The following is a 115,343-nucleotide window of genomic DNA, read 5'->3' as shown; positions in this document are numbered from 1 at the left end:
CATACGGATTCGAACCAGCGGCAATGAGCGCCTCACGCTTGTTCAGGCGCACCTGCCGAGGATCGTCCTCGATGATGGGAGCATTCTGATCGGCCATTAGGCTTCAACCTTGACGATCGTCATTTCGCTCACGCGGCCCGTGGGGCCGGTAACCGTGATGTGGTCGCCCTTCTTGCCGCCCAGCAACGCGGAGCCCACGGGGGATTCGTTGCTGATCTTGTTCTTGCGAACGTCGGCCTCGGCAGCGCCCACGATGCTGAATACGCGCTCGGAGCCGTTCATTTCCACCGTGACGGTGGAACCGATGCTGACGTAACCCTTGCGGGCGCCACCGGCAACGATCGTGGCATCGGACAGGATGCTGTTGATCTCGGCGATGCGAGCCTCCATGAGGCCCTGCTCGTTCTTGGCGTCGTCGTACTCGGAGTTCTCGGAGATGTCACCGAATTCACGGGCAACCTTGATGCGCTCGCCGATCTCGGCGCGCTTCTCGTTTTCCAGGTAATGCAGCTCCTCTTCGAGCTTGCGCTTGCCTTCTTCGGTGAGAACGGGACTCTGATCTGCCATGATTCTATCCTTTGCTTGCCATTTACTAGGGCCGCGACTTAGCAACGCGGCCCCAATTCCTACAGTTACTTGGATTTCTTTTCGGAATCGTCTTCGGATTCTTCGCTGGATTCCGTTTCGTCGAGGTTTTCGCCCTTTTCCGAATCGCCCATGCCCTTGCGGAGATTCTTCACGGTGCGACCAATGGCGCTACCGAGCTTTGGCAGGTTCTTGGGTCCGAAAATCAGCAGGACCACGACGAGGATGATGATAAGTTCGACTGGACCGAGACCACCGAATTTCATACTGCCTCCCACATGTTGGCTCCGATGAGTTTCCCCTCGTTCGGAAGAAGGGGATGCCCCATACGGGAACATCCCCTTCGCGTTCTTGGTCGGGATGACTGGATTTGAACCAGCGGCCTCTGCGTCCCGAACGCAGCGCTCTACCAAGCTGAGCCACATCCCGTTATGCTGCCTTGCGGCCCGAATATAGTATCACATGCAGCGCAAAAAGAAAGTCGCGCATATCATTTCCGCAATTGGCTCTTTGAAAGGGACTCTCGCCGACGCCCACAGGGTCCGCCAAACGACATTCCGCCACGACGCCGGCATCTTCCGCAGAGGGATATCTCCCGTAAAAGCACCCTGGCAAACAAACGAACGCGCATTGGATATCCCCAGCTCAAAGGCTCTCCCCTGTTTTCGGGGAGAGCGCATTTCCCGTTCTTTCGGCGATGTGCGACCCGCAGCGCCGCCCTATGGTGGCCTCGTTGGATGCCCACATAATGGGAGTGGGCGTGACACGAGGAGGGAACATGAGTTCTTCTATTAGTCGACGCGACCTGTTCAAATTCGGCGGCCTCACCGCTGCCGGAGCGCTGGGCGCAGGCGCGCTCGCCAGCTGCTCGAGCCCCAAGGCCGCAAGCGAAAAGCCCGCAGCAGCGGCAGAAACCGATTGGCGCACCAAGCCGGAACCCATCACCGATATCGCCGAAACCATCGATTGCGACCTGGTGGTCGTGGGCGCTGGCAACGCCGGCCTCATGGGCGCCATGACGGCCCAGGAAAAGGGCTTCAACGTCATCGTGCTCGAAAAGGGCGGCGACGTGGCCATGGCTCGCGAAGCCGTAGGCGCCATTGGTTCCCGCCATTCCGTCGGCCATGAAATCGACCATGCCAAGCTGATGAACCATGCCAAGAAGGTGCAGTCGGGCGACGTGAACATGGCGCTGTACAAGACGTGGATGGACAAGTCGGGCGAGTTCATGGATTGGCTCGAAGACCTGGAAGCCCCCAAGGGAATGTCCTTCCCCTTCGAATTCCACGCCCCCGAAGGCGAGGACTGCTACTACCCGCCCATGTGCACCAACCCCGTGATGGGCGAATACATGCCCGAAGGCCCGCAGCTGGGCGCCTATACCCACCTGAAGGTCATGCGCGACCTCTTCCTGGAAGCGGGCGGTAAAATCGAGTTCAACACCCCCGCTCAGCAGCTGGTCCAGGATTCCAACGGCGCCGTGGCCGGCGTTATCGCCAAGGACAATAACAATAAGTACAAGCAGTACAACGCAGCCAAGGGCGTCATCGTATGCACCGGTGGCTATGGCGCCAACAAGGAAATGCTGCAGGATCTGTGCCCCGATGCGTACAACTACTGCACCAGCACCGCCGCCACCACCGAAGAGGGCGACGGCATTCGCATGGCCCTGTGGGCGGGCGCTCACCTGGAAGAAGGCGGCGGCGCCATGGTCTGGAACCGCGGCGTGGTCACCGACAACGAGGAAGTCGGCCCCGAACTGGGCAACCCGCTATACCTGCCCGCCAGCCAGCCCTTCCTGCGCGTAAACGTACGTGGCGAGCGCATCATGAACGAGGACAGCACGTACCCCGAGATCTACGCCATGGGAACGCGTCAGCCCAAGGGCTTCACCTGGCAGGTATTCGACGGCACGTACTGGGAAGACATTCAGCGCTTCGACACCTGCGGCTGCAGCCGCCTGACGCCCGCCCCCAATGGCGGCGCGTTCAACGCCGACGTCTACGATCTCCAGCCCCTTACGCGCGAGCATCTGGAGAGCTTCTGGATGGCCCCTCGTCTGGAAGAGGGCAATCTGAAGAAGTGCGACACGCTAGAAGAGCTGGCCAAGACCATGTTCCCCGACGCCGATGACCAGAAGACCTTCCTGGCAACCGTGGAGCGCTACAACAAGATGATGACCGAGGGTGATACCGACTTCGGCAAAGAGGCCTTCCGCTGCAGCACCGTGGACACGGCCCCGTTCTACGCCATCCGCACGTCCGGCAACTTCCTGGTGACCCTTCACGGCATCGTGACCGACACCGAAAGCCGCGCACTCGATGACAATGGCGACCCCATCCCCGGCCTGTACGTTTGTGGTAACGACCAGGGCGGCTTCTATCCCCACAACTACCCCAGCGAGTTCACGGGCATCAACTGCGGCCGTAGCGGCGCCTTCGCACGCATCGCGGCGAAGCATGCCTGCGGCATCGAATAGACGACTCTCCCGCTTCGGGGGCTCCCCTCCCGCCCCCGCTTTTCCGGCGCGCCCGTTCTGCAGACGGGTGCGCCTTTTACGTTACGGGGCAATGAGCACTTGCAGGCGCGCGGCCTATATAGCGCCGAGAAGGCTAATTGGCCAGGTCGAGCAGCTCCTGACGGCTATGAACGTTGGCCTTCGCGTAAATGTGCTTCACGTGCGTGGCAACCGTCTCACGCGAGACCACGAGTTCATCACGAATGTAGGGAACCGAACGCCCCTTCATGAGCAGGGCGAACACTTCGGTCTCACGCGGCGTGAGGTTCAATTCGCGCGCAAGCTCCTGAATGCGCGAGCCTGATTCCGAAGAGGAAGCATCCTCGACGGGCGAAGCCTGCGCCTTACCGACATCGGGAGTCCAAGCCAGCGCAAAGCTGTCTTTGTCGCCCAGAACGTACATGGTTGCAACAACCAGAAGCACCATGCATACGGCGGCAATCGAGGACGTTTCCGCAGATGGCAACAACGCTTCCAACGCGAACATGACGAGCACGCCCGCCAGGTCGCCCAAATGAACGAAGATCCAACCAAGGCCATATGACTGCGTGGGGGTAGCCTGCCCACGGGCAGCAAAGCGCGCGAAGTACATTTGAGTGATGAGGCAAAACGCAAATCGCGCTCCCAGACCCACGCCAAACGCGATGCAGCCGCCAAGCGTGGCGTCGAGCACGATGAGCATGGCGAACGCGAACGTGAGCACGGGGCACATCCAGCGATAGAGAAACGCAATGGAGAGGCGACGCGGGCCTGCAAGCGAAACGAAGCCAACGACGGCCATGAACGCCAAGCTCAAAAGAACGATTACCTGAAACGCGGCGCCCGACACCATCACGCGAGCCAGCGATCCCACGATGCAGGTGAACAAGCAGGCGCAGAACACGCCCCACCCGCTGCGCCCCATGGCCCGCATGGCGCTCATGGGCTTGCCGCGCACGGAATCGTGCGCCTGCACCAAGGCATCCTCCTCGGCGCGATGGAGGTAATCAGACGAAACCGCCGAGTCACCGTCGCGGCTCCACGCAAGCACGAACAACGCACCCGAAATGAGCGGGAAGGAAAGTACGAACGCGCAGGCCACCCATCCGCTCATGGCCGATGCCGCCAACACGAGCATGGCGGCAATGATGGCGGAAAGAAGAGCGGCGGCCTCGACCTCGTCCTGGGGGAGACGCGCGTACAGCTCGCCCCAGAGCACCCACATGACACCGCTACCCAGGCCATTTAGCACCGAGCCAACCAGGTACAGCGCTGCTGAGGAGCAATCGAGCACCGAGCAAAACGAAAGCAACAGCGTACCGAGCGCGGTGAGCACGGGAGCACCCCAACGAGCCCATCCCTTATGAGCCACCGAGCCAATCCTACCCTCGAACGCCACGAGCACGACGAGCACCAAAATGGCAACCGTAACGGGCGCGCAATCGACGAGCAAGCGAGAAAGTGCATCAAGCCCCATGCCCTCGCGATTGGGTACGGCCGAAACCGCAGGCCCCGCATAGAACGCGCAGAATACCCACGCAAGCAAGAAACCCCAGCCCAACTTTCTAGGCGCAATAAACGACGTGTACGACACTTCCCCTCCCGGCAGCTTTGCAACATACCGAAACATTGTACTTGAAGTGCCTACGGCAGACCCCTTGCATACGCCAAGCGACACTCGATAGCCCCCACGCGGAGAGCGGGAGGCGAAGCCTCACGCAAATCCGCGCCCAACCCACAGGCATAAACTGCAATGAGCGCGCAACCGAAGACAGCGCCTTTCGCCCGGAGGGCGAAACAGCGGGATGGAGTTCACCGTCGACCCGAACCAACCGGCTTGCAAGTACCGGGGCACGATGGACACCCACGACCCAGCGAGCCCCACGCAAGCGACCCGCAACGCCAGCGCTGGTACAGGGCCTCCCCTTGGGAGCGAGCGGCCCACCGACTCAGGCCGGTCCGCGGGTCCCCGAAGAGGCACTGTGAAAGCAAACAAAAAGCGCTGAACCCAGGGTTGCCCGCGGAGAGCGGGAGGCGAAGCCTCACGCAAATCCGCGGGCAACCCCGGGCAGCGCGCAGTAAAAGCATGAACCAGCGAGCGCACGAGCGTAGGTTTAGGCCCGTGCGGGGCCTAAACCACGCGAGCAGCGGAGCGGGTGCCTCGCAGGGGACCCGCGGACCGGCCCGGCGAAGACTCACGGTGCCCCCGAGGGGAGGCCCCGTACCAGCGCCCGAGCGGAAACGCTTACGAGTAGAGCTCGCGCTCGATCATGTCGGTGTCCATCTTGATCCCGTACCAGATCTCCTCGCCCACGGCCGCCTGCTCGATCATCATGCCAAGGCCGCCAACAACGGTGCAACCCTTGGCGCGAGCGTCGTTGATGAGCTGGGTCTCACGCGGGAAGTACACGGTATCGGCCACCACGGAACCGGGCTTGATGAGCTCGGCGGGAACGGGAGTGTCGGTGCAGCCCTCGCCCATGCCCACGGGAGAGGAATTCACCAGCACGTCGGACGACTGGATGGAAGCGGCCAGCGCCTCCATATCGCCCGTGACGAACAGGTTCACCTTGCAGCCGGTCTTCTCCTGCAGCTTGGGGGCAAGCTCCTTAGCGTTCTGCGAGCCCTTGCCCTCGGGCATCTCGAAGACGTCGATTTCGGTCATGCCATCGAGCGCGGCCTGCACCAGCACGGCGGAACCCGCACCACCGCAGCCAATGAGCGTGAGCTTCTTGCCCTTGATGTCAACGCCATGCTTGCGCACGTTGTCCCAGAAGCCAACGCCGTCGGTGTTGAAGCCCTTCGTCTTGCCATCGCGATAGCGAATAACGTTAACGGCGCCCATAAGAGCGGCGGCATCGTCGAGTTCATCGAGCAGCGGAATGATGGCCTGCTTGCAGGGCATGGTAACGTTGCTGCCGTCCCAGCCTTCCATGACCTTCATGGCCTCGATGACCTTGGGAAGCTGAGCGTTGTCCTTCACATCGAAGCACAGGTACACGGTATCGATGCCCTCGTGCTCGAACGAAAGATTATGCGTGGCAGGCGACAGCGAATGCGTCGTGGGATTGCCAATGAGCGTAATCAGGTGGGTATGTCCGCTGATACGTGCCGATTCTCCCATGTTCTCTCCTCTTCGTATGCGAAACCAATACTATATGCACCCCGCAAGAGCGGGGCGTAATGCCTATGCCAACGTGGCGTGGATGTCGCCCATCATGCGCTTCGCCTGTGCCACGTCCACCTGACCGGGCGCGGATGCCTTCTGCACGGCCACGAACGTAAGCGCGCTGCCAAACATTTCCCCCGCCACGCGTGTAAGACTGCCCATGGGGCCCATGGCCATGGTGAGCAGAGGGCGCTCCGTATGCAGGCGCGCCACCTCGTCGGTAGCGGCAAGCACGTTCAACGCATCGCGCGGGCACGTAGCCATGGTGGCGATCTTCGGAATGTCGGCACCCAGGTCGACCATATGCGTGAGCAGGGAAACCATCCATTCGACGGAGGGCGTGCCCCGGAAATTGTGATAGGAAACCACGGCGGCAACGCCGTGAGCATGCGCGCATTCCACCAAGTCGAGTACGGCCTTGTCGCCAATCCAGGTCTCGATGTCGACCATATCGATGAACTCGTCTTCGATGAGCACACGATTCAGAGCAACGTACTCCTCTACGGGAAGCGTGCATTGACCGCCCTGGCTTTCCGAGCGGAAGGTAAACAGAAGCGGATTATGGGGAAGCGAAGCGGCAAGCTGGCGCGCATCGTGCACCATAGAATCGAAATCATGTTTGTTCGCGCAGAAATCACCACGCCATTCCAAGCAGTCCACTCCAGCAGCAATAGCTTCCTGAGCCGCCTCGAGCGCGCCATGCACATTGGGCGCCATAAGCGACGTAATGGTCTTGGGGACTCCCGCCCCGATTGCCATGCCCTTGATTTCCAACGGTTTCATAGCCGAACTCCTTTGGATTGGATGGACCATGCTGCTTGCGCATTTGTTCCATAGTAGCGCGCGGGAAACAATGCGAACACGGGCTTTTCGCCCCAACAGCGAAAAGCCCGAAAAATAGAATGGAAATGGCTTCAACCTACGCGCACATTGAATACACCCTGATGAGATACGCCCAGCAGAGAGAAGGCGCTACTTCTGCAGTTGCGGAATAACCGCCTCGTCCACTTCGTCGAGGTTCTTCTCGTACACGTAGTGATTCGTGCCAGCGGCCACAACGCCACCCAGAGCAAGCACGGCGATGCAGTTCGGAACGGCCATGAGCGCATTGGTGATGTCGGAGATGTTCCACACCAGCTCGCCGCCGCCAATGCAGCCCCAGAACACGAACAGCAGGAACACCACCTGATACGGACGAATGCCCTTCTTGCCGAACAGGTACATAACGGCGCGATTGCCGTACGTGGACCAGCCAAGCATAGTGGAATAGGTGAACAGGATCATGCCCACGCCCAGCACCAACGGGCCCAGCACGGGAATGGAGCTAAAGGCCGTGGTGGTAAGCTCGGCGGCCGCGGTGATATCGCCTGCCAGGATGCCCGCCTCGATGCTGGGGTTAGCCAGCATGGTGGAAACGAGCATGATGCCCGTAATGGCGCAGATGATTACCGTATCCCAGAACGTGCCGCTCATGGAAACGAGTGCCTGTCGCGCGGGGTTCTTCGTAGTTGCATTCGCGGCGACCAGCGGGGCGGAACCCAGGCCAGACTCGTTGCTGAACAGGCCGCGCTTGAAGCCATACTGCAAAGCCAGGGCGATACCGCTACCCACAGCGCCGCCAAACGCCGCCTGGCCCGTGAACGCGCACGTGAGAATGAGGCCCACGGCTTCGACCACATACTGGCCGTTCATGCAGATAATGACGAGGCATCCCGCAGCGTACAGCACGGCCATAAGGGGAACCAGGCGCTCGGTGACACGCGTCACGCTCTTGATGCCGCCAAGGATGACCACGCCCACCAGAATGACCAGGAAGACGCCAATCATGGCATTAGCGCCCATGGCCTGGGCACCCGATTGCAAGTCGGGAATGTAGGCGGTCACTACGCCGGCCAGGGCGTTCGACTGCACCGATGCGCCAATGCCGAAGCTGGCAACGAATGCGAACACGGCGAACAACACGGCAAGCACGCGACCAAGCTTCTTGTGCTTCAGGCCGCGCTCGAGCGCATACATGGCACCGCCGAGCATTTCGCCATTGGCATCGCGCACGCGATACTTCACGGAAATGTACGTTTCGGCATACTTCGTGGCAATTCCGAACACGCCGGTAATCCACATCCAGAAGATGGCACCCGGGCCACCCGCGAGTAGGCCCGTTGCCACGCCCACAATATTGCCCGTGCCAATGGTGGCCGCAAGGGCCGCCGTAAGGGCGCCAAACTGGCTTACGTCACCTTCCGCATCGGCATCGTCGCTGGAAAACGAAAGCTTGATGGCCGTTCCGATCTTACGCTGGATGAACTTGGTTCGCACCGTGCTGTAGATGTGCGTGCCCAGAAGCAAGGCGATCATCGCCCAGCCCCACACGAACGAGTCGATTTCGCTGACGATGTCGCTAAATGCCGTAATGAAATCCATGGAAGCCCCTAGCTGTTCCGGGAAAAATTTCGCCTATTGTAGCGAGCAAGGGGCCCTCCGCAGGTTTCCAGGGCGTTAAAAATCTGCGGAAGGCGCTCTTTGCACGGCGATGTACCACAGTAAAGTGCGATAGTGCGACACTAGCTTCGCTCGGCCAGGTCGATGAGCTCCTGATGCGAATGCACGCCCAACTTGCTGTACACGTGCTTGATATGACTTTTCGCGGTATTGCGCGAGATGGTGAAGTGGTCCATGATGAAGCGCCCATTGCGGCCACGCGCCATCATGATGAATATTTCGGTCTCGCGCGGCGTGAGCCCCGCCTTGTGGGCGATGGCTTCGCATCGCTCCCGCCACGGATCGGCTTCCTCCTCGGCCTCCTCCTCGTCATGCAAGGGTGCCTCGAGGTGCGCGACCACGGCTTCACGCGGCAGCTCGATCACGCCATTGATGGTATCGGTAAAGCTGAACGAGCGAAACGCAACCCATAGGAACGCGAAGAACAGAAAGGCGACGACCAGCGCAAACGCTGCTGCCATAAAGGGATCGCCGGGCAGGAACCCATTGGAGGTATGCCCAAGCACGGCACCGATATCGGTACCAACGCTGCTCGCCATGCGCGCGATGCACACCACGGGCAGGAAGCTGAAGAAGCTACGCCTGCCAATGCCCCAGAACACCATCCACAACAGCACGGAGAACGTCTCAAAGCCCAGATGAATGAGGGTATTCGGAGCCGTAGAACCCGCATGGAACCCGAACACAAGGGGCGCCACCATCAACCCCGCCATCATAAGCAGGGCCGAAAACGAAAACAGCGTGTCTTCCTGTCGCTTATCGCGAACAAGCAGCAGATAGAGCACGATAAGCACGACCACGAAGCCATCCAAGCCAGTAGGTTGCGGGGCATTGTCTATTTCGTTGAGCGTAAGGGCGTAACCATTGCCCAATCCGAACAGAAGCGCGCAGAAAAAGAGCGCATGACCAGGCGAGATGAAGGAAGAAGGGTCCGCCAAGGCCAAGTCGAGGGCGGGCTCGCCCCTGCGTACGCGTTCGCACGACCCCCTGCCGAACCGATAGCCCAGGCAAAGGCCCACCAAGCCGCACACCGCAATGCCGATGGGGCCCGTGGATGGGCTTAGGCATTCAACGAGAAACGGGCTCGCAGCGTAATCGACCAACTGGGCAAACGCGACCACGGCCGCAACCTGCCTCACGTCTTCCAATTCCAGCAGGGCAAGCGCGGCGAACAGGGCGAAAATGCCAGACGCAACAGGGCGCACGTACATGCCAAGCGAGGCGATCGCCCCATTGCCCCACGTCGCGCCGCACGCCATGAGGGCACCCGAAAGAACGAACGCAGCAAGTGCCACGACAAAGAGCACCCGTGCATTGAGAAAGCGGGGGCGATAGAGCGCACACAAGGCGATGAGCAGGAACACCAGACCGCCAAGGAATGTGGACAGCTCACGCGCCGCCCCGAACGTAGGAGCGATGAACGAATAGACGTGGGCATTAACGATGGTGCCCGAAAGGGACATGCATGCGAACACACCGATAAGTGCGAACACCCGCGGATTGAAAACGCCTATGGCGTCTGCGACTTGTTTTCTCCCTATCATGATTCCTCCCGCGCTCATTGTATGCGCGACTTCTGCGCGCAGGCAATGCCCAATGCGCACCCACCCTATCTCCACCTGCGATTATTCAGAAAGCTCACCCCAGTGGGGTGTGAAGGCTCGATTCACATTTCGTCCACAAAATGCCCCCAATGGGGCGGTGACCACCCCACGCAAGGCGCCGTATGGTGGGGCCACAGACCGCGGGCAACCGTCCGCGGCATGGGAGGAATCAAAATCGAGGAGTTGAACATGAGCAAAGCAACGACCCATGGCATCAGTCGTCGCGGCTTCCTTACCGGGGCCGCAGGAGCAAGCGCGTTGGCTGCACTCGGCCTTGCGGGCTGCAGCACGCCGAAGAACGCGAGCCAGAAGGAGGCGGACAAGGTTGCCGCAAGCGCCACCGAAACGACCGACTGGCTGGGCGAGGCACCCGAAATCGCCGCAAGCGACATCAAGGAGACCAAGGACGTTGACATTCTGGTCGTGGGCGCGGGCATGAGCGGCATCGTCGCCGGCGCAACGCTTGCCGACCTGGGCGCAAACTTCGCCATCATCGACAAGGGCGGCGAGCCCGCAGCCAGCCACTTCGACATTGGCGCCATTCACTCGCGCTGGCAGAAGGAGCAGGGCATCGACTTTTCCGAAGGCCGCTGGATCAACGAATGGGCACGCTACGCTTCGTTCAAGAACGACCAATCCGTCGCCCGCACCTGGATCGAGAACTCGGGCGCAACCGTCGAATGGCTCGTTGACACCTACACCGAGTTCCTAGGCGAGCCCGCAACCGCCATCGTTGACGTGGAAAACGGCAGCGACGGCCGCGCTGGTGGCACGAACTACTTCATTCCGCCCGAGTGCCATCATGTGGTGAAGGCCAACTACGACCCCAACAGCAAGGATGCGCGCATCGACCACGTGGAAGAGCTCACCAAGTTCATCCAGTCCAAAGGCGCCGAAGTCACGTACAGCACCGAACTCGTGAAGCTCATTCGCGAGGAAAACGGCCCCGTCACGGGCGCCATCTGCAAAAACAGCAACGGTTACGTGCAGTACAACACCACCAAGGGCGTCATCCTGGCATGCGGCGGCTACCCCGCCAACCCCGAAATGCTGAAGGCACGCTCTCCCGAGACGGTGAAGTGCGTTACCAGTCTGAACTACAACCAGAACAACACGGGCCAGGGCATCAAGGCCGCTGCCTGGGTAGGCGCGGAACTCGACCCCGTGGGTGCCACGATGGTGTTCGACCGCGGCATCGTAGAGCCGGGCGTAGATGCTGGCTACGTAGACGAAAAGGCCGGCACCTGGGCCACGAACGGCCAGTTCAATTTGGGCAGCCAGCCCTTCCTGACCGTCGACCGCCACGGCATGCGCCTGTGCAACGAGAGCGGCAACTACGATAGCCGCCCCTTCGCCGCAGCAAGCCATCCCGGCGGCGTATGGTGCCAGGTCTTCGACGTGAACGCACCCGAAGACGTGCAGCGCTTCCAGACGCAGGGCTGCTCGGCCATGACCTGGAAGAGCGCTCTGAATGGCCACACCGTCGACGAGGCCTACGACGAGAAGTACATCAGCAAGGGCCTGCTCATGAAGGCCGACACGCTCGACGAACTCGCCGATAAGCTGGGCTTCAAGGGCGAAGACAAGACCAACTTCCTGAAGACCATCGAAGAGTACAACGCCATGTACGATGCAGGCGAGGATACGCAGTTCGGCAAAGAGGCCTATCGCCTCTCCGCCATCCGTCAGGCTCCGTTCTACGGCGCTTGGTACGGCGGCAGCCTGCTGACCACCATCGACGGCGTGCGCATCAACAAGGATACGCAGGTCATCGACTCCGACGGCAACGCCATCGAGGGCCTGCATGCCGTGGGCACCTGCTCGGGCAGCTACTACGCGGGCAACTACCCCGTGTACCTGGTTGGCAACTGCCTGGGCCGTCAGGTGACGTTCGGCCGTTACGCCGCCCGCTTCCTGGCCGGAGACATCCACTAAGCCATCTCACCATATCCCATCCCTCCCAGACGGGGCCGCAGTCATCACGACCGCGGCCCCGTCGCTTGCAATGACCACCCATTCGTAGGCATTCTGCTATAGTTTTCCACGTGAGACTATCAACCGAAAAACTCCCGCTCAGAATCGTCGCCTCGCTCTGCTTTGCGGGCGGGTGCACGATGCTCTACACGCGCGGAACCCCCCTTGCCGCGCGCATCGTCTGCGCAGTCGTGCTGCTCGTCGCAGCATTCGCCATCGGGGAACTCTACGTTCGCAAGCAAGATACGCTCGACAAAGAAACGCGACGTACCATCAATCGCTGCGCACTTGTGTTTGGCATCCTATTCGCCCTAGCCGCCGTTGCGGGGCATGCCGTCTACAAAGACAATACCCTGAACGAAATAATTGCCTCGCCCAAGGCAATCGCCCGAACGCTTATCTCGCTCTTCGGCACTAGCGTAGTTGTCATGCAAGCATGCTCTCTTATCTGGGGATTCCTGGAAGAACACGACAATGCAGACAAAGCAGGCAAGCGCTCGCTCTCATCACGCACGGTGTTCTTCATCTCGTGGGCATTTCTCTTCGTAGCGTGGATTCCCACACTGCTTGCATTCTGGCCCGGGACATTCTCGTACGACATGCCCAGGCAAGCAAGCTACATATTCACCGGCGAATACACGAGCCATCACCCACCCCTGCACACATGGATCATAGGGCTGTGCCTGAATGCCGAAGGTTTCATGGGCCTGCGGGGAATTACCATCTACGAACTCGTCCAAATGCTCGTAATTTCCGCGTCGCTGGCTTCGCTTATCGCATTCCTCCATGCCCGCAGAATGCCCCGAGCGCTGGTCATCGCCTCGGCTATACTCTTCGCCTGCCCGCTCACGAGCATTATGACGCTCTGCCCCACCAAGGACGTCTTCTTCGCGGCGTTCTTCATCCCCCTGCTCATTCAACTATGCCGCGTTATCGCCAACCCCGAGCAACGAATCGCGCATATCCCCACACTCGTTTCGATTTCCCTGCTCGCACTGGCTTGCTGCCTCTTCAGAAATAACTTCGTGTACGCATTCGTGATCGCCGTAATTCCCTGCATCGCGGCATTGCCAAAGCGCAAACTTGTCAGCGCCGCCCTCATTACGCCGATTGCGCTTACGCTCATCATCACAGGCCCCGTGTACAATGCGCTAGGCATCGCAAAAGGTGCCAACCGCGAGGCAATCAACCTGCCCATCAACCAAGTCGCATGCGTGCTAGCCAACGAACGAGACACGCTGAGCCAAGACCAAATAAACGCGCTAAGCGCATTCTTCGACGTCGACAAGGCGGCGAAAAAGTTCAACCCGCGTTTCGCCGATCCGGCGAAGAACCTGTTCACTACCGACGACAGCAACACTGCAAAGTTCCTGGAGCTATGGGCAGCCATCGGCCTTGCCCATCCTACGAGCTACCTGAATACTGCGCTCTCGCAAAACCTACCATATTGGTATCTGGGCGCACCGCCCGTAGACTCCTATTCAAAGCGCGTCTTCCTGGAAACCAACAACCGCGAATCTGAGTATTACCAAGTAACGCTCGATTCCAAGATTCCGGCTTACTGCGACTTCCTGAATGGCCTGGCCACGTTCGAAACGCTGGACAAGATTCCCTTCGTACGCGTGGCGTTTTCGCTGGCCATGCCACTTTGGATCATGTTCTTCGGAGCCCTGTCGCTCATTGGGCGCAGCAAAAAGGAGTGGAGCAGGTCGCTCGTATTCCTCGTTCCGCTCGCATTCCTGCTCACGTTCTTCGCGGGCCCCGTGAGCAACATGCGCTACGTCATACCGCTCTTCCTGGCATCGCCGCTGTTCCTGTGCGCCATCGTCTTTCCCAATCGCCTGTTCGCAAGCGAGAAAGACGGCGAAAGCCACCCAGCGCACGGCCGGCACGTCGCGGTGCAAAGGTAACGCGCCAGGCCCAGTCTAGCGCTCGATATGCCCCTCTAGGAACGCGAGCATGGCGGGCAATTCGCGGTGAGCCTGCTCCCAGCCCATGTCGTAGCTCGCTTGCAGTGCGGCCTTATCGGTCGTACCGCTTTCCACGTTCATGCCCTCGGCATAGAACACGTACGCCTGCCCCTCGGCCTGCAAACGCTCGATTTCCTCACATTGGGCGTTGTACGCATCGGCCCTGCGGGCAAGCGCTTCGCGCAGACGGGGCCTACGCCAGAGCATGGCGTTCGTGAGCTTGGCCACGAACCCATGCGGATCCTGCTTGCGATACTCCTTCGGACGCGTGCGCACAATGAAGAAGCGCGTAAAGCCATCAGCCTTCGCCTTAGGCAGCATGAACCCGGCGCCCTCCCCCAGGCCGCCATCGTAGTAGCGCTTGCCATCCACTAACGGCGGAGGCATGAGCAGGGGAAGCGTAGACGACGCACGCACGCGAACCATTACCTCGTCGAGCGTGGAAAGCTCACGTTTCGTCCAGTACACGGTGCGACCCGTATCGCGCTCGAATGACGAGATGGTGCACTTCGCAGGGTTGGCGGCAAACGTCTGGAAGTCGTACGGCAGGAACCCACCTGGCTTGCATGCCTCCTGGTAGATCTTGCGCGCGTTGAACATGCCCTTGTGCAGCAGCAAGCTTCTCATGCCACCGAAATCATCCATGTCCACCAGGTCGACGAACGAGCGCTTCACGCGATCGCTATCCCGGGAAAGGTAATTGACCGTATTGCTGGCGCCAGCCGACAAACCGTATACATTATCGAAGTAGAGGTCCTGTTCAAGAAGGGTGTTCACCACGGCAGCCGTATAGCTTACGCGCATGCCACCACCCTCGAAGATGAGCGCCGTATCGAAGATATTGCTCGTGAGCTCGCCACCATGAAGGCCGCGCCCCATCATTTCGCTTTCGTGCTGCGTCATATGTCCATCGCCCGTTCATCGCGTATTCGGTATTCGATGAACCATCATACCCGAGCCACGGCACAGAAAAGCCCGAAATCGGCCAGATTAGACGCCCAGGCCAACCGTAAGATGGAGCAAATAGAACGCAAAGCGCATAGCAAAGAGGGCGAGCAGCATGAGTATCGACGAAGCAACGCGAAAGGCAAACGGATGCCCCACGTTGTTCCTGAACGAAAGAACATGCACCACCAAAGCCGCAACAGCCAGGATGGCATATGCCACCAGAAGCCAGCCGTATTCGGGCGCAATGTCGCGAACGCTATACAAGTAGTTGCTCACCTGCGACAACGCGCCCATCTGCAGCACATACACAGCAAACAGGGCCGCCGCAGCGGTAGCAGACACCGCGATCAGCGCCCACCCTATGCGGGAAGACTTCGCATCGCACCCAGCGACATGCATGCCTAGCGAGGCAATGATAGGGCCCAGGGCAAACGCACCCAGGGCAATGGAAGCGGGCACGAAGGGCGTGGCCCACGTAATGATGGTGGATACGTTGTAGGCAAACGAGACGAACCCAATGAACACGAATGCAGCGGGAATGACCAAGATCATGAGCGCGCGCTGCAGCGTGCGATGCCGCCCTTCGGCAAACCCGATGAGCCAGATGAGCGCGGCACACGCCAGAAACGCAACCGCCGCGGAAACCTCATTCGAAAGAGGCGAACGCCCGATGCCCATAATAACGTACAGCGCATTCGCAGGATTGCCCAAGTGCGTAGCGCTGGCGATAAGGCCAATCATGCACAAGACGAGGGGCAGGCTGAGCGCCTTGTTGAGCGAAGCGCGAGAATCCTCGGGGAGACTACGGCTGAACAGGGGAAGCTCCATAAGAACGTATGCTATGGCAGAGGCCGGCGCCAAGCTGGTAAACAACGCTAGGGTAATCTCGCCCAGCGCATTTGCCAGCGCGATTTCCATTCCGCTACCCATGTCCACCTCCTGCATTGCGAGCACGGACAGTATATCAGGGAAGGCCGACGGCTCGAAACCGGCGACCTTCCACGTCAAGATGATGCCGGCCGTCTAGGGGGTGACGGCCGACCTAGGAAATGGAGCCCCGATAGGAGTCGGGGCTCCCGGGCATTACATAATGGACAGGCCCACGGAAAGCTGCATCGCGTAGAATGCCAGGCGAAGAGCCAGCGCGCCGATGACGACGAGCACGATGGCCACGGCGGCCACGGAAGCGCCACGCTTCCAGGCAGCGCCAGCGGCAACGGCGGCAGCAATCACGCACACGCATCCGATGACCAGGGCGGGCATAGCCGCGGCAACCAAGTTGGAACCCGCATACAGCGCGGTGCTCTCGCCCGACACCATAGCGGCCATGCATGCACCACCCGCAATGGCGGCGATGGCGCCCACGTAGCCCATGGCGGTAAGCGCGCCGCTGGCCTTGGATGCGCCCTCGGCAGAAGCCAGGACGAACGAACCCATAGCAGCGCCGCCTACGAGCGTGAGGCCCACCATTTCGGCGATGGTTGCCCAGCTATTCCACGACTGAACGGTGCCAATCATGTAGGCAAGGCCCATGAACAGGCCGAACACCAGGCCAAGTACGCCAGTTACGCCCAGCAGGCCCTTGCGGGCACCCGCGGACAGCTTGCCCGCGTTCGCCAGCGCCACGTAGATGATGGCCACGATAGTGAACAGACTACCCGCGCAAATCTCGTTCGTCAGCGGGCTGCGGCCCAGGCCAGCCACCACGTTCACGGCATTAAGCGCGTTGGACAGGTGGAAGAAGGCGCAGATGAAGCCAATGATCACAAACGCCAGGGGAATCCAGCTCGCACGGTCGACGCGAGCCTGCTGCCCCTCGTCGAGCTGCACGGAGAAACCGGCCAGCGCCAGGGCGCAGAACGCACCAGCGCCAATTGACGCAAATACCGTGAACAGCGCCAAAGGCAGTTCGGACATAGCGGCCTCCATGCTAGATCACCTCCAGGGGATTCATAACCACGCCTTCGCCGCTTTCGGCGGGACGGGCATCGTCGGTGGGCTTGATGTACAGGTTGGGATTGGTGTAGCTGGAAGCAGGCAGCGGCGCAATGTTGCCACGTTCGCCCAGCTTGGCCATTTCCTCGACCGTGCCAAACTCCAGGGCGCGCAGGGGGCAAGCATCCACGCAGATGGGGTTCTTGCCTTCGGCCACGCGGTCCTTGCAGCCGTCGCACTTTACGCTATGGCCAACGGAACGATCCACCTTGGGAGCGTTGTAGGGGCAGGCCATATGGCAGTAGCCGCAGCCAATGCACTTGGTCTCGTCAACGGAGACCAGACCCGTTTCGGGGTCCTTGTGCATAGCGCCCGTGGGACACACCTGCGTGCAAGCGGGGTTGTCGCAGTGGTTGCAGCTCATGGAGATGTGGTACATAAACGCGGTAGTGGTGTAGGTGCCATCGCCAGCGTCTTCCCAGTTACCACCCTCGTAGTCGTACACCTTACGATAGGCGACTTCGCTGGACAGGTCGCGGTAATCCTTGCACGCCATTTCGCAGGTCTTGCAACCAGTGCAGCGCGTCGTGTCCAGATAGAACGCGTATTGAGTCATCTTGTCCTCCTCCCTTAGGCCTTGGCCACTTGGGCGATGATGGAATGAGCGGGACCGTTGCCCTTGGCAAGCGGCGTGGGACGGTAGGTGGTCAGCGTATTCACGCAGCCGCCCTTGTCGATCTTGTCGCCGTCCATGTCGGCGTCATGCCAGGCGCCCTGCGGGATGCCGATGGTGCCGGGAATGATGCGCTCGGTTACCTTCGCCTCGATCTGCATCTTGCCAGCGGGGCTGCTCACCAGGCACATATCACCATTGGCAATGCCACGGGATTCCGCGTCGATGGGGTTGATCCACATCTGCTGGCGGCACGCCTGCTTCAGTTCCTCGATGAAGCCGAAGCTGGAATGCGTGCGGGACTTGTAGTGGAAGCCCGAGCAATACAGCGGGTACTCGCTCGTCACGCTGCCATAGCCTTCGGGGCCAGCCCAGAACATCGGGATGGCGTGAATCTCTTCATCCTCTTCCAGCTCCCAGGTCTCGGCGATCGTAGCCAGCGTCTCGGAGTAGATCTCGATCTTGCCGGAAGGAGTGCCCAGCGGGTTGGCAACGGGGTCGTTGCGGAAGTCCTCCAGGCCGATGGCGGGTTCGCATTCCATCTTGAACACGCCGTCCTTGCGAATCTGATCCCAGGTGGGCATGGTGATGCCGTAGCCCTCAACGGGGTCGGCGGCAGCATCGCGGCCCTTGTTGTACAGGTACTCGACCCATTCCTCGTAGCTGCGGCCCTCGGTGTACTCGTCGCGGAAGCCAAGCTTCTCGGCGATGTCGGCGCACACGTCGTAGCTGTTGCGGCACTCGCCCGGGGCTTCCTGAGCAGGACCGCCCACGGTAACGCCCGTGTAGTACTCGGAATAGCCCTGCGTCTGCATGTTCAGCACTTCGGAGCGCATCATGTCGGGCAGCAGGATATCGGCGTACTTGGCGGAGTCGGTCATGACCGTATCCCACACCAAAATGAACTCGCACTTGCTCTCGTCAGCAAGGATTTCGTGCGTCTTATTCACGTCGCCGTGCTGGTTGGTCAGGCAATTGCCGGCGAAGTTCCACAGGAACTTGAGGTCGGTGCCCAGCTCGTCGGCACCCAGGATGCCGGAATTCAGCGCAGTCATCTTCTTGCCGTGGTCAACCGCGTTCAGGTACTGGTACACGGGAAGCTGCGTCTTGTTGGGGTTCTTGAAGGGAATGTTGCCCACCAGATATACGGGAGGCTCGGCTTCGCGCTGACCCGTGTTGGTGCCAGGCAGGCCAATCTGGCCAAGAACCACGGGAACCATGGAGATCATGCGCGACGTATCCTCGCCGTTGCTATGACGCTGCGGACCCCAGCCCTGGCATACGAAGGGAGCCTTGGCGCTTTCCAGGTCCTTGGCGAGCTCGCGGATGCGGCTAGCGGGAATCTGGGTGATGGGAGCAGCCCACTCGGGGGTCTTCTCGACCATGTCGTAGCCCTCGCCCATGATGTAGGCATAGAACGACTTGTTCTTGCCCTTGGCGCTTTCGGGCATGGTCTCCTCATCGAAGCCCACGCAATAGGTATGCAGGAAGTTCAGGTCGGCCTTGCCGTCCTTGATGAACTCGTGAATGAGGGCAGCGCACAGGGCAGCGTCGGTGCCGGTGCGGATGGGCAGCCATTCGTCGGCATGGCCCGAAGCGCTCTCGTTCATGCGGTAGTCGATGTTCACGACCTTGCCGCCGCGGCTCTTCACGCCTTCGCGAGCGCGAGCGAAATCCCACGTTGCATTAGCGCCACCCATGCGGGTGTCGGCGGGGCTGTTGCCGAACATCACGATCAGGTCGGAATGCTGCTCGGCCTCCGTGAAGGAACTGGCATTCACGTTGTCGTAGGGGCTGAATACGCTACCCAGTTCTTCGTCGAAGCCAAACATATAGGGCATCGCCGCGGAAAGCTGATGGGTAGAGTAGTCGTACAGCTGGCTCACGTAGCCGCCGGCAAGGGAGAGCAGGCGATGGCCCACCTTCGACATGCTGAAGTACGTGCCCGTACCATACATAATGTAAATGGAATTGGGGCCATACGTCTTGTAGGTGTACTCAAGCTGATCGGCAATGGTCTGAATGGCCTCGTCCCAGCTAATGCGCTCGAACTTGCCCTCGCCACGCTTGCCAACGCGCTTCATGGGGTACATCAGGCGGTCGGCGTTGTTCAGCCAACGACGCATGGAACGGCCACGCAGGCAGGCGCGCGCCTGGAAGTCGGCGTCACCCGTGTTGTCCGTCTCCATGTAAGCGACCTTGCCATCGCGCACGTGCCACTGGAAAATGCAGTTGCCACCGCAGTTCACGTTGCACTGGCTCCAGGCAATGGTGTCAGCATCGGCCGCATGTGCTTCGCCGGCGCTGAAAAGCTCCTGCGAGGCAACGGCGGTTCCGCCTGCTGCAGCCAGGCCCGCAAAAGCGCCCGACGTCTTCACGAACGAGCGCCTGGACATGGATTGCTCCGTCATGCTTCTCCTCCTCTTTCGTCTTGTCTGCTGCGTCGCGTCAGATACCCTTCCCACACGCGACGGTGAATCCACCCTACGCCGTTCGCCGGAACGCCGTGTCACATGAAAGGTGGTAATTTCCCGTTTGCCCAGGTAGATTGCGTCACCCATGCACCCATAGCCCAAGCGGTCGCGCTATACTGCGTGCTCAACACTCCATCGGTTACAATGTCTACGGGGGAAAGGAGGGGTATGCGAAATAGCATCGAACAGGCCTTGCGGCCGTCGGTTGCCATCCTTGGCTTCGCGCTCTTCCTGGCTATCAATGCAGCAAGCGTATGGGGCGGCGTGTTCCCGTTCCTGCCGCTGGAAAACCAGACGCACGAATTGCTCTTCTGGTTCTACTTCGCGCAATCCGTTTCTTTCTTCGCGATGTTCCTCATCTGCGCGCGCTTGGTATACGTTTCGCATGTGCAGCGCCCCTTCATGCTTACCACGTCGGGCGCGTCCACGTCGTATGGCCTGGGATGGATTTGCCTCATCGCATCCATCTACGCGTACGACTTCGCCCTGCCGCTGCTTATTGCCGCAGGCGTGCTGCTGGGCAGTGGCGCGGCGGAATTCTACTTGCTCTGGCAGCGCTACTTCGCCAGCACCGAACCCGACCAGGGCACGCGCGCCATGATTGCCGGCGCCGTATACGCTGCCATTATCTACGCAGCCCTCTACCTCATTCCGCGCGCCGTTACCGCATTCCTCATCCCCGTGGTGTTCCTTCCGCTATTCGGACTAGCCCTCACGCTCAAGAACAGGGAAATTGACTTCGCCCAGCCTATGTTCATGGACAGCCCGCGCGAAAACAGGCGCGTATACGCTCGCCTCATCCGCGGCACCATGCGCGCCACGCTGGCCATTGGCGCCCTGGCATTTTGCGCGGGCATCATGCGCGCACTTGCCATCGACAATCCCAGCATTGGCTCGCTCGTGAACATCCTTTCCATGTTGGGCATGTTGGCCGCGGCATCCGTCTTGCTATATTTCTGGCGCGCCCGCGGCCTGAACCTGAGCATCACGCGCCTCTATCGCGTGGTGTTCCCCCTGGTCATCACCGCACTCGTTATCGTACCGCTCTGCCCCGAGGGCTATATGCGATGGCTGGCTGCTGGCCTGTATGCCCTCTACGCCATTGCCACCCTGCTCGTTATGCTGCAAACAGCCCAGATCGCGCGCGACCAGGGCATTCATCCCGTATACGCCTTCGGCTCCATTGGCGGCATCGTATACGCCATGCACGACATGGGCTTTCTCATTGGCAGCGCGGGCGACCAGATGGCCCTTTCCGGAACGGACCCCATCATCTTCACCACCGTGGTCACCATCTACCTGCTGGCACTCATGTTCTTCGTGAGCACCATCGACTTCAAGAAGGAACAGGCCGATATGTTCAGCGACGACCATATCGAGCTCATCACGCCGCGCGCACCCCGTCTCCAGGCGCCTCAGACCACAAGCCAGGACGTCGAACAGGAAACGCCAGCCCTGCCGCCCGTGGAGCAGGCGAAAGCAGAGCCCGCGGGCGACCTTTCCGATTTCTCACAGCCAAGCACCACGAGCAACGGCTGGCGCGACCGCATCGACAAGCAGGCCAAGTTGCTGCAACGCGATTTCGGCCTATCGAATCGCGAAGCCGAGGTGGTCAAGCTCGTATGCCAGGGCAACACAGTGCCCAGCATCTCCGAGCAGCTCTACATTTCGGAAAACACCGTGCGCACGCACATGAAGCGCCTGTACGCGAAGCTGGGCATCCACAAGAAGCAGGAGCTCATCGACCTGGCGCATTCGTACAAGACCAGGTAAATTCCTAGAAAAGCAACGAGGCGGCCCCAAGAGCCGCCTCGCATCATTTACTTGAACCCAAGGAGCCCGTACGCCCTATCGCGCACTCACCACGGGGATTTCCGAATCATCAGCCTCGTCAAGGTGACCGTCGTACACGTAATGCTTTGTTTCACGCGCGATGATGCCCGAAAGGGCCAGCACGATGATGATGTTGGGAATAACCATGAGCGCATTGCCAATGTCGCTGATCGTCCAGACCACATCGCCCACGCCCAAAGCGCCGGCAATGCCAACCAAGACGTAGATAACCTGGTAGGGACGCGTTCCCTTCTGGCCGAACAAGTACACCACGCAGCGATTGCCGTAGTAGCTCCAACCCAAGATGGTGGAATACGCGAAGCTCACCATGCCCAGCACCAAAATGGGCGTTCCCACGTACGGAATGCTGCTGAATGCGGCGCTTGCCAGAGCCGCGCCTTCGGTGATGGTACCGCCATCGATGATTCCGGGGTTCGCGAGCAGCGTGGACGTAAGCACGATGCCCGTGATGGCGCAGATGACCACCGTGGACCAAAACGCACCCGTCATGGCAACCAAGGCCTGGCGTGCGGGATTGCGCGTAGCGGCGGCAGCCGCCACGATGGGAGCGGTGCCCAGGCCGGCCTCGTTGCTAAACAGGCCACGTGCGCAGCCATACTGCAGCGCCACCATGATGCCGCTACCCACCGCACCGCCAAAGGCGGCCTTGGGTGTAAACGCGCATTCAAAGATGGTGGCAATGGCGGGGCCAACGTACGGTGCGTTCAGAATCAATATGATGGCGCAGCCCAGCACGTACACCACCGCCATGATGGGAACAAGCTTTTCGCACACGCGCGCAATGGACTTCACGCCGCCGAAGATGACGAGCGCCACGCACAGCGCGATGATGATGGCGATGGCCGCTGCAGGCACGCCCGGGAAGCTCGACTCGATGATGCCCGTCATGGCCGCGGACTGCACGGCGCTACCCGTGCCCAGCGTGGCGACAATGGCGAACAGGCAGAACAAAACGGCACCCGTATGCGCCCAGCGAGGTGTACTGCCGTCGGGGCGCTTGAACGCGCGCTCCCAGGCATACATGGCACCGCCAAGCATTTCCCCGCGAGAATCCTTCACGCGGTACTTCACGGCCGCGTAGACTTCCGTGTACTTGGTTGCCATGCCGAAAACGCCCGTGATCCACATCCAGAACACGGCACCCGGGCCACCCGCCAGAATGGCCGTGGCAACGCCCACGATGGAACCCGTACCCACCGTTGCGGCAAGTGCCGTAGCAAGGGCGCCGAACTGGCTCACGTCGCCTTCAGCGTCTTCATCTTGAGCAACCGAAAGCCTAATGGCCGTGGGAAGCTTGCGTTGAATGAACCCCGTACGGAACGACAGGAAAAGATGCGACCCAAGGAGCAGGCAAATCATGACCGGCCCCCATACGAATGCATCAACTTGATTGAGTATCGCGATAATATCCATAGCAGGTCAAAAGTATACGTGTTTACGGCCATTCGCGCACTCCATCATGATAAAGCGCACATTCCGTGTCGTATGCGATGGCAACCGCTCCCCATCCCTTGCCTGCATATGGCTACGCTATAATGAGCGCTTGCGAATCATAAGCATTCACAGGGAAAGAAGATCGCATGCCTACGATGCAAAACACCAACCGCTGGGAGACGAAGGAACTCGTAATCATGGCCCTCATGTGCGCCATCAGCGTGATCCTGAGCTTCATCGAATTCCCCATCATCCCCGGCATCACCTGGCTGAAATTCGACGCCTCCGCCATGCCCGCCATGGTGAGCGGCTTCGCATACGGCCCCGTGGCCGGCATCGTCGTGGGCATCGTGAGCGCGCTTATCCACGCCATGATCATGGGCGACTGGGTAGGCGGCCTCATGAACGTCATCGTCATCATCGCCATGGTTGGCCCCAGCGCCGCCATCTACGCCCGCAAGCATACGTTTGCCGGTGCCGTTACTGGCCTGGTCGTGGGCATCGTCTGCATGACTGCCGCCGCCATCGTGTCGAACCTGATCATCGACCCGTTCTACCTGGGCATGCCCCTGGAAGCGGTTGCCGGCCTGATCCTGCCTGCGCTCCTGCCGTTCAACATCGCAAAGAGCGTCATCAACTCGGTGCTCACCTTGGTGGTCTACAAGTCCATCAGCAACCTCATCACGCCTAAGAAGAGCCAGGTGAAAGGCCGATAGCTATGGCCACTAGCCAGTCCCGCCCCATAGTCGACTTTCAGGAGGCCACGTTCACCTACGACGGCGAGCACCTGGTACTGAACGGCATCGACCTCGCAATCCAAGAGGGTGAGTTCATTGCCATCCTGGGCGGCAATGGCAGCGGCAAGAGCACGCTCGCCAAACACGTCAACGCCCTGCTCGCGCCTGATTCGGGTTCGGTGCACGTCCTGGGTCGCGCCACGTCCGACGCCCAGGAAACGTACTTCATCCGCAGCAAGGCGGGCATGGTATTCCAAAACCCCGACGACCAGCTGGTAGCCAGCCTCATCGAAGACGACGTTGCCTTTGGCCCGGAAAATCTGGGCATTCCCAATCCCGAACTGCGCAATCGCGTTACCCACGCGCTCGAGCGCGTGGGCCTGCAGGGCTTCGAACTCCGCGAGACCACGGCCCTTTCGGGCGGGCAGAAACAACGCGTGGCCATTGCCGGCGTGCTCGCCATGCAACCGCGCATCCTCATCCTCGACGAAGCAAGCGCCATGCTCGATCCGCGTGGTCGCGCGGGCCTGCTGCGCGTGGCGCACGAACTGAACGACGAGGGCATGACGGTCATCATGATCACGCATTTCATGGAAGAAGCCGCACAAGCCGACCGCGTATTCGTGATGGAAGCGGGCACCGTTGCCCTTTCTGGCACGCCAAACCAAGTGTTTTCCCAGATAGACAAGCTAGCACACCTGCATCTGGACACGCCCTTCGCGGCGCGCATGAGCCTTCTGCTGCAGGAACGCGGCGTACCCGTACCCGTGTGCATGTCCGAAGAAGAGCTCGCGCGCGAGGTACGCACGCTGCTCGCAGGAGAAGGCGGCCAGGCATGATCGAATTCCAGAACGTAAGCTACACGTACCGTACCGCCGAGGGGAAACGCGCACGCAAGAAGCGCAACGAACCCGCCGAGGTGCCCGCCGACTGGGGTAATGCGCCCTCGGCCTATTGGGCGCTCCACAACGTGAGCTTCACCCTGAACGACGGCGAGTTCTTCGGCATCGCCGGGCACACTGGCAGCGGCAAGAGCACGCTCATTCAGCATATGAACGGCCTGCTGCAGCCCTCGCGTGGCTATGTGCTGGTCGACGGCGTGGACATTGCGGAAAAGAACGCGGCCACCAAGGCGCGCTCGCACGTAGGTGTGGTCTTCCAGTACCCTGAACATCAGCTGTTCGCCGCAACGGTATTCGAGGACGTCGCCTTCGGCCCGCGTAACATGGGCCTTTCCAGCGAGGAAGTCGAACGCCGCTACGTCGAGGCCATGAAGCTCGTGGAGCTCGACCCCGAACAGTTGCGCGACATAAGCCCCTTCGAGCTTTCGGGAGGTCAGCAGCGTCGCGTTGCTTTTGCGGGCGTACTGGCCATGCAGCCGAAGACGCTCATCCTGGACGAGCCCGTGGCGGGCCTAGACCCTCACGCACGCGAGGAGTTCCTTGCGTTCATCCAGCGCCTGCACCAGAACGAGGGACTTACCGTGGTCATGGTATCGCACGACATGGACGACCTGGCCCGCTTCTGCGACCGTATCCTCATCCTGAATCGCGGCGAGGAATTCGCGCTGGGCACGCCCGATGAGGTTTTCGCCGACGCGGAAGCCTGCAAGGGAATCGGCCTGGGAGTGCCTGCAGCGCAGCACTTGGCAAACACCCTGGCCAGCGAAGGCGTTACGCTGCCCGCACGCAATGGGCTCTACACTGCCAACGAGCTTGCGGACGCCATCGCATCGCTCTACGAGGCCGCCCATGAATAGGGCGCTGTTCGGCAAATACTGGCCGGGCGAAAGTCCCCTGCATCGCATGGACTCGCGCGCCAAGCTTACGTTCGTGGTGCTCGTGATGGTGGCCATCTTCTGCGCCGGCTCGTACGCCGCGCTGGGCCTTTGCGCGGCATTCCTGCTTGCATGCATCCTCATCGCGCGCATTCCCCTGCCCCAGGCCGTGCGCTCCATCGGGCCGCTGTTCTTCATCGTGGTCATCACGGCCCTGCTCAACGTCTTCTTCGTGCAGGGCGGGACGGTCTACGTTGCCGCAGGCCCCCTGCAGATTAGCCAGGCGGGCATACACAACGCCGTGTTCCTGGGCATTCGCCTTACGCTGCTGCTCATCGACGCCAGCCTGCTCACGCTTACCACCACCACGCTCGACCTTACCGACGGCATCGAAGCCGTTCTGGCGCCGCTGCGCCGCATAGGCTTCCCCGCTCATGAGTTCAGCATGATCATGGGCATTGCACTGCGCTTCGTGCCGCAGTTCGTCACCGAACTGCACACCATTCGCGCCGCCCAGCTCTCGCGCGGGGCGAAGCTTGCCACCAGCCCGCTGAAGGGCGGCATCTCGAGCCTAACGAGCCTCATGATTCCGCTGTTTACCAGCGCGTTTCGTCATGCGGAAACGCTTTCCGCGGCCATGGACGCGCGCTGCTACCACGGCGCAGAGGGCCGCACGAAGCTGAAGCCGCTCGCATTCACGAGCGTCGACGCACGCGGGGCAATCGCCGTAGCGTGCCTCATCGTTGCAGTTATCGCGCTGCGCGTTGTGGGGCTATAGCCCTACAACCCAATGAAATAGAAAAGGCCCGGATGACCCCGAACTGGCACATGCCAGGCAGGGCCCATCCGGGCCTTCCAACTTCATGCACTATTCGAAGTCGTACAGGTCCTTCGCGGCAATCTTGAACTCGTTGTAAGCGGCGATGGCCGTATCCTCCTCGGTGACGAGCTCGAATGCCAGGGGCTGACCCTCTTCATCGAGCTCGGTGACTTCCATGACCAGGATCTCGCCCGAAGAAAGCGCAGGCTCGTCTTCCGTAACGGGGAAGAAGAAGCCATAGCGAGCCTCGTTCATGAGAATGAGGCCCAGGAACTCCAGGTTAACCTGCTCGCCCTTCTCGTCCTCGAACGTAAAGACCGTACCCTCCTGCTCGGGCGGGGCAAAATTCGGTGCGCTTCCAGTCCTCATAACCCTATCCTTTCACGCGCCATAGCGCAGTCGTATTCGTAATTGCAGCTACCATAGTAGCGCCTTGCCAACCCCCACGGCTCGCGCACGCAGCGGCACCACAGCAAAGGAAGAATTCCGTTGCGGCCCCGTAATGCGGGCACGAAAAAACCGGGCCAGGTACACCCCAGCCCGGTTCAAAAGACCCATGTAAGAGCGACTACTCTTCAGTGCCTTCCGACGTGTGCTTCGCAGCCTCCTCGGACGCCTCTTCGAACTTCTCTCGATCGACGATGCGAATCTCGGGCTGGGCAGCCTCATGCGTCTTCTTTTTCTTCGCCTGCTTGCGCGCAGCCGCACGCTTTTCCTTGGCAATCTGCGCTGCGGATTTCTGCTCGGCCTGCTCCTGCTGCTTCGGCTGAGCAGCGGCTTCCTTTTCGGCTACGGCCACAGCGGGCTTCGCCGCTTCCGCCTCCTTTTCGGGAGCAGCATAGGTAAGCGAGCCACGCGACGTTGCAAAGCGACCGACCTCGTTGCCATACTTCTTCGTGAGGTTCACGTTCTTTTCCTCGCGAGACTTCCAAATGGCGAACAGCGGGCAGGCGATGGCGATGGACGAATACGCACCGGCGAGCAGGCCGATTACCATGGCGAATGCGAAGTCCTGCAGCGTTTCGCTACCGAACAGCAGCATGGCGAAGACCGGGATGATCGACGTGAGCGTGGTGTTGATGGAGCGGATGAATACCTGGTTCATGGAATGGTTTGCCATGGTCATGAACGTGCAGGGCACTTCCGAATGCTCCATATTGTCGCTGATACGATGGAACACAACCACCGTGTCGTAGAGCGAGTAACCCAAGATGGTAAGCAGCGCGGCAATTACGTTGGGGTTGATCTCGCGACCGACCAGGGCATAAATGCCCACGACGAGCAAGATGTCGTGCACCAGGGCCACAATGGCGGTAACGCCCATCTTGTACTGACGGAAGCGCAGCGCAATGTACGCAATGATCAGGATGAACGAAACGATGAGGGCGATGAACATGGACTGGATGACGCTCGCGCCCCAGTCAGGGCCGATGGTGCTCACCTGGAAATTGCTGGAAGACAGGCCCAGGCCGTTGGCAACCGCCGTGGCCTCGCCAGCCGATTCCGCAGCGTCGGCATTCGTGGTGCGCACGATGAAGCCGGCCTCGCCGTTGTTCGTCGTGGTCTGGATGACGGCGTCGGACTCGCCCGCATCGGCAAAGGCGCTACGCATCTGATCGGTGGTCACGCTGCCCGTGTCGGTAAACGTGATGCTCGTACCGCCAACGAACTCAATGCCCAGGTTCAAACCGCGCACGCCAATGATAACGGCGCTCAGCACCATGACGACGGCGGCGATGGTAAGGAACACCTTGCGGTAACCCAGGAAGTTGATGTCATGCTTGATGAAGCGGCCCTTCACCTTAGAAGCGGCCTTCGCGGCAACCGTGCCGCGCTCGCCGCCCTTGCGAGTCGCATAGGTCTCGTTGTCAGCGGAGTTGATAGCTTCCAGGGAAACGGACGTCTCAACCGTTTCGCCTTCAGCTTCCGAAAGCTCCTTGTACACGCTGGCCGCCGCCTGGCAGTCGCTCACGCCCCAGAAGCCCGGATGCTTCGCGATGGCATGCGGAGCAAGCAGGCGAATAAGCGGAGCCTTGAAGATGAGCATCATCACGATGTCGCACATAATGCCCAGCGCCAGCGTAAGGCCGAAGCCCTTGACGCCACTAGAAGCCAGGAAGAACAGCGACAAAGCCGTAACCAAAGACACCAAGTCGGCGTCGATGGAGGTCAGGATGCCGTGACGAACGCCCGTGATGGACGCCGCACGCACGCTACGCCCGAAGCGAATTTCCTCCCTGAAGCGCTCCAAGGTAAGAATGGACGAGTCGGCCGCCATACCAATGGTAAGAACGATGCCGGCAACGCCGGAAAGGGACAGGCTAAACAGGCCGAAATGCGAAAGCGTGGCAAGCAGGCCCAGATACAGCACCGAGAACACCGCAATGGCGGCGGCGGTGATCATGCCCAGGCCATGATAGAAGAACAGCAGGTAGAGCATAACCAGCAGGATGCCAGCCAGAGCCACGAGCACGCCGGATGCCAGGGCGTCCTGACCAAGCGTGGGGCCTACCGTCTGGCTCTGCGCGTAGGTGAAGCTCACGGGCAGCGAGCCGCTTTCGAGCACCGTCTTCAGCGCCTTGGCCTCGTCCTGCGAGTAGTTGCCGGTGATGGACACCTGGCCAGTGGTGATTTCGGACTGCACGGCGGGAGCGGAGTTCACCACACCGTCGAGGATGATGACAATCTTGCCGTGGTCGTCGACCAGATCGGCGCTGGCCTCAGCAAATGCCTGCGTGCCTTCGGCATCAAGCGTAATGTTGACCGCGTAGTACGGGCTGCCCTCGCTCTGCTTGTCGATGGTGACGCTCTGAATGTTCGCGCCCGTTACGATGGGAGTATACGTTCCCTCTTCAACGGTGAGCTGGGTGCCACCCTCCGAAGGAAGCGAGTTGCCGTAGTCGTCGGTAATGGTGGTTGACGTGGTGAGGTTACCGGAATCGATCTTCTGCTGCACCTCCTCGTCGGTGAACGAGTCGAGGCGAGCGAATTCCAGATTACCAGTGCGCCCGATGGTGTCGAGCGCGTCTTGCGTATCGGAGATGCCAGGAATCTGAACCAGAATCTGGTTGTTGCCCTGAATCTGAACGGTGGCTTCCGAAGCGCCCAAGGCGTTAACGCGCGACTCAATGATGTCGCGGCTGACTTCCATGTCTTCCTGGCTCACGCTATCGCCATCGGTGCTGTTTGCGGTAAGCACCACGGAAAGGCCACCCTGAATATCCAGGCCTTGGTTGATCTTTTCCTGCGGCGGCGTAAACATGAACACCGAGCCCACCACGAGGAGGGTGAGCAGGATGAGCAGCCAGACGTTGCGGCGGTTGTTGCCGCTTACATGCTTGCGCTTCTTGGTATTAGATTCTGCCATTAGATTCCCTTTGTTTCCCGTATTCGGGAGCCCTGTGCCCCCGTTTCGCCGCGTGCAAAACCCGCGGTTAACATTGCATTATGTCACAACAAGAAGAACCCTCCAACCGCATAACGCGCAGCGGGCCCCATTGGAGCCCGCCGAAGTAGCATATACGCGCGCCGAAAGGGCGTGATGTGATCCTAGTAGTCGTTCGCGCCAGCGCTGGCCATCCACGCCTCGTAGAATTCCTCGTACGCATCGGCCAAAACGGCTTCGCGCGCCTTCTCCATAAGATGGATGAGGAAGTACAGGTTGTGCTCGGAAAGCAGCATGCCGCCCAGCATCTCGTTCTGCTTCACCAGATGACGCAGGTACGCACGGCTGTAGTTGCGGCACACAGGGCAATCGCACTCGTGATCGAGCGCCGTGAAGTCGTGCGCGTACTTTGCGTTGCGCAGGTTCATGCGACCCTGGCTGGAAAACGCCGTGCCCATGCGGCCCGTACGCGTGGGAAGCACGCAGTCGAACATGTCCACGCCCTCGCGCACGGCGCGCACGAGCGTGGTGGGATTGCCCACACCCATGAGGTAGCGGGGACGATCTTCCGGAAGCGCACGCGTGGCCTCGCCCAGCGTTTCGAACATGACCTCATGGTCTTCGCCCACGGAATAGCCGCCAATGCCGAAGCCGGCAAACCCGCGCATGCCCGCCGCCTTGGCGCGCTCTTCTGCTTCCAGCAGACGCTTCGCGCTTTCCAGGCGCAAATCCATGTGCATGCCGCCCTGTTCGATGCCAAACAGGCCCTGGTCGGGGCGCGTATGCGCCATCAGGCAGCGCTCGGCCCACTCCCAGGAAAGCTTCGTGGATGCCGCGACGTCACGCTTTTCGGCCGGATAGCCAATGCACTGGTCGAGCTGCATGGCGATGTCGGCGCCGATACGCTGCTGGATGTCCATGTTGACCTCGGGCGTCCAGCGATGCTTGCTGCCGTCGTAGTCGAGCGCCTTGAAGTTCACACCATCGTTGTCGGTCTTCATCATGTGGTTCAGACTGAACAGCTGGAACCCGCCCGAGTCAGTGAGCATGGGGCCGTCGTAGTTCATGAACTTCTGCACGCCGCCGGCCTCTTCAAGGATCTCGACGCCGGGACGCATGTACAAATGGTAGGTATTCGCAAGCACGACCTGGCTTTTCAACTCGTGCAGCACGTCGACGGTAATGCCCTTCACCGTGGCATGCGTACCAACGGGCATGAACATGGGCGTGCGCACCGTGCCGTGCGCCGTTTCGAACGTAAGCGCGCGGGCGTTGCCGCTGCGCGCCTCAATGGTTACGTCAAATAGGGCCATAGTCTTCTTTCTTATCTTCCGTTAGTTGCAACGGCTAGCGAGCCGTGGTGGTAATCCGCATGCGTTCGTTTTCGTCCCACAAAGGCTGGGGCATGGCGTCGCGCCCATGCGCGATGCTGATGCCGCCATCGAGCGGAGAGCGATCGGGGTAGCCTTCCAATGCACGCTTGCTCTCGCAAACGGGCAGCTCGCGCGCCCAAGCGGCGAACTCTTCCATGGTGCCGTGCTTCACGCTGGCGATATCGAACCCGTTATCGTTGATGAGGTCGTCGGTGACCAGATAGGCATCCATGCCCGTTTCCAGGCAAGCCAGGTCGTCGATGGTGTTGTTTCCCACCATAAGCACGCGGCCGGGTTCGGCGCCTGCAATGGCCAGGTTTTCGTAGTAGTAGGCCGTCTGGGGCTTCACCGCCGTGCTGTTGTCGAAGCGCGTAATGCGCGCAAAATACGACGGGTCGACGTTTGCCCAGCGCAGACGCGCGAGCACGCCTTCCAGCGGGAACAGCGGCATGGTGGTCAGGTACAGCGGGTATCCCTTTTCCGCAAGGATGCGCACCGCTTCGGCAGCATGCGGGTTGGGCACGATGTCGCGCCCGCATTCGTCGAAATCGTTCTGGTAGAAATCGAAGAAGAAGTCGCGCGCTTCCGCCAACTCGCGAGCGTTCAGCGGGCATTCCTCGTCTTCGTGGGCCTGGGCAAACATGCGCCAGAACGCATCGGCGTTGGTCTCCTCGGGGGAATGACTGCTCATGGCATGCATGCCGCGATCGAGGCAATGGATGTAGAGCTTGGCATCCTTCCCGGCGTTGCGCAGCTTGCGTTCCAGGATTTCGTAATAGCGATCGAGAAACTGACGCACGGGCATGGGCAGCAACGTGCCGTCCATGTCGAAGAATATTGCGTCGTATGGCGCCAATGCTTGCATATACACCCCTTATCCGTATCTCGCATTCGATACTCGCACACGTACGCCCACGAACAAAGCAACCACGCGAAAACTGCGGAATCCTTTGAGCCCCAGACATTCGGGCACCCCAAACTGTCCTTTTCCGGAAAAATGCATCGGGCTCGGGGTGCCACGCGGCATAACCCCAGGTCGGAAGATTTAGGAGCACGAGAACAGGCCGAAGCCACCCCCAAACCCGTCCTTTTCCGGAAAAATGCACCACGCTCGGAGAGACCTGCGGCATAACCCCAGGTCGGAAGATTTACGAGAGAGAACGGACTGGATGTGCCCCAAACTGTCCTTTTCCGGAAAAATGCATTCGAACTAGGCAGGGACAAGCACATAACCGCAACGCACCCTGCGAGGACTTGCCCCACCCATGCTCATACTGTGGCAGGGCGGGTTCGCGCAAAGGGCGCGTGCTAGTATGGCGAACGGAAAGAACGCGCGCGACACACAGGAAGGGGCTCGCATGAAACTACTGCTACACGCTTGCTGCGGACCATGCTCGCTCGAACCCGTGCGCCTGCTCCTGGAAGAGGGGCATGACATCACCATCGCGTTCGCGAACTCGAACATACAGCCGAGCGCGGAATACGACCACCGCCTGCAGACGCTGCTCACCTGGGCTAACGAAGAGGGAATTCCCGTCGTTGACTTCCCCTACAACCCAGCGGCGTGGCACGAATTCGCCGGCGTCATCCAGCTTACGGGCGGCCCCCGCGCGGAACGCTGCCGCCGGTGCTATCACATGCGCCTGGAAGAAGCCGCGGCTTATGCGGCAACGCACGGCTTCGAAGCCCTGTCCACCACCCTGGCGGTAAGCCCCTACCAGCTGTTCGACATCTGCCACGAGGAGCTCGTGGATGTCTGCGACCGCTGGAACATTACCCCCATCTGGCAAGACTTCCGCCCGTATTACCCCGAGGCAACGCGTCGCAGCCGCGAAGCGGGCATGTATCGCCAGAACTACTGCGGATGCGCCTACTCCAAGGCAGAGGCCGATGCCGAACGCGCGGCCCGCAAAGCCCAACGCGCACGTCGGAACGCAGAGCGCGAGGCAGCCGAAGCCCACGAACGCGCCGAGCGCAACGCCAAACGCGCGGCATACGATGCGAAGCAGCGCGCAAAGAAGGCGGCCCGCAATGCCGCCCGCGCAGCCGCCAAAGCCGAAGCCGCAGCTCAAGCACAACCCGAGCATGCAACCATGCAACACATACCATCCGAAGAAAGCGAAGAGGCATAGTGAAAACCAGCGATTTCGATTACGAACTTCCCGAAGAGCGCATTGCGCAGGCGCCCTGGCCCGTACGCGACGAATGCCGCATGCTGGTCATGGACCGCAAGACGGGAGAGCTGCAGGACCGCATCTTCCGCGACATTTACGAATACGCCCAGCCAGGAGACGTGTTTGTGGCCAACGAGACGCGCGTGATGCCCGCTCGTCTGTTAGGTGCCAAGCGAGGCACCGGCGGCGCGGCCGAGGTCTTCCTGCTGCGTCCGCATGCAGGCAAGATCGCCACCAACGTATCGTCTGCCTGGGAAGCGCTCGTACGGCCGGGCAAGCGCCTGAAGCCCGGCGCGATCGTTGACTTCACCGACGCCGAAGGCAAGGTCATCCTGTCCGCCGAAGTCATCGACTTCAAGGAAGACGGCAAGGGCGAACGCATCGTGAACCTGACTACCGAGGCCTACCCCACGCTCGATGAGGCCGTGCACGCCGTGGGCCACACGCCGCTTCCGCCCTACATCAAGGGCTACGAAGGCGACGAGGAAATGTACCAGACCGTTTATTCTCGCCGCGAATCTTCGGCTGCCGCACCCACTGCGGGCCTGCACTTCACGCCCGAGCTCATCGAGCGCCTGAAGCAGAAGGGCGTGCGCTGGGAGACCGTGGAACTGCAGGTGGGCATTGACACCTTCCGCATCGTGGAAGAGGAAGACCCCACCACGCATGCCATGCACACCGAAACCTATACCGTGCCGCAGCATGTCGTGGACGCATGCAACGAAGCCCATGCCAACGGACACCGCGTGATTGCCGTGGGCACCACGAGCGTTCGCAGCTTGGAAAGCGCCTGGGATACCGAAGTGGGCGAGCTGAAGGCACGCGATGCCGCCCACACGAGCCTGTTCCTGCTGCCCGGGAGCACGTTCCACGTAGTCGACGCCATGGTTACGAACTTCCACGTGCCGCGCAGCACCCTCATGATGCTCGTAAGCGCGTTCAGCAGCCGCGACTACATCATGAACGCATACAAGCACGCCATCGACAGCGAGTACCGCATGCTCAGCTTCGGCGACGCAATGTTCATTCAGTAGCGCACTTATCCCCCACATGCAACGAGCCCCAGACGCAAGCGCCTGGGGCTCGATTCGTTTTAGCAGCTAGAGGCTATTCGGCTGCAGGCTCGGCGGTAACCGTGCGGCCAACGGTGCGCTTCAGTACGAAGAGCATCACGATGACCAGCACAATGCCAACAGCCAGGCAGATGACCCAATTGCGCACGAAGCCGGCAAGCAGGAAGCAGACGAACGAAACGCCCGCAACCGAAAGTGCATACGGCAGCTGCGTGGACACATGCTGGATGTGATCGACGTTCGCGCCGGCGCTCGCCATAACCGTGGTATCGGAAATGGGCGAGCAATGATCGCCGCATACCGCGCCAGCCAGGCAGGCGGAAATGCCAATGGTGAGCAAGTCGGGAGCAGTGGCGAAGATGGGCAGTACGATGGGGATGAGGATGCCAAACGTGCCCCAGCTGGTGCCCGTGGCAAATGCCAGGCCCAGGCCAACCAGGAAGATGATGGCGGGCAGCAGGGCATACAGGCCTTCGGCTGCACCTTCCATGAGGCCGGCTACGTAGGCGTCGGCGCCCAGGGCCGACGTGGCGAGCTTCAGCGTAAGGGCGAAGGTGAGCACCATAAGCGCAGGCACCATGGCGCGGAAGCCCGAGATAAAGCAATCGGTTGCGCCCTTGAAGTCGATAACACGACGGCACAGCAGGTAGACGAAGCTCAGAATGAGCGCGATGAGCGAACCCCAAGGCAAGCCCACCGAAGCATCGGTACCGCCAAATGCCGCAGACAGATCCATGTACGCTTCCGATTCGGCATCCCAGAAGCCACCCACGTAGAGCATGCCAATTACGCAGAATACGATGAGCAGCAGCACGGGAATGAGCATATCGAGCAACGAAGCGCGCTCGTTTTCCTGGCGCTCTTCCTTGGTAAGCGCACCCAGCTGACCGCTGCGATACGCCTCGAATTCGGCCTTGGCCATGGGACCGTAATCGAAGCCCATGATGCAGATGGCCACCACGAATACGATGGTGAGCAGCGAGTAGAAGTTATAGGGAATGGCCTGCACGAACAGCTGAATACCCGTAACGCCGGTATCCAGGTCGGCCGCCGTGGCGGAAACCGCCGCCGCCCACGAGGAAATGGGCGCGATCATGCAGATGGGCGCCGCCGTGGAATCGATGATGTAGGCCAGCTTCGCACGGGAAATCTTCTGCTCGTCGGTGACGGGGCGCATGACCGCGCCCACCGTAAGGCAGTTGAAGTAATCGTCGATGAAGATGAGAACGCCCAGCAGGAACGTGGCGAGCATGGCACCCACACGCGTCTTGATGTGCCTGCCAGCCCATGCGCCAAATGCAGACGAGCCGCCTGCGGTATTCACCAAGGCGACCATAATGCCCAGCATGACCAGGAACACGAAGATGCCCGCATTCCACGGATCGCTGATGGCATTCAGGAAACCAACGCTCATGGCATCGTCGCCTTCGCCCACGGTACCGACAATGATGTAGTTGACCGTGCTGATGGGATCGAACGATGCCAGCAGCATGGCGCCAACCAGGATGCCCACGAACAACGAGCTAAACGTTTCCTTGGTAATGAGCGCCAGGACGATGGCAACGATCGGCGGTACGAGCGACCAAAACGTTCCGACAAATTCCATTGAGTACTCCTCTAAACAAAAAACGGTAGGGGCATTATATACCCCCACCGTTTCACATGCGTTAACGTGAGCGCATTTGGCTTCATTGCGCTCGGCGCCGACATTTACAGCTTGCAGACGTTAACGGCCTGCATCTTGCCGTTCTGGCCGGGCTCCACGTCGAAGCTTACGCGCTGTCCCTCTTCCAGCGTCTTGAAGCCAGGCTTGTCCTTTTCGATTTCCTTGTAGTAGACGAACAGATCATCGCCGCCATCCTGCGTGATGAACCCGTATCCGCGAGTCTTCCCCTCGGGAGTCTTGCCGCCAAACCACTTCACGGTACCTTCGGCCATGTTTCCTCTTTTCATCCATCCCCTTGTGGAGATTTACTTCCCACAGCGCGCTGGCCTGCGCGTTGAGCGTAGCAGTCGCTACAAATGCAAACTGTACACTAAAGAAACAATATTGGGACGAATATTTGCCGTTGGCGGCAAATATTTTTCCGAATACGGAGCCGAAGCGCGTCCGTATGGGCTATTCCGCCTGTTCCTGCTGCAAAAACTGGCGCATGGAACCCTCGCCACCCAGGCCTTCCGAAAGCTCAAAGCCATATGCGTCTGCTAGGGCGCGAGCCTGATCCAAGCGAAGCTGGGCATCTTCAGCGCGACCAGCGCGTGCAAGGTAGTCGGATTCCAGGAACATGGTGCGGCCAATGTATTCCGCAACCCCCGGGTCGGTGCCCGAAACTTGCAGGACGCTCGCAATGGAATCGGGCGAGAGGGACAGCAGCACGCCCCCGTCGATTTCCGTGGCCACGCCGATGGTGGCTTCCAGCAAATCGGCGGCAGATTCAGGGTCACCTTCGTCGTTTTCACTACTCGCGCGTTCCATGCTGCGCTGAATGCCCTGGATAAACTGCATAATCAACTTCATGAGATAGTCTTGCTGAAACACTGCAACCCCTTCGCCGTGTGCGTATGACGCCTATTCTAGCGCGCCTACTGCCCCGCTGGAGGCAAGATGCCCAAATGATCGTACGCGCGCCGCGTGGCCTGGCGCCCCTTTGGCGTGCGTACGAGCAGCCCCTGCTGCATGAGGTAGGGCTCGTAGACGTCTTCCAGGGAATCGGGATCTTCCGAAAGCGCCGAAGCGAGTGTGGAAAGCCCCACGGGGCGACCGCCGAATTGCTGACACAGCAATTCGAGTATGCGATTGTCGACCGAGTCGAGACCCAAGGAGTCGACCTCGAAGAATTCGAGCGCCTGAGCCGCGGTATCCTCGTCGATGACGCCGCTGCCCTTCACCTGCGCCCAGTCGCGCACGCGCTTGAGCAAACGATTTGCCAAACGCGGCGTACCACGGCTACGGCGTGCGATTTCAAGCGCGCCTTCACGTTCGGCTTCCACATCGAGAATGGCAGCGGAGCGAATGACGATATCGGCCAGCTCTTCGGGCGTGTAATAGTTCAAGCGAAACGCCATGCCAAAGCGATCGCGCAGGGGGCCGGTAAGCAAGCCCGTGCGCGTAGTGGCGCCAATGAGCGTGAAGCGAGGCAGATCGAGCCTGATGGAACGGGCCGCAGGCCCCTTCCCCACTACGATATCGAGCGCATAATCTTCCAACGCGGGGTAGAGCACCTCTTCAACCATGCGGTTCATGCGATGAATTTCGTCGATGAACAGCACGTCGCCGTCTTCCAGATTCGTAAGGATAGCCGCAAGGTCGCCCGTACGCTCGATGGCGGGGCCGCTCGTCGTTTTAATGTTGGCGCCCATTTCGTTGGCAACCACCGTGGCCAGGGTGGTCTTACCCAGACCCGGAGGGCCCGAGAACAAGATATGGTCGACGACATCGCCACGCTGCTGAGCAGCCTGAATGAGAATTTCCAGGCTTTCCTTGATCTTGGTTTGCCCCAGGTAGTCGGCTAGCTTCTGGGGACGCAGGCTGCGATCGAGGGACAGGTCGTCTTCCTGAAGCTCTGCCGAAGCCATGCGGTTTCGCGGGCTTTCCCCACCCACGGCAGTCGATGGCGCGAAGGCGGAACTTGCGTCGTATACCATGCCCTCGATGCGAACTCCGTCGTTCATTTACGCCCCCAAACGCTTCAACGCGTACTGAAGCAGCTTCGTCTCGGACAAATCTTGCGGAGCGCCCTTGAGGGCGAGCTCCGATTCTGCGGACGTGAAGCCCATGGCCAGCAGGTCTTCCACCGCCGACTGGTAGGCACCGCTTGCCGCGGCGGCCTTGGGCGCTTCGGCGGGCTGAGCCAGCACGCCCTGCAATTCCAGAATGATGCGCTGGGCCGTTTTCTTTCCCACGCCGGGAATGCGCGAAACAGCCGTTACGTCACCCGCAACGATGGCATTCGAAAGTTGCTCGGGCGAAAACGAAGACAATGCCGCAAGAGCCACCTTCGGCCCAACCCCCGACACCCCAAGCAAGCGTTCGAACAGTTCCTTTTCCTCTATGGAGACGAAACCAAAGAGGGTAAGGGCATCTTCGCGCACCTGTAGATGCGTATGCACTTGCACGGGCTGACCCACTTCGGGCAGCGCAGCAAGCGAATTCGCGCTCATGCCCACGTGATAGCCCAGTCCACCCACCTCGATGATGGCGGCGTCGGATAGCTTCGCGGCGAGAACGCCCTTCGCGAAGGAAATCATACGGGAAGCCCCTTTCCAGAAAGCGCATTTTCATGCGTGGTATAGCAGATTGCGGCAGCAAGAGCATCGGCCGCATGATCGGGGTGCGGATCTTCAGCCAATGCCAGAATTTGCCCGACCATGTACTGGACCTGGCGTTTGTCGGCCGAGCCAGTTCCGGCAACCGCAAGCTTGATCTGTCGAGGCGTGTATTCCCCCACGTGCAAGCCATGTTCTGCGCAGGCGACCAACGCAGCCCCGCGCGCCTGACCCGTGGCGAAGGCGGCGGTGACGTTTTCGCCAAACCAGACCGTCTCGATGCCCACGCAGGTGGGTGCGAAACGTTCGGCTACTGCGCTTATCTGCTGGTATATCTTGAGCAAACGTTCGGAAAGCGCCTGCGACGAGGGCGTGGCAACGCAGCCATACGAGAGGCATTCAAGTTTACCGCCGCGCTGGGCGATGACGCCCCAGCCCGTATGAGCAAGACCAGGATCGATTCCGAGAATGACGCGCCGCTCCACCAAGCCTCCTTCGTGTCGTAGATACCAAACGTTTGTTCGCATTCTACCACACGGAAGACTGCATGAATGGCAAAAGAAGCGAATGCCCCATGCATTCGCACGCTGGCGCACATTACTTTGCGCGCTTCGCGTTCCTCATATAGGCGATCCAGGCCTCGGCGGTGCTATCGCTAATGTCATGTTCGATGAGGCAGGCTTCGTCGTCGGCTCGTTCGGCCGAAACGCCCAGCACGTCGTGGAGGAACTCATAGAGCATGGTATGACGCTCCAGAACCTTGCTACCATATTCGTATCCATCGCTCGTAAGCGTAATATCGCCGTAATAGGGCTGGTCGAGCATGCCTGCTTCCTTCAGGCTGGCTACTGCCTTGGTTACGGAAGCCTTGGATACGCCCAGCTTGGATGCCACGTCCACGGGACGAACGGGCTGCTTTGGCGTTCCGCCCAGTTCAACGATGGCCTCTAGATAATCTTCGCGCGATGCGGAAACGCGCTTCGAACCGCTCTCTGTAGCCATGCCCCGCCCTCCTTCGCTTCCTCACGGCATCTTGCACATACGCTACCTTACAACAAACGTAGGGCCCGACCAACTGGCGAGCCCCACGAACAACGATGCGATAGTTGCTAATTCTTGTTATACCCGGTGTAGATGGCCAAAAGCATGCAAACCGCCGACGCCAAGCCAAAGAACTTATGCAACTTCATGCGAGACCCCCTGACTATCCGGCAATAACGGAGTGGTGTTTCGTGCCGTTACCGCCACCGTTGAAATGTTGTGCAGATACGCTGCAAGCGTTGGGGCAATTATACCCGCAACGCCCAGAACGATGAGCGCCGTATTGAACCCCACGATGAAGCGATAGTCGTTGTTGATGCGGCTCATGAGAAGCTGCGACAGGGAGCGCATGACAACGAGCGATTCCAACTGGCAGTTCGTAACCGTAATATCGGCCACAGCCCGGGCGATATCGCTTGCGTCGTCGAGCGCAACGGAAACGTTCGCCGCAGCTAGAGCAGGCGAATCGTTGATGCCATCGCCCACCATAATGACCCGACGCCCGCTTTCCTTCAGCGCCTCTACGTAACCCGCCTTGTCTTCGGGCAGAACCTGGGCATGGTATTCGTCAATGCCCGCAGCGTCGGCAATGGCGCGGGCGCAAATCTCGGAATCGCCCGTGAGCATAACCGTATGCTTCACTCCCAAGGCGCGCAACTGAGCGATGACCTGGGCGGCCTCGGGGCGAATGGGGTCGGCAACGCAAATGGCGGCCTTCAGCACGCCATCGATGGCCAAGAACACCGTGGAGGCCGTGGGCGCTTCCTGCTCAAGACGTTCGCGCAATCCCTGGGGGCGTTCGACTCCGCGGTCCTCGAACACGAAATGAGCACTTCCCACCAGGGTTTCCTTGCCGTCGATAGAGGAAACGATGCCATGAGCAACCAGGTATTCCACTTCGGTATGGTGCTCGTCTTCATGATGGAGGCCACGCGCCTTCGCCTCGTTCACAATGGCACGTGCCAGGCTGTGGGGGAAATGTTCCTCCAGGCAGGCAGCAATGGCGAGCAGCTCGTCCTCGCTTTCGCCATTCATGGTAACGACCTTTTCAACCTGGGGCGCAGCCTGGGTAAGGGTACCCGTCTTGTCGAACACGACCACGTCGGCCGCAGCCATAGATTCCAGGAACTTGCCACCCTTCACCACGCAGCCCCGGCTAGACGCCTCGCGCATGGCGCTCATAACGGCCACGGGCGTAGAGAGCTTGATGGCGCACGAATAATCGACCATGAGCACGCTGGTGGCCTTCGTGATGTTACGCGTAACGGCCAAGATGCCGATAAACGCCAGGAACGCAAAGGGCACCAGGCTATCGGAAAGACGCTCCGCACGGCTCTGTACCCCCGCCTTTAGCTCGGATGACTCTTCCACCATGCGCACGATCTGATCGATGCGCGACGAACCGGGAAGCGCGTCGACGCGAATGACGATGGAGCCGTCTTCCACAATTGTGCCCGCGAACACCGTGGAGCCATCATGCTTGTGAACCACGGCGGATTCACCCGTCATGGATGCCTCATTGATTTCCGCATTGCCGGAAACCACGGTGCCGTCCACGGGAACCGACGAGCCCGTGCGCACGCGCAGAAGCTGACCCACATGAACGCTTTCCAGGCACAACTCTTCTTCCGTGCCGTCCTCGCGCACGCCCCACACCGTTTCCGCCCTGGTGAGCAGACTCTCCTGCAAGGCAATACGCGTACGGGCATTCACATGCTCTTCCATGACGTCGGAAATGCGCAGCAGGAACATGATATTCGCTGCGGAATTGAACTGACGCTGCAGAAGCGCCGTGACGATGGCTGTGGCATCGAGCACTTCAACCGTGAGGCGCCCACGCAAGAGCTCACGCAGACCGCGCATAACGAACACCGCAGCCGAAGCGACGGTAATAACCGCTCGGACGGGTGCGGGCAACAAGAAACGCCGCATAAGGCGGAACGCAACCATGCCCACGATGCGGCGCTTGAAATCGTTGTCCTCGCGCACCATGTCAAGCTGGGCATCGTCGGCAATGGGCTCGGGAATGGCCAGAATGGAAAGATCGCCCAAGGCGGAAAGAGCCGCATCACGTGCGGCAGTATCGCCCGGGGCATACGTAACAAGCACGCTGGCATTTGCAGCGCGTACCTTCACGTCGAGGACCCCGCGAACGCCCCTGATCGTTTCGGTAATGCCGTAGGCTTCTTCGGTCTTCAGCCCCGAAGCAGCCAGGCGCACGCGCAACCTGCCAGGGATGTCCTGCTTGACGCTATATTTCATTGCTATTCGGCTTTGCCGTCTACCTGGGCAGTCACCTCGTCGCGAATGCCACCCTCAAGCTCGGCCAGGCGCTCGGCAACGCCCTCGTCGATGCGGCGCTGACGCGCAGCTTCGGCGCGGATGTCCTCGGCATCATCCATGATGTCCTGGGTGACCGCCTGGATGTTATCGTTTAGGACCATGGCCTTGGCAACGCCCTTGGAAGCAAGTTCGCGCGTCGTCTTGCTCTGCGAAATGACCTTCAAAACGCCCGTTGCAACCATGCCACCGGCAAAGCAAGCCACTTTCTTCCACATATGAAAACCTCTTTCGAATAACGGGACGAACGCCCCTTACACATATAGACAGATTTAGTATCGCATGCGAAACGAGGGCCTTCCACCCCGATGAGTTCGAAAGAATCCGAATGGACGCGGTTCCGTGGCCAATTCGTAAATATTATCCTTTCTCACTCCGAAATGGGGTTTTATCCCCCCCTCAGACCAGAGTCTCGCAGGAAGGCGCACCCCAACGCGCGCGACGTATTGATTGTTTCCAACCCACAATCGTCCAAGAGGTAGCCCCCTGCGAAAAACGTGGTAAGCTACTCTAAAATCATGCGCACGGGCATAGGGGCCCAGCCCCAAGGCCGTGCTTCTCTATTCACTGGAAAGAGGTAACCATGCCCCTGGTTCTGCACGAATCCGCCGAGATGTACCTTGAAACCATCCTGAACCTGGAAGAAGAGCTCGACCGCGTACGCGCCGTCGACATCGCCCAGCGCATGGGCTATTCGAAGCCCACCATCAGCGAATGGATGGGCAAGCTACGCGACGCCGGATACGTAACGCTGAACGAAGCGGGCGGCATTACGCTCACCGACGCCGGCCGTGAAGTGGCCGTGAAGATCTACGAGCGCCATGTTGTGCTCTCGGGCTTCTTCCGTGCCATCGGAGTCAGCGAGGAAACCGCCGTCGACGACGCCTGCCGCGTCGAGCATTACATCAGCGACGAAACGTTCAATTGTCTGAAGAGTTACGTGGACAAGAATCATCCGCAGGCATAAAGGCTGCAACGCACCTACAAGAAAGGCCAGGAGGCATATGCCTTCTGGCCTTTTTCGTTGCCGTAGTGGCAACGCAGTTACTTTTCGTTCGTGCGGTTCAGATTCTCTCGCCAGATATAAGGCGTCGTGCCCATGCAATCGGAAAAGGCCTTGGCGAACTTCGAGGGGTTCGCATAGCCCACCTCGGCAGCGATAGCGGCAATGGAATCGTCACGGCGGTCCTTCAGCAGCTCGCACGCACGATGAATGCGGAACGTGCGGTACCACGTGTACACGGGCACGCCGAATACCTGCTTGAACGATTCCTTCAACACGGTGGGCGACGTATGACATTCGCGCGCAAGCTCCGTGATGGTGGCCTGGCGCGTAATGTCGCGCATCATGATTTCCTGCGCCTGATATGCCACGGACGCACGACGATTGGTGGACTCCTCCCCGCTCAGGCGCACGCGACGGTCGCCCTGCAGGATACGCACCACCAGCAGGACCAACTCGATGGTCTTCAAGCGCATATGGCCCATGTCCTTCGGCGGAAGCATTTCGTAGAGCTCCGCAAAGATATGCGAGAGCGCAGGATCGCACGGCACGCCGAAGAAATCGCCCATGCCCGAAAGCATTTCGAAGAACAATTCGAGGTCGAGCTCGAATGACAGATTGGCGATCTTGCGAGCGGGCGAACTAAGAAGCGCCGGCGAAACGAGCACGCCGATGCCATGGAACGTGCCGTGGGGCACACGGCAATGCGCCTGACCAATGGCGCCGATGCGAATGATGAACGTTTCGCCCGAAGCTATATTGCGCGTAAGCCCATCGTCGCATTTGTATTCCAGCGAACCACGCTGGCAGTAGCAGATGATAAACTCGCCTTCGTCGTGATTGCGAGAAGAGCGAAAATCGCAAGCAGAGGAGTGGACATCAACCGTGGCAACCTGAACGCCCGAAAAAAGCTCGTATCCACGCAATGCACCAATGCCCGAGCCACCTGGGCCTATAACCGAATGCCGTATTTCCGGCGTTGCCGCCTTCTTCGCAATCGAAGTTACCCGTGAAACCACTGGATATCCACCCCTAGAAACCCTTTACACGCTAATGGCAGCAAGAGTGCCGTTCGGCCTTCTCGACATCCTCGAGCATGCGCTCGGCGGTGTCGCACGACGGACAGCTTCCGCTAGAGCATCCCTTGCAATCATCGCAGGAGCTCCCCTTGCCGCTAAACATCTTTACGATGGAACGAATGCCGGGAATGGCAATGAGGGCCACGATGACCAGGGTGATGATTGTTCCCACGCTCATCGAGCGCACCTCCTTTCGCAATGGGAACGCGCTCGTTCGAACGCGTTCCCCCAAACATGCCCCGCCGCCATGACGGCGACGGGACCAACAAACCTTTTTAGGCGGCCTGCTCGTTTACCGACAGGCGAATCGTATCGCTCACGTTCTTGTTCGGACGAACCAGCAGGTAGATGCCCGCAGCAACCAGAGCAATGGCAATAACGGTGCCCACTCCGAACGTGGCCTCGCCCGTTGCCAGGCCAGCCAGCTGGAAGATAACGAGAGCAACGACATAAGCCAGACCGCACTCATAGCCAATGGCAGCCCAGAACCACTTGGCGCTGTTCATTTCCTTGCGGATAGCGCCCATGGCAGCGAAGCAGGGAGCGCACAGCAGGTTGAACGCCAGGAAGCTGTAACCCGCAGCAGGCAGCCATGCAGCCTGGAAGTTCGCGTACCAGCCGCCGTCGCCCGCATAGAGCACGCCCATGGTGCCAACGACGTTCTCCTTGGCGATGAGGCCCGTGACCGCTGCCGCGGCAGCCTGCCAATCGCCCCAGCCCAGGGGAATGAAGATCCACGCGATGGCGTTGCCCAGAGCAGCCAGGAGGCTATCGGACTGGTCCTCGACGAGGGCAAGGGAACCGTCGACCACACCGTAGTTGGAAAGGAACCAAACCAGGATGGTGGCCAGCAGGATGATGGTGAAGGCCTTCTTGATGAACGACCAGGCACGTTCCCACATGCTTCGCAGGATGGAACCAACGGTGGGCAGGTGGTAAGCCGGCAGCTCCATGACGAACGGAGCAGCCTTGCCCGAAAACGCCTTGGTCTTCTTCAGGATGATGCCCGAGATGAGGATGGCGGCAATGCCCAGGAAGTAGGCACTTGCGGCAACCCACCAGGCACCACCGAACACGGCACCGGCAAGCAACGCGATGATCGGGAGCTTGGCCGAGCAGGGCATGAACGTGGTGGTCATAACCGTCATGCGACGATCGTTCTCGTTTTCAATGGTACGAGAGGCCATGACACCCGGAACGCCGCAGCCCGTGCCAATGAGCATGGGGATGAAGCTCTTGCCCGACAGGCCGAAGCGACGGAACACGCGGTCAAGGATGAACGCGATACGGCTCATGTAGCCGCAGCCCTCCAGGAAGGCCAGGCAGAGGAAGAGAACGAGCAGCTGGGGAACGAAGCCCAGAACAGCGCCAACGCCGGCAACGATGCCATCGAGCACCAGGCTCTTAACCTGCGGGTCGACATTGCCCGCATCGAGAGCGTTGCTCACGAGCGTGGGGATGCCGGGAACCCAGATGCCATACTGCGTGGGGTCGGGCTCTTCGACGGTAAGCGCCTCTTCGAAGGCAGCAGCGTCGACTTCGACAACCTCGTTCTCGCCGGTCTCGTCGTCGTACGCATCGTACGTAGCGACAACGCCAGCCTCGTCGGCCGCGCTCACGAACATCTTCATGTCGGAATCGTACGCAGCAAGCTCTTCTTCAGTTGCGTCGTCTGCGGGAGCCTCGGGAGCTTCGATGCCCGCCTCGGCGGCGGCAGCGGTGTACGCCTCGATGGAGCTCTGAGCCGACTCGTACTCGTCGGCAACTTCGCTGTATTCTTCCTGGCCAGCGCCGATGAACCAGCCGTCGCCGAACAGGCCATCGTTAGCCCAGTCGGTAGCGGGGCCACCCACGGCGGTAATAGAGATGAAGTAGACCAGGAACATGATGACCACGAAGATCGGCAGTGCCAGCCAACGGTTGGTGACCACGCGGTCGATGCGGTCGGAGATGGGCTCCTTCTTGTTCTGGGCATGCTTCACGCAGCCATCGATGATGCTCGTGATGTAGGAGTAGCGCTCGTTGACGATAATGCTTTCGGAATCGTCGTCGTGAGCTTCCTCGGAAGCCTTGATGATGGCTTCGACGTCGGGCGTAGCGCCCATGTGCGAGGCGATCTTCGAATCGCGCTCGAACAGCTTCACCGCGAAGAAGCGCTTCGCATGAGCGGGCACATCGGCGGGAAGGGCAGCTTCGATCTGCTCCAGAGATTCCTCCACGTCGGCAGCGAAGCGATGCATGCGCTGGGGCTCGGCAGAGCTCTGCGCCACTTCCATGAGCTTGGAAACGACGTCGTCGATGCCCGTGTTCTTCAGGGCGGAAATGGCCACCACGGGACAGCCCATACTCTTGGAGAGGGCATCCAGGTCGATCTGGTCGCCGTTCTTTTCCACGACGTCCATCATGTTCACGGCCATAACCGTGGGGATTCCCAGTTCAAGGGCCTGCGTGGTGAGATACAGGTTACGTTCCAGGTTCGAGCCGTCCACGATGTTCAGAACGGCCTGGGGATGCTCGTTGATCAGGTAGTCACGAGCCACGACCTCTTCCAGCGTGTAGGGAGAGAGCGAGTAAATGCCCGGAAGGTCGACGACCGTTACGCCGTCGTGGCCCTTCAGCTTGCCCGTCTTCTTCTCCACCGTAACGCCGGGCCAGTTGCCTACATACTGGTTGGCACCGGTGAGGGCGTTGAACAAGGTGGTCTTGCCGCAGTTGGGGTTACCCACCAACGCCACATTGAATTCCATTGATACCTCCGTGTTACTTGTTAACTAGGGTTAACTCGACTTCGTGAAAAACGCCTTAGGCGATTTCCACATGGCTGGCTTCTTCCTTGCGCAGGGAGAGCTCGTAGCCGCGAACGGTTACTTCGACAGGATCGCCCAGAGGAGCGACCTTACGCACGAAAACCGAGGTGCCCTTGGTAAGGCCCATGTCCATGATGCGACGCTTCGTGGCGCCCTGGCCAAGGAGCTTCGCCACGGTAACGGTATCGCCGGGCTTAGCAGAATCGAGGGTTGCCATATACCTTCCTTCCAAAAAGACAACAATGCATTACCCCTGACATACGCCCCCGTCGGGGCCCATGTTAGGAGCAGTGCGCCAATAGAATTGGTAGCGTTAGACCATAATGCACTTGGCGAGCTTTTCGTCGAGGGCTACGCGCGATCCCTTGACGCTCACAATGAGATTGCCGCCCAGGCGGGAAACGACCGACAGCTTCGTACCGGGAACAAAGCCCATGCTGCCCAGATGAAGACGCGTGTCGCCTTCGCCCGTAACGGCGTGAATGATGTAATCCTTGCCTGATTGAACCGTGGTGAGGACCATGCTGAGCTTCCTTTCCGGCACGTACTGGCTGGGTGGCATTCCGATGCCACACAGTAAGGCACTGCTAACCAAATTCACTATTGCGGAAGCCGAAAAGTAAGTCAACCCTTACGGATTATTTTTATAGTAGATTCACCTAACTTTTTCGTCCGAACGGGTTTTAGGCATGGATTACCGCGGCCAGACGGAGCGGAAAAACGCGCCCTCTTCCCCGCTGGCTGTCCATTCGGGCTTCCCGGTCAAACAAGCGGAAGCCATCTATAGGCAGTGCATGAAAAAGGGGCCGCACGTCGCGGCCCCCTAATTAACAAAGAGGGCGAATCCGGGAGAAGCGGTCGAATTCGCCCTGACCCTCATGCGTTTTAAGCAGACGAGAAGGAGGTGGTGCATGGGGCCTTTCGGTTAAACATTGTCAAACGGTTTGCGTTAGGTTTGTCTAACTGCGTTCCGTGAGTCATATATTAGGCGAACCTAACTAATAGTCAACCCCTTTTTGAAAAATAATTTGAACTTTTTTACTAGGATTATTTCTCTTGCGTTATTTCGTGAAGGACCTGGCAATGCGCAGAGCACTTTAGCGTGGGATAGTATACTTGCGCAAAAGAGCCAAACATCGAGTGGAGGCTACGATGGCTAACCTTTATATAGATACGCGCGGGCGCGCGGAAGAACCCATTCCGTTTACCCAGGCCGTAGTGCAGGGCCTGGCCGACGGCGGCGGACTCTACGTTCCCCAGAGCATCCCCCAGTTCTCGCTGGACGAGATCCTGAATCTCTCTACCATGCCCTACGCGCAACGCGCAGCGCACATCTACAAGGCCTTCGGCGTCGACCTGCCCGAAAGCCAAGTCGACGAGCTCATGGATGCTGCGTATGGCAGCAACTTCGATTCTGCCGACATCTGCCCCATCACCTCGCTCGACGAGAATACCCACATCCTGGAACTGTGGCATGGTCCCACCAGCGCATTCAAAGATATGGCTCTGCAGTGCCTGCCGCTGTTCTTCAGCGCCAGTGCTCAGAAGCTTCGCGACGAAGGCGTTATCGACCACACCTTCCTGATCTTGGTTGCCACCTCGGGCGATACGGGCAAGGCCGCCCTCGAGGGCTTCAAGGACAAAGACGGCGTGAAGATCGGCGTGCTGTACCCGCACGGCGGCGTCAGCGACATTCAGCATAAGCAGATGGCCACGCAGGCAGGCGAAAACGTGAAGGTCTGGGCAGTGCGCGGCAACTTCGACGACTGCCAGACGGGCGTGAAGCGCACGTTTGCCGATAGCGAGTTCGCGCAAGAGCTCATGAGCGAGCACAAGGTAGCCCTCTCCAGCGCCAATTCCATCAACTGGGGACGCTTGCTGCCCCAGGTGGTCTATTACGTTTCTAGCTACGCGCAGCTGGTGGCCCAGAGCAAGGTAGAAGCGGGCGCACCCATCGACGTGTGCGTTCCCACCGGCAATTTTGGCAACATCCTGGCCGCATGGTATGCCAAGCAGATGGGCACCCCCATCGAGCGCCTGCTGTGCGCCAGCAACGAAAACCGCGTGCTCACCGACTTCATCAACACGGGCACGTACGACATCTCCGACCGCGAGTTCGTGCTCACGCCCAGCCCCTCCATGGACATCCTGGTCTCTTCGAACCTGGAACGCCAGCTGTTCGAGCTTACGGGCCGCAACGCAGAAGCCATTGCAGGCTGGATGAACGACCTGAACACGCAAAAGAAATTCCGCGTCGACCCCGAAACCTTCGCCGTGCTGCGCAAGGATTTTGCCAGCGATTCGGTAAGCAGCGATGACTGTCTGAAGACCATCAAGGAAGTGCTCGACGAGCACGATTATCTGCTCGACCCGCATACGGCCGTTGCCTACAAGGTTGCCGAGCGCCTGCGCGGCGAAAACCCCGTACTGGTGGCAAGCACCGCGCATTGGGCGAAGTTCGGCGTGAGCGTCTACCGCGCATTGCACGACCTAGCCCCCGATGCCGGCCTTCCGGCCGACGTTGCCGAGCTTACCGGCTGCGAGCTCAACGACCTCATCGCGCAGCAAACCGGCAAGAGCCACATCCCCGCCGGCCTCGCCGAGCTCGATACGAAGCCGCTTCGATTTAAGCAAGTCATCGACGCGGGCAAGCCCAACATCCAAGACGCAACCCGCGCATTCCTAAGCGAATAGAACTTGATCGGGGGATCGCAGAGGCGGTCCCCCGAATTATATCCACGCGAGAATCGAAGGGAAAAGCCTTATAATTGTGCGCAAGCAGCTAGTACTTACGAGGGGAACCAATGACTCCGCTTGATCTGAAACCAACTATAAAGCTATCCATCATGAACCCGCTTTCCGAAGAGAACGCGCTCTTCGGCCCCGGCATTGCCGCGTTGTGCCGCGGCGTTCGCAGCACGGGCTCGCTGAACGCTGCCGCCAAGAACATGGGCATGGCGTACAGTAAGGCATGGCGCATCATCAAGGAAACCGAGGAATCCCTGGGCATGCAAATGCTCGTACGCGATGGCGCACACGGCAGCACCCTTACCGACGAGTGCATTACGCTACTCGACGCCTACGACAACCTAAGCAAACGCTTGCAAGTGGAAAGCGAACGCCTTTACAAGGAAGTCATCTCGTAGGAAACGCCCCGTATGGGGCGTTTTTCATGCGTGCGCACCCACCCGAGCGCTTTCCGATGCAGCCGTATGCGCTGCGGACGCAGACACGGGACGCACCTGAACCGACAGTTCGTATTCCGAAGAGCCCAAGGGGATGCGCAACGACGCAATGCCGTCCTCGCCCACCGCAAAAGCCCCAGGCCGCACGGCAGGCGCGTCCTGCGCGCCAGAGGATTCAGAGCCGGCCGCCTTCGTCGACGACGGGTTTTCCTTACCCAAAGAAGCAGCGGGGAAACGGTGCATGCACCCATAGCACACATCCATATCATCAAAACACGTTGCCTGGCACACCGGACACGTCTTCATTGCAACCCAACCTTTCTTCCCAGCTCTACGACATCGCCCCTGCGATACCACCCACGTCTAGGGCTATGGGCCCGCTCCAACACTGCAACGGCCCGACGACACGAGACGATGCGCCTTGGCGGCACCGACCTACATGCCTGCAAAACGCAACCATCCGCCCCGACAAACGCGATGTCGAGTGCATAGCTCATGCCAAACGTATGCACGCTATGGCAGGGAACGAGCATGAGTACCCGCCCAGACGCCTGCGTGCCCAATAAGCCACGCACGCGATCCCGCCAATGCGCTGCAATGCGAAGCGAAGTAGAACCATCCTGCAACTTACGCAAGAACCATCACCACCATTCTGCTCGATCCGGAATCCTGGCAGAAGACATACGCCCATCGGTAGGCGCCATCGGCCTTCGCGAACGTAACGCCGCTCACGTGCTCATGCCCCTCCCCGTGCCCGCTCACGTCGACCCAGCCATTGGCAACGAGCAAGCTGCGTACCCGCTCGTACGCTTCATCCGCACTCCAAGCGCCCATGAGGCCCACGACCCCATCGCGAAAAAGAACCTTCGAAGCCCCCAGCACGCCTGGATTGAACGTCTCACGCATAACGGTTTCGGGCAGATTGCGATTGCAGCGGGCATCCCCACCCGCCTGGATAAATGCGCTCACAGCAGCATTGTCGGCAGAAAGAGTGCTTTCCCCGGCAAACGCCGATGGGCCGTTATCGCCAGAGTCTGAAGCTTCCAGCAAGGGAGCAACGCACGAAACGGCAACCCCGATTGCGATAGCCAATGCAGCCAGACACAAGCGCCTTACCTGTGCGCTCATACGATCACCCCAGGGCGATAGGGGTCGACCGTGATCGTAGCCGTATGCGACACCGAAGGAAGTTCAACGCCAAAAACGCGCCCTGAAAATGAACGCCCGAAGAGGGTTGGCGCGAACTTCAACGTCGCGCTAAATCGCACATACCCGCCCGCACACTGTTCAGCATTCACATTGACCTCCTGGTTGTCCGCGGAAAAAGACCGCCGCAGCTCGGCTTCCACATCACCGGCGCTGGCTAGCGTGGTCTTCCCGTACGGAGGAGACGTTGCATACGCGCACACCGCCTGGCGCGAAAGCCGATCGAAGGCCGCGCAATCGCCCACATACAGAAGCGCGTTCACCGCTAGCAACGCCACGGCTATCAGCACGGGCATGGCGACCGCCATCTCGACCGTCATTTGCCCCCGCTCGCTACGCGTATGACCTGCTATCCCCATGGCGGGCTCCCTCCGCTTACGCCCGGCAAAGAACGCAGCGCATCACGCGCTTCTCCCACGCTTTCCAATGCACCATCACGCCAAGCCGGCGGAAGCGTAATGCTTATGGGGATAGAGCCCTCGCCAATATCGAACGACGCAATTTGAACCTCGTCGTCAAGCCCATCGATGCGTTCTTCGGCATACGAGGCCGAAAGCAGAACGGCCGCATCGAGTGGGTTCGCCGCACTCGCAGGCATCTGAGCCACGATCTCCTTTGCGCCCAGCAGGCGCGAAGCAAATGCGCCGCCATCCTCGTTCGCCACCTGCCACGAATTCACGAGCACGGGCTTCAACGCTGCCATATCAGCGGGATGAAGCCCCACTTCGGTGAGGACGTCATCCAACGCCCCGGATGCCCATTGCCCCAAACCGCTTGCGCTCACCAAAGGCAACACACCCAGCAGGGCTTCCACACCCTGCCCCAGCTCGTCATATCCCCTTGCGTACGCATGCAGGCAATGAGACCACGCGCTCGCCATCTGCGGGAGAACACCCGCCAGGGGGCCTTCCATGCGCTCGACCCAGCCATCGAATAGAGAGGAAATAACGCTCTGGTCGCCACTGGCCTCTTCTCTCGCCAGCGTCGCCGCCGAAAGGGCAGCGCGTGGCCCCAAAGAGCCTCCACCGCCCACGAAACCATTGGGCATGAGCGCATCGGCGGACACGGAAGAGCCATCGACAACGAAGGCCACCACGCCATACTTTCCCGGCGGCGAAACCGATATGCACTTGTTTTCCATGTCCATGATCATCTCCCCCAGCCCACCCAACGCCGTTTGCACGGGCTCGCGCACCTCATCGGCATACTGGGCGTACTCCTGCCGCGCCTCCCGATACGTCCGCGATTCCTCCTCGACGATGCGGTAGTAATGCTCGAAGCCGTTCGACGTCGACGTGGAAGCCGCCGCCACATTTCCCATGCTCGAAGCATGGAATCGACAGACAGGACACGTTTCGTACGCGCATGCTTCCATCACCTGAATTGAACTCACGCCAACGGCCTCTTCCTTGGCCAAGCAGGGACACCCAGACCACGCATGCATATGCAAATGACCCTGTCCATCTTGGGAAACAGGATAGACCTGCTCGGTATAGAGCCGCGTTTCGCGCATCTCGTCGGTATTGGCTGGCAAATGAGGAAAGTACGCATCAAACGCACCTGACGCATCCTCGCGAACATACCCATGAGAAATTTCGGAACAGGCATACGCATAAAAGCGTGCACGAAGCGCCGAATTCGCCTGGTCGTCTACCGAGGGGCCCTCGGGATGCTCCTGGGCAAGGCGCGCGGGATAGTACGCTTGCGCGCGCCGCAACGCCACGCCAAACGACCACGTATCCACGCTGTGATAGAGGGGGTTATCGCCTGGAGAAAGACCAGCTAGAGAATCGGCGCGCTCCTGCATGCAATAGCCCGGGGCAGCGCCACAATCGGCCTGGAAGGCGCGTTCCTTGCTTTCGTTGGCCTTACGCGCTGCCTCTTCCGCCTTCCGAGCGTTTTCCTTGATCCCCTCCTCCTGCCCGCCAATGTATTCCATTACCTCATCTGCAAAGTCGGCACCCGGCGTAACCTCGTACCCCTGCTGAGGCAAAAGCACCGCAACCGCAAGGTAATTCGCATGCTCACCATGGCTATTGGCGCGAGCGACGCCCATTGCCTGAGCCGCCGCCAAGAAGGGAAGAATCTCCTGGATGGCACTCAAACCCTGAGCGGCCTGGTCGGCGAACGAATCACGTGCGCGAATAACCTTCTCGCCCACCTCGATGAGCTTGCTTCCCACTTCCTGCGCGCCGGGGACGCACAAGGCAACCAACCCCGCTCCCGAGGCGGCGACGCTCGTAAGCGTGAGCGAAAGAACAACGGCATCGCATATCTGGGCGGCGGTATAGAACGTGGCGACCTGGTTTTCCGCGGCAAGCGCACAGGCGTCAGCCACGTTCTGCGTTTCCGCCGATAGGGAATACAGGCGATAGACCTGAGCGGACGTAAGCACCAACGAAATGGTTATAAGAAGCGCAAGGGCCATGCCGAGCGTCGAAAACCCGCCGTCATCGCAAAAGAACGGTCGCCTGCGAGCACCACTCGCCCCGTCACGCATCATGTCACTTCCTTTCGTATTCCCAAGGATCCGCATAGCCGCCAAACCAATCGGGGCGCGCAACGCACGTCTCCGAAACCTCTATGTCCAAGCAGCCATCAGGGGCAATGCCCAGCAAAACGCCCGCAGCATCAAGAAGGGGAACAAGTCGAACGCGATTGCGTATCGTCACCGTCACACGGTCGCTCGACGCATCACCTTCGATGTGCACATCCCACGCGCACGCTCCTTCGTGCATGTGAAACAAATCGTTGGGAGGAACGGCTCCAAGCCGACGCTTAACCACATCACAGCACACGCTCTCGTCAAAGGTGCTTTCCTGGCACATCGTGGCCGCCAACCTGCACCCCTCCGCTGCGGCCGAGCGCATAACCAAACGGTCGTACAGGATGATTCCCGGCTGCAGCAGCATGAGCATGAGCACAAACAGGACAGGCAGAAGAAAAGCCGCTTCCACCGTGGATTGTCCACGCTCAGTACGCGAATACATCGAGCCACGACCCTGGCGCACCGGAAAGGTTATGCGACGCAGACGTAATGGCATGACTCACGAACAGGCCATCTCTCATCACGTGCCACAAAGCACCCAAGCCAATTGCGATGCACAGCAATGCCGCCATAACCACCGCGAATTCAACCGTCGACTGCCCACGCGTTTCCCGCAGGCGCCTACAGGCCGTTGATGCCGCTCGCAATCGCATCCCACAGCTCCTGAATCTTCGGCTTGAACAGCGTGATGGCGATAATCGCAATTACGACAAGTACCCCAACGAGGATGGCGTACTCGGTCGTACCCTGCCCCTTGCAGTCCTTCGCCAAACGGGCAGCCAGCCCATACATGTAGGAAGCCATGCGATGGAGCGCCCTAGCTGCTCCTCGCTCTACAGCGCAAACCACGTTTTTCATTCTCGTTTCCTTTCTTTGCGCGAACATCGCGCACTAGATCGCGTCAAGCAAAATAGGACCAAGTACCAGCAGCAGCATCGACGGCAAGATCAGCGTTCCAACGGGAATCATCATCTTGACCGGCGCCTTCATAACCACCTCCTCTATCGCGCATCGACGCACGCGCCTGGCCTCGGCGGCCAATTGTTCAAGGGAGTCGGCAAGAGGGGAACCAAAGCGAAGCGACCGAACGACACTGTCCACCACACGCGCAAACAGCGCAGAACCATACGACTCGGCAAGCAAGCGCAAGGCCTCTTCGCGCGTTCTCATGCCCGACGACCATTCGGCGCGCGCAAGCGAGAGCTCGTCGGCAAACACGCCGCCAAAGCACGCGCAATACAACTGAAGGGCCCTGTCGAACGTCATGCCACTACGCAGGCCCAGGCAAATGACTTCGAGCGTCTGGGACAGGCCCCGCTCAAGCGCTCGTGTGCGCAAAGCGCCCTCGTGCCGAAGCGCACGGTTCAAAAGACGCCAGCCAAAGACAATGCCGGCAAGCAACCCGACCACCGCAAGTTCGGGAGAAAGAAGGGACCCCAGCAAGCAAGCCACGATGCCGCATGCGAACGTTGCCTCCAGGCGCATCCGGCAGAGCCCCTCTTCGTTCACCTGCGATGAAAGACCCGCATGCAACGACAAGCTACGCAGCGAACTCATTCCCCACCGCGCGATGGGATGGCGTTCGAATGACGTGCCTCCCTGATGGGAGAGACGGATTGCGCCCCGAATAAGCAGGGCATCCACCCCCGATACATAGCGCGCGGAAAACGAGGGGGACGCGCTTGCCGCATGCGCAAGCACCGTTCTGCGAGAAGCCCGCCTGGCATACGCCCCGGCCAGCATGTACGCACTGCACGCCCCCGAAAGCGCCGAGGAAACGCAGGCAATACCCCAGGCAACCGTTTCGGTCATCACGCCACCTCCACTGCCAGAATCCGACGCACGGCGAAGATGCCCGCAAGCTGCATAATCACAGCCACTATGAGCATGGCGAAGCCAAGCGGCGACGCGAAGAACGGCGCAAGAAAGTCGCGCGAAAGCAGGGACAATGCGGCAAGAAGCCCCAGAGTAACGCCCACTACGACGCGAGCCGACAAGCGAGCCTGGGCGGTATGCACCCGCAACGATCGTCGAATCTCAATCTCGTTCTCCAACGATTCGCGCGCCGCCTCCAGCACATGCTGCAAGCTACCGCCTGCCTGATGCTGCACCCGTAAGGCAACCGCCAAGAACGCCAGTTCGGAGGGAGCCTCGCTACACGCGCCCATGCCATCGAGCGCTTCCGCCACGGTCGACCCAGCTGCAAGTTCCATCCTGGCCCGGCCGAACACTTCGTTCAGAGGCTCCGGCGCCGAGCTTTCAAGCTCGTGGAACGTTTGCGACAGCGTAAACCCCACGCCGAAACACGATGCCATGGTCCGCAGCGCGTCAGGCAATGCATCACGGGCCGCCTCACGACGCTGCGAAAGTACATGCGATGCAGCTGAGCACGCCACATACCAACTGGAAAGAAACGCAAGCAAACCCCCGATCGCAGAACCCAGGACAGCACCGCCCGCAAGGCAGGCAATACCCAGCGCGAGCACCATTGAAGCAAGGCTTTCGGTAGACGCCTCGTATCCGCGCGTCGCAAGCGCGCGAACACATTCCGCACATCCCGCTCGAAATGGCCCAATGCGCAACGCGGAGGCAGATAACGAGCCAAGCAGGCCAACGCCATTGCGCAAGACGCGCCGCAAAGGCGACCCCGTACCCGATGTGCGCTGCACGCGACCCGAGCGTATACGCACGCGCGCAAACCCAAACACAACCCAGCATGCCGCTACGCCACAAGCGCCGGCGCTGAGAATCGCAAGCGCTGCCAGCAACTCCCTCTCGCCCATCACGCGGCCCTCCCCCGCTTAGCAGGCGCATTCTCCTGGCCAACCCACACGCCATGCATATCGGGAGAAGAACGCGTATACACTGGAGAAACGAGGCAACCCGCACCGTTGGGCTTCGGCCCCACCTGACTTACCGAACACAGGAAGCGCCGCCCATCCGCGCTACGCGCAACCTGCACGATATAGTCAATTGCGCTTGCAATCTGCGATTCAATAACCTCCACGGGCAACTCGACTGCGTAGCGCACCATGGTCGTAAGACGCGAAACACAATCGGCGGGAGAATTGGCATGCAGCGTAGTCAGCGAGCCATCGTGCCCCGTATTCATGGCCTGCAGCATATCGAGCGCCTCGCCACCACGGCATTCACCCACAATGATGCGATCGGGACGCATGCGCAGCGCATTGATTACCAAATCGCGAATGGATACGAGCCCCGTCCCCTCGATGCTTTCCGGTCGCGCCTCCAGGCGCACGACGTGCGGATGTTCCAGAAAGCGCAATTCGGCAGAGTCCTCAATCGTCACGATGCGCTCCCCCTTGAAGATTTCGCAAGACAGCGCATTGAGCAGCGTGGTCTTCCCACTTCCCGTTCCACCCGAAACGGCAATGTTCTTGCGCTGGGCAACGCACGTTCGCAGGAAACGACGCACGGAAGGTTCCAAGGAGCCGCTCTCCTGCATATCCGCCATCGTCATGACGTGCGTACGGAACTTGCGTATGGTCAGCGTAGGCCCATCGATTGCAATGGGAGGAATCACCGCATGTACGCGATGCCCCGAAGCAAGACGCGCATTCACCATGGGCGAAGCCTCATCGATGCGGCGCCCAAGCGGCCCCAGAATTCGATCGATCAGCACGCGTACCTCATCGTCGCTGGAAAAGGGGCTCCCACACGCTTCCAACGTTCCCGAGCGCTCAATGAACAGCGAGGAGCATCCATTCACCATGATTTCCGTTACCGTCTCATCCTCCAGATAGGGCTCGAGCGGACCCAACCCGAACAGGGAATCGATGAGCGATCCCATGAGCCGCTCGCGCGCAGCCGCATCCGCCGCAAGCCACGGGTTCGCCTCAAACACCTGCTGGCAAGCTCGTCGCACCTCGTTTTCAGCGCGCGTAGGATTATCACGGCCCATGCGCGCCACCACATGCGACGGCAATATCTCGCGCACCCTGCGCTTCAGCTGCTCAAAAGAAGCCGCCTCGTCCTCCCGCCCGGATCGAACGCTTTCGTTGCCCGCCTGGCGGACCATATCCATCAAAGACATGCCGCCCGCCTCCTTAGACCATCCAAAAGGCGAACGCGCTTCCTCTTCGGATCGGCAATGTCAGGATTCGCGACGCTTGCACCATGCGGCAACGTTTCGCGAAGCGCCGCTTCCAGGCTGCGGCATGCAGGATTACCTGCATCCACCAGATCGGCCGCCTGGCCCGAGCCCATAACCTCGCCAACCTCCCTGCCGCCATCGGCCACTTCAAGGACATGCGCACCGGAAAGCGCGCACGAGACGTCGATAGAGCTAAACAACGAAGAGCGAGAACAACGATTTACCAGGAACTTCACCGACCTGGTGGCAACGCCGCAGCGCGAGCACAGCTCGAGCGCATGGCGGCACAGCCGGATAGCCGTAGGGCGCTGGTCGAGGACGAAGAACACCGCAGACGAAAGCGCGATGACGCGCATATGCAACGTATCCCAGGCAGGCGCCGTGTTTACGACCACAACATCAAAACGCTCGCGGAGCGCCTGCAGCAAATCGACCATCGCAGGCTCCACCTCTTCCGCATGCTCTAGGCGCAGCGGAGCCGCGAGCAGCGCAGGCGCGCCGCCATCGGTACGAAGCCCATCGAGCTTACCCGCATGGGCTATGGCATCGTCGATGCGCATGGGGTCCTCGACCCCCAGCAGGAAGTGAGCATCGCCGCACTGCAAATCAGCATCAACCAGCACCGTTCGATAGCCCATCCGAGCAGAAAGAAGCGCGCAGAGAACCGAAACGGTGCTCTTTCCCATGCCCCCTCCCGCCCCCACGACGCCAAGCATGAAACTAGCGCGCGCGACCTGAGCAGTTTGTGCCTTAGAACCAGGTATTACTTCAAACTCGGAACGAAACGCTTCCGCTGCGCTCACATTTTTCGGAGAACCCTTCTCGGACGCAGTTTTCGCCCCAAAATCCTCGTTTTTCGCTGTGGGTGGCATATCCCCAGATGACGGGGTACCCCCTCCCCCAGCAAAATCACCCTTTCCCAAGCTCTCTGGAGCCGCGTGAGCGGGCTTGCGCTGGGGTTTTGCATCGCCTGGGCACTCGCGCACGCCAGACCCAAAACGGGCCTTACATTGAGCGTAGATGCGCGCTAAAGAGGGCCCATCCATGACGCCGGTAACGCCCGCAGCACGTGCACGGCTATAGAGCGATCCGCTCGCAGAAAACGAAACGAGCGCTACCGTGGAAGCACCATCGCGCTTCAGGGCTGCCGCCAAATTGATGGCATCGACGGAGTCGCTCCCCGCGATCCAGTAAGAGCAATCCGCCGCATGCGCACGGGCAAAATCGCGTGCCTGCTGCGCATCGGTAAAGACCTTCAACCACGGCTGCGACGCAAGGCGCTCGCCGCCCAGCCCCATCATTTCGGGATGGGCAAGGCACGCTTCATCCATGCAAAAGACAACCCTAGGCTCCATGCGAGCTCCCCTCATATGACGAACCGGGCAGGGTGAGGTACAGGGAAGCGGATTGGGTAGCGGCGATCATTTCCTGGACGCCTTCGTCGGCAACGGCCAGCGTCACCCACGACCGCGACCCAGAGCCCGAGCCGCAAGCAAGCACTGATACGCCCCGCGCAATGCATGACACGCCCGAACCGGAAACGGCATACACGTCGATGTTGTTGCCAACGCTCAGCGCTCCGCCAACCGCCTGCGCGCTTTCCACTTCCAAGCCAACGGCCTGATACCCCGCAGGAACCACCAGGGAATCCGACGACCCCGAAAAGCGTTGCTCGGTTACCACCTCGCCCTTGCCAATGGAAGACGTAAGGCGCATGCCCTCCTTGGAGGCAAGCGAACCCACGGCACCCTCCGGAAGCAAATCGACAAGCCACGGCCGCACCTCGGCATTGGACGCATCGAGCTTCTCGCCCGGCGCGATGTCGCGCGTTGCCACGCAGACTTCCACCTGGTCGCCTCCGTAACGCGACATGGCCTCGGCGCGAGCATCGTCAACCTGACCCTTCACCATGCCCAAATACGCCATGACAGACAAGGCGCATACCACGCCAAACAGCAGCGACAACGCAAGCATTCCCCTTCGTTTCACGCACCCTCCTTTCCTCCTACGCCAAAGATGAGGAACGGCAGTCGCAGCGCGTGGGAAAAAGAACCGCAGAAAGTTGAACGAAATCGTTGCGCAATCGTCGCGCAATTCATGCAGGGGTAACCTGGCGCAAAAAAGCCCTGGCCCGCACAAGCGAACCAGGGCACAAGATAGCGAATGGAAGCAGGGACTACGCGTACTGAAGGAACGCGGAATAACCCTTCAGTGCCTCGTAGATATCGGCCTTGTTCGTAACCTCCCACGGGGCATGCATGGAAAGTACGGGCACGCCACAGTCGATGACGTTCATGCCGTACTTCGCCAGGATATACGCGATGGTGCCGCCACCGCCCTGATCGACCTTGCCCAGCTCGCACGTATGGAACGTTACGTTGCCGGCATCCATGATGCCGCGGATCTTGCCCATGTACTCGGCGTTCGCATCGTTGCTACCGCTCTTGCCACGCGCGCCCGTGTACTTGTTGAACACCAGGCCATGACCGAGCATGCCCGCGTTCTTCACGTCGAAGGCGTTCGCATACAGCGGGTCGATGCCGGCGCTCACGTCGCTTGACAGCATGTTAGAAGCCGCCAGCGCGCGGCGCAGGGGCAGATCGCCCTCTTCGCCGGCAAGCGCCATGATCTCGGCCACCGTGTTCTCGAAGAACATACTCGTCATGCCCGTGGCACCCACGCTGCCGATTTCCTCCTTGTCCACCAGCAGGCAGATGGCCGTGCGATCCAAATCGCCCGCCTGAAGCTGCGCGATGAGGCTCGGGTAGCTGCACACGCGGTCGTCCTGGCCATAACCCAGCACCATGCTCTCGTCGAAGCCGCAGCTACGCGCACGACCTGAGGGAACAACTTCGAGCTCGGCGGAAAGCAGATCTTCCTCGTCGAAGCCGTACTTCTCGCGGAAGAGCTTCACGATAGCTGCCTTGACCGGCTCCTTTGCCGCCATGGCCTCTGCCGAACCCTTGGGAGCGGCCTTCGCGTCTTCCTCGGACACCACGAGCGGACGTCCGCCAACCAGCACATCAAGGTCTTCGCCCTCGACCACGTGGCCGCCATCCTTCTTCAGCTGGTCGGCACCCAGATGAATGAGCAAATCGGTAACGCAGAACGCGGGATCAGCCGCATCTTCGCCCACATTGACCTGCGCCTTCGTGCCGTCCTTCTTCACCACGACACCGTGAATGGCCAGGGGCACCGTAACCCACTGGTACTTCTTCACGCCGCCATAGTAATGCGTGTCGAGCAGCGCGAAATCGTTCTGCTCGTACAGGGGGTTCTGCTTCACGTCCAAACGGGGCGAGTCGATATGCGCACCCAGGATGTTGAAGCCCTCTTCCAGCGGCTTCTTGCCAATTTGAACCAGCATGACCGACTTGTCGTAGTTGCTCGCGTACACGCGGTCGCCCGGCTTGAGCGCCTGACCCGCAGCGCGCACCTCTTCGAGGCTGCGATAGCCCGCGGCACGCGCCGTTTCCATCACGTACGCCGCGCACTCGCGCTCGGTCTTGCACGAGCTAATGAAATCAATATACGAATTGGCAAGGTTTTCTACCTTGACCAGGTCTTCTTCGGAATACGCCTTCCATGCGTTCTTGCGCTCCATGAAGCTCCTTTCGCTATGCCCTGCGGCTTTTGTCGTACCCTCGCATTATCGCACTCCACTCGCGCACGCACCCGCGGCACGCAGAATGTCACCCTTACGACAAATGACCTGCGAACGAGCTTCATCCCCTTCGTCAGCCCAGCTAACTTCGGCAATTTCACGTTACATGACGGATAATTGACGAGTATGCTGGTGCCATGCGGAAGCCATACCGCACGTGCTAGTTTGTGTATGCCAGTTACGAGATACCGGCCACAGGTCGGAAAAGGAGGGTCAACATGGCACTACCCAACGCTTCGAATTCCAGCAACTTCAACATCGTTCCGAACCCCGCCTGCCAGCCCGGCGACACGCTCGCAAACCTGAAGAGCGCCGTCATGGGCGAAACGGGCGCCAGCGCCAAGTACGCGGCGTATTCCAAGAAGGCCGCTGAAGAGGGCTTCGGCCAGATCGCCAGCCTCTTTGCAGCAGCAAGCAAGGCCGAGCAGATTCACATCGCCATGGAGAGCAACCTGGTGCGCAAGGCCGAGCCCGACTACGTGAATCCGGAAGCGCCCGAGGCGGAAGTCCATTCCACCGACGTAAACCTCATCGACGCTGCTTTGGGCGAGATTTTCGAAACGAGCGACATGTATCCGCAGTTCATCAAGATCGCCCAGGAAGCAGGCGACACGGCAGCCGAAATGGTGTTCACGCGCGCAAAGCTCGCCGAGGCATATCACGCCCAGCGCTACATCGACGCCTACAACACCATCGATCACCTGACCGACGAAAAATACTACGTATGCCCTGGCTGCGGTTATATCCACAAGGGCAAGGGCGTGGGCAGCTGCCCCATTTGCGGCGCCCCGGAAAGCAAGTTCCTGGAATTCTAGCCCGCAACGCCGAATCCAACATGCCCCGAGCGGAAGAAACCTCCGCCCGGGGCTTTTACTATCGGGCCCTTCGTGAGCCGCAATGCCACGCGAGCCCGCTTGAAAGTCACGCCAATCAACGCGTCCGCATGTAGTCGTATACTGAACCCACGAACAGAGAAGGGAGCGCCCATGAACGCAGGAGCACAGCAAATGGAAACACCCCAGCTCATCAAGGTCGACCAGGTCTCCGATGGCTGGATTAAAAAATACGTGCTCACCTATCGCCTGCCCAATGGACGCGAATTCGCCTACGAAGCCGTCTCCCGTAAGAAATACGATGCCTACCTGGAAGAACTGCGCAACATGGCCAGCGATGCCCCGCATATGCAGGCACCCGATGCCGTATGCATCGTGCCACGCACGCGCAGCAACGAACTCGTCTTGATACGCGAGTTTCGCTATCCGCTCAATAGCTGGTGCATCGCCTTCCCCGCCGGCCTCGTGGAACCGGGGGAATCTCTGGAAAGCGCCGTCGAACGCGAGCTCAGCGAGGAAACGGGCTATGCGCTTGCCCGCGATGAACAGGGATGTGCGCACGTAAACCCGCTTTCCCAGCCAGGGTTTTCCTCGGCCGGTATGAGCGAGGAAACGGTACAGGTAGTATACGTGCACGTGGAAGACGAGCCCGCATGCGAGCCGCACACGGAGCCCACGGAATGCATCGAGGTATTCAAGATCGCCGTCCCCGAGGTTCCGCACTTCCTGGAAACGAACACCACGCCCATAGGCACCAGGGCGCAGCTCATTCTGGAAGCATTCAGCCGCAACGTGCAGCGTTACGGCGCCTAGCCCACGTTACTTGCGGGTCTTCTCCAGAATGTCGAGGGCATGGCGGTAACCGCCTGAACCGTAGTTCAGCGCCTTTGACACGCGCGCAATGGTGGTAGCGGAGGCGCCAGTGGCCTCCTCGATGGCAACGTAGGGCTTGCCAGAATCGAGCATACGGGCAACCTCGAGACGCTGCGACGTCTCCTTGATTTCGCGAATCGTGAATAGATCCTCGAGCAGAGCATACGCCACATCGGTATCCTTTACGCCCGCAATAACCTCAAGCAGGGCCTCAACACTGGCATTTCTCAGATCGCTCATTACTTTCCCATCCTAGTCAAACCATATTCGACCGAGTCGACGAGGGCATTCCACGACGCCTCGATAATGTTCTCGCTTACGCTGACCGTGCCCCACGTATGCGTGCCATCGGAAGTGGTGATGGTTACGCGCGTGATGGCGTTCGTGCCAACGCTTTCGTCCAAAATGCGCACCTTGAAGTCGACGAGCTCGATATTCGCAACTTCGGGGTACGACTCGCCAATAGCCTGGCGCAATGCGTTGTCGAGCGCGCCAACGGGACCAACGCCCTCGCCCGTGGCGACATAGCGCGCATCGCCAACGTGAATCTTGATAGTCGCTTCGCTTTCCGCATCCCTTGCCAAAGCGCCTTCGTCTTCGCGGTCGTCCACGATAACGCGGAAGCTCTCCAACGTGAAATGTGGCTTCGAAGTTCCCAAGTGACGCATGATGAGCAGCGCCAGAGAGCCATCGGCCACTTCGTAGGAATAGCCGGCGGCTTCGCGTGCCTTCACATCGTCCAAAATCTCCTGAACCAGATTGGGCTGGCCCGACAGATCGAACCCCAGCGACTTCGCCTTGGTGACAAGCGACGCCTTGCCCGCAAGCTCGCTTACCAGCACGCGCTGCTCGTTGCCAACCGCTTCGGGGCTTTCATGCTCATACGCCGCGGAATAGCGCGCCAACGCACTGGCATGCAAGCCTCCCTTGTGGGCAAACGCGGATTGCCCCGTGTAGGGCGTACGCGCGGGAAGCGTTACGTTGCAGCATTCGGCCACAAAGTTCGCCACACCCGTAAGCTGGGTAAGATCGTCGACGCAATGCTTGCCCATCTTCAGCTGCAGGTCGGCGATGACGGTAAGCAAATCGGCGTTGCCGACGCGTTCGCCGAAGCCGTTCACCGTACCCTGGACCTGCGTTGCACCCGCGGCAACGGCCATGAGCGTGTTGGCAACCGCACAGCCGGAATCGTTGTGACAGTGAATGCCGAAACGCTGTCCGGGCAGAGCCTGCGTCACCTCGGAGACCACGCGGTAGATCTGCATGGGCAGCTTTCCGCCGTTGGTCTCGCAGAGGTCGATAGACGACGCCCCCGCTTCGCTCGCCGCACGCAAAATCTCCAACGCATAGGCGGGATTTGCCTCGTAGCCATCGAAGAAATGCTCGGCGTCGAACACTACTTCCACGCCCTGGCTAACCAGGTAGGAAACGGAATCGCGCACCATGCGCACGTTTTCCTGAAGCGTCGTGCGCAATGCGCGCGTTACCTGTTCTTCGTGACATTTGCCAACGATGGTCACGATGGGCGCGCCGCTTGCCAGCAAATCGGCCAAGCCGGTATCTTCCTGAGCAGCAACACCCTTGCGGCAGGTAGAGCCAAATGCGGCCACCTTGGCATGGGAAAGCTGCATGGAAGCCACGCGTTGAAAGAAGGCGATGTCCTTCGGGTTGGATGCGGGATAGCCGCCTTCGATAACGTCGATGCCAAACGCGTCGAGGCGTTCGACGATGCGCAACTTGTCTTCAAGGGAAAATGATATGCCTTCACCCTGCTCGCCATCGCGAAGCGTGGAATCATAGGTGACTATGTGAGTGTGCGTATCCGTACATTCCCCCATTGGGCAGGCCATCCGTCAATTTCGCTATTGTACTCCATTACGCTAAAGTACGAAAGCGACGACACAACAAGGGCGTAACATAGCACATTCGCTCGGCGAACTTCAAGCGAATGCGCGATTATGCTATTCCACAAATGTAATATCGTTCGAATCGAAGCACTGAACTTCGGCCAGGAAAGCAGCGGCCCCTTCCCTGCGAACCACGAATGCAGCGTCGATGCAATACGTTATGTTGCCTCGCGTAAGGCTATAGCGCATCTGCACACCAGCCTTTTCGGTTTGCTTGAACGCTTTGATTGCCTCATCTCGGAATGGACCGGGCGTATTGAACCGCGCTTCGGACTCGGCCAGGCTCTGAGTCCCGCCTTCCTGGATCATATGCAGGAAACGCTTGTTCACCTGCAGGTAATGCATCGTATCGTCGTCGCGGAACTCCACCACGGCAATGGGGCGCCCGTAGAGGAACGGGCCGTGGCCAAGATCGGCCAGCGGATTGGCGGAAAGCATGTTCAGCTCGTCGATCTTGTCGAAATACGCGCGCTCGGCCTCGGATTCGATCAGCTCGCTTCGGTTCTCGGAATGATGCAGTTCCGCATCGTCGTATCGCGACAAGCCATACAGCTCGCCCTGGATCTTGCCGCACCCTATGCGAGACAGGAAACTGCGCTGTTCCTCGCTTGCAACGCCCTCGGCAATGACGCCCATGCCAATCCTCTTCGCCATATTCACCGTAGAGGCAACGATACGACGAGCGCGCTCGCCGGAAACGTCGTCGCCCCCACGTACGCGAAAGAACTCCATGTCTATCTTCAGGGCATCGAATTCGTATTCCTTGAGCATATTGAGCGACGAGAATCCACTGCCGAAATCGTCGACCCACACCTCGTGGCCCAATTCGCGCAGGGACGTGATACCGCTCTTCAACGTGCCGGCGGAATCGGCCAGCGAGCTTTCGGTGATCTCGAAATGGATGAGTTCCGGGGAAATGCCGCACGAAGCAATGGCAGCAGATACCTCAGACGGAAGATCGCAAAGCTCGAAATCCAAACGCGAAAGGTTCACCGAAGTCGGAAGCGTCTCAACGCCATCTGCACGCACGTTCTTATGGTCTTCGCATACGGCATGGAGCATGAACAAGTCGAGCTTGTGAATAAGGCGCGCATCTTCCAGAATGGGCACGAACTCAGAAGCGGGGATGGTTCCACATTCGGGGTCTTCCCACTTGGCAAGGGCCTCGTAGCCGCACACCTTTCCGGTAACCGTACGAACCACGCGCTGATAGCTTGCGCGAATGTAGCCCTCGCGCAACGCCTTATCGAGGTTGTTCACCACATAGTAACGACGCGTCACACGCGCCATCATCTGCTCGTCGAAGTAGCGATACAGCTCGTCATAGCGGCCCTTCACGCTATCGCAGGCAACCTTCGCGCAGTCGGCCATGAAGGAAAGGCCCACGCGCGGATCATCCGGATGGCACACGTAAATGCCAGCCTTCGCCACGACCACCAGGCCATCCCCCAGCTTCGCCACGCCCTCGCACACCGATGCAACTCGCTGTTCGAAATCGTCGGTGGCAATCACCGCAACCACGAAATGGTCGTCGGACAAATGCGAGGTCACGCCATCGGTAAACGTGGATTTCACGAGCGAACCCACGCGCCTCAGTAGCTCGTCGCCGCTCTCGTAGCCTTTCTGGCTGTTGTAGATCTTGAAGTCCTCGATATCGAAATGCACGATATACGCAACGCGCTCGGCTTTGTTCGCCCGATCGATGAGCTCGCGCGCCTGGCGACGGAAGGACGAACGCGTTGGCATACCCGTGAGCTCGTCGACTCCGCGATCGTGCAGCAACGATTCACCCAAACTCGCCTCGTCTTCCGAGGAGCTGAACTTGGAGCCAATAATGATGTCCTTGCCCCGTTGCTTCGCGCGAAGCAGATTCTCGTCGGCCAACGTAATCATATGGCGCAGCTCTTTTTCGTTTCGAGCAACACCACACACGTAACCAGCGGTATTGGCCATCTTGTAGCCCGTGGCGCGCACCCTCGGCTCCTTCACGGCAAGCAGGGCGGCGCGCAGCTCCTCCGAACGTTCGAGCAGCTCCTCTTCCGATATGGCAAGCAAGGCGAGAAACTCGTCGCCACCATAGCGATAGATGTCGTCACCGGGGAAAACCCCGGTAATTACATGGGCGAATTGCTCGAGGATGGCATCGCCAGCCGTGTGACCGCAGGCGTCATTCACGTACTTGAAGTCATCGAGGTCGGCCATGACCACGATGATGGGCTCATTAAGATAGTGAGAGAAGTTCATACGCAACGCGCGGCGATTCGGCAGCCCCGTAAGCTCGTCGCGCGTGGAGAGAGACCGCAACTCGCTCTCGCGATGCGCAGCCGCAAGCGCTTGTCGGTATCTTCCCACGCTCACGGACATAATGGCCAGCCAGGACACAACCATGACGGTGTACATCTCGAAAGTCCCGTCGCCCAGGAGGCACACGGCCACGCTCATCGTGACGAACGTTACGGAAGTGAGCAGCAACGCGCCAATGGGAGGCTCCACGAACAAGCAGGTGCAAAACGCCACCTGAAGCAAAAAGATAACGACCTGACCACCGGAAACAAAGTCAAGCAGAGAAGCGAGACCGCTCGCCAACACGCTCACGAACATGTACGCGACAAGCACGGACTGGAAGGCCTTGCGGCTTATGCGCGCATTGAGGTAGCACCGGGAAATAATAACGACGGACACATTGCATGCAAGCATGAGCAACGGGACGCCAACACCGGCGACGGAAAAGGGAAGGGCTTCAAACCCCAGCAACCTCGTGCCGAGTACCGCCAACCACGCAATGGCGAGCATAATGCCCGCATAGTACCCCACGCTGGCATTGGAACGCGTAAAGAACGCCAGGACGTCACGACCGTGCGATTCCATCCCAAGAAAATGTTTGATGCGACTGCGCATACCCTATTCCGTACTGTACGTGGGAAACCCTATGCCGGACCCCCTATCCGACCACTTGAATATGATAGCGCATACTAAACTATAATGATAAGACGCTGGGCATTACGGGATGTTCGGTTACCAAACGACGGAGACAGCAAGCCGTGAATATGGCCAAGCACACATGGATCATCGCTCTCGCGTGCGCAGTGCTCTGCGTCGCTCTGGCGGCATGCTCTGGCGGCGAGTCGGGAAAGGGCAATCCCAGCAGCGAAACCTCGGGAAGCCCCCTGAACGCACCCGCCGCCATCGAAGCCCAGGCGTTCAACGACGACGCTGCGATTAGCTCCAACGGCGCATCCATCGACACGTCCCAAGCCTCGAACGGTTACGTTGCCGCCAAGGGAACCAATTCATCGCGCCTGAAATTCCAGGTCACCAAGGGCGATATGAGCTACAACTACGATCTGCCCTCCGACGGTTCGCCCATCTACTGCCCCATCAACATGGGAGATGGGGAGTACAGCTTTCGCGTCATGCAGAACACGAGCGGGCAGAACTACGTGGAAATCGCCTCCACGCAAGAGAACGTCTCCCTCAACAGCGAGTTCAGCCCCTTCCTGCAACCCAACGTATACTGCGACTACAGTGAGAGCAGCGAATGCGTGAGCGTTGCGCGCAGCCTTACGGCACAGGCCAGCAACCAAGGCGAGGCCGTGCAGGCCATCTGCGAATACGTCATCAACAACATCACGTACGACACCAGCAAGGCCGATACCCTCAAAACGGCGACGGGCTACATTCCCAACCCCGACGACACCCTCGCCAGCGGCACGGGCATATGCTTCGATTACGCTTCCCTGGGATGCGCCATGCTGCGCAGCCAGGGAATACCCTGCCAAATCATCACGGGCTACGTTTCGCCCGACGACATCTACCATGCCTGGATCATGGTCTACATAGACGGCGTATGGAAGTGCGGCGAGTTTAGCGTCAGCCGCAACACGTGGTCGCGCGTGGACCTTACGTTTGCCGCCTCGTCGGGGAACGTAAGCCAGGTGGGAGACGGTAAAAACTATACGGTTCGCTACACGTATTAGCGATACGCGAAAGGTATACTAAAATGAAAAGTTGTTGCGGAGCACACGAAAATACGGCAGCCTGCCAGGGGCAACGCCCCAAGCAGTACGGCACACGCACATCAGGCTCCACGGCAGAGGAGTAACCATGGCCCAATCATTGCTCGAAAGCAGCGCGCTCAGCGCCTTCTTCGGCAGCATCGCCACCATGATCGCGGCGGGCATCCAAACCGACGAAGCAGTGCTCATGCTCGCCGAAAACCGCGAAGAATCGCACTTCAAAACCGTGTGCGACCAAGTATACGTAGGGCTCATCTCCGGCAAGACGCTCTCCGATGCCATGGAGGAAGCGGGGGCATTCCCCCGCTATGCGCTCGACATGGTGCGCACGGGCGAGCATGCGGGTCGTCTGGAACGCGTGCTGCGCAGCCTCGATCTGTACTACGACGAAGAGCATCGCATGTTCGCGAAGCTACAATCGAGCGTCGCGTACCCTGCAGCGCTCCTTTCCATCATGGCCATCATCCTTGGGTTCACCGTGGCAGTTATCCTGCCCGTGTTCGTGGACGTATACCAGAACATGTCTGGCTCGCTCACCGCAGGGTCCTTCGGCGCGGTAAGCCTGTCCATCACCATCGGCTGGGCCGCTCTGGGAGTTACCGCGGTATGCGCCCTTGCGGCAATAGCGCTGGTCATCGCCAGCCGCACCGAAGCCGGCCGCCAGCGAGTCCTGAGCCTGTTCGAAGGCTTCCCCTCCACGCGCCAGGCCATGTACCAGCTTGCGCTCTCGCGCTTCACGGTGGCCCTTTCCACCTATATCGCGTCGGGCACCAACAACGAAGACGCCATGCAGCGCGCCATCGAAACGGTAGACCACGTAACCCTGCGCAAGAAGTTGAAGGCCGCACGCAACACCATGATCAGCACCGATAACCCGCGCAGCCTTGCCCAGGCCATCGCCGAAAACGACATCTTCGAACCGCTCTACGCGCGCATGCTCACCGTGGGCAGCCACTCGGGCAGCATCGATAGCGTACTCGGGCGCCTGTCGCAGATGTTCTTCGAAGACACCGTGGCGCAGGTCGACAAGGTCATCGACCGCGTTGAACCCATCCTGGCCGCACTGCTCACGCTGGCCGTAGGCGCAACGCTCGTTGCCGTCATGCTGCCCCTTATCGGCATCATGGGATCCATAGGATAGCAACGCGCCATGTATCACGAGCAGACATACGCAAGCCTTCGGAAGCGACGCATCCACCGCATCGTGGCGGTAGCGATTGTCGTTATCCTAGCCGCTCTCGTGGCGTTCAGCGTGCAGCTAGCTCAGCAGAACGCGCGCACCCAAGCCGCGGCTTCGCTGCGCAACGCCATCCTGAACTCCGCCAAGGAATGTTGCGCGGTAGAGGGCTCGTATCCTTCGTCGCTTTCCCATCTGGAAGACGCATATGGCCTGACCATCAACCATAACGACTACGTAGTCACCTACGAATGGTTCGCGGACAACGTACTGCCCAGCGTGGTGGTGGTGCCCCGATGATGCCGGAAAGCACAAACGTCCTCGACGCCATGACCGCCATGCGCCCCGCGCGTCGCGGCAACAAGTCCCAAGGCATGTTCTTGGGCATCCTGCTGGTGTTCTTCTTCGTGATCCTGCTCGTGGCGCTTAGCTCGGGCGTTACGGTATACCGCAACGTTGCGAACACGCAGGCAAACTCCGTCGACGCGAAGCTGGGCCTTTCGCTCATCTCGAACCTGGTGCGCTCGACCGATGCCGCCGATGCCGTGGCCAGCGCCGACGGCCCCGAAGGCAAGGCGCTCGTGCTGGTGGAGCGCATCGATTCCGGCACGTACGAAACGCGCATCTACCTGTACCATGGCTCCATCGTCCAGGAATACGCCCTTGCCAACGCGGCATACACCCCCGAAAAGGCAACCGAGCTCCTCGCGTCTAGCGTCTTCGAATTCTCGTACGAGAACGGCGTGCTTTCCATCACCACCGACCAGGGCACATCGCATGTTGCCCTGCGCAGCGAACAAGGGAGCGCGTAATGGAGCGCCGCGCAGCACGTACCAAAGCCACCTCGTTTTCTCATGCGGCGTTCACCGTAGAGGCCATCATCCTGCTTGTGTTCCTTATTGGCGCGCTTGCCGTGTTCACGCAGCTGTTCGCCCACGCCACCACCACATCGCAACAGGCAGCCCAGCTTGAGCAGGCCGTTGTGCTGGCCACCGATACCGCCGAGCAATTTTCCGCCGACCCCACGTCGGTAGCCGCCAAGACCACACACGACGACCTTACCGTCACCTGCAGCGTCACCCAAACGCAGGAAACCGGCGGAACGCTGTACAACGCCAACATCGTCGTTTCCAACAGCGATAGCCAGGTGTACAGCATCTCCACCGCACGATACGTAAGCGGGGTGGAACGATGACCTCCACCAGGCGCAAACTGCACATTGGCCCGCTTTCGCTCATCACCTACATCGCCATCATCAGCCTGGCGGTGCTGGCCGTGCTCACGCTTACCACCGCGAACGCGTCGAATACCCTGGCCCAGCGCCAGGCAGATGCAACTTCCCAGGCATATGCCGAAGAAGTCTGCGCGCAAACGTTCTTAGCGCACGTGGACGCAACGCTTTCCGCTTCGCAGGCAACCACATCCACCGAGCTTGCGCAGCAGGTGAATGCCCAGCTGAGCAACTCACTTGAAGCAGCGCGCGCAGCCTCTAGCGAAAACGTGGAAGCAACCGCCAGCGTATCGGGAACCACCGTTTCGGCGCAGTTCTCGTGCGAAGACGGACGCACGCTCAACGTCGAATTGAACATTCGCAGCAACCGCACGTACGACATAACCAAATGGAACATGGCGGCCGTAGTCAACAATGCCGAAGACGACACCCTATGGTCGGGCGCCTCGAACTAGAAGGAGCAGCGATGGAACTTGAGGAACTCTTACAGCGCATGATCGAGGCGAGGGCCTCCGACATCTTCGTGGTAGCTGGCCTGCCCATATCGTTCCAGGTGAGCGGTCGCCAGGTACGCAGCGACACCGAGCCGCTGCGCCCTGCGGACACGCGGGCCATCGTGGAGTCCATCTACCATCTGGCGAATCGCGACATCAACCTGTTCACCCAGAACAACAACCACGACGAGGACTTCTCGTTTGCCATCCCGGGCGTGGGCCGCTTCCGCGCGAACATCTTCCGTCAGCGCGGCTCGCTTTCCGCCATCATCCGCGTCATCCCCTTCGGCCTGCCCAAGCCTGAAGACTTCAACATTCCCGAAGACGTGCTTTCGCTCGCCGACCTTTCGAAGGGCCTGGTGCTGGTAACGGGCCCCGCAGGCTCCGGCAAGTCCACCACGCTGGCCTGCATCATCGACCGCATGAACCACCAGCGCATGGGGCACATCATCACCATGGAAGACCCCATCGAATACGTGCACAAGCACGGCACTTGCATCGTTACGCAACGCGAAGTGCCCACCGACATTGCCACGTACGGCGAAGCGCTCCGTTCGGCCATGCGCGAAGCCCCCGATGTCATGCTGCTGGGCGAGATGCGCGACTACGAAACCATCGGCACGGCCATGACGGCCGCCGAAATGGCCCAGCTCATCTTCAGCACGCTGCATACCACCAGCGCGTCGGGCACCGTCGACCGCATCATCGACGCCTTCCCCGCGTCGCAGCAGCATCAGATTCGCATCCAGCTTTCGCTGGTGCTGCAGGCAATCGTCTGCCAGCAGCTCGTACCCTCACTCGACGGCGGCACGCTGCCCGCGTTCGAGATCATGCACACGAACACCGCCATCCGCAACCTCATCCGCGAGCAGAAGACCTACCAGATTGACTCGGTCATCGCCAGCTCGCAGAACGAAGGAATGCGCACCATGGACCAGAGCCTGTTCGCCCTGGTGAAAGAAGGTAAGGTGGCAAAAGAAATCGCTCTGCGCTACAGCATCCACGCCGAAGCGCTCGAGCGCCGCATGGAAGTCGAGGGGCTGTAGCTCCATCACCGCCACACGCAGGAGGGCCCGGCCATGCCGAGCCCTCCTTTCTTTTGTCTGCAGGCAGGCTATTCGGAAATCTTCATGGCCAATTCCAATGGCACGCGCTTCACCCTGCGCACATGCAGGAACGCCACGAACGCGTACGCCACCACGCCAACGACGAGCAGCAAGACGTAATTGCTCGCAGGGATCACCAAGGGGAAATTGCCCGAATAGCTCATGAACACAACCTTCATGAGAGCCGTGAGCATGCTCACAATGATGGGCATGGAAAGCACGAGCGACCCCAATACGACATACGTGATAGGACGAATGTAGAGCCCATTCACCTCGCGCGCCCGATAGCCGAACACCTTCATGTACGAAATGCTGCGGGCACTGCGGTCGATAACCGTTTTGGTGAGCAGATATACCAAGATGAGATACACCGGCACCGCCACGGCCATCATCATCTGCATGATGCTGCCCATGGAGTCAACGAGCTGATCGGCGATCTTATCCATCTCATCGGGCGTTATGACGCTCGCCACGAAGCGCTCGTCAATCTGGAGGGGTTCGTTGCTCGCATACGCATTGAAGTAGTCGGCGTCATTGCCAAAGAGCTGGTTGAAGTCGTCGATGCTCATATAGAGGGACATATCGGTTTCGCTCTCGGTGGCACTCGTGATACGCAAGTCGTACGCTTCGCCCTCGCGCGCATCGTACGCGCTCACGCTCTGCCCCACTTCGAGCTTCGTCTTCTCGGCAAGGCCCTTGGTGGCCACGATCTTCCCATCGCCAATGTCCAAGCCCTGCCAGTAAGCCGAATCAGGCTGGATGCCGTAGATGGTGACCTCTTCGCTCTCGCCGCCGAACGCACGCTCAATCTCGACCGTGGCCATGGCGAACTTCTCGGCCTGGGCAATCGCCTCGCTGGAATTCTCAAGCGTATTCACAGGCGTGGCGTCCTCGTCTACGGACATGGCGCGAATCATATCGCTGAAGTAGCCGTAATCACCAAAGCCATCGAGCGCATTGTCGCTGTACGCGATGTCCTCCGCCGCAGCATACGCGGCACGGTCGGAACTCGTTCCCTGCAGCTCGAGCGGCGTCTTCAGCACGTACTCATATTGTGCGGCAACGTTGTCGCGCATCTGGCTGGCGTAATTCTGCACCACGGGCAACATGCACGTGCCGAACAGAAGAAGCAGGCTCGCGAACAAAATGCCCGCGAAGAGCGTAATGAAGTGCGAAAGGTTGCGAATGAGCACGCGCAGGCGGAATCGCGTAGGATACGTCAGCCCATCCGGCAGGCGCAGGCTATGGCGGCGCGACTTGTGCGCCACTTCGCGCCTGAGGAACTGTAAGGGCGTATTTCCCAGCTTCCGCATCAGGCCAAACAACGTAATGCCGGAAAGGAGCAGGAACGGCACGATTGTCGTAAGGAAGACGATGCGCCAGCTCCAGATAAGGTGATATGGCGGCAAGCTGTAACTGTTGTAGTACAGCCCAGCCATGGGCTCTTCCATGACGGTGATACCCAGCACAAGCCCCAACGAACACGCAACAAAACCGCAGATAACGGGCAGAGCAAGATAATGGCGGAGCAACTCGCCCTTGCGCCATCCGCTTGCCAGCAGCGTGCCGATGACCGCGCTTTCCGCTTCGATGGTGGCACCCGTGAGCACCACGAACACGAACGCCATGATGACCACCAAGATGATAACGAGCACCATCCACATAACCTGGTCGTGAGCGGCATCGTCGGTGGCGTAGCCAATACCCTGGTTGTCCTCGTAATCGATGAAGTCGGAAAGCGTCTCGCCATCACTCGAGAGCGTCTTCATCATCTCCTCCTCGATGTCCACGCGCGCGGGCTTATCGAGGGAGCGATCGTTCATCACGAACGAGTAGTTGAACGTCTGCCCCGCCGACCCAATAGCCTCATAGGCTTCGGGCGTCACCTGGGCAACGCTAAACGTGATGGCGTTGAAGATGAAGTTCGAGTTCTTCTCGAAAAGGGCCTGGTAATCGGGCAGCGTCATGATGCCGCAAATTACGAACTCCTGCCCATTCACCGTAACCGAATCGCCCACGGAAAGGTCGTGGTTGGCGCAGAACACGCGGTCGAGCGCAATCTCGTTCGCCTGGGTGGGCTCGCACCCCTGCGCATACGACGCCAGGTTCACCTGGGTGCGGTTCTGATATAGGCGTACGGTCAGGTCGGTAAGCTGGCCTGAAGCCGTTTCGGGAAGCGACATCGACACATTGTTGTAGAAGTCCTGGTACACCGTGCATCCCAGAGCCTCCACATCGGAAATGGAGTCGTCGTCGGCTTCGAAGTCGACGACGAAGTGCCCGTCTTCGATGACGTACGCATCGCGCATCCCGTCGCCAATGACGACGATGCTGTTGGCGGCCATCATGAACCCCAACGTGAACGCCACGGCAAACGTCATCATCAGGAACATGCCCAGGTATTTGCCTATGTTATTCCGAAGCTCGCGGGGGAACCTCTTATGCAGTGGGTTGCGCATGCTACCACTCCAACTGCATGGCGGGAAGCACGTGCTCGTTCACGGAATCCTCCACCATCACGCCGTCGCGCAGACGCAGCACACGATGCGCCATGTGCCGAATGGCATCATTATGCGTAACAATGACAATCGTGCAGCCATACTGCTGGTTCACTTCTTCCATGAGCTGCAGGATTTCCTTGCTCGTCTTGTAGTCGAGCGCGCCGGTGGGCTCGTCGCACAAAAGCAGACCTGGGTTCTTCACCAGCGCGCGGCCGATGGCGCAGCGCTGCTGCTGGCCGCCCGAAATCTGATGCGGGAACTTATGGCGATGCTCGTACAGCCCCAATGATTTCAGCAAGGGTTTCATGGGCAGGGGATCCTTCGAGAGATACGCGCAAACCTCGATGTTTTCCTGAACGGTAAGGTCGGGAACAAGGTTGTAGAACTGAAAGACAAAGCCAAGCTCCTTGCGGCGATACTCCACGAGCTTCTTGTCGGGAAGCGTTGCGATGTTGGTGCCGTTCACCACAATGGAACCGCTATCGGCAGGTTCCAAGCCGCCCACCATGTTCAGGAAGGTCGACTTGCCCGAACCGCTGGGCCCCAGCAGCACGCATATCTCGCCGCGCTCGAGCTGCACGTCGATACCGCGCAGCACCTGCAGGCATGCCTCCCCTTCCCCGTAGTGCTTTTTCAGATTCCGAATGTCCAAATACGCCTGAGCCACGCTGTGGCCTCCTATAATTAGCCATGCCTAACTGTTTATCGTACATCATACGCGAAGAGAGCACTCCACAAAGTCGCATATTCGCCCCAATGGCAATCTCCATAGCCGCGACATCGACAAACAGGCGCACGAACGGGGCGAAGACGCTGTCAGCCCACCAGGCACCCCGCACGCGCCAGCCAGGCCACACCGCGCTGCCGTGCTCATGTATAATCGGTGCGTCCAGAAACCAGGCGAAAGGAGTGCGCGGTGATCGAATGCTTCCTCACCGATAAAACGGGTACGCACGCCATCGAAGAACCCGAAGCCGGTTGCTGGGTAAACGTCACCTCCCCCACGGCCGAAGATCGCGCCTGGCTGGAAGAGGAGCTGGGCGTCATCGACGAATTCGTGAAGTCGGCCCTCGACGACGAAGAGACTTCGCACGTCGACTACGACGAGGACACGGGTCAAACGCTCGTCATCATCGACTGCCCCTTCATCGAAGACGCGGCGGAAGCCGAAGACCCCCTCATGACGCAGTACGACACGCACCCCCTTACGGTGCTCTTCCTGCGCGCGCAGGACATGATCGTCACCATCAGCCTGAAGGAGAATCCCACGCTAAGCCTGTTCGCCGTGGGCAAGATCGCCGATTTCAACACGCATCAGCGCACGCGATTCCTTCTGCAGATCTTCTCGAACACCGTGCAGCGCTACCTGCGCTACCTGCGCAGCATCAACCGCCAGTTCACCAAGAACGAAAAGATCCTGCACCAGACCATGCGCAACAGCGAACTCGTGAAGATGCTGGGCTTGGAAAAGTCACTCGTGTACTTCAGCACCTCGCTGCGTGGCGACGAAACCACGCTCTCGCGCATCCAATCGGGCCGCGTCGTGCAGCTATACGAAGACGACAAGGACCTGCTCGACGACGTGTTCATCGAGATTCGCCAGGCCATCGAGATGTGCACGGTGTACAGCAGCATTTTGAACGGCACCATGGACACGTTCTCGAGCGTCATAAGCAACAACCTGAACCTGGTCATGCGAACACTCACCATCGTGACCATCGTGCTGGCCATACCCACCATCATCTTCAGCTTCTACGGCATGAACGTGGAGGGCCTGCCCCTTACCAACACATGCCTTCTGCCCCTGGGGCTCGCCGTAGTGGGCATGGCGGGAGCCATTTTGTACTTCCGCACGAACAACCTATTCAAATAGACGCATCGACCCCGCAATCACCTTATGGCGCAGCCGCCAGCACGAACGTACAATGAACTCGTGCGCACTTTGCGCATCTGCCTGCCTTGCAGGTAAAAACGTGCGAAAATAGCCGCGGATTATTATCGCAGGAAGGACCATCATGGCCGCATACGACTTCAGTGACAAGATCGTCAGCATCCCCGATTACCCGCAACCGGGCGTCATCTTCAAGGACATCACCACGCTCCTGCGCGACGCCGAAGGGTTTCAGCGCGCCGTGGACGAACTATCCAACCACTTCATCAACCAAGGCATTACCAAAGTCGTAGGCGCCGAGGCGCGCGGATTCATCATCGCCGCTCCCGTTGCATACAAGCTGAACGCTGGCCTGGTCCCCATGCGCAAGCCCGGCAAGCTGCCGCGCGAAGTCTACTCGCAGGAATACGGCCTGGAATACGGCTCCGATGAACTGCAGGTGCACACCGACGCCATCACGAAGGACGACCGCGTGCTGCTAGTCGACGACCTTATTGCCACGGGCGGCACGGCCGTAGCCCAGGCAAAACTGCTCTCCAAGTTTGGCGCCACCCTCGTGGGCATGGCCTTCCTCATGGAGCTTGACTACCTGAACCCGCGCAAGGTCGTACGCGAAGCCACTGACTGCGACATCTTCTCGCTCGTTCACGTAAGCTAGCGCCCAGCCGCGAACCCCAACGCAACAATGCCCCGCTTGCCGCACAGCATGGCAAGCGGGGCATTTTCATGCGCTCGAAAGGGAAAAGCGCTAGTTGTTTACGCCATGATGGCTGGCCAGAGCGCTGCGGTCGATGGCCTTGAACGTGTAGCCCAGCGACTGGTAGTGCTCGATGATGGTGGGAAGCGCTTCCACCGTAGCCTCGTGCCCCGACGAATCGTGCATGAGCAGCACGATATTCGTGTAGTCGTCGCCATCGCACGCGGCTTCGGCGAGCTCTTCGGCAGTATGGCCCGAAGCACCATCACCACAGCTGATGTTCCAGTCGAAGTACTGGTAGCCCCTATCCTGCACGTCGTTTACGAGCTCGCTCATAATGCCCTTCGTGTATTCCGCGGAAATGGCATTGGACGAGCCTCCTGGGAAGCGAATGAAGCACGGCACGTAGCCAATCTGCTCCTTCACCAAAGCCCCCACGGCATCCAAATCGTCGAAGTACGCACTTTCCGACGCATAGACGGTTGCGTAGTCATGCGAATAAGTATGCAAGCCAATGGTGTTGCCCTGCTCGTAGGCCTTCTTGATCATGTAAGCGTAATCGGGCTTGATGCCCGTAACGAAGAAGGTCGCCTTCACGTTGTACTTGTTTAGGATGTCGAGCACCTTCTGGGTGTTTTCGGAAGGGCCATCGTCAAACGTGAGCCAAATGGTCTTAGTTCCGTCGGTCTTCGTACGCCATTCGGTGTTGGCGTTCGGGTCGACGGCAAATTCCTGAGCGCGCGTATCGTCTTGCGCATTATAGGTAGGCTCGGAAGAGGCCTGATTGCCCGCAACGGAAGAAGCGCCGGAATCGGACACACCCGCCGTAGCCACGGCATCCACATCGTCCTGCGAAGAGGCAGTGGACGACGAGGCGCACCCAACGAGCGCGCAGACGACGAGCATTGCCACGGCAAACCATGTAGCCCATTTGCACGTACGGTTCTTCACGATTCTTCCCCCAGTTCCTTGTCGTAGAATGTTTTCATCGTACTCCACATAGATTGGTTCAACATGGCAGAACAGAAGAATCATCAATCCGCCGAGCAGGAAAAGAACCCATTTGCGCTCCGTCGCAACCTGTTCGCAGCGGCAACTCTCGCGGCATTCATCGCCTACTTCATCGTGCCCGACCAGCTCGCGAAGACGATCATCATGGTCGTCGCGATCATCCTGGTCATGGCAGTCACGTACTTCCAGCAAAAGCATCGCTCCTGGATGGTTGCGCGCCGCAACCCCGCGGCATACGACTCCGACGGCCGTTACCACAAGGAATGGGAAAACCTCACTCAGGAAGACATCGACCGCGAGTGGGAAAAGCTAAAAGCGAAGAACAACTAGTTGCGCATCACGCGCGTGCGTTTGCCCAACGAAACCACAACGAAAGGCTCCACATGGTTTCACGTATCTACGTCGAGAAAAAACCCGGCTTCGATGTGGAAGCGCAGCAGCTTCTGCACGAGCTTCAGGACATCTTGGGGGTCAGCGGCCTGAGTGGCCTGCGCCTCGTGAACCGTTACGATGTCGAGGGTGCGGCGGAAGACCTGTTCGAATCCTGCATCCCCACCGTATTCAGCGAGCCCCAGAGCGACGTCGTCTATCGCTCCCTGCACGATGAATGCACGGAAGCCGCAGCCGTATTCGCCGTGGAATTCCTGCCTGGCCAGTTCGACCAGCGCGCAAACAGCGCCAGCGAATGCATTCAGCTCATCAGCCAGGGCGAACGCCCTGCGGTTCGCAGCGCCAAGGTATACCTGCTGGAAGGCTCGCTTTCCCAGGCCGACGTCGATCGCATCAAGGGCTACGTCATCAACCCCGTGGAAGCGCGCGAAGCCTCGCTCGATACCGTGGAAACGCTCGCGGGCAACTACCCCGAGCCTGGCCCCGTGGAAGTGCTCGACGGTTTCCTGGAAATGAGCGAGGAAGAGCTTTCCGCGTTCATCGCCGACCGCGGCCTGGCCATGGACTTCGCCGACATCGCCTTCTGCCAGGAATACTTCCGTGAAGAGGGCCGCTGCCCCACCATCACGGAAATCAAAATGATCGACACCTACTGGAGCGACCACTGCCGTCACACCACGTTCGGCACGCAGCTCGACGAAGTGCAGATCGACGACGAAACGGTTCGCCAGGCATTCAACCGCTATCTGGAAATGCGCGAGGAGCTCGGCCGCACCGAAAAGCCCATCTGCCTCATGGACATGGGCACCATCGGCGCAAAGTATCTGAAGGCCAAGGGCGTCCTTACGGGCCTCGACGAGAGCGAGGAAATCAACGCCTGCACCGTGAAGGTGAAGGTCGACGTGAATGGCGTCGACGAAGACTGGCTCTTCCTGTTTAAGAACGAAACACATAACCACCCCACCGAAATCGAACCCTTCGGCGGGGCTGCCACCTGCGTGGGCGGCGCCATCCGCGACCCGCTTTCGGGCCGCAGCTACGTCTACCAGGCAATGCGCGTAACGGGTGCCGCGAACCCGCTGGCTCCCGTTTCCGAAACGCTGCCCGGCAAGCTGCCGCAGCGCAAGATCGTCACCACGGCTGCCGCGGGCTATTCCAGCTATGGCAACCAGATTGGCCTGGCCACGGGCCAGGTAGACGAGATCTACCATCCGGGCTACATGGCGAAGCGCATGGAAATCGGCGCCGTTGTCGCCGCCACGCCCGCCAACCACGTACGCCGCGAGACGCCCGCCCCGGGCGACGTCATCGTGCTGCTCGGCGGCCGCACCGGCCGCGACGGCATCGGCGGCGCAACGGGTTCCTCCAAGGCCCACAACGCGCAGTCGCTGGAAAAGGACGGCGCGGAAGTGCAGAAGGGCAACGCGCCCGTCGAGCGCAAGCTGCAGCGCCTGTTCCGCCGCGGCGATGCCTGCCGCCTCATCAAGCGCTGCAATGACTTCGGCGCAGGTGGCGTGAGCGTTGCCATCGGCGAGCTGGCCGACGGCCTGCATGTGAACCTGAACGCAGTTCCGAAGAAGTACGACGGCCTCGACGGCACCGAGCTTGCCATTTCCGAAAGCCAGGAGCGTATGGCCGTGGCGCTGGACGCTTCCGACGTGCAGGAATTCCTGGCCTACGCCAAGGAGGAAAACCTGGAGGCCACGCCCGTCGCCACCGTTACCGCCGACGCCCGCGTGCGCATCGATTGGAACGGCAAGGCCATCGTGGACGTAAGCCGCGAATTCCTGGCCAGCAATGGCGCACCCAAGCACCAGACCGCGCATCTGTGCGCTGGCAGCACGTACGCCCCCAACTGGGAAGGCGACACCCTGGCGGAGCGCATGACCTCGCTCGTTACCGACCTGAACGTCTGCGGCAAAAAGGGCCTGGTCGAGCGTTTCGACAGCACCATCGGCGCGGCAACCGCCCTCATGCCCTTCGGCGGCGCACGCCAGCTCACGCCTGCCATGGCCATGGCGGCCAAGCTCCCCGTGTTCGGCGAAACCCATACCGTCAGCGGCATGGCCTGGGGCTTCAACCCCTTCACCATGGAAGCGAATCAGTTCACGGGAGCGTACCTTTCCGTGGTGGAAAGCGTGGCCAAATTCGTGGCCGCCGGCTTCCAGCGCGCGAATGCCTATCTGTCGTTCCAGGAATACTTCGAGAAGCTGCGCACCAGCCCGGAACGCTGGGGCAAGCCCGCGCAGGCCGTACTAGGCGCCCTGATGGCCCAGGTCGACCTGGGTGTTGGCTCCATTGGCGGCAAGGACTCCATGAGCGGCAGCTTCGAAGACATCGACGTGCCGCCCACGCTGGTAAGCTTCTGCACGGGCTGTGGCAAGGAAGATCGCATCACCAGCCCCGAATTCAAGGGCGCTGGTCACCGCGTCATCGAGATTCGCCCCGCCTATCAAGAAGACAACCTCACGCCCGACGTGGAAGACCTGCTCGCGGCATTCGACATGGTGGAAGAGTTCATTGGCTCCAAGGCCGCACTGGCCGTTTCCACGCCCGGCTACGGCTGCGCCGCCGAAGCGCTCTTCAAGATGTGCCTGGGCAACGGCATCGGCCTTGCGCTGAACGACAACGAAGAGCGCGGCGACCTGTTCGCACCTGCGTACGGTTCGTTCTACGTAGAGCTTGCCGATAACGCCGAGATTCCAGCCGCTACAGGCAGCCTGTACGTGGGCGAAGTGGGCGCCACCACGGAAGCCTACGAGTTCAGCGCAGCAGGTGAGGTCATCTCGCTCGCCAAGCTGCAGGAAGCCTGGGAAGGCAAGCTCGAGCCGGTGTTCCCCTACCGCAACCAGGAAGGCACCGTCGAAGCCGTGACCAGCGACAACCACACGCCGCTCGTATTCAACGGCACCATCGCAAAGCCGCGCGTGATCATTCCCGTATTCCCAGGCACGAACTGCGAATACGACACTGCAGCTGCCTTCGAGCGCGCGGGCGCCGAAGCCACCACGCTCATCATCAACAACCTCACGCCTGCCGCCGTAGCGGAAAGCACGAAGGCGCTCGTGGAGGGCATCAAGAACAGCCAGATCGTCATGATCCCCGGCGGCTTCTCGGGCGGCGACGAGCCCGACGGCTCCGCCAAGTTCATCACGGCATTCTTCCGCTCGCCCGCCGTCACCGAAGCGGTACGCGACCTGCTGCAAAACCGCGATGGCCTGATGCTGGGCATCTGCAACGGCTTCCAGGCGCTCGTGAAGCTGGGCCTGGTGCCTTACGGCGACATTCGCCCCATGGACGACACCTGCCCCACCCTCACGTTCAACAGCGTGGGCCGTCACCAGAGCCGCATCGTGCGCACGCGCGTGGCCAGCAACCTTTCGCCCTGGCTTTCCGAATGCGAAGTAGGCGACATCCACACCATGCCCATCAGCAACGGCGAAGGCCGCTTCGTCATCTCGCCCGAACTGTACGCGCAGCTGGCCGCAGCCGGCCAGATCGCCACGCAGTACGTGGACGAAAACGGCAACCCCAGCATGAACTGGGCAGCCAATCCCAGCGGTTCGGCATACGCAATCGAAGGCATCACCAGCCCCGACGGTCGCGTCTTCGGCAAGATGGGCCACACCGAGCGCAGCGGTTCGGGCCTATACCAGAACATTCCGGGCCAGAGCTTCCAACCCATCATCGAAAGCGGCGTTGCCTACTTCAAATAGGCCAACACCTCACGCGCCCTCCCATGCCAGGGAGGGCGCTTCTTTTTACCCACACGCCCACTTATCAGGAGCATCCCCATGACCGACATCTTCACCGGCACCCGCGGATTCATCTTCGATTGCGACGGAACGCTCCTCGATTCCATGCAGGCATGGAACGAAGCCGAAGACGCCCTGCAGCGCATGGCGAACGCCCCCGTGAGCCCCGAAGACGCCACGAGCATCCACGCGCTGCCCATCGAGGAGAGCGCCGCGCTGTGGCATGAGAAATACGGCGTCGGCGAAAGCACCGAAGACGTGCTCGCTATCGAGGACAACGTGCTCCTTTCGTTCTACCGCGAGCGCGTCGAGGTGCTGCCCGGCGTGCGCGCCATGCTCGAACGCGCTCAAGAACAGGGCATTCCCTGCTGCGTGGTTACCAGCAGCCCGAAACGCTACGTGCAGGCGGGGCTCGAGCGCTGGGGGCTTGCCTCGTTCTTCGCCGAGATCTGCACTACCGACGAGCTGGGCATGACCAAGGAAGAAACCGCCATCTACGAGCACGCCATGGCGACCATGGGCTCCACTCCGGAAACAACCTGGGGATTCGATGATGCGGTCTACGCCGTGAACGCCATGACGCGTGCGGGCATCCGCACGGTGGGCGCCTTTGACCCCAACAACACCTCGCATCCCTTCGAAGACCTGCAGGCCGTAGCTACCGTAGCCGTGCATAGCCTGGAAGAGCTGCTCTAACGCAAAGGCGGCGAGCCGAAGCCCGCCGCCATCCATTCGCTATAACGCACGCCCTAGAGGAACTGATGCCGCTGCAACACGCTGATGATGTCGCGGCCTTCCATGGTGCCGTGAATGATCTGACGTGCACGTTTGCTGTCGCCAATGTTGTACAAGACCACGTTAGTTCCCGCAAACGCCTCTTGTAGCGCGGCAAGGACAGGGTTGTTCGAACGCATGCCCAGCGCCACAAAACCATAGTCGAAGGGCACGACCATCTTTTCGCCCTCGAGGGTCTCCACCACGAACTCATCGTCGCGCACTTCCTGAAGCGCCGTGCGCGTCATCTGCTTGACGTTATATTTCGCCAGCTTGTTCGCCGTGTCGCTCTTGGTTACCGGGTCGAGGCCCGCGCCAATTGCAGGAGAGCGTTCGATGATGGTAACCTCTGCGCCACGCGGGGCAAACAGGCTCATGATATCCAAGCCCGTTGCGCCGCCGCCAATGATGGCCACCTTCATGCCCGTCATATCCTGCGGATACCCATTAATACGCTCGATCATCTTCAGCGCCGTGGCCACGCGCGTGCCATGCTTGTCCACGCGATATTTCAGGCCCGTAATGGGAGGCAGCGTGGGATTGGAACCCGTGGAATTCACCACGATGTCAGGGTTCAAGCTGCGCACGAAATCGACCGTAGCCGGCTTGCCCGTGAAGATGAACAGGTTATGCAGCTTCTTCGCGCGGGCAATCAAGTAGCGCGGGAAGTCCATGATGCGGTCCTTCTCGGGGATGCGGGAAATGGTAGCCGCCAGGCCACCCAGTTCCTCCTTCTCCTCGATCAGGAACGTGGTGCAACCCACTTCCGCTGCCGTGCAAGCGGCTTCCAGGCCCGCCGTGCCGCCGCCTATGACCACCACGTTGCAAGGCTTCTTCACCTGCATCTCGCGGTAGGCGTCATCGTGGAACAAGTCGGGGTTCACCGTGCAGCGCATAGGCTGATTCAAGCCAATGCGATGGCCTGCGCAGCCAATGTTGCACGAAATGCACGTGCGAATGTCCTCGATGCGCCCGTCTTCCACCTTGTTCACCCAATACGGGTCGGCAATAAGCCCGCGGCCCATGCCAATGAGATCGGCATCGCCACGCGCCAGGATATCCTCTGCCACCTGGGGCTTGCGAATATTGCCCATAGTGATGCATGGCTTGCCGTAGGCGTCCTTCAACGCGCGGGCCATGTACGCGCGCCATCCATCGGGCTTGTAATCGATGTCGATCTGCAACTGGATGGCACCTGCCAGACCAGCTGAAACATCGAACACGTCCACTTCCTCCTGGAAGTACTGCAGGTACTCGATGCAGTCCTCCAACGTGTTGCCGCCCTCCATGAGCTCATCGGCCGAAAGACGGATGAAGATCGGGAAGAAGGGCCCCACCTGGGCACGCACTTCCTGCACGACCTCGGTCACGATGCGAGCGCGATTTTCGGGACTGCCGCCGTATTCGTCTTCGCGATGATTGGTAAGAGGAGAAAGGAACTGCGAGAGCAGATAGCTATGGCCAGCGTGAATCTCCACGGCGTCAAATCCGCACGCCTGGGCGCGCTTCGCCGCCTCGCCGAACTTCTTCACCACATGCTTGATTTCCTCAACCGTCATGGGGCGCGGAACCTCGCCGCCCGCCTTGCTGGGAATGTCGGATGCGGAAATGGGCTGACAGCCAATACGCCGTTCCATGGTGGCAGCGCCAGCATGGTTGATCTGCACCGCAATGCAGGCACCATGACGATGCACCGCCTCGCACAGCTCGTACAAACGCGGCATGAACGTATCGCGGTCGATGCGCAGCTGCGTGGTTCCGTTGCTGCCCTGCGGGTAGTCGATATCCACGTTTTCCAAGATGATGATGCCCGTGCCACCCTTGGCACGCTGCTCGTAGTAGGCGATATGCTCCTCGGAAAGCTCGCCGGAGCACTTGGCGAAGTTCGTTCCCATGGGTGCCATGACAATACGGTTCTTGGCCGTCATATGCCGTACGGTGAAGGGCTCGAAAATGTGCGGATACGCTGCTTGCATAGGCCTCTCCCTGCGCTCTGCCTGCATGATGCCGCCCGCCTATGGGCGGTCCGCACAAAGTATACGGCGGGCATATACACCCGCCGCTGATGCGTTACCGACGCCTATGGCAAATTGAATGAATCGAAGGCTATGACACGCAAAAGTAAAATAGGACAACGAACGGCAAGTATGCCGCAGCGCGACGCCCTACAAATCGAGTTCCTGCCCCGGGTGCAAGATAATGCGCCCCTCTGCGTGAAACGCCTGGGCCTTGCCCTCGTCAAAGAGCGTTTCAGGCGTGGGGCTGCCGTTCATGGGAACTAAATGCACGGGCATGCTGTGGCGCGCACCCACCAGAGCCGCGCAGTCGCTCGCCTCTTCCACGCTCATGTTGTAGAAGCCATCGCCCGGGAACACGGCGTAGTCGAGAGCCATGGCAGCCAGCTTCCCCGAACGCATGTCATCGGTAGTGCTGGTGTCGCCGGAAGCGTAGAAGCGCACCCCATCGAAGGAAAGCACCAGGCCCACGCACTCGTCTACCGGATGATTCTCGTTGCACGCCTGAACAGGCTGGATATGCACGCCGCATACGTCGAACGTACGGTATGCGCCAGGAGCGGGCTGGAAATCGGAAGCGCGCAGGACGCGGCAACCCGGAGCATGGGGCATCTGGTCGACATGGTTGTGATCGAAGTGCTCGTGCGTGACCAAAACGAGATTCGCAGGCACGTCGTAGCCCTCGCCCGCAAACGGATCGACGTACACCACCGTGCCATTCTCGAGCGTGAAACGATAGGATCCATGACCCTGATAGAGCATTTTCGCCATACGAGCTCCTCCCGATGCGTGCATCTTTTGCGCAAGATTATACAATGGGGAAACGCACGCGAACCTTCTGGAAGGACATCATGAACATCTGCGTTTTCTGCGGCTCGAACGCCAACGCCGGCGAGCCCTACGTATCCAGCGCCATCAACCTCGGCACCGAAATGGGCCGTCGCGGCCACACCCTCGTGTTCGGTGGGTTCGAAACGGGCCTCATGAGCTCCGTCGCACATGCAGCCGCCAAGGCCGGAGGAAGCGTTCTGGGAGTCATCACCACCGACATCCCCTACCTAAGCGCACGTCCCGTTTTCCCCTGCGACACGTTGCTGAAGGCACATAACCTCTCCGACCGCAAGGACATGATGTTCGAGCATTCCGACGCCTTCGTCGCGCTCCCAGGGTCGGTGGGAACGCTGGACGAGATCTTCAGCGCCCTTGCAGAGCAGAAGGTGAAAGACGGATATGCGCCCAAGCCCACGGGCATCTACAACGTGCAGGGCTATTACGACGCGCTCGGCGCGCTCTTCGACCAGATGCTCCTCGCCAAGTTCATGGACCCGAAGGATCGCGACCTGTTCAGGATTTGCGACACAGCTGCGGCCACGCTCAATTACGTTGAGCAAGCCGTGCTTTGCGCCACCAACTAGAACAATTCCAGATACCAGTGCGTAACGGGACCGCCCACCATCATGGTGACCCAGCACGCCAACGCAATGGAGGGGCCAAAGGGAAACACGCGCGAGACGCCCTTGGACGCCGGCACACGCTCTTCCCCTAGGAAGGGCCATTCGTCTTCCATGGCCCCCTGCGAAGCGCCGCCTGCGCCATCGGGGGCGGACGACTCGTCTTCCGACTGGTCGAGGCGATAGATATCATCGCTAAACCCCGCACGGTTCTGCGTGGCGAGGGCGAACAGGATGCCCAACACGCATGCGATCACGATGAGGAAGAGGCACTGGCGAGCGCCAAAGTAGAAACCCGCCACGGCAAACAACTTCATATCGCCCCCGCCTATCGAAGAGCGCCCCAGGAACTTGTCCATGGCCAGCGCCAGCACGACCACAGCCACGCCGATGATTACCGCACCCAAAAGCGATGTCCGCAGCATATCCAAGATGACGATGGAGGCATCGGCCGTAGGATCCCAAAATGGCTTGTCCTCGAACCCAAGCGCCTGGGCATCCATGAGCACGATGCCATGCGCAGCAGGGTCGGCGAATACGGCCTGCACGGGAGCGCCCAGCACAAGGGCAAGCCATGCGCAGACGATGAATAGCACGCGAATGACGATGGCAGCCACGATTGTCTGGTTTGGAATATATGATTCATCCAAGTCGGTAAGGGAGAGCACCATAAGCACGCTGGCAAATCCAACCATCTGAAGCGCCTCGAGAGTAAGGCCGTAGCAGATAACAATGGACACATACAGCGCAGCACATGCGAATTCGCTGGCAGGATATCGCGCGGAAAGGCGCGCGTGACAGTAGCGACAGCGGCCCCTCAACGCCGTCCAGCTAACGATAGGCACCAGGTCGTTCGCGGAAAGCACATGCCCACACGTATCGCAATGGGAACGCCCTGCGAGCACGGGTTCATTGCGCATCAGGCGCCATGCCACGCGCCCCAGGAAGCTGCCCATTGCAAGCCCCAAAACGGCAGCCAGTAAGATGGCGCAGCCAACGTATATGCCAGGCAGAGTAAGAAGCACCCGGTCCCTCTCGCATCGTTGTGAAGTTGAGTTGACGCGCACCCCCTACGCGTTCGTTTTCTTCACTATATACTCACAATTCGCGACTGTCACGCGCCTAAGACAGATTCGAAACGATATCCCATCCAGGGAAAACGCTCAAAGACACGCCTGCGAGCAGGCATTTCGAAGTTGTGTAGCCTAAAGAAGAATTGCGCAGACAACAAGCGCTGCGGCAACAGCCAGCATGCCTATGGCAGGCCCAACGCCCAGTGCGCACTCACGCAAGCGTGAGGGAATGCGCTGAAACCCGTAGCAGCGCGCATCCATGGATACGGCCAATCGATCGGCACGTCGATACAGCCCCACGAACAATGGCGTGAAAGCGCCGCCCCACGCCTTTGCGCGAGTGGCAATGCCTCCGCTTGCAAAACGCGCCCCACGGGACGCTTGAGCAGCCCTAATACCCTGGAATTCGTCGATGATAATGGGAATGAATCGCAACGCTATGCCCGAAACGGCGGCGATATCGCGCACGGGTACGCCCACACGGGCCAGAGGACGAAGCATGCTCTCGATGGCCTGGGAAATATCACTAGCAGTAGTCGTCGCCGTAAGCACGAAAGAAGCCGCCAGGATGAGCACGATGCGCGTTACGTAGAAGAGACCGACAAGGATGCCAGCTCCACCCAGCGCACTCGAAAGCAACGTGAGCGCCAGGATAAGCCATAGCGGAAGAAGCTGCCGCGCAAGCGCCAAAACGCGCATGCGCCCCACGGCAAGGCACGCTACGGCTACGACTGCATACGCGCCCATCCCCCACCACGTATCAACAAAGAAGAGTGCAATGGAATACACGAGCACAACCGTGATCTTCACGCGCGCATCAAGCGCATGGAGGGGCGTAGTGCCTGGTTGATATGTAGCGGCATTAAGGGGCATGCGCCCAGTATGGCACGCGCCGTTGGCCACATGGGGAACAACGACGAGTGCAACAAAAAAAGACCCGCCGAAGCGGGTCTTTCAATGCGCTTAGAGCGAGTAGGCTATTCAGCCTTCTCCTCGGCAGCCTCGGTAGCCTCTTCAGCGACTTCCTCGACAGCCTGCTCGGCCTTTTCCTCAGCCACTTCTTCCTTCTTGGGAGCAGCAGCCTTCTTGGCAGCCTTGGCCGGCTTTTCGGCCTTCTTGGCCACGGGCTCGGTAACGAGCTCCATGATCACCATGGGAGCGTTGTCACCCTTGCGGGGGCCAAGCTTCATGATGCGGGTGTAACCACCCTGGCGGTCCTGGAACTGACCCTGAGCAACCTTCTCGAAGACCTCGCGGACGAGCTCCTTGTCGCCCAGAGCGGCGATGGCCAGACGACGAGCGTGCAGGTCGCCACGCTTCGCCCAGGTGATGATCTTGTCAACATCGGGACGGATTTCCTTGGCGCGAGCCTCGATCGTCTTGATGCGGTCGTTCGTGAACAGCGCGACAACCAGGCTCTTCTTCATGGCCTTGGTATGCGCGGCATCGGTGCCGAGCTTGCGACCCTTCTTGTAGTGTCTCATGTTCTCGATTCTCCTATTGCTTCAAATTGAGGCCCATGGAAATGAGCTTGTCTTTCACTTCTTCGATAGACTTGGCGCCGAAGTTGCGAATGTTGAGCAGGTCGTTTTCGGAATATTCGACCAGCTGACGCACCGCATGGATGCCAGCGCGCTTCAGGCAGTTGTAGGAGCGGACGGAGAGGTCCAGATCCTCGATCTGCTTGTCGAGCTCGGCATTCGTTTCTTCGCCTTCCGGAGCGAAGATGGAGGGCACTTCGCCTTCCTCTTCCTCGTCGGTCTCGTTCAGGGAAAGGAATGCTCCCATGTACTGGTTGATGATGTTAGCCGCCTGGCATACTGCATCAACCGGCGAAATCGAACCGTCGGTTTCGACTTCCAGAACCAGCTTGTCGTAATCGGTGCTCTGGCCAACACGCGTGTCGGTAACATTCAGAGCGCAACGACGCACAGGGGAGAAGAGCGAATCGACATGGATGATACCGATGGGATCCTCGGTACGCTTGTTGCGGTCGGCCACAACGTAGCCGCGACCAACGCCAATGCGAACCGTCATGTCCAGCTGACCGCCATCGGCAACCGTCGCGATAACGTGCTCGGGGTTCACCAACGTAAACTCCGTGGGCACTTCCAGGTCGGCACCGGTAACGGTGCAGGGACCCTCGACGGAAATGCGAGCGGTAGCCTCGGTGGCATCATCGGCGAAGGCGCTGAAGACCAGCCCCTTCACGTTGAGGACGATGTCGGTAATGTCTTCGATTACGCCTTCAGCGGTGGTGAACTCATGCTGAACACCATCGATCTGAATAGCCGTAGCAGCAGCGCCGTCGAGCGAATTCAGCAAGACGCGACGCATGGAGTTACCCAGCGTGTAGCCATAACCACGCTCAAGCGGTTCGACCACGAAACGAGCAACGGTATCGCTGACTTCTTCCGTAGTGATTGTAGGCCTCATGAACTCTGTCATATTGTGTAAGCCTCCTTAAAAGCCGCGTAGATTACTTGGAGTAAAGTTCGACGATGAGCTGTTCGTTGATGTCCAAATCGATCTGATCGCGGGTGGGAAGGTTCAGTACGCTACCCTGCAGCTTCTCGATGTCAACCTCGAGCCAAGCGGGCACCTGAACGCGCTCGTTGGAGACGAGAGCACTCTTGATGACCAGGAGTTCCTTGGCCTTGGGGGCAACGGCAACGAGATCGCCGGGACGCACGCGGTAGCTGGGGATGTCGACGCGACGGCCGTTCACGGTGATGTGACCGTGCGTTACAGCCTGGCGAGCTTCCTTACGCGTACGAGCAAAGCCCAGACGGAAGACGATGTTGTCCAGACGGCTTTCCAGGATAGCCATGAGGTTCTCACCCGTGATGCCGGGCATGCTCTTGGCGCGACGGAAGTAACCGCGGAACTGCTTTTCGAGAACGCCGTAGATGAACTTGGCCTTCTGCTTTTCACGGAGCTGCATGCCGTATTCGGATTCCTTGCGGCGGCGCTTCGGCTGGCGCTTGGATTCCTTGCCGGAATAGCCCAGCACGACAGGGTCGATACCCAGCTGCCTGCAACGCTTCAGAACCGGAGTCCTGTTCACTGCCATAATCATAATCCTTTCAGTTAAACGCGACGACGCTTGCGCTGACGGCAACCGTTGTGCGGAATCGGGGTGCAATCCTGAATGCTGGAGACTTCCAGACCCGCAGCCTGAAGGGAGCGGATAGCGGTCTCGCGGCCGGAACCAGGACCCTTAACGAACACGGAGACCTTCTTCAGGCCGTGCTCCATAGCGGTCTTGGCAGCAGCCTCTGCAGCCATCTGAGCGGCGAACGGCGTGGACTTACGAGAGCCCTTGAAGCCGACCGTGCCAGCAGACTGCCAGGAAATCACATTGCCCTGAGGATCGGTGATGCTGACAATCGTGTTGTTGAACGTAGATTTGATATGCGCGGCACCAACGGTGATGTTCTTACGCTCGGAGCGCTTGATGCGTGCGCGCACGTTTTTCTTCTGAGCCACTTAGTTACACCTACTTCTTCTTGCCGCCGATTTGCTTGCGAGGACCCTTGCGGGTACGAGCGTTCGTGTGGGTGCGCTGACCGCGAACGGGCAGGCCACGACGATGGCGCAGGCCACGGTAGCAACCGATTTCCATGAGGCGCTTTACATTCTGGGAAACTTCGCGATGCAGGTCGCCCTCTACCGTGAGGTTTGCGTTGATGTAATCGCGGATCTTCGCCAGATCGTCTTCGCCCAGATCCTTCACGCGGATATCGGGGTCAACGCCGGTTTCGGCGAGGATCTTCTTGGACGTGGTGAGTCCAATGCCGTAGATGTAGGTCAAGCCGACTTCAATGCGCTTGTCGCGAGGGAGGTCGACACCAACAAGACGTGCCATGTTCTTCTTCCTCTTTCTCTAGCCCTGACGCTGCTTATGGCGCGGATTCTCGCAGATAACGAGGACCTTGCCATGGCGTCGGATGATCTTGCACTTGTCGCACATTTTCTTGACCGAAGGACGTACCTTCATATCAAACTTCCTTTCGGTATGTGTTCCACATGTATGTTCACACCCAGCCGCAGGTGATGGTTGTCCAACTGAGCATGCAGCGGCTTGCATGCGCGCTTTGCCCAAACCGCTTGCGCGGCGAGGGACTTACTTGAAACGATACGTGATGCGACCGCGTTCGAGGTCGTAGACAGAAAGCTCGACCGTTACCTTGTCGCCCGGCAGAATCTTGATGTAATGCATGCGCATCTTGCCGGAAATGTGAGCCAAGATAGTGTGGCCGTTTTCCAGCTCTACCTTGAACATTGCGTTCGGCAGAGCCTCCGTTACGGTGCCCTCAAGTTCGATGACGTCTTCTTTGCTCAAAGGTTCCTCCATACGAGCGTTGTCTTGCACGGCGAAAGGGGAGGTTGCCAAAGCCGCTGCAAAAAGCTTTAGGCGCACAATGCGCCCAAGTTCCGCGCGTATGTAAATCGCGCGAACGGGCGGTCGAACGGCGCCCAGCACTATGCAGCGGAATTGGGGGAGAAGCGCTTACCCAGTGAACATCCGCCTTCCGTAATACGAGGGCACGCTTACGCGCGCCTCGAATCGCTTCAGACAAACACTATAGCGCGTTTAGCACTCCTCTATCAAAACTCCATTATCGATGAGGATCTGCTTCACTTCGGCGCAAATGTCCTGAACCGCGCGGCCCGTGGTGTTCACGTAGGCGTCGGCCGCGGCCTCGTAGAGTGGCTCGCGCTCGAGCACCGTGCGGCGCGCGGTTTCGATGTCCTTGAACAGGGGGCGCGAATCGGTATTGGGGATACGGCTCGATGCTTCGTCGGCGGTAACGCCCAAGTAAATGATAAAGCCGTACTTCTTCATGATGTCGACGTTGCAGGCGCGCTTCACCACGCCACCACCCGTGCCGATGAAGCGCGGGCTGCGCTGCGAGAGGTCTTCCAAGTACTCCGTTTCCAGGTCGCGGAAGTAGTCTTCCCCATCTTCGGCGAAGATGTCGGCGATGACGCGATCTTCCAGGAGCTCGAGGTATTCGTCGGCGTCGATGGAGGGGAGGCCCAGCGTGGTGGCAAGGTAGCCCGAAACGGTGGTCTTGCCAGCACCCATGAAGCCCACGAAATACACCTGCTTGGACAGGTCGTAACCGCCCGCATGATGTCGCTTCACAGCCATGGTGTGCCCTTCCCTCGAACTGCGGCATGCGCCCTTTGGCACTCCAGCCGCCTAAAGTAAATTGGGTGCATTGTAGCGTACGCAAGCCCATTAACCAACCCCGTGGACAAGAAATGAATGGATTGACCAAACGTAGGGCCATCGGTAGAATGTGACACTGCGCTTAGCGCCGTGGGCCGTTAGCTCAGTTGGTAGAGCAGAGGACTTTTAATCCTAAGGTCGTGGGTTCGAGTCCCACACGGCCCACCATGACGCATCAACTCCCAACTGGGAGTTTTTCTTTTTTTGGACGACTTTCACAACGCACCGTGTGGGACTCGAACCGATGAGGTGGAATTCCGTAAAGCAAACGTGCCAGCGGCACGTTTGTAGGAATTCGCCCGACCGAGCCTGCGAGGGAGGGTTGCGGATTCGCGAAGCGAATACGCGAGTCCCACACGGCCCACCATCGCATTGATGCTCCCACCTGGGGGCATTCTTCATTTTCGGGCGTCTCTCAACCGCGCACCGTGTGGGACTCGAACCGATGAGGTGGAATTCCGTTAAGAAAACCGTCCGGCGGACGGTTTTTAGGAATTCGCCCGACCGAGCCTGCGAGGGAGGGATGCGGATTCGCGAAGCGAATACGCGAGTCCCACACGGCCCACCATCGCATTGATGCTCCCACCTGGGGACATTTTTCATTTTCGGGCGTCTTTCAACGCCGCCCCCTCAGAACCATCCCATTCTCACGTATTCCAACGTATATACTGTGAACGCTAAAGAACCGTATGAGGGGACGAAATGAACATCCACTGGATCATACCCACGCGCGTAGGCCCCGGCTCGGGCGGAACGCGCACGATTGCCCAAGTAGCAGAGGAGTTGGGAAAGAACAACTCCGTCACCATCTCCGTGGCAAACGAAGCCTATGAACCCGAAGAGGTTCAGGGGGTTCTACGCGACTCATACGGCATGCAAAACGCAATTGTCATAGCCAAGGAAGACATTCCCTCATCGCTTGACGTCGTAGTCGCTACCGCCTGGAACACCGTCAGCGAGGCCCTGAACACGCCAGCTCGCGCGCGAGCATACTTCGTCCAGGACTTCGAGCCCTGGTTCATGCCCATGGGATACGACCAGATACAAGCACGACTCACCTATTCGCAGGACCTCCGCATGGTCACCATTGGCCGCTGGCTGCCCGTAAAGCTGCAGCAAGAGGCCAACGGCAAGGCGGAGCCCTTCGATTTCTGCGTAGACAGCTCCATTTACCACCGCTTGGATTCCACGCGCGAACGAGCAATCTGCGTGGTGCTGCAGCCCGAAAAGCCTCGTAGATGCCACGAATTGCTTCTGCAAGCACTGCGCATCGTAAAGCATCACGACCCGAGCATTCATATCTACTCGTACGGAAGCGGCGTTCCGCTCGACGATGTGGAAACCGCCGACGCCATCGACACCCAGCTTGGCCTGCTGCCCGTCGAAGAGCTTGCAAGCCTGTACAATCGCTGCGACGTTGGCGTGTGCTGCAGCTCTTCCAACCCGTCGCGCATCCCGTTCGAAATGATGGCATGTGGCTTGCCGGTTGTTGACCTGCACATGGAGAACAACCTGTACGACTTGCCCTCAGATGCCACGTCGCTCGCCTACCCCGACCCTGCCTCCATGGCGGAAGCCATTCTTGGGCTCTTCGCCGACGACAGCAAGCGTCAGCGCATGTCCGAAGCCGGCTTCGCATTCATGGCGGAACGCACGATCGAACGAGAGAAGGCAATGGCGGCCGAGCTCATCGAGAAAATCGGAAGCGGAACCTTTGCCGCGCAAAGCACGCAGAAAAAGAAATACCTCGTCGAAGGCGTACGCGCATCCAGCGAGCTGTACCGCGAGGCCGCGATCGTCGCAAAGCTGCACGAACAGGTCGTGCGCGAGCGTCTTGAGGCAAGGCAGAGCGAGGAAGCGCGCATCGCGGAAGCAGCGGCCGCAGGAACGAGCGATTCACCTGCAACGTTTGGCATTCGCCGATGCATCAGGCATTTCTTGAAGAAGGGATAATCCGAAGCGCGCCGTAAAGCACCCTTCCGCTACAATAGCGCCATGCAAGATATCCTGCTCATAGCAAATCCCGCCGCACAAAGCGGACGTGCAGCCAACGCAGCGCGCGACGCAGAGGCAATGCTGCACGCCGCAACGGGCGCAAACGTACGCTTGGAGTCAACGCAGCGCTCGCACCATGCGGAAACGCTCGCACAGGAAGCCGCACATTACGACGCGGTGATCACGCTGGGAGGCGACGGGGTCGTCCATGAAACCATCAACGGCCTCATGCGTCTGCCTGAAGAGCTGCGGCCCGCACTGGGCGTCATCCCTGCTGGCACGGGTAACGACTATGCACGCTCGCTGGGCATGCCCAAAAACCCCGCGCGCGCCATCGAGCGCATTGCGCGCAACGAGGCACGCTGGGTCGATTTGGGCCAGGTAAATAACACCTACTTCATGGAGACGCTCTCGTTTGGCCTCGACGCCGCCATCGCCATCGAGACGGTGGAACGTCGCAAGCATACGAACAAAAGCGGCACGGCCCTCTACGCGGAATGCGGATTCAACCAGATAGCCCACCATCTTGACGCGCATACTTGGACGGCATCGTTTGACGGCGGCGTTCCCGTAAGCAGCTCATCGATTACCTTTGCCGTGCAGGTGGGCCCCTATTATGGTGGCGGCTTCCGCATCTGCCCCGACGCAAGCATCGATAATGGGCGCCTCGACGTATGCATCGCGCATCCCCCACTGGGCAGGGCAAAGGCTGCGTTCATATTCGTACGCGCCAAAAACGGAAAGCACACCGGATTCCAGTGCATGGAAATGCGCACGTGCAAGAAGCTGCATGTCGAATTCGAAGTAACGCCACCCGCTCAGATGGACGGCGAGCAAATCGTAGCGCGCGTCTACGACGTAAGCATACTCCCCCGCGCGCTCCGCGTGCTGTAAGATAAATCCCTACAGCATCTCGATGAAAGCCGCCAAGCGCGTTTCAAGCTGGCCCATATCGGCTTCCGAATAATCCACTTCAACCTTCATGTACGGCACGCCAGCGTCTTCCACGGCGCGCTGCATGAGCGTGCTCTCGATATTGAACGTATGGCAGGCGGTGAGAATGACATCGATCACACCATCTACCTGGTATGCATCCAGCTGACGGCACGTGTGCTCCATGCGCCCGTTATTCGGCGTCATGACGGAGCAGTTGATGTCCAGGTAGCGGTCGGCGATGGCATCCAGGATATCGGGCGCGTCTGGGTCGATCTCCATGCAGGTCGTGCGTTCGCCCGAGCAATCGTCCAGGCATACGATCACGCCGCCGTTGCGCTCGATGGTGCGGCCGACCTTGTTGATGAGGCCACCCGACGGACAGCCCGTGAGCAGGATGCGCTTCGCACCAGGGGCAATTCCTTCGGGCGTAGAACCTGCTTCGGCGCGCTTCTGGGCGTCTTCCACCAGGCCCTCCAGCTTCTGAGCATATTCCTCGATATCAAAGCTGAACGAGCCCGCGGCAAGCGTACTCATGACCTCAACGCCACCCAGGGGCGCGGGTACATGACGCTGCACCTGGAATAGGGCCGTCTGCGCACGGCGCAGCCTGTTGCGACGACGCACGGCAGCGCGTAAATCGTCGTCCGTAATGATGATGCCGAAGATGCGCTCGAGCTCTTCCTTGAAGTAGCGCACCTCGGCGCGCCACTGCTCGGCTTCCAGTTTGCGCGTACGACCAGCAGGCAAATGCAGCACGTGAACGGGCTTCATATCAGCCAGAAGCTCGTACATCTTCTTCTTGCCATCGCAAGTGGTTTCGCCCACGATGAGGTCGGAAAAGTACGTAAAGGGGCACTTGTCGGCCAGGGCAAATCCGAACGTCGACTTGATAAGCGGGCACAAGTTCGACGGCAGCACCGTCTCGGCAATGGAGACCGTTTCGTTCGACGTGCCACACAGGCCCACGGCAGCCGCTCCAGCTGCGTCGATGATCTCAAGCGGCGTATACGAGCACAGGTAGCCAACCAAGCGACCGCCTGCTTCCTTGAAATCCTTCACGCGCAAAAACGAGGCCTTGCGCTGCTCGTTGTATTCCTCGAACGTCTTGGGCAATACCGCCTGCTGCACCTGATCCATGAAAAACGGAAGGCCGCGCCTTCCGCCTCCTCTCTAGAAATCGTCCGTTGCGAAGGTGGGCTGTGCCACCTCGGCCTCGGGTTGCTTGGAGGGAGCAGCGCCTCCGCGACTCACGTACGACAGGAACTTCTGCAAACGCGGGTCGGAAGGATGCTCGATGATCTGCTCGGGAGTTCCGTCGGCAACGACGGACCCTCCATCCATGAATATCACGCGATCGGCCACCTGACGAGCGAATTCCACCTCATGTGTGACGATTACCATGGCAAAATCACGCTCCTGGGCCAGCTGGCGAATGGTCGCCAGCACCTCGCCCACCAGCTCGGGGTCGAGCGCACTCGTGGGCTCGTCGAACAGCAGCACCTGCGGATGCACCGCAAGCGCACGAGCGATGGCCACGCGTTGCTGCTGGCCACCCGAAAGCTTCGAGGGGTAGAAGTCGGCGCGATCGGCCATGCCCACCTTTTCCAGCAGCGCCATGGCGGTTTCCCGCGCCTCGGCCTTGGGACGCTTCCATACGGTGACCAGGGCCTCCATGACGTTTTGCACGGCCGTCTTGTTCTTGAACAGATGGTAGTCCTGAAACACCATGGCCGTCTTGCGGCGCAGGGCGCGCACGTCGGCACGCTTGCGATGCGCGGCATCCACGGTAACGTCACCAATAGAAACGGTACCCGTAGTGGGCTCGCAAAGATAGTTCATGCACCGCAGCAGCGTAGACTTGCCCGTGCCCGAAGGACCCAGGATGGCCACGATCTCGTCGTCGCCGATTTCCAAGTTGATGTCCTTCAGAACCTCGGTTTCGCCGAAGGACTTGGATAGGTTCTTAACGCTAATCATGGGAGTCTTCTTCCTACTGCAGTGCATGCAAAAGCCAGCGGCTATTTGTCGGCCGTCAGCCAATCGGTGCTGATGAGCTTGGTGAGGTCCTCGTAGAACCACTTCTCGCACAGCGTGGACAGCGTACCGTCTTCGTGCATGTCGGCAATGACCTTGTTCAGTTCATCACGCAGCTCGGTTTCAGCGGGCATGAGGAACCAAGAAACGTTGTTGCCGAACAGCTTCTCGTCGAGCATGCGGAACTCCAGGCCCTGGGCACGTTCGGCCTTCTCGATGTTCGTGACCGTATTGGCATAGCAATCCACGCGGCCAAGAGCGCAGTCCTGGAAGCCAGCCGTGGAGTCCTCGTACGTCACGATCTCCCAGTCGTACTGGGGAGCCAGCGACTCGATGGTGCTCTGGGCAGCCTGGCCGCTCGTTACGCCGATGGTAGCGCCGCGCAGGTCTTCCAGCGTCTGGTAGGGGCTGTCGGGCTGCACGATGACAACCTGGGCGTCGGCGTAGATGGGGTCGCAGGCGATGTAGGTCTCCAGGCGCTTCTCGGTGATGGCGTAGCAGTTGGCAGCAACGTCGACGCGGCTGCTTGCCAAGTCGCCGAACACGCTGGATGCGTCGCCGGCGGCTTCCATGTCGATGGTCCAACCCGTGCGTTTCTCTACCTCGGCCCACATGTCGGCTTCCATACCCGTCCAGTTGCCGCTGTCGTCAACCAGGGAATAAGGCTCGCCATTGCCCATGGTGGCAATGCGAACGGTGCGGCTGGAGCCGTCGCTCGAAGAGGAGCCGGAATCAGAGGAGCCGTTAGAGCAACCCGTCATGATGAAACCGGTGCCCAGGCAGGAGGCCGTGGCAATTGCGCTCAGCTTAAGAAAATCACGTCGTTGCATGTACATCCCTTCCGTTACAACTTACACGTGCGATATAGCAGCGAATGCTGCGTGTACCCGTAGATGGTGCTAGTACGCTTCGGAGCAGCGCTTTTCCAGAATCTTCTGGATGCCCATGAGCACCAGGCTGATGGCCCAGTACACCACGATGACGCAGGCGTAGCACTCGAAAAACTGATAGGTATTGTTCGCCTCGATCTTGGCTGCACCCATAACGTCGCGCAGGCCAACCAGATAAGCGAGCGAGGAAAGCTTGAACAAGCTGATGAGGTCGTTGAACAGCGGCGGCAGGGCAACGCGAATGGCCTGGGGCAACACCACGCGCACCGTCATTTGGAAGCCCGTCATGCCAAACGCCTTCGCGGCATCGCGTTGGCCGTCGTCAACGGAGATAAGCGCTGCGCGGATGGATTCGCCCATGAAGCAGCTCATATGCAAGCTCATGATGACGGCGACCGCGACCAGCGGGGACATCTGCAAGATTACCGAACTCACATTCGCAAGGCCGTAGTAGAAGAAGAACAACTGGGCGATGGCGGGCGTACCGCGCATGAAGCTGCTCCATACTTTCAGAAGCTGGCTGAGCACGGGCACTTTATAGTACGCGATTAGGGCAAACACAATGCCAAGCAACAGCGAGAAGAACGCTGCGGCCAAGGTGAGCCCCAACGTAACGTCAAGTTTGCTCGCCACTTCGGGCAGCGTTTGGAAAAAGTATTCCCAATTGAACTTCACAGATACCTCGTTCCTGCACTATGCCAAGGGCATAAGCGGGCCAAGCACCTGGATTAGGCGCAAGCAGAATGGATGAAACACATGCAGAATGAGATGAAGGCGACACGTACGCGCGAAGCGCGTAAGGCGCCGAAGAATGTCGGGTGCAGAAATTCCCGACGGCTGCGTACCTTACCGCTAGGAATTAGCCACGTAAAGCGATTTAAGGCAAAGAGCGCAAAAGGATGAAGAAACGCCCAAATGGGCTATTTCAATGGGAGAAGGGCTATGCGGGCGTCGTCGATGCCCTCGTCAGCCAAAAGGGATTCCACGCGTTCGCGTGAAGCAGGAGCGCCGCGCCAGGCCATGCCGCAACCCGCGGAAAGAGAACGCGGCGTGGGGACCAGACGGCCTTCGATGCCAGCCTGACCAGCCGCATCGGAAAATGCGAATGCGCTCGCCGTGGAATCGAATGCCACGACGAGCGCCGTCTCGGTTTTGCCAGAGAACAATCGCATGAACTGGTTATTTGACGTCGATCACGAAATCGAGGCCATCCTGGGAAACCTGGGGCGTGCGACCACGCTTCGTGAGGATTTCCACCACATTCTGCTTCGAGGTGGCATTGCTCACCAAAACGCGGAAGGGCTCGTTCGGGAACTCGTTGATGGCTTCGACAGTCATAAGGGCAGGCTCGGGGCACGACAGGCCGCGGGCATCTACTTCATGCATGATGCTTCCTTTCTACAGGGTACTCATTGAATCGCAAGCGAGCTTATTTGCCAACCTTCTTGCGACGCAGATTGGTTAGGGCGATCACGAACAGCACGGCAATGGAGCACACCAGCACGATCTGACCCGCGGTAGAAGGACCACCGGCCACGGCAGCCGTGGTGTCGGTAGCGGCGCTCGCGGCAACGCCGGCAAGGCCGAAGTTGTGAGCGAAGGCAGCGCCAACGAGCATACCCAGGAACGTGACCGCAGCGTCGGCAGAGCCCTGACCAGCCAGGACCATCTGACGCAGCGGGCAGCCACCAGCGAGTACGCCGCCAAAGCCCACGGCGTACAGGCCCAGGATGTTCCACAGGTGCTGGGAATGGGCGATGGGCTGGCCATCGAAGCTGGGCTTGAAGTTACCCGTAGCGATGCTGTAGACGAGCATAGCCACGAAAATGCCCACGATGGGAATGAGCAGCGTGAAGTCCTTCATGAGGAACAGGTTGCGGATGCCGCCCACGAAGCAGATGCGCGTCTTCTGAGCCAGGGCGCCAATGATAAGAGCGACAATCAGGGCGATGGCAACGGGAGCATGCTTGGAGCCGGGGCCTTCGGTACTCGCAGCGAACACGGTGGTCGTGACGCTGATGATGAGCAGCACAACGAGCACAATGGGGAGCACGGCGCCGGACACCTTGCCCGTGTCGGTTTCGCGGCCCAGCGAGAAGCCGCGCTTCAGGAACAGGGCACCCGTGATGGCGCCAGCGGCCAGGCCAATGAGGCCCACCCAGGCGTTCAGGTCACCGGCAGCCATGCGGATGACCATGCGCAGCGGGCAGCCCAGGAAAATCAGGGCGCCAATCATCATGATGAAGCCCAGAATGAAGCGGACCATGGGCGAAGAGCCAGCCGTGGAGCGGAATTCCTTCGTGGCCAGGGCAATCAGGAACGAGCCCACCACGAAGCCCACGATTTCGGGGCGGAAATACTGCACGGGAGCAGCCGAATGCAGCTTCAGGGAGCCCGCCATATCGCGGATGAAGCACGCGGCGCAAACGGCCATGTTCGAAGGGTTGCCGAAGAACGCGAGCGTGGCAATGAGCGCACCCACGAGCACGCCAACGATGGCAAGCCCCTTCTTAGAATTGAGAAACTCCATGTGACACCTTTCTTCAGAATGCCTAACGACGGTGTTGCTTCCGAAGAGACGACGCATGAGCGACTCGATACGAGAACGCTTATTTGGGAAATGGGCGCACGAACGGGACGACTCGATGAGACGCCTCTAGGCAAGCAGCAGAATTCGCAGACCGACTTGCCCGTGCGCAGAATGATTGGGGCTATAGTCTGCGGCGTGCATGTTATCACATTCGAAGATAGATGTTGCCAAGTTTTCGCAATAAGGTTTTCCCTGCTCGTAACTGAGTTTTGCGAAGCCCAGCACGGCGGGCGAAGTAGCCCGAACGGACGGCTGTGTTACAGCGCCACGCCCAGCAACTGCAGCAGCCAACCCCAGATAACGCCCGTAAGGAACAAGCCGCCAATGATGGTGAGGTTTTGCTTCACATGTCGATTCGTGCGCACCAGCACGAGCAGGCCAATTCCCGCGGAAACGAGCAAGCCGCCCATGGCAGCGCCAAATGAGAGCGTGCCTTCCAGATACAGCTCGGTGAGCACGACGCTTGCGCCGCAGTTGGGAATGAGGCCCACAATGGATGCCGCAATGACCGACAGCGTAGGATGCACCTGCATGAACGAAGCGATGGCCTCCTCGCCCACCCATTCGATGGCACCGCCTAACACGAGCGAGATGAGGAAGATGAACAGCGTTACCTGCAACGTGTGATGCACGGCGCTACGCAAGGGGCTATGATGCTCCTCTTCGTCGTCGCAATGGCAATGATCGTGCTCGCAGAGCTCGTCGATGTGCGGCTTGCCATCACCCGCACGATGCGTAAGACGCACGATGAGGTCGAAGACGAAGCCCATGATGACGCCGATGAGGGCTTTCAGGCCGATGATCTGCACGATGCGAATGGGGTCGACCTGCTCGGCGATAAAGATGGGCAGCATCTCGTCGGAGGTGGACAGGAACACGGCAATGAGCGTTCCCACAGTGATGACGCGCCCCGCGTACAGCGTGGAGGCCGCCGCGGAGAAGCCGCATTGCGGCAGCGCGCCCAACAGAGCGCCTACCAGGGGACCCGCATGCCCCGCGCGTTCGATGGCGGCACGGCTCTTGTCGCTGGCCATATGCTCGATAAGCTCCATGACCCAATACGTAACGAACAGGAACGGCACGAGCTTGAGCGTGTCGATGAGCGCGTCGTTGAAGATGTCGATAAAGAATTCCATGCGCGCATTCTATCCGTTCGTCTAAGGCACCGTTAGCGTTTCCATACTATGGATACAGTGTGTCACCTGCACATATGCTCATATTTCGCGCGCACGGAAGACCCGATAGCGCAGGGGAAAGCCGCCCCTACCCCACGAGCTGGTAAAACGCCACCGCGCTTGCCGCGGCAACGTTCAGGCTATCGACGCCGTGACGCATGGGAATGCGCACCGTGTAATCGCACTGCGCAATGGTTCGCGGGCTAAGCCCATCGCCTTCCGTGCCCAACACGATAGCAAGCTTCTCTTCCGCATTCACCGCTTCGTCCTTGATGGATACCGAATTATCGGAAAGGGCCATAGCTGCTGTCTTGAAGCCGCATGCATGCAGGCGTTCGAGCCCCGCATCGGGCCAATCATGTACGCTTTCGCCAATGCGCGTCCACGGCACCTGGAACACCGTGCCCATGGAAACGCGCACGGCACGACGATACAGCGGATCGCAACACGTGGGCGTTACGAGCACCGCGTCCACGCCCAACGCGGCAGCGCTGCGGAACATGGCGCCCACATTCGTGTGGTCCACGATGCCCTCGAGCACCGCAACCCGACGCGCATTCGTTTGCGCAAGCAGTTCCTCCACCGAAGGCAGCTGCGGACGACGCATGGCACACAACACGCCACGCGTGAGCTCGAAGCCCGTAAGCTGCGCCAATACCTCACGAGACCCCGTGAACACCGGCACTTCCCCACCATCTTCAGCGGGATGTGCCTCCACCATTTCGCGCACCTCGTCGAGCCACTTATGCTCCATCAAGTACGAAAGCGGCTGCATGCCCGCATCAAGCGCCCTTCTAATAACCTTGGGCGATTCCGCAATGAAGATGCCCTTTTCTGGCTCCAGCCTATTCCTCAGCTGCGCCTCTGTCAGCCGCGCAAAAACCGCGAGCCTCTCATCTTCCAGCGTTTCAACCTCAATAACGTTCATGCAACCATCCAATCCAACAACATCCTTCGCCCTCATTGTATCCCACGCCCACATCAGGGCGAGAGCGAAGCGAATCGCCCGCGAGGGGCACCCACTCGCGGCAGGGCGCGCAGCGAAGCGAGCGCCCGTACGGCAACCCCAACCGCACGTGAGCAGGGGTCGGAGCTTTACTCACAGCAACTCCCCGCATTCCGAGAGCCCGTTCCGTGAACACGGATTCGGCCCTCGTTCACGCTGGGAGAGCAGCAATTAGCGTCAAAACCGCGTGCGGCCCCGTTTTCTAGCGCTCCAAACCGCTTTCGAGTCGAAATGGGCAAATTCGGCCGACAAAATGTAAAAATTTTGCCGTTCTGGACATTCGCCAGCATTCAACCTCGGGCATGGAGGAAGCCGACCTGAGACAACGTCAAAGCAAAAGCGCCAACTAGCTCCGTTCGCCCCCTCAAAGAGGCAAAATCGCAAAGAAATACGTTCAGAACGACGATTTTTTTACAAAACAGCCCCCGATTCTGTCAAAAAACGTTTGGGGGCGGCCCTACCACGAGCAAAACCCTCTCACAGCAGGGCGAGAGCGAAGCTAATTGCCCGTGCGCATGCGCGAGCGGAACCCCGTCGCGGCAGGGCGCGCAGCGAAGCGTCCGCGCCCGTGAGTCACCCCCGCGAGCGGTCCCGGCTCGCAGCGGTCCTCCGATGGAAGCCAACCCGATCGGTACCCGCTAGCGGGGCCCGGCGGCGTACCGCACGAGGCACCCTCTGAACACCATCCCCCGCGCTGCAATCCCGCGGGTTCCGGCCGCACCCGAAGGGGCAACGGAAGGCGCAGCCGAACGTTGCCCCGCCGGGCGCGGCCGGCACCCGCGGGGCAGCGCCCAGTAAAAGCATGAAGCAGCGCAGCGCACGAGCACGGCGCATCCCACAGAACGCAAAAAGGGACCGAGAGGCCTAACCTCTCGGTCCCAACAACTCACAGCAACAAGCGCCGTGCGAGCAGCGGAGCGGGGCGTGCCTCGGCGGTACGCCGCCGGGCCCCGCGGTGCAAGTCCAACCCAGCAGGGTGGGCTTACATCATGCCGCCCATTCCTCCCATGCCGGCAGCAGCGGCTGCAGCGGCGGCGGAAGCGTCGGCTTCCTTCGGGATCTCGTTCACGGTGCAGTCGGTGATGAGGATCAGCGTAGCCACGGAAGCGGCGGACTGCAGGGCGATGCGGGTAACCTTGACGGGGTCGTTGACGCCCATCTCGATCATGTTGCCATACTCGCCGGTGGCGGAGTTCAGGCCGAAGCCCTTCTCCATGGAGCGAACCTTCTCGACCACGACGGAGCCTTCGAAGCCAGCGTTCTTGGCGATCTCGCGCATGGGGGCAACCAGGGCCTTGCGCACGATTTCGACGCCAATCTCCTCATCCTTGTTGTCGCACTTCACGGCGTCCAGCGCGGGCAGAGCGTCGACCAGGGCAACGCCACCGCCAGCAACGATGCCTTCCTCGACGGCAGCGCGGGTGGCCTGCAGAGCGTCTTCGATGCGGCTCTTCTTTTCCTTGAGCTCGCTTTCGGTAGCAGCGCCAACCTTCAGCACGGCAACACCGCCGGTAAGCTTGGACAGGCGCTCCTGCAGCTTCTCACGGTCGAAGTCGGAATCAACGCGCTCGATTTCAGCCTTCAGCTGCTCCTTGCGCTCTTCGATAGCCTGCTTGTCGCCAGCGCCGTCGACGATGAGCGTGTTGTCCTTGTCGACCTTGACGCTCTTGGCATGGCCGAGCATTTCCACGGTGGCGTCGGCAATGGTCATGCCGAAGTCCTTGTCGACAACCTGGGCGCCGGTGACGATAGCGATGTCTTCCAGGATGCGCTTGCGGCGATCGCCGAAGCCAGGAGCCTTGATGGCGACAACGTTCAGGGTGCCGCGCAGCTTGTTCAGCAGCAGGGTGGCCAGAGCCTCGCCCTCGACGTCCTCAGCGATGATCAGCAGCGGACGGCCGGACTTCATGACGGCTTCCAGCAGACCAACCATGTCCTGGATGTTAGAGATCTTCTGGTCGGTGAGCAGGATGTAGGGATCCTGCAGGTTTGCTTCCATCTTCTCCATGTCGGTGGCCATGTAGGGGCTGATGTAGCCGCGAGACCACTGCATGCCCTCTACGTGCTCAAGGTCGATGCCAAAGGTCTGGCTTTCCTCGACGGAGATAGCGCCGTCCTTGCCTACCAGGTCCATGGCCTCGGCGATCTTCTCGCCGATGACAGCGTCGCCAGCGGAGATGGTACCCACGTTGGCGATCTGGTCCTTGCTCTCGATTTCGATAGCGTCGGCCTTGATGGTCTCGACAACGGCGTCGACACCCTTCTGAACGCCGCGGCGGATGCCCAGGGCGTCGGAACCGGCGATGACGTTGCGCAGGCCCTCGGTGACGATGGCGTCGGCCAGCAGCGTAGCGGTGGTGGTACCGTCGCCAGCAGCGTCGTTCGTCTTCACGGCAGCTTCGCGAACCAGCTGAGCACCCATGTTCTCAACGGGGTTCTCCAGCTCGATTTCCTTGGCAACCGTAACGCCGTCGTTGGTGACCAACGGAGCGCCATAGGACTTTTCCAGAGCCACGTAACGACCCTTGGGGCCAAGCGTGACCTTTACAGCGTTAGCAAGCTTGTTCACGCCAGTGGCAAGTGCGCCACGGGCGTCGGTGTCAAACAGAACATCCTTAGCCATGTTGTTCAGTTTCCTTTCAATAGCGAATAGTGAATACCCGCGTTATGCAACCGCGGGAAAAAGAGCACTGTTAGCCCTGGATAGCGTAGATATCGTCGGCGCGCAGGATGATGACCGTTTCGCCTTCGACTTCGATTTCGGTGCCGCCGAACTTGCCATAGATGACATGGTCGCCAACGGCAACGGGCATGGGCAGACGGGAGCCGTCTTCGGCAAGCTTGCCCTCGCCCACGGCCAGGACAACGCCCGTGGTGGGCTTTTCCTTGGCACTGCTGGCGATGAACAGGCCAGACGCAGTGGTCTCTTCCACTTCGTCCTGCTTGACAATGACGCGATCGCCCAACGGTTTCAGATTCATAGCACAGCCTTCCTTTCACTGACCGCCGCAATGCGGCTTGTCTTTTATGCTTGAAGAGTGCTAGCACTCAATGGGTACGAGTGCCAAACAACGCTTGCCATCATAGCATTGGGAAGGCCATATGCAAGCGTTTTCAAATAATCTGAGCGTGGGTAACTCAACCGTTACCTTTGCGCCACACAGGGCGTGAATGCCCCTATGCGCACACGTATGCAGGGCAAACGCTAGCAGCCAGGCGCAACCAGGCCGCGTTCGTACGCGATAACCACCAGCTGGGCGCGATCGTGCGCGTCGAGCTTGCCCATGATGCGCGCCACGTGCGTCTTCACCGTGGCCGGGGAAATTACCAGCTCCTCGGCAATCTGCTCGTTGCTCATGCCGCGCGCCACCATGCGCAGAATCTCGCGCTCGCGGTCGGTAAGCACGGAAAGCTCCACCGCGGCATGCGCGTCGCGAGCACGCGAATCGACGAACGTCTCGATGAGGCGACGCGTGATGGAGGGCTGAATAAGGGCATTGCCATCGGCCACCGTGCGAATGGCGCGCACGATGTCGTCGGGTTCGGAATCCTTCAACATGAAGCCACTAGCCCCGGCCTGCAGGGCGTCGTACACGTATTCGTCGACGTCAAACGTGGTAAGCACGAGCACGCGCGTACCCGAGAGCGAAGGTTCCGCAACGATCTTGCGCGTGGCGGAGATGCCGTCTTCCAAGGGCATGCGAATGTCCATGAGCACCACGTCGGGATGCAGTTCCATGGCGCGGTCGTACGCGGCGATGCCGTTGTCGGCCTCGCCCACCACCTTCACGTGGTCGTACGAGGAAATGATCAGGCGGAAGCCGTTGCGCACCAGGTCCTGGTCGTCAACGATGAGGACGGTCACGTCACGCGCGTCGTTGAGCGCGGCTTCCGCCAAGCGGGCCGCCTCCTCGCTTTGCGCGCGCAAGCGGGCATTCGCCTCGCGGAAGCTCTCGCTATTCGGGTTGGATGCTCCAATCAGATCGTCCATGCTATTCCCTTTCGCCTAGAGGCAAGCCCACCTGAACGCGGTAGCCACCTGCCGCCCTATCCCCCGCCTGGAACGTGCCATGCAGCACGCGCACGCGCTCTTCCATGCCCTGCACGCCGTGGCCGCTGAGCGGAGAATGCTCGGTAGCGACCTTGCTGCTCAGGCCAATGCCGTCGTCTTCCACGGTGAGCATGGCAAAGCCGTCGGACATGGCCAAGCGCACCCACAGGTTTTTGGCCTGCGCATGGCGCACCGTATTGGTAACGGCCTCTCGTGCAATGCCGAACAGCGCCACGTCCACGAACGCGGGGGCGTTCTGGCGCTGATAGCTGCCCGTCTCGTAATGCACCTCCAGGCCGGCCTTGCGCGCATACTCGCATAGGTCGGGCATACGGTCGGTGCCGTTCGTGGGGCGCATTTCCGCTTCGGCGCCTTCGTTGCGCAGCACGCCAATCATAGAACGGATTTCCTCGAGCGCCGACTTCGAGGTCATGCGCACCTGCACGATGGCCTCGCGCGCCGCCTCGGGATTGCGATCAATGAGCTTTTCGGCGGCAGCCGCCTGAATGCCCACCGCGGAAAGCGAATGGGCCGTGATGTCGTGAATCTCGCGCGCGATGCGCACGCGCTCCTCTTCTACGCGGCGCGCGGCTTCCGTCTCGCGCGTACGCTCCGCCTCGAGCGCGCGCTGCTCGGTTTCCCGCACCGAATGCCGGTACGCACGCCAAGCAACGCCCGCCGCCACGGCGAGGGCCATGTAGCTTAGGTTCTGCACGCGAACAACCAGGGCAACGCTGTCGTTATCGCTGGGGATGGTAGCCACGCACAGCAGAAACGCAGCCAGCGCAGCCGCCACGATCACTTCCACGCGCGGTCGCTCGTTCGCCAAGGTGAACAGCGCGATAACGGGCCCAATAATGGAGAAGGCGTACCCCGGCGCGGAATCCTGAGCAAAGGAGTAGAGCACGATGACGAACACGTACACGGGCCAGGGGAACATGCGTCGAAACACCAGCGGCAACGCGGTGAACGCGAGCAGCACGTATGCCGACGGGTCGGGCGCGCGCGTGAGGATACCCACCATGTCGCGAAACGTATCGTCGTGAAATACGATGGGCGACGTGGCCAAATACAACTGCACATACGCAAACAGCAGGGCGGCCAGGGCGACGAGCACATCGACCAGCCAATCCCGCGAGCTCAAGGAGCGCTTATTTACCAGAATATTTTCCATACTGCCATACTATGGCACGCGCATGCGATACGCCATACGCTACCTACCGTATTCCACAGCGGCACGCACGGCGCAGCTCCAAACAGACTACACGCGTTCACGCAGAATAAGAGGCACCGTATAGCTGGCGTTAAGGTCGAATGCGGGTTCGGGCTGAACGGCACGCACGGCCTCGGTGTAGAACACGCGCTTGAAGCATTCCAAGATGGCATCGGGGGAAAGCCCGTGATTATGCAGGCGCACTATCAGGTCGCCTTCATACGCGCCCCAAAACGCCGCAGCAGTTAAATAGTCACGCACTTCCTGCCCCACCATGACACCGCTATGGGGAACTAGCATAACCGCCGGATCAAACGCCTGTGCGCGCTCGATGTACGCCAGGCAATCGGCGTAACCCGTGAGCGCGGGAATCTGGCAGCAGAACTTGACGTCTACGGGAACGGCGGTATCGTCCGCCAGCTTGCCGCCCGGCACAACGCCTTCGGGAAGCGGGCCCGCATATACGCCCGCACTTTCGCACGAGATAAGCAAGCGAGATTCTTTATCCCAGAATGCAAGGGAATCGCGCGTGTGGCCCGGCGCCTCGATGACCTGCAATGCAAGCATGCCAATGCGCACGGTTTCGCCCGGTTCGAGCACGCGGTCGACGCGGATATCGGAAACGTCCTCATACTCAGAAAGGCCCTGCGCATGCGCCTCGGCATCGTTCAGCTTGCGCATGGTGGCAAGGGCGCCCGGACGCTCGAACACGCGTGCCGCATGGGCATGCGCGCAAATGACCATTTTGGGCATGCGCTCCTTCAGGTAGCCCGCGCCCGCAGCGTGATCGTAATGGGAATGCGTGAGGAGCAGCATCCCTACCGGCTCATCGCCCAAAACGGCCTGAATATTGCGGTACGTCTGCGGAACGCACCACGCATAGCCAGCGTCGATGAGCGCCGCATCCCCGTCAGAAACCAACAGGACTGACTCCCCGCCGATATCGGCGCCCACACGATAGAGGGCGTAGCTCCCCCGGGCGTCTTCAAACAGCTTGATTGGACCATTCGCGGACGTGGTTTCCATATGCCTATCCCTTCACGCGTTTCACACCATTATAGGAAGAAGGCACATGGGCATAGCGAAGGGCGGCCGGAAACCGAACAACTTCTACTGGACTTGCCAGATGGAAGAGCTCGGGCCGACCGCCCTTTCAGGCACGGTTGTTTACGCCATGAGCGACGACAGCTGCTTCACCCCATTGAACTGGATGGAAGAAACGGGCTTGCGAACGCCGGGAGTGACCATGTCCACGGTGCCGTCCCACGTGCGCACCTCGTCCTCGGCGTCACCGTCTTCATAATGGTCGGTGCTCACCACGTACAGGCAATCGAACGTGCCCTCCGCAGGAAGCTCGCGCTTATGAAACCCGTAGTCCACATCGCTCAGGATGCGGCGCATTGCCGCGGGACGCTGAGCGGGGTCGGTGCAGGGCACCAGGCCCGTGCTGCTGTTGTACAGCGCGGTAGGCGAAACGTAGATGGTGCGGATCGCACGGCGACGTGCCTGCTCGCTGCGTACCACCAACAGGCAGCACCCGGCGATGACCAGCCACCAAACCACGTCAACGATAAGGTCGAGCGGACTGTCGATGCGGTAGAGCCCCAGTGCGTACCAGGCGATCAGCAGACCAATCGAAATGGCGACCAGGATAACCGTGATGATGATAGTGGGCTTACGCATGACGGTTACACCTCCTTGTAGGCAGGAGCGTTCTTGGCGCCATCCTGCATCGGTTGCTTGCTTTCGGGCTCGAGACCACGGATGCTGTCGGCATCAGCACCAAGCCCGTTGGTGAACGAACGACGACGTGCAATGGCTACGGCGTAGATGGCAACGGATACCAGGATACCGAAGACCATCACCCAATGCACCCAGCAGGTAGGCTGCTCAGAATCTGCCGCGAAGGCGTCATCGGCGGCCAGCGGAGTCTCGTCGTCCAGGATGGACTCCTCGGGGCCAGCCAGAGGCGTGGCATCATCGGGGATGATCGTAGCCGCGGGGCCAGCAGCAGCGGGCGTGGGTACCGCGGGGGCGCCAGGAGCGGGGGCCGGGGTCGTTCCGCCACCCGCGGGGAATACCGGCGCGGGAGCCGCGGTCACCGTAAGCGTGCCGAGCGTGTAGGTGAGCACGTAGTTGTCGGCGCTCACATCGCCCCACGCGATCTCGTAGGTGTTCTGCGAAGAGCCAACGGCCGTCTGCGAACCGGTAGCGGTGATAACGACCTTGCCCTCATCAGCTTCAACCAGACCCTCGTAGGTGACGGGAGCCGTAAGCGCCGTGCCGTCGAATACCTTCGTCGCGCTGCCCGTGGTGACGTAGAGCGTAGCGGGCGTGATGGCGTAGGTTGCGCGCATTTCACCAGCGTAGTTGCCCATGCCGATCACGAAGACTTCCTTCGCACCAGCGTTCGTGATGTCGGCGCTGTATTCCAGCGTGAAGTCGACGCCCTCGACAAGCGTTGCACCCGTCAGCGTATCGACGATGGTCACGGGCATGGCCTGAGGCAGACCGTTGTAGACCGTGTCATCGGGGCCCGTCACCGTGAAGCGCGCGTCCGGATCAGCCGGATCGGGCTTCTGGTCGGGGAACGTAGCAGGAACAATCTCGAACGTTCCGGGAACAGTCGTCACGTTGTAGTTCGGGTTGTCGTCAGCGGAAACGATCACATTGATGGCATACTCGCCAGCAGCGTCACCCTCTTCGCGAGAGAGGCTGTAGGCGATGGTCTCGCCCTCGATCGCGCCCGCAACAACCGCGGTGAAGGTCGGGTCTTCCTCGCCATACACCTTGGAAGCGTTCTGAGCGGTTACCGTCACTTCCTTCGGCTCGATGGTGAGCGTGCCAGCCTGGGTCGTGATGTTGTAGTTCTCGGTCACGTCCTCGGTGCCATGCATGACCTTGTAGCCCTCGGCCACGGGGTTGTTGCCCTCGGCCGTATCGGACACGTTGGTGGCCGAGCCGGTGGCGGTGGCCACGAGCTCGTCGCCCTCGAAGAGCGTGCCGTCGGTCACGGTGACGCCCGCGGCGGTGAGCGCCGTGCCGTCATACGTCTTCGAGTCGCTGGCGGCCGTGATGGTGATCGCCTGCGAGGCGGTCTTCATCGTGAGCTCGCCGTTGGCGGTGGTGACGGTGTAGTTGTCGGCGCTACCAGAGGTGAACTCGTAGCTCGATACCACGTTGGCAACGGGGCTCTCGCTCGGGAAGGTGATCGATCCGGTCACCGTGGCGCTGATGGCGTCGCTGCCGACCAGGCCCTCGACCTGGAAGCCATTGTTGGAGTGCGCGGTGCCGTCGTAGGTGAACTCCTCGCTGGCGGCGGTGACGGTGACTGCCTTGGGATTAATGGCGAGCGTGCCGGCCTGGGTGGTGAACACGTAGCTGGCGGTCACGTCCGTGCCGTCGTGCATAACCGCATAGCCAGCCGCGACCGGGTTGTTGCCGGCGGCGGTGTCGGCCACGTTGGTGGCGGAGCCGGTGGCGGTGGCCACGAGCTCGTCACCCTCGAAGAGCGAGCCGCTGGTGACGGTGACGTCAGAGGCGGTGAGCGCCGTGCCGTCGTAGGTCTTGGAGTCGCTGGCGGCCGTGATGGTGATTGCCTGCGAGGCGTTCGTCATGGTCAGCTCGCCGGCCACGGTGGTAACGCTGTAGTTTGCGGAATCGCCCGCGGTGAACTCGTAGCCCTCCACGACGTTGGCCACGGGGCTCTGGCTCGGGAAGGTAATGGAGCCGGCGACGGTGGCGCTGATGGCGTCATCGCCGACCAGGCCGGCCACGTCGTACTCGTCCCAGCTCTGCGCCGTGCCGTTGTACGTGAACGCCTTGTCCTGGGCCGTGACGGTGACGGCCTTGGGCTCGATGGTGAGCGTACCTGCGACCGGGGTGATCGCGTAGCTGGCGGTCACGTCCTCGGTGCCGTGCATGACCTTGTAGCCAGCCGCGACCGGGTTGTTGCCCGCGGCGGTGTCGGCCACGTTGGTGGCGGAGCCATTGGCCTCGGCGACCAGGGTGTCGCCCGGGAGAAGGCTGCCCTCGGTCACGGTGACGCCGCTAGCGGTGAGCGCCGTGCCGTCGTAGGTCTTGGAGTCGCTGGCGGCCGTGATGGTAATCGCCTGGGAGGCGTTGATCATGGTCAGCTGGCCGTTGGCGGTGGTCACGCTGTAGTTTGCGGAATCGCCTACGGTGAACTCGTAGCCCTCGACGACGTTGGCCACGGGGCTCTCGCTCGGGAAGGTGATGGAGCCAACCACCGTGGCGCTGATGGCGTCATCGCCGACCAGGCCCTCGACCTGGAAGCCGTCATTGGAGTGAGCCGTGCCGTCGTAGGTGAACTCCTCGCTGGCGGCGGTGACGGTGACTGCCTTGGGATTAATGGCGAGCGTGCCGGCCTGGGTGGTGACCACGTAGCTGGCGGTCACGTCCGTGCCGTCGTGCATAACCGCATAGCCAGCCGCGACCGGGTTGTTGCCGGCTGCGGTGTCGGCCACGTTGGTGGCGGAGCCATTGGCCTCGGCGACCAGGGTGTCGCCCGGGAGAAGGCTGCCCTCGGTTACGGTGACGCCGCTAGCGGTGAGCGCCGTGCCGTCGTAGGTCTTGGAGTCGCTGGCGGCCGTGATGGTGATCGCCTGCGAGGCGTTCGTCATGGTCAGCTCGCCGTTGGCGGTGGTCACGCTGTAGTTGCCCGCGGTGCCGGAAGTGAACTCGTAGCTCGATACCACGTTGGCAACGGGGCTTTCGCTCGGGAAGGTGATCGATCCGGTGATGGTGGCGCTGATGGCGTCATCGCCGACCAGGCCGGTCACGTCGTAGCC

General features: G+C 60.1%; 109 protein-coding genes and 2 tRNA genes (1 of these 111 running past the window's edge). 31 read left to right on the top strand and 80 right to left on the bottom strand.

Annotated elements, in window-relative coordinates; all coding sequences use genetic code 11:
* From lysS to E7002_RS05665, 4 genes are all read right to left on the bottom strand, one after another.
* A protein-coding gene (gene lysS, locus E7002_RS05680; RefSeq protein ID WP_303727896.1) for a lysine--tRNA ligase crosses the window boundary here: on the bottom strand, positions 1–97 show its 5' portion. It extends 2,147 nt beyond the left edge of the window; 97 of the gene's 2,244 nt are visible here — the first part of the coding sequence; it begins with the start codon at positions 95–97; its stop codon lies off the left edge, out of view.
* On the bottom strand, positions 97–567 hold the full coding sequence (gene greA / locus E7002_RS05675) for a transcription elongation factor GreA (RefSeq protein ID WP_066660425.1): 471 nt from the start codon (positions 565–567) through the stop codon (positions 97–99). The genes lysS and greA overlap by 1 nt, the downstream gene beginning before the upstream one ends.
* A 65-nt stretch (positions 568–632) precedes the next feature.
* Positions 633–851 (bottom strand): twin-arginine translocase TatA/TatE family subunit, encoded by a 219-nt coding sequence (tatA, locus tag E7002_RS05670; RefSeq protein ID WP_303727895.1) that lies wholly within the window; start codon positions 849–851, stop codon positions 633–635.
* 86 nt (positions 852–937) lie between these two features.
* Positions 938–1,014: transfer RNA gene (locus tag E7002_RS05665), tRNA-Pro, on the bottom strand.
* Between the two features lie 349 nt (positions 1,015–1,363).
* Between E7002_RS05665 and E7002_RS05660 the strand changes: the two genes are divergently transcribed.
* Positions 1,364–3,064 carry an FAD-dependent oxidoreductase gene (locus E7002_RS05660; protein WP_303727894.1) on the top strand — a complete coding sequence of 567 codons (1,701 nt, stop codon included), beginning with the start codon at positions 1,364–1,366 and terminating at the stop codon, positions 3,062–3,064.
* A gap of 133 nt (positions 3,065–3,197) precedes the next feature.
* Here the strand turns inward: E7002_RS05660 and E7002_RS05655 are convergent, their stop codons facing one another.
* From E7002_RS05655 to E7002_RS05635, 5 genes are all read right to left on the bottom strand, one after another.
* Positions 3,198–4,712: a helix-turn-helix transcriptional regulator gene (locus E7002_RS05655; protein ID WP_303727893.1), complete on the bottom strand. Its 1,515-nt coding sequence runs from the start codon at positions 4,710–4,712 to the stop codon at positions 3,198–3,200.
* Between the two features lie 615 nt (positions 4,713–5,327).
* A complete protein-coding gene (locus E7002_RS05650) occupies positions 5,328–6,206 on the bottom strand; it encodes a shikimate dehydrogenase (RefSeq protein WP_303727892.1) in 879 nt (292 codons plus the stop codon).
* A 63-nt stretch (positions 6,207–6,269) separates the two neighbouring features.
* Positions 6,270–7,034 (bottom strand): type I 3-dehydroquinate dehydratase, encoded by a 765-nt coding sequence (gene aroD / locus E7002_RS05645; protein ID WP_303727890.1) that lies wholly within the window; start codon positions 7,032–7,034, stop codon positions 6,270–6,272.
* Between the two features lie 189 nt (positions 7,035–7,223).
* Complete coding sequence (locus E7002_RS05640; protein WP_303727888.1) at positions 7,224–8,672, bottom strand: sodium:alanine symporter family protein; 1,449 nt, start codon at positions 8,670–8,672, stop codon at positions 7,224–7,226.
* 140 nt (positions 8,673–8,812) lie between these two features.
* Positions 8,813–10,243 carry a helix-turn-helix transcriptional regulator gene (locus tag E7002_RS05635; protein WP_303727886.1) on the bottom strand — a complete coding sequence of 477 codons (1,431 nt, stop codon included), beginning with the start codon at positions 10,241–10,243 and terminating at the stop codon, positions 8,813–8,815.
* Between the two features lie 300 nt (positions 10,244–10,543).
* On the opposite strand from E7002_RS05635, the gene E7002_RS05630 reads away from it, so the two are divergent.
* Together E7002_RS05630 and E7002_RS05625 are read left to right on the top strand one after the other, a co-directional pair.
* The gene (locus E7002_RS05630) at positions 10,544–12,289 is read left to right on the top strand and encodes an FAD-dependent oxidoreductase (protein ID WP_303727884.1); all 1,746 of its coding nucleotides are present in this window, start codon (positions 10,544–10,546) and stop codon (positions 12,287–12,289) included.
* 179 nt (positions 12,290–12,468) lie between these two features.
* Positions 12,469–14,238, top strand: coding sequence for a DUF6020 family protein (locus E7002_RS05625; protein WP_303727883.1), 1,770 nt, complete (start codon positions 12,469–12,471; stop codon positions 14,236–14,238).
* A 15-nt stretch (positions 14,239–14,253) separates the two neighbouring features.
* Here the strand turns inward: E7002_RS05625 and E7002_RS05620 are convergent, their stop codons facing one another.
* The 5 genes from E7002_RS05620 to E7002_RS05600 all read right to left on the bottom strand — a co-directional run bounded on the left by E7002_RS05620 (position 14,254) and on the right by E7002_RS05600 (position 20,265).
* On the bottom strand, positions 14,254–15,201 hold the full coding sequence (locus E7002_RS05620; RefSeq protein ID WP_303727882.1) for a patatin family protein: 948 nt from the start codon (positions 15,199–15,201) through the stop codon (positions 14,254–14,256).
* Positions 15,202–15,288: 87 nt separating this feature from the next.
* Positions 15,289–16,176: a DmsC/YnfH family molybdoenzyme membrane anchor subunit gene (locus E7002_RS05615; RefSeq protein ID WP_303727880.1), complete on the bottom strand. Its 888-nt coding sequence runs from the start codon at positions 16,174–16,176 to the stop codon at positions 15,289–15,291.
* A gap of 153 nt (positions 16,177–16,329) precedes the next feature.
* Entirely contained in the window at positions 16,330–17,163 is an 834-nt protein-coding gene (locus E7002_RS05610; protein WP_303727879.1) for a DmsC/YnfH family molybdoenzyme membrane anchor subunit, read from the bottom strand.
* Positions 17,164–17,176: 13 nt separating this feature from the next.
* Positions 17,177–17,797, bottom strand: a complete 621-nt coding sequence (locus E7002_RS05605) for a DMSO/selenate family reductase complex B subunit (RefSeq protein WP_303727877.1) — start codon at positions 17,795–17,797, stop codon at positions 17,177–17,179.
* Between the two features lie 14 nt (positions 17,798–17,811).
* A complete protein-coding gene (locus tag E7002_RS05600) occupies positions 17,812–20,265 on the bottom strand; it encodes a DMSO/selenate family reductase complex A subunit (protein WP_303727875.1) in 2,454 nt (817 codons plus the stop codon).
* 231 nt (positions 20,266–20,496) lie between these two features.
* Between E7002_RS05600 and E7002_RS05595 the strand changes: the two genes are divergently transcribed.
* On the top strand, positions 20,497–22,101 hold the full coding sequence (locus E7002_RS05595; protein WP_303727873.1) for a helix-turn-helix transcriptional regulator: 1,605 nt from the start codon (positions 20,497–20,499) through the stop codon (positions 22,099–22,101).
* A gap of 75 nt (positions 22,102–22,176) precedes the next feature.
* Here E7002_RS05595 and E7002_RS05590 read toward each other — a convergent pair whose 3' ends face one another.
* Positions 22,177–23,595, bottom strand: a complete 1,419-nt coding sequence (locus tag E7002_RS05590) for a sodium:alanine symporter family protein (RefSeq protein ID WP_303727872.1) — start codon at positions 23,593–23,595, stop codon at positions 22,177–22,179.
* Positions 23,596–23,762: 167 nt separating this feature from the next.
* Between E7002_RS05590 and E7002_RS05585 the strand changes: the two genes are divergently transcribed.
* From E7002_RS05585 to E7002_RS05570, 4 genes are read left to right on the top strand one after another with little or no spacing between them, the layout of a single operon-like run.
* Positions 23,763–24,332 carry an ECF transporter S component gene (locus E7002_RS05585; protein ID WP_303727870.1) on the top strand — a complete coding sequence of 190 codons (570 nt, stop codon included), beginning with the start codon at positions 23,763–23,765 and terminating at the stop codon, positions 24,330–24,332.
* Positions 24,333–24,334: 2 nt separating this feature from the next.
* Entirely contained in the window at positions 24,335–25,192 is an 858-nt protein-coding gene (locus E7002_RS05580) for an energy-coupling factor transporter ATPase (protein ID WP_303727868.1), read from the top strand.
* Positions 25,189–26,112: an energy-coupling factor transporter ATPase gene (locus E7002_RS05575; protein WP_303727866.1), complete on the top strand. Its 924-nt coding sequence runs from the start codon at positions 25,189–25,191 to the stop codon at positions 26,110–26,112. The genes E7002_RS05580 and E7002_RS05575 overlap by 4 nt, the downstream gene beginning before the upstream one ends.
* Positions 26,105–26,908 (top strand): energy-coupling factor transporter transmembrane protein EcfT, encoded by an 804-nt coding sequence (locus E7002_RS05570; protein WP_303727865.1) that lies wholly within the window; start codon positions 26,105–26,107, stop codon positions 26,906–26,908. The genes E7002_RS05575 and E7002_RS05570 overlap by 8 nt, the downstream gene beginning before the upstream one ends.
* A gap of 90 nt (positions 26,909–26,998) precedes the next feature.
* Here the strand turns inward: E7002_RS05570 and E7002_RS05565 are convergent, their stop codons facing one another.
* From E7002_RS05565 to E7002_RS05550, 4 genes are all read right to left on the bottom strand, one after another.
* Positions 26,999–27,319: a DUF1292 domain-containing protein gene (locus tag E7002_RS05565; protein ID WP_066660367.1), complete on the bottom strand. Its 321-nt coding sequence runs from the start codon at positions 27,317–27,319 to the stop codon at positions 26,999–27,001.
* A gap of 199 nt (positions 27,320–27,518) precedes the next feature.
* On the bottom strand, positions 27,519–30,317 hold the full coding sequence (gene secD / locus E7002_RS05560; RefSeq protein WP_303727863.1) for a protein translocase subunit SecD: 2,799 nt from the start codon (positions 30,315–30,317) through the stop codon (positions 27,519–27,521).
* 182 nt (positions 30,318–30,499) lie between these two features.
* Positions 30,500–31,648, bottom strand: a complete 1,149-nt coding sequence (tgt, locus tag E7002_RS05555; RefSeq protein WP_303727862.1) for a tRNA guanosine(34) transglycosylase Tgt — start codon at positions 31,646–31,648, stop codon at positions 30,500–30,502.
* Between the two features lie 34 nt (positions 31,649–31,682).
* Positions 31,683–32,573: an HAD family hydrolase gene (locus E7002_RS05550; RefSeq protein WP_303727861.1), complete on the bottom strand. Its 891-nt coding sequence runs from the start codon at positions 32,571–32,573 to the stop codon at positions 31,683–31,685.
* Between the two features lie 493 nt (positions 32,574–33,066).
* Here E7002_RS05550 and E7002_RS05545 point away from each other — a divergent pair, with 493 nt between their 5' ends.
* Both E7002_RS05545 and queA read left to right on the top strand, forming a co-directional pair.
* Positions 33,067–33,840 carry an epoxyqueuosine reductase QueH gene (locus E7002_RS05545; RefSeq protein ID WP_303727860.1) on the top strand — a complete coding sequence of 258 codons (774 nt, stop codon included), beginning with the start codon at positions 33,067–33,069 and terminating at the stop codon, positions 33,838–33,840.
* Positions 33,840–34,916 (top strand): tRNA preQ1(34) S-adenosylmethionine ribosyltransferase-isomerase QueA, encoded by a 1,077-nt coding sequence (gene queA / locus E7002_RS05540; protein ID WP_303727859.1) that lies wholly within the window; start codon positions 33,840–33,842, stop codon positions 34,914–34,916. The genes E7002_RS05545 and queA overlap by 1 nt, the downstream gene beginning before the upstream one ends.
* Positions 34,917–34,989: 73 nt before the next feature.
* Here the strand turns inward: queA and E7002_RS05535 are convergent, their stop codons facing one another.
* The 9 genes from E7002_RS05535 to E7002_RS05495 all read right to left on the bottom strand — a co-directional run bounded on the left by E7002_RS05535 (position 34,990) and on the right by E7002_RS05495 (position 42,820).
* A complete protein-coding gene (locus E7002_RS05535) occupies positions 34,990–36,561 on the bottom strand; it encodes a Na+/H+ antiporter NhaC family protein (RefSeq protein ID WP_303727858.1) in 1,572 nt (523 codons plus the stop codon).
* A gap of 104 nt (positions 36,562–36,665) precedes the next feature.
* The gene (locus E7002_RS05530; RefSeq protein ID WP_066660349.1) at positions 36,666–36,893 is read right to left on the bottom strand and encodes a cold-shock protein; all 228 of its coding nucleotides are present in this window, start codon (positions 36,891–36,893) and stop codon (positions 36,666–36,668) included.
* A 181-nt stretch (positions 36,894–37,074) separates the two neighbouring features.
* On the bottom strand, positions 37,075–37,494 hold the full coding sequence (locus tag E7002_RS05525; RefSeq protein WP_303727857.1) for a hypothetical protein: 420 nt from the start codon (positions 37,492–37,494) through the stop codon (positions 37,075–37,077).
* Between the two features lie 44 nt (positions 37,495–37,538).
* Positions 37,539–38,627 carry a Holliday junction branch migration DNA helicase RuvB gene (ruvB, locus tag E7002_RS05520; protein ID WP_303727856.1) on the bottom strand — a complete coding sequence of 363 codons (1,089 nt, stop codon included), beginning with the start codon at positions 38,625–38,627 and terminating at the stop codon, positions 37,539–37,541.
* Positions 38,628–39,203, bottom strand: coding sequence for a Holliday junction branch migration protein RuvA (gene ruvA / locus E7002_RS05515; protein WP_303727855.1), 576 nt, complete (start codon positions 39,201–39,203; stop codon positions 38,628–38,630).
* On the bottom strand, positions 39,200–39,706 hold the full coding sequence (gene ruvC / locus E7002_RS05510; RefSeq protein WP_303727854.1) for a crossover junction endodeoxyribonuclease RuvC: 507 nt from the start codon (positions 39,704–39,706) through the stop codon (positions 39,200–39,202). Before ruvC ends, ruvA begins: the two co-directional genes overlap by 4 nt.
* A 112-nt stretch (positions 39,707–39,818) precedes the next feature.
* Complete coding sequence (locus E7002_RS05505; RefSeq protein WP_303727853.1) at positions 39,819–40,223, bottom strand: metal-dependent transcriptional regulator; 405 nt, start codon at positions 40,221–40,223, stop codon at positions 39,819–39,821.
* A 174-nt stretch (positions 40,224–40,397) separates the two neighbouring features.
* Entirely contained in the window at positions 40,398–42,524 is a 2,127-nt protein-coding gene (locus tag E7002_RS05500) for a heavy metal translocating P-type ATPase (protein WP_303727852.1), read from the bottom strand.
* Positions 42,525–42,526: 2 nt separating this feature from the next.
* Complete coding sequence (locus tag E7002_RS05495) at positions 42,527–42,820, bottom strand: hypothetical protein (protein ID WP_303727851.1); 294 nt, start codon at positions 42,818–42,820, stop codon at positions 42,527–42,529.
* 365 nt (positions 42,821–43,185) lie between these two features.
* Between E7002_RS05495 and E7002_RS05490 the strand changes: the two genes are divergently transcribed.
* Positions 43,186–43,569: a metal-dependent transcriptional regulator gene (locus E7002_RS05490; protein WP_303727850.1), complete on the top strand. Its 384-nt coding sequence runs from the start codon at positions 43,186–43,188 to the stop codon at positions 43,567–43,569.
* A 77-nt stretch (positions 43,570–43,646) separates the two neighbouring features.
* Here the strand turns inward: E7002_RS05490 and E7002_RS05485 are convergent, their stop codons facing one another.
* The 5 genes from E7002_RS05485 to E7002_RS05465 form a co-directional block, all read right to left on the bottom strand.
* Complete coding sequence (locus tag E7002_RS05485; protein ID WP_303727849.1) at positions 43,647–44,624, bottom strand: AraC family transcriptional regulator; 978 nt, start codon at positions 44,622–44,624, stop codon at positions 43,647–43,649.
* Positions 44,625–44,655: 31 nt separating this feature from the next.
* On the bottom strand, positions 44,656–44,862 hold the full coding sequence (locus tag E7002_RS05480; RefSeq protein ID WP_303727848.1) for a FeoB-associated Cys-rich membrane protein: 207 nt from the start codon (positions 44,860–44,862) through the stop codon (positions 44,656–44,658).
* A 97-nt stretch (positions 44,863–44,959) separates the two neighbouring features.
* Positions 44,960–47,431 (bottom strand): ferrous iron transport protein B, encoded by a 2,472-nt coding sequence (gene feoB, locus E7002_RS05475; protein WP_303727847.1) that lies wholly within the window; start codon positions 47,429–47,431, stop codon positions 44,960–44,962.
* Between the two features lie 55 nt (positions 47,432–47,486).
* Positions 47,487–47,708: a FeoA family protein gene (locus tag E7002_RS05470; RefSeq protein WP_066660325.1), complete on the bottom strand. Its 222-nt coding sequence runs from the start codon at positions 47,706–47,708 to the stop codon at positions 47,487–47,489.
* Positions 47,709–47,804: 96 nt separating this feature from the next.
* Positions 47,805–48,014: a FeoA family protein gene (locus E7002_RS05465; RefSeq protein WP_303727846.1), complete on the bottom strand. Its 210-nt coding sequence runs from the start codon at positions 48,012–48,014 to the stop codon at positions 47,805–47,807.
* 629 nt (positions 48,015–48,643) lie between these two features.
* Here E7002_RS05465 and thrC point away from each other — a divergent pair.
* Entirely contained in the window at positions 48,644–50,185 is a 1,542-nt protein-coding gene (gene thrC / locus E7002_RS05460; protein ID WP_303727845.1) for a threonine synthase, read from the top strand.
* Between the two features lie 110 nt (positions 50,186–50,295).
* On the top strand, positions 50,296–50,637 hold the full coding sequence (locus tag E7002_RS05455; RefSeq protein ID WP_303727844.1) for a winged helix-turn-helix domain-containing protein: 342 nt from the start codon (positions 50,296–50,298) through the stop codon (positions 50,635–50,637).
* A 24-nt stretch (positions 50,638–50,661) separates the two neighbouring features.
* Here E7002_RS05455 and E7002_RS05450 read toward each other — a convergent pair whose 3' ends face one another.
* The 13 genes from E7002_RS05450 to E7002_RS05395 form a co-directional block, all read right to left on the bottom strand.
* Entirely contained in the window at positions 50,662–50,982 is a 321-nt protein-coding gene (locus E7002_RS05450) for a hypothetical protein (protein ID WP_303727843.1), read from the bottom strand.
* Positions 50,979–51,302: a DUF192 domain-containing protein gene (locus E7002_RS09375; protein ID WP_369692495.1), complete on the bottom strand. Its 324-nt coding sequence runs from the start codon at positions 51,300–51,302 to the stop codon at positions 50,979–50,981. Before E7002_RS09375 ends, E7002_RS05450 begins: the two co-directional genes overlap by 4 nt.
* 1 nt (position 51,303) lies before the next feature.
* The gene (locus E7002_RS05445) at positions 51,304–51,804 is read right to left on the bottom strand and encodes a hypothetical protein (RefSeq protein ID WP_303727841.1); all 501 of its coding nucleotides are present in this window, start codon (positions 51,802–51,804) and stop codon (positions 51,304–51,306) included.
* The gene (locus E7002_RS05440; protein ID WP_303727840.1) at positions 51,801–52,241 is read right to left on the bottom strand and encodes a hypothetical protein; all 441 of its coding nucleotides are present in this window, start codon (positions 52,239–52,241) and stop codon (positions 51,801–51,803) included. Before E7002_RS05440 ends, E7002_RS05445 begins: the two co-directional genes overlap by 4 nt.
* A complete protein-coding gene (locus tag E7002_RS05435) occupies positions 52,232–54,385 on the bottom strand; it encodes a molybdenum cofactor biosynthesis enzyme (RefSeq protein ID WP_303727839.1) in 2,154 nt (717 codons plus the stop codon). Before E7002_RS05435 ends, E7002_RS05440 begins: the two co-directional genes overlap by 10 nt.
* 1 nt (position 54,386) lies before the next feature.
* Positions 54,387–54,872, bottom strand: coding sequence for a TadE/TadG family type IV pilus assembly protein (locus E7002_RS05430; protein ID WP_303727838.1), 486 nt, complete (start codon positions 54,870–54,872; stop codon positions 54,387–54,389).
* 179 nt (positions 54,873–55,051) lie between these two features.
* Positions 55,052–55,288, bottom strand: a complete 237-nt coding sequence (locus tag E7002_RS05425) for a hypothetical protein (RefSeq protein ID WP_303727837.1) — start codon at positions 55,286–55,288, stop codon at positions 55,052–55,054.
* 33 nt (positions 55,289–55,321) lie between these two features.
* Positions 55,322–56,242 carry a type II secretion system F family protein gene (locus E7002_RS05420; protein WP_303727836.1) on the bottom strand — a complete coding sequence of 307 codons (921 nt, stop codon included), beginning with the start codon at positions 56,240–56,242 and terminating at the stop codon, positions 55,322–55,324.
* Positions 56,242–56,745, bottom strand: coding sequence for a type II secretion system F family protein (locus tag E7002_RS05415; RefSeq protein WP_303727835.1), 504 nt, complete (start codon positions 56,743–56,745; stop codon positions 56,242–56,244). Before E7002_RS05415 ends, E7002_RS05420 begins: the two co-directional genes overlap by 1 nt.
* A gap of 467 nt (positions 56,746–57,212) precedes the next feature.
* Entirely contained in the window at positions 57,213–58,484 is a 1,272-nt protein-coding gene (locus E7002_RS05410) for a CpaF family protein (RefSeq protein ID WP_303727834.1), read from the bottom strand.
* Positions 58,475–59,899, bottom strand: coding sequence for an AAA family ATPase (locus E7002_RS05405; RefSeq protein WP_303727833.1), 1,425 nt, complete (start codon positions 59,897–59,899; stop codon positions 58,475–58,477). Before E7002_RS05405 ends, E7002_RS05410 begins: the two co-directional genes overlap by 10 nt.
* Positions 59,889–60,533 carry a Flp pilus assembly protein CpaB gene (gene cpaB / locus E7002_RS05400; protein WP_303727832.1) on the bottom strand — a complete coding sequence of 215 codons (645 nt, stop codon included), beginning with the start codon at positions 60,531–60,533 and terminating at the stop codon, positions 59,889–59,891. Before cpaB ends, E7002_RS05405 begins: the two co-directional genes overlap by 11 nt.
* A 187-nt stretch (positions 60,534–60,720) precedes the next feature.
* On the bottom strand, positions 60,721–62,148 hold the full coding sequence (locus E7002_RS05395; RefSeq protein WP_303727831.1) for an aminopeptidase: 1,428 nt from the start codon (positions 62,146–62,148) through the stop codon (positions 60,721–60,723).
* 278 nt (positions 62,149–62,426) lie between these two features.
* Here E7002_RS05395 and E7002_RS05390 point away from each other — a divergent pair, with 278 nt between their 5' ends.
* Both E7002_RS05390 and E7002_RS05385 read left to right on the top strand, forming a co-directional pair.
* On the top strand, positions 62,427–63,023 hold the full coding sequence (locus tag E7002_RS05390; protein WP_303727830.1) for a rubrerythrin family protein: 597 nt from the start codon (positions 62,427–62,429) through the stop codon (positions 63,021–63,023).
* 171 nt (positions 63,024–63,194) lie between these two features.
* Positions 63,195–63,854: an NUDIX domain-containing protein gene (locus tag E7002_RS05385; protein ID WP_303727829.1), complete on the top strand. Its 660-nt coding sequence runs from the start codon at positions 63,195–63,197 to the stop codon at positions 63,852–63,854.
* Between the two features lie 6 nt (positions 63,855–63,860).
* On the opposite strand, the gene E7002_RS05380 is transcribed toward E7002_RS05385, so the two are convergent.
* From E7002_RS05380 to E7002_RS05370, 3 genes are all read right to left on the bottom strand, one after another.
* A complete protein-coding gene (locus E7002_RS05380) occupies positions 63,861–64,154 on the bottom strand; it encodes a YerC/YecD family TrpR-related protein (protein ID WP_066660151.1) in 294 nt (97 codons plus the stop codon).
* Positions 64,154–65,752 carry a citramalate synthase gene (gene cimA, locus E7002_RS05375; RefSeq protein WP_303727828.1) on the bottom strand — a complete coding sequence of 533 codons (1,599 nt, stop codon included), beginning with the start codon at positions 65,750–65,752 and terminating at the stop codon, positions 64,154–64,156. The genes E7002_RS05380 and cimA overlap by 1 nt, the downstream gene beginning before the upstream one ends.
* A gap of 123 nt (positions 65,753–65,875) precedes the next feature.
* Positions 65,876–68,719, bottom strand: a complete 2,844-nt coding sequence (locus E7002_RS05370; RefSeq protein WP_303727827.1) for an EAL domain-containing protein — start codon at positions 68,717–68,719, stop codon at positions 65,876–65,878.
* Positions 68,720–68,868: 149 nt separating this feature from the next.
* On the opposite strand from E7002_RS05370, the gene E7002_RS05365 reads away from it, so the two are divergent.
* From E7002_RS05365 to E7002_RS05335, 7 genes are all read left to right on the top strand, one after another.
* Entirely contained in the window at positions 68,869–69,798 is a 930-nt protein-coding gene (locus E7002_RS05365; protein WP_303727826.1) for a transglutaminase family protein, read from the top strand.
* A gap of 127 nt (positions 69,799–69,925) precedes the next feature.
* Positions 69,926–70,978, top strand: a complete 1,053-nt coding sequence (locus E7002_RS05360; RefSeq protein ID WP_303727825.1) for a type II secretion system F family protein — start codon at positions 69,926–69,928, stop codon at positions 70,976–70,978.
* A 9-nt stretch (positions 70,979–70,987) separates the two neighbouring features.
* Entirely contained in the window at positions 70,988–71,314 is a 327-nt protein-coding gene (locus tag E7002_RS05355; RefSeq protein WP_303727824.1) for a type II secretion system protein, read from the top strand.
* Positions 71,311–71,826 (top strand): DUF4860 domain-containing protein, encoded by a 516-nt coding sequence (locus tag E7002_RS05350; RefSeq protein WP_256209987.1) that lies wholly within the window; start codon positions 71,311–71,313, stop codon positions 71,824–71,826. Before E7002_RS05355 ends, E7002_RS05350 begins: the two co-directional genes overlap by 4 nt.
* The gene (locus tag E7002_RS05345; protein WP_303727823.1) at positions 71,826–72,209 is read left to right on the top strand and encodes a hypothetical protein; all 384 of its coding nucleotides are present in this window, start codon (positions 71,826–71,828) and stop codon (positions 72,207–72,209) included. Before E7002_RS05350 ends, E7002_RS05345 begins: the two co-directional genes overlap by 1 nt.
* Positions 72,206–72,700: a hypothetical protein gene (locus E7002_RS05340; RefSeq protein WP_303727822.1), complete on the top strand. Its 495-nt coding sequence runs from the start codon at positions 72,206–72,208 to the stop codon at positions 72,698–72,700. Before E7002_RS05345 ends, E7002_RS05340 begins: the two co-directional genes overlap by 4 nt.
* 11 nt (positions 72,701–72,711) lie before the next feature.
* On the top strand, positions 72,712–73,785 hold the full coding sequence (locus E7002_RS05335; RefSeq protein ID WP_303727821.1) for a type IV pilus twitching motility protein PilT: 1,074 nt from the start codon (positions 72,712–72,714) through the stop codon (positions 73,783–73,785).
* Between the two features lie 68 nt (positions 73,786–73,853).
* On the opposite strand, the gene E7002_RS05330 is transcribed toward E7002_RS05335, so the two are convergent.
* On the bottom strand, positions 73,854–76,304 hold the full coding sequence (locus E7002_RS05330) for an ABC transporter permease (protein WP_303727820.1): 2,451 nt from the start codon (positions 76,302–76,304) through the stop codon (positions 73,854–73,856).
* A gap of 1 nt (position 76,305) precedes the next feature.
* Positions 76,306–77,013, bottom strand: coding sequence for an ABC transporter ATP-binding protein (locus tag E7002_RS05325; RefSeq protein WP_303727819.1), 708 nt, complete (start codon positions 77,011–77,013; stop codon positions 76,306–76,308).
* A gap of 249 nt (positions 77,014–77,262) precedes the next feature.
* Between E7002_RS05325 and E7002_RS05320 the strand changes: the two genes are divergently transcribed.
* On the top strand, positions 77,263–78,219 hold the full coding sequence (locus E7002_RS05320) for a magnesium transporter CorA family protein (RefSeq protein WP_303727818.1): 957 nt from the start codon (positions 77,263–77,265) through the stop codon (positions 78,217–78,219).
* Between the two features lie 142 nt (positions 78,220–78,361).
* The gene (locus E7002_RS05315; RefSeq protein ID WP_303727817.1) at positions 78,362–78,895 is read left to right on the top strand and encodes an adenine phosphoribosyltransferase; all 534 of its coding nucleotides are present in this window, start codon (positions 78,362–78,364) and stop codon (positions 78,893–78,895) included.
* Between the two features lie 90 nt (positions 78,896–78,985).
* Here E7002_RS05315 and E7002_RS05310 read toward each other — a convergent pair whose 3' ends face one another.
* Entirely contained in the window at positions 78,986–79,885 is a 900-nt protein-coding gene (locus E7002_RS05310) for a polysaccharide deacetylase family protein (RefSeq protein WP_303727816.1), read from the bottom strand.
* 63 nt (positions 79,886–79,948) lie between these two features.
* Between E7002_RS05310 and E7002_RS05305 the strand changes: the two genes are divergently transcribed.
* From E7002_RS05305 to E7002_RS05295, 3 genes are all read left to right on the top strand, one after another.
* Complete coding sequence (locus tag E7002_RS05305; RefSeq protein WP_303727815.1) at positions 79,949–80,275, top strand: hypothetical protein; 327 nt, start codon at positions 79,949–79,951, stop codon at positions 80,273–80,275.
* A gap of 53 nt (positions 80,276–80,328) precedes the next feature.
* On the top strand, positions 80,329–84,051 hold the full coding sequence (locus E7002_RS05300; protein ID WP_303727814.1) for a phosphoribosylformylglycinamidine synthase: 3,723 nt from the start codon (positions 80,329–80,331) through the stop codon (positions 84,049–84,051).
* A 78-nt stretch (positions 84,052–84,129) separates the two neighbouring features.
* Positions 84,130–84,786, top strand: coding sequence for an HAD family phosphatase (locus E7002_RS05295; protein WP_303727813.1), 657 nt, complete (start codon positions 84,130–84,132; stop codon positions 84,784–84,786).
* A 53-nt stretch (positions 84,787–84,839) separates the two neighbouring features.
* Here the strand turns inward: E7002_RS05295 and E7002_RS05290 are convergent, their stop codons facing one another.
* Both E7002_RS05290 and E7002_RS05285 read right to left on the bottom strand, forming a co-directional pair.
* Positions 84,840–86,840 (bottom strand): NAD(P)/FAD-dependent oxidoreductase, encoded by a 2,001-nt coding sequence (locus E7002_RS05290; RefSeq protein ID WP_303727812.1) that lies wholly within the window; start codon positions 86,838–86,840, stop codon positions 84,840–84,842.
* 189 nt (positions 86,841–87,029) lie between these two features.
* Complete coding sequence (locus E7002_RS05285; protein WP_303727811.1) at positions 87,030–87,650, bottom strand: MBL fold metallo-hydrolase; 621 nt, start codon at positions 87,648–87,650, stop codon at positions 87,030–87,032.
* A gap of 80 nt (positions 87,651–87,730) precedes the next feature.
* On the opposite strand from E7002_RS05285, the gene E7002_RS05280 reads away from it, so the two are divergent.
* Entirely contained in the window at positions 87,731–88,294 is a 564-nt protein-coding gene (locus E7002_RS05280; RefSeq protein ID WP_303727810.1) for a TIGR00730 family Rossman fold protein, read from the top strand.
* Here the strand turns inward: E7002_RS05280 and E7002_RS05275 are convergent.
* From E7002_RS05275 to E7002_RS05230, 10 genes are all read right to left on the bottom strand, one after another.
* The gene (locus tag E7002_RS05275; RefSeq protein WP_303727809.1) at positions 88,291–89,355 is read right to left on the bottom strand and encodes an A24 family peptidase; all 1,065 of its coding nucleotides are present in this window, start codon (positions 89,353–89,355) and stop codon (positions 88,291–88,293) included. The genes E7002_RS05280 and E7002_RS05275 overlap by 4 nt on opposite strands.
* A gap of 180 nt (positions 89,356–89,535) precedes the next feature.
* The gene (locus E7002_RS05270) at positions 89,536–90,276 is read right to left on the bottom strand and encodes an energy-coupling factor transporter transmembrane protein EcfT (protein WP_303727808.1); all 741 of its coding nucleotides are present in this window, start codon (positions 90,274–90,276) and stop codon (positions 89,536–89,538) included.
* Between the two features lie 104 nt (positions 90,277–90,380).
* Positions 90,381–90,887 carry a 50S ribosomal protein L17 gene (gene rplQ / locus E7002_RS05265; RefSeq protein WP_303727807.1) on the bottom strand — a complete coding sequence of 169 codons (507 nt, stop codon included), beginning with the start codon at positions 90,885–90,887 and terminating at the stop codon, positions 90,381–90,383.
* Positions 90,888–90,900: 13 nt separating this feature from the next.
* Positions 90,901–91,851, bottom strand: coding sequence for a DNA-directed RNA polymerase subunit alpha (locus E7002_RS05260; protein WP_303727806.1), 951 nt, complete (start codon positions 91,849–91,851; stop codon positions 90,901–90,903).
* Positions 91,852–91,882: 31 nt separating this feature from the next.
* On the bottom strand, positions 91,883–92,476 hold the full coding sequence (rpsD, locus tag E7002_RS05255; RefSeq protein ID WP_066660068.1) for a 30S ribosomal protein S4: 594 nt from the start codon (positions 92,474–92,476) through the stop codon (positions 91,883–91,885).
* Positions 92,477–92,493: 17 nt separating this feature from the next.
* Positions 92,494–92,892 carry a 30S ribosomal protein S11 gene (gene rpsK / locus E7002_RS05250; RefSeq protein ID WP_066660066.1) on the bottom strand — a complete coding sequence of 133 codons (399 nt, stop codon included), beginning with the start codon at positions 92,890–92,892 and terminating at the stop codon, positions 92,494–92,496.
* 10 nt (positions 92,893–92,902) lie between these two features.
* The gene (gene rpsM / locus E7002_RS05245) at positions 92,903–93,271 is read right to left on the bottom strand and encodes a 30S ribosomal protein S13 (protein WP_066660064.1); all 369 of its coding nucleotides are present in this window, start codon (positions 93,269–93,271) and stop codon (positions 92,903–92,905) included.
* 18 nt (positions 93,272–93,289) lie between these two features.
* Positions 93,290–93,403, bottom strand: a complete 114-nt coding sequence (rpmJ, locus tag E7002_RS05240; RefSeq protein WP_006363204.1) for a 50S ribosomal protein L36 — start codon at positions 93,401–93,403, stop codon at positions 93,290–93,292.
* Positions 93,404–93,529: 126 nt separating this feature from the next.
* Positions 93,530–93,760, bottom strand: coding sequence for a translation initiation factor IF-1 (gene infA, locus E7002_RS05235; protein WP_369677319.1), 231 nt, complete (start codon positions 93,758–93,760; stop codon positions 93,530–93,532).
* Positions 93,761–94,000: 240 nt separating this feature from the next.
* On the bottom strand, positions 94,001–94,561 hold the full coding sequence (locus E7002_RS05230) for a shikimate kinase (protein WP_303727803.1): 561 nt from the start codon (positions 94,559–94,561) through the stop codon (positions 94,001–94,003).
* A 173-nt stretch (positions 94,562–94,734) separates the two neighbouring features.
* On the opposite strand from E7002_RS05230, the gene E7002_RS05225 reads away from it, so the two are divergent.
* From E7002_RS05225 to E7002_RS05215, 3 genes are all read left to right on the top strand, one after another.
* Positions 94,735–94,810, top strand: a tRNA-Lys gene (locus E7002_RS05225).
* Positions 94,811–95,344: 534 nt separating this feature from the next.
* Positions 95,345–96,595 (top strand): glycosyltransferase family 4 protein, encoded by a 1,251-nt coding sequence (locus E7002_RS05220; protein ID WP_303727802.1) that lies wholly within the window; start codon positions 95,345–95,347, stop codon positions 96,593–96,595.
* A gap of 42 nt (positions 96,596–96,637) precedes the next feature.
* Positions 96,638–97,531, top strand: a complete 894-nt coding sequence (locus E7002_RS05215; protein WP_303727801.1) for a diacylglycerol kinase family protein — start codon at positions 96,638–96,640, stop codon at positions 97,529–97,531.
* Positions 97,532–97,540: 9 nt separating this feature from the next.
* On the opposite strand, the gene E7002_RS05210 is transcribed toward E7002_RS05215, so the two are convergent.
* From E7002_RS05210 to E7002_RS05135, 16 genes are all read right to left on the bottom strand, one after another.
* Complete coding sequence (locus E7002_RS05210) at positions 97,541–98,710, bottom strand: double-cubane-cluster-containing anaerobic reductase (protein ID WP_303727800.1); 1,170 nt, start codon at positions 98,708–98,710, stop codon at positions 97,541–97,543.
* A 33-nt stretch (positions 98,711–98,743) separates the two neighbouring features.
* On the bottom strand, positions 98,744–99,550 hold the full coding sequence (locus tag E7002_RS05205) for an amino acid ABC transporter ATP-binding protein (protein WP_303727799.1): 807 nt from the start codon (positions 99,548–99,550) through the stop codon (positions 98,744–98,746).
* Positions 99,551–99,591: 41 nt separating this feature from the next.
* Positions 99,592–100,437: a transporter substrate-binding domain-containing protein gene (locus E7002_RS05200; RefSeq protein WP_303727798.1), complete on the bottom strand. Its 846-nt coding sequence runs from the start codon at positions 100,435–100,437 to the stop codon at positions 99,592–99,594.
* A gap of 69 nt (positions 100,438–100,506) precedes the next feature.
* Positions 100,507–101,172 (bottom strand): amino acid ABC transporter permease, encoded by a 666-nt coding sequence (locus E7002_RS05195; RefSeq protein ID WP_066660055.1) that lies wholly within the window; start codon positions 101,170–101,172, stop codon positions 100,507–100,509.
* A gap of 245 nt (positions 101,173–101,417) precedes the next feature.
* On the bottom strand, positions 101,418–101,669 hold the full coding sequence (locus E7002_RS05190; RefSeq protein ID WP_303727797.1) for a DUF3343 domain-containing protein: 252 nt from the start codon (positions 101,667–101,669) through the stop codon (positions 101,418–101,420).
* Positions 101,670–101,676: 7 nt separating this feature from the next.
* Positions 101,677–101,883 (bottom strand): sulfurtransferase TusA family protein, encoded by a 207-nt coding sequence (locus E7002_RS05185; protein ID WP_066660052.1) that lies wholly within the window; start codon positions 101,881–101,883, stop codon positions 101,677–101,679.
* A 43-nt stretch (positions 101,884–101,926) separates the two neighbouring features.
* Positions 101,927–103,027: a YedE family putative selenium transporter gene (gene yedE, locus E7002_RS05180; protein ID WP_303727796.1), complete on the bottom strand. Its 1,101-nt coding sequence runs from the start codon at positions 103,025–103,027 to the stop codon at positions 101,927–101,929.
* 317 nt (positions 103,028–103,344) lie between these two features.
* Positions 103,345–104,223, bottom strand: coding sequence for a putative manganese transporter (locus tag E7002_RS05175; RefSeq protein WP_303727795.1), 879 nt, complete (start codon positions 104,221–104,223; stop codon positions 103,345–103,347).
* A 127-nt stretch (positions 104,224–104,350) separates the two neighbouring features.
* The gene (locus E7002_RS05170) at positions 104,351–105,190 is read right to left on the bottom strand and encodes an RNA methyltransferase (protein WP_303727794.1); all 840 of its coding nucleotides are present in this window, start codon (positions 105,188–105,190) and stop codon (positions 104,351–104,353) included.
* Positions 105,191–106,250: 1,060 nt separating this feature from the next.
* On the bottom strand, positions 106,251–107,891 hold the full coding sequence (groL, locus tag E7002_RS05165) for a chaperonin GroEL (protein ID WP_303727793.1): 1,641 nt from the start codon (positions 107,889–107,891) through the stop codon (positions 106,251–106,253).
* Between the two features lie 70 nt (positions 107,892–107,961).
* Positions 107,962–108,249, bottom strand: coding sequence for a co-chaperone GroES (locus E7002_RS05160; protein ID WP_303727792.1), 288 nt, complete (start codon positions 108,247–108,249; stop codon positions 107,962–107,964).
* A gap of 224 nt (positions 108,250–108,473) precedes the next feature.
* Positions 108,474–109,259: a response regulator transcription factor gene (locus E7002_RS05155; RefSeq protein ID WP_303727791.1), complete on the bottom strand. Its 786-nt coding sequence runs from the start codon at positions 109,257–109,259 to the stop codon at positions 108,474–108,476.
* Position 109,260: 1 nt separating this feature from the next.
* Positions 109,261–110,463: a sensor histidine kinase gene (locus E7002_RS05150; RefSeq protein WP_303727790.1), complete on the bottom strand. Its 1,203-nt coding sequence runs from the start codon at positions 110,461–110,463 to the stop codon at positions 109,261–109,263.
* A 117-nt stretch (positions 110,464–110,580) separates the two neighbouring features.
* A complete protein-coding gene (locus E7002_RS05145; protein WP_303727789.1) occupies positions 110,581–111,558 on the bottom strand; it encodes an MBL fold metallo-hydrolase in 978 nt (325 codons plus the stop codon).
* A gap of 141 nt (positions 111,559–111,699) precedes the next feature.
* The gene (locus tag E7002_RS05140; RefSeq protein WP_303727788.1) at positions 111,700–112,215 is read right to left on the bottom strand and encodes a hypothetical protein; all 516 of its coding nucleotides are present in this window, start codon (positions 112,213–112,215) and stop codon (positions 111,700–111,702) included.
* Positions 112,216–112,220: 5 nt separating this feature from the next.
* The coding region (locus E7002_RS05135) for an MBG domain-containing protein (RefSeq protein ID WP_303727787.1) at positions 112,221–115,343 on the bottom strand (3,123 nt) is incomplete at its 5' end.

The organism is Denitrobacterium detoxificans, assembly GCF_015062615.1.
Lineage (GTDB): Bacteria > Actinomycetota > Coriobacteriia > Coriobacteriales > Eggerthellaceae > Denitrobacterium > Denitrobacterium detoxificans_A.
The sequence above is the reverse complement of the archived record's forward strand: the minus strand, read 5'-3'. Positions and strand labels throughout refer to the sequence as shown.

What these genes read in the sequence shown, in the direction of transcription:
- E7002_RS05420 (WP_303727836.1), bottom strand. Translation starts at nt 56,242, where the DNA reads ATGACCGAAACGGTTGCCTGGGGTATTGCCTGCGTTTCCTCGGCGCTT.
- E7002_RS05585 (WP_303727870.1), top strand. Translation starts at nt 23,763, where the DNA reads ATGCCTACGATGCAAAACACCAACCGCTGGGAGACGAAGGAACTCGTA.
- tatA (WP_303727895.1), bottom strand. Translation starts at nt 851, where the DNA reads ATGAAATTCGGTGGTCTCGGTCCAGTCGAACTTATCATCATCCTCGTC.
- secD (WP_303727863.1), bottom strand. Translation starts at nt 30,317, where the DNA reads ATGGCAGAATCTAATACCAAGAAGCGCAAGCATGTAAGCGGCAACAAC.
- E7002_RS05170 (WP_303727794.1), bottom strand. Translation starts at nt 105,190, where the DNA reads ATGAACGTTATTGAGGTTGAAACGCTGGAAGATGAGAGGCTCGCGGTT.
- E7002_RS05395 (WP_303727831.1), bottom strand. Translation starts at nt 62,148, where the DNA reads ATGGAGCGCAAGAACGCATGGAAGGCGTATTCCGAAGAAGACCTGGTC.
- rpmJ (WP_006363204.1), bottom strand. Translation starts at nt 93,403, where the DNA reads ATGAAGGTACGTCCTTCGGTCAAGAAAATGTGCGACAAGTGCAAGATC.
- rplQ (WP_303727807.1), bottom strand. Translation starts at nt 90,887, where the DNA reads ATGAGACACTACAAGAAGGGTCGCAAGCTCGGCACCGATGCCGCGCAT.
- E7002_RS05290 (WP_303727812.1), bottom strand. Translation starts at nt 86,840, where the DNA reads ATGCAAGCAGCGTATCCGCACATTTTCGAGCCCTTCACCGTACGGCAT.
- E7002_RS05190 (WP_303727797.1), bottom strand. Translation starts at nt 101,669, where the DNA reads ATGCGATTGTTCTCTGGCAAAACCGAGACGGCGCTCGTCGTGGCATTC.
- E7002_RS05365 (WP_303727826.1), top strand. Translation starts at nt 68,869, where the DNA reads ATGGCCAAGCACACATGGATCATCGCTCTCGCGTGCGCAGTGCTCTGC.
- E7002_RS05385 (WP_303727829.1), top strand. Translation starts at nt 63,195, where the DNA reads ATGAACGCAGGAGCACAGCAAATGGAAACACCCCAGCTCATCAAGGTC.
- E7002_RS05360 (WP_303727825.1), top strand. Translation starts at nt 69,926, where the DNA reads ATGGCCCAATCATTGCTCGAAAGCAGCGCGCTCAGCGCCTTCTTCGGC.
- E7002_RS05600 (WP_303727875.1), bottom strand. Translation starts at nt 20,265, where the DNA reads ATGACGGAGCAATCCATGTCCAGGCGCTCGTTCGTGAAGACGTCGGGC.
- E7002_RS05535 (WP_303727858.1), bottom strand. Translation starts at nt 36,561, where the DNA reads ATGGAATTTGTCGGAACGTTTTGGTCGCTCGTACCGCCGATCGTTGCC.
- rpsM (WP_066660064.1), bottom strand. Translation starts at nt 93,271, where the DNA reads ATGGCACGTCTTGTTGGTGTCGACCTCCCTCGCGACAAGCGCATTGAA.
- E7002_RS05280 (WP_303727810.1), top strand. Translation starts at nt 87,731, where the DNA reads ATGAACATCTGCGTTTTCTGCGGCTCGAACGCCAACGCCGGCGAGCCC.
- E7002_RS05205 (WP_303727799.1), bottom strand. Translation starts at nt 99,550, where the DNA reads ATGATTAGCGTTAAGAACCTATCCAAGTCCTTCGGCGAAACCGAGGTT.
- E7002_RS05230 (WP_303727803.1), bottom strand. Translation starts at nt 94,561, where the DNA reads ATGGCTGTGAAGCGACATCATGCGGGCGGTTACGACCTGTCCAAGCAG.
- cimA (WP_303727828.1), bottom strand. Translation starts at nt 65,752, where the DNA reads ATGGGGGAATGTACGGATACGCACACTCACATAGTCACCTATGATTCC.
- E7002_RS05215 (WP_303727801.1), top strand. Translation starts at nt 96,638, where the DNA reads ATGCAAGATATCCTGCTCATAGCAAATCCCGCCGCACAAAGCGGACGT.
- E7002_RS05430 (WP_303727838.1), bottom strand. Translation starts at nt 54,872, where the DNA reads ATGTATTCGCGTACTGAGCGTGGACAATCCACGGTGGAAGCGGCTTTT.
- E7002_RS05155 (WP_303727791.1), bottom strand. Translation starts at nt 109,259, where the DNA reads ATGGACGATCTGATTGGAGCATCCAACCCGAATAGCGAGAGCTTCCGC.
- E7002_RS05615 (WP_303727880.1), bottom strand. Translation starts at nt 16,176, where the DNA reads ATGGGTAGCGGAATGGAAATCGCGCTGGCAAATGCGCTGGGCGAGATT.
- E7002_RS05270 (WP_303727808.1), bottom strand. Translation starts at nt 90,276, where the DNA reads ATGCCCCTTAATGCCGCTACATATCAACCAGGCACTACGCCCCTCCAT.
- E7002_RS05660 (WP_303727894.1), top strand. Translation starts at nt 1,364, where the DNA reads ATGAGTTCTTCTATTAGTCGACGCGACCTGTTCAAATTCGGCGGCCTC.
- E7002_RS05295 (WP_303727813.1), top strand. Translation starts at nt 84,130, where the DNA reads ATGACCGACATCTTCACCGGCACCCGCGGATTCATCTTCGATTGCGAC.
- E7002_RS05455 (WP_303727844.1), top strand. Translation starts at nt 50,296, where the DNA reads ATGACTCCGCTTGATCTGAAACCAACTATAAAGCTATCCATCATGAAC.
- E7002_RS05435 (WP_303727839.1), bottom strand. Translation starts at nt 54,385, where the DNA reads ATGATGCGTGACGGGGCGAGTGGTGCTCGCAGGCGACCGTTCTTTTGC.
- E7002_RS05405 (WP_303727833.1), bottom strand. Translation starts at nt 59,899, where the DNA reads ATGGAGCCTAGGGTTGTCTTTTGCATGGATGAAGCGTGCCTTGCCCAT.
- E7002_RS05630 (WP_303727884.1), top strand. Translation starts at nt 10,544, where the DNA reads ATGAGCAAAGCAACGACCCATGGCATCAGTCGTCGCGGCTTCCTTACC.
- rpsD (WP_066660068.1), bottom strand. Translation starts at nt 92,476, where the DNA reads ATGGCAGTGAACAGGACTCCGGTTCTGAAGCGTTGCAGGCAGCTGGGT.
- E7002_RS05305 (WP_303727815.1), top strand. Translation starts at nt 79,949, where the DNA reads ATGGCAGAACAGAAGAATCATCAATCCGCCGAGCAGGAAAAGAACCCA.
- E7002_RS05410 (WP_303727834.1), bottom strand. Translation starts at nt 58,484, where the DNA reads ATGTCTTTGATGGATATGGTCCGCCAGGCGGGCAACGAAAGCGTTCGA.
- E7002_RS05350 (WP_256209987.1), top strand. Translation starts at nt 71,311, where the DNA reads ATGATGCCGGAAAGCACAAACGTCCTCGACGCCATGACCGCCATGCGC.
- E7002_RS05440 (WP_303727840.1), bottom strand. Translation starts at nt 52,241, where the DNA reads ATGGGGATAGCAGGTCATACGCGTAGCGAGCGGGGGCAAATGACGGTC.
- thrC (WP_303727845.1), top strand. Translation starts at nt 48,644, where the DNA reads ATGGCTAACCTTTATATAGATACGCGCGGGCGCGCGGAAGAACCCATT.
- E7002_RS05300 (WP_303727814.1), top strand. Translation starts at nt 80,329, where the DNA reads ATGGTTTCACGTATCTACGTCGAGAAAAAACCCGGCTTCGATGTGGAA.
- E7002_RS05450 (WP_303727843.1), bottom strand. Translation starts at nt 50,982, where the DNA reads ATGAAGACGTGTCCGGTGTGCCAGGCAACGTGTTTTGATGATATGGAT.
- E7002_RS05550 (WP_303727861.1), bottom strand. Translation starts at nt 32,573, where the DNA reads ATGCAAGCATTGGCGCCATACGACGCAATATTCTTCGACATGGACGGC.
- E7002_RS05260 (WP_303727806.1), bottom strand. Translation starts at nt 91,851, where the DNA reads ATGACAGAGTTCATGAGGCCTACAATCACTACGGAAGAAGTCAGCGAT.
- E7002_RS05580 (WP_303727868.1), top strand. Translation starts at nt 24,335, where the DNA reads ATGGCCACTAGCCAGTCCCGCCCCATAGTCGACTTTCAGGAGGCCACG.
- E7002_RS05185 (WP_066660052.1), bottom strand. Translation starts at nt 101,883, where the DNA reads ATGCATGAAGTAGATGCCCGCGGCCTGTCGTGCCCCGAGCCTGCCCTT.
- E7002_RS05500 (WP_303727852.1), bottom strand. Translation starts at nt 42,524, where the DNA reads ATGAAATATAGCGTCAAGCAGGACATCCCTGGCAGGTTGCGCGTGCGC.
- E7002_RS05470 (WP_066660325.1), bottom strand. Translation starts at nt 47,708, where the DNA reads ATGGCAACCCTCGATTCTGCTAAGCCCGGCGATACCGTTACCGTGGCG.
- E7002_RS05160 (WP_303727792.1), bottom strand. Translation starts at nt 108,249, where the DNA reads ATGAATCTGAAACCGTTGGGCGATCGCGTCATTGTCAAGCAGGACGAA.
- E7002_RS05380 (WP_066660151.1), bottom strand. Translation starts at nt 64,154, where the DNA reads ATGAGCGATCTGAGAAATGCCAGTGTTGAGGCCCTGCTTGAGGTTATT.
- E7002_RS05140 (WP_303727788.1), bottom strand. Translation starts at nt 112,215, where the DNA reads ATGCGTAAGCCCACTATCATCATCACGGTTATCCTGGTCGCCATTTCG.
- E7002_RS05335 (WP_303727821.1), top strand. Translation starts at nt 72,712, where the DNA reads ATGGAACTTGAGGAACTCTTACAGCGCATGATCGAGGCGAGGGCCTCC.
- groL (WP_303727793.1), bottom strand. Translation starts at nt 107,891, where the DNA reads ATGGCTAAGGATGTTCTGTTTGACACCGACGCCCGTGGCGCACTTGCC.
- E7002_RS05640 (WP_303727888.1), bottom strand. Translation starts at nt 8,672, where the DNA reads ATGGATTTCATTACGGCATTTAGCGACATCGTCAGCGAAATCGACTCG.
- E7002_RS05590 (WP_303727872.1), bottom strand. Translation starts at nt 23,595, where the DNA reads ATGGATATTATCGCGATACTCAATCAAGTTGATGCATTCGTATGGGGG.
- E7002_RS05505 (WP_303727853.1), bottom strand. Translation starts at nt 40,223, where the DNA reads ATGGCTACAGAGAGCGGTTCGAAGCGCGTTTCCGCATCGCGCGAAGAT.
- E7002_RS05530 (WP_066660349.1), bottom strand. Translation starts at nt 36,893, where the DNA reads ATGGCCGAAGGTACCGTGAAGTGGTTTGGCGGCAAGACTCCCGAGGGG.
- E7002_RS05445 (WP_303727841.1), bottom strand. Translation starts at nt 51,804, where the DNA reads ATGAGCGCACAGGTAAGGCGCTTGTGTCTGGCTGCATTGGCTATCGCA.
- E7002_RS05490 (WP_303727850.1), top strand. Translation starts at nt 43,186, where the DNA reads ATGCCCCTGGTTCTGCACGAATCCGCCGAGATGTACCTTGAAACCATC.
- ruvA (WP_303727855.1), bottom strand. Translation starts at nt 39,203, where the DNA reads ATGATTTCCTTCGCGAAGGGCGTTCTCGCCGCGAAGCTATCCGACGCC.
- E7002_RS05575 (WP_303727866.1), top strand. Translation starts at nt 25,189, where the DNA reads ATGATCGAATTCCAGAACGTAAGCTACACGTACCGTACCGCCGAGGGG.
- infA (WP_369677319.1), bottom strand. Translation starts at nt 93,760, where the DNA reads ATGGAGGAACCTTTGAGCAAAGAAGACGTCATCGAACTTGAGGGCACC.
- E7002_RS05545 (WP_303727860.1), top strand. Translation starts at nt 33,067, where the DNA reads ATGAAACTACTGCTACACGCTTGCTGCGGACCATGCTCGCTCGAACCC.
- E7002_RS05620 (WP_303727882.1), bottom strand. Translation starts at nt 15,201, where the DNA reads ATGACGCAGCACGAAAGCGAAATGATGGGGCGCGGCCTTCATGGTGGC.
- ruvB (WP_303727856.1), bottom strand. Translation starts at nt 38,627, where the DNA reads ATGAACGACGGAGTTCGCATCGAGGGCATGGTATACGACGCAAGTTCC.
- E7002_RS05200 (WP_303727798.1), bottom strand. Translation starts at nt 100,437, where the DNA reads ATGCAACGACGTGATTTTCTTAAGCTGAGCGCAATTGCCACGGCCTCC.
- feoB (WP_303727847.1), bottom strand. Translation starts at nt 47,431, where the DNA reads ATGGAATTCAATGTGGCGTTGGTGGGTAACCCCAACTGCGGCAAGACC.
- E7002_RS05175 (WP_303727795.1), bottom strand. Translation starts at nt 104,223, where the DNA reads ATGGAATTCTTTATCGACATCTTCAACGACGCGCTCATCGACACGCTC.
- E7002_RS05210 (WP_303727800.1), bottom strand. Translation starts at nt 98,710, where the DNA reads ATGGATCAGGTGCAGCAGGCGGTATTGCCCAAGACGTTCGAGGAATAC.
- E7002_RS05495 (WP_303727851.1), bottom strand. Translation starts at nt 42,820, where the DNA reads ATGTGGAAGAAAGTGGCTTGCTTTGCCGGTGGCATGGTTGCAACGGGC.
- E7002_RS05480 (WP_303727848.1), bottom strand. Translation starts at nt 44,862, where the DNA reads ATGAGCGTGGGAACAATCATCACCCTGGTCATCGTGGCCCTCATTGCC.
- E7002_RS05345 (WP_303727823.1), top strand. Translation starts at nt 71,826, where the DNA reads ATGGAGCGCCGCGCAGCACGTACCAAAGCCACCTCGTTTTCTCATGCG.
- E7002_RS05605 (WP_303727877.1), bottom strand. Translation starts at nt 17,797, where the DNA reads ATGACTCAATACGCGTTCTATCTGGACACGACGCGCTGCACTGGTTGC.
- E7002_RS05355 (WP_303727824.1), top strand. Translation starts at nt 70,988, where the DNA reads ATGTATCACGAGCAGACATACGCAAGCCTTCGGAAGCGACGCATCCAC.
- greA (WP_066660425.1), bottom strand. Translation starts at nt 567, where the DNA reads ATGGCAGATCAGAGTCCCGTTCTCACCGAAGAAGGCAAGCGCAAGCTC.
- E7002_RS05570 (WP_303727865.1), top strand. Translation starts at nt 26,105, where the DNA reads ATGAATAGGGCGCTGTTCGGCAAATACTGGCCGGGCGAAAGTCCCCTG.
- E7002_RS05390 (WP_303727830.1), top strand. Translation starts at nt 62,427, where the DNA reads ATGGCACTACCCAACGCTTCGAATTCCAGCAACTTCAACATCGTTCCG.
- E7002_RS05370 (WP_303727827.1), bottom strand. Translation starts at nt 68,719, where the DNA reads ATGCGCAGTCGCATCAAACATTTTCTTGGGATGGAATCGCACGGTCGT.
- yedE (WP_303727796.1), bottom strand. Translation starts at nt 103,027, where the DNA reads ATGGAGTTTCTCAATTCTAAGAAGGGGCTTGCCATCGTTGGCGTGCTC.
- E7002_RS05465 (WP_303727846.1), bottom strand. Translation starts at nt 48,014, where the DNA reads ATGGTCCTCACCACGGTTCAATCAGGCAAGGATTACATCATTCACGCC.
- E7002_RS05425 (WP_303727837.1), bottom strand. Translation starts at nt 55,288, where the DNA reads ATGAAAAACGTGGTTTGCGCTGTAGAGCGAGGAGCAGCTAGGGCGCTC.
- tgt (WP_303727862.1), bottom strand. Translation starts at nt 31,648, where the DNA reads ATGGCCCTATTTGACGTAACCATTGAGGCGCGCAGCGGCAACGCCCGC.
- E7002_RS05415 (WP_303727835.1), bottom strand. Translation starts at nt 56,745, where the DNA reads ATGGCATCGTGTTTCGGCGTGGGGTTTACGCTGTCGCAAACGTTCCAC.
- E7002_RS05220 (WP_303727802.1), top strand. Translation starts at nt 95,345, where the DNA reads ATGAACATCCACTGGATCATACCCACGCGCGTAGGCCCCGGCTCGGGC.
- E7002_RS05340 (WP_303727822.1), top strand. Translation starts at nt 72,206, where the DNA reads ATGACCTCCACCAGGCGCAAACTGCACATTGGCCCGCTTTCGCTCATC.
- E7002_RS05285 (WP_303727811.1), bottom strand. Translation starts at nt 87,650, where the DNA reads ATGGCGAAAATGCTCTATCAGGGTCATGGATCCTATCGTTTCACGCTC.
- aroD (WP_303727890.1), bottom strand. Translation starts at nt 7,034, where the DNA reads ATGAAACCGTTGGAAATCAAGGGCATGGCAATCGGGGCGGGAGTCCCC.
- E7002_RS05565 (WP_066660367.1), bottom strand. Translation starts at nt 27,319, where the DNA reads ATGAGGACTGGAAGCGCACCGAATTTTGCCCCGCCCGAGCAGGAGGGT.
- E7002_RS05625 (WP_303727883.1), top strand. Translation starts at nt 12,469, where the DNA reads ATGCTCTACACGCGCGGAACCCCCCTTGCCGCGCGCATCGTCTGCGCA.
- E7002_RS05610 (WP_303727879.1), bottom strand. Translation starts at nt 17,163, where the DNA reads ATGTCCGAACTGCCTTTGGCGCTGTTCACGGTATTTGCGTCAATTGGC.
- E7002_RS05650 (WP_303727892.1), bottom strand. Translation starts at nt 6,206, where the DNA reads ATGGGAGAATCGGCACGTATCAGCGGACATACCCACCTGATTACGCTC.
- E7002_RS05145 (WP_303727789.1), bottom strand. Translation starts at nt 111,558, where the DNA reads ATGGAAACCACGTCCGCGAATGGTCCAATCAAGCTGTTTGAAGACGCC.
- E7002_RS05595 (WP_303727873.1), top strand. Translation starts at nt 20,497, where the DNA reads ATGCGAAATAGCATCGAACAGGCCTTGCGGCCGTCGGTTGCCATCCTT.
- E7002_RS05315 (WP_303727817.1), top strand. Translation starts at nt 78,362, where the DNA reads ATGGCCGCATACGACTTCAGTGACAAGATCGTCAGCATCCCCGATTAC.
- E7002_RS05330 (WP_303727820.1), bottom strand. Translation starts at nt 76,304, where the DNA reads ATGCGCAACCCACTGCATAAGAGGTTCCCCCGCGAGCTTCGGAATAAC.
- E7002_RS05655 (WP_303727893.1), bottom strand. Translation starts at nt 4,712, where the DNA reads ATGTTTCGGTATGTTGCAAAGCTGCCGGGAGGGGAAGTGTCGTACACG.